This window comes from Ramlibacter algicola (genome assembly GCF_016641735.1).
In the GTDB taxonomy this organism is placed as follows: domain Bacteria; phylum Pseudomonadota; class Gammaproteobacteria; order Burkholderiales; family Burkholderiaceae_C; genus Ramlibacter; species Ramlibacter algicola.
This window is the reverse complement of sequence record NZ_JAEDAO010000001.1, coordinates 1711627-1824029: the sequence shown is the minus strand read 5'-3', so window position 1 is coordinate 1824029 and position 112403 is coordinate 1711627. Positions and strand designations below refer to the sequence as shown.

At 68.0% G+C, this 112403-nt stretch carries 110 protein-coding genes, 2 tRNA genes and 2 pseudogenes (2 of these 114 only partly in view); 69 read left to right on the top strand and 45 right to left on the bottom strand.

The window, feature by feature from the left end; all coding sequences use genetic code 11:
- The 4 genes from I8E28_RS08885 to I8E28_RS08870 form a co-directional block, all read right to left on the bottom strand.
- Window positions 1-141 carry the beginning of a hypothetical protein gene (locus tag I8E28_RS08885; protein WP_200787625.1) on the bottom strand. The gene continues 216 nt to the left of window position 1, outside the view, so 141 of the gene's 357 nt are visible here — the first part of the coding sequence; its start codon is at window positions 139-141; the stop codon falls past the left edge of the window.
- Window positions 142-855: 714 nt separating this feature from the next.
- Window positions 856-1353 (bottom strand): hypothetical protein, encoded by a 498-nt coding sequence (locus I8E28_RS08880; protein ID WP_200787624.1) that lies wholly within the window; start codon window positions 1351-1353, stop codon window positions 856-858.
- 85 nt (window positions 1354-1438) lie between these two features.
- Window positions 1439-2755, bottom strand: coding sequence for a sulfatase family protein (locus I8E28_RS08875; protein WP_200787623.1), 1317 nt, complete (start codon window positions 2753-2755; stop codon window positions 1439-1441).
- Window positions 2752-3705 (bottom strand): Bug family tripartite tricarboxylate transporter substrate binding protein, encoded by a 954-nt coding sequence (locus I8E28_RS08870; RefSeq protein ID WP_200787622.1) that lies wholly within the window; start codon window positions 3703-3705, stop codon window positions 2752-2754. Before I8E28_RS08870 ends, I8E28_RS08875 begins: the two co-directional genes overlap by 4 nt.
- Window positions 3706-3782: 77 nt before the next feature.
- On the opposite strand from I8E28_RS08870, the gene I8E28_RS08865 reads away from it, so the two are divergent.
- The 4 genes from I8E28_RS08865 to I8E28_RS08855 all read left to right on the top strand — a co-directional run bounded on the left by I8E28_RS08865 (window position 3783) and on the right by I8E28_RS08855 (window position 6521).
- Window positions 3783-4313: a MarR family winged helix-turn-helix transcriptional regulator gene (locus tag I8E28_RS08865; RefSeq protein ID WP_200787621.1), complete on the top strand. Its 531-nt coding sequence runs from the start codon at window positions 3783-3785 to the stop codon at window positions 4311-4313.
- A gap of 421 nt (window positions 4314-4734) precedes the next feature.
- On the top strand, window positions 4735-5055 hold the full coding sequence (locus I8E28_RS21000) for a zinc finger domain-containing protein (RefSeq protein WP_420850212.1): 321 nt from the start codon (window positions 4735-4737) through the stop codon (window positions 5053-5055).
- Window positions 5056-5302: 247 nt separating this feature from the next.
- The gene (locus tag I8E28_RS20995; protein ID WP_200790345.1) at window positions 5303-5569 is read left to right on the top strand and encodes an RNase H family protein; all 267 of its coding nucleotides are present in this window, start codon (window positions 5303-5305) and stop codon (window positions 5567-5569) included.
- A 556-nt stretch (window positions 5570-6125) separates the two neighbouring features.
- Window positions 6126-6521 (top strand): GFA family protein, encoded by a 396-nt coding sequence (locus I8E28_RS08855; RefSeq protein ID WP_200787620.1) that lies wholly within the window; start codon window positions 6126-6128, stop codon window positions 6519-6521.
- Window positions 6522-6792: 271 nt separating this feature from the next.
- Here I8E28_RS08855 and I8E28_RS08850 read toward each other — a convergent pair whose 3' ends face one another.
- Window positions 6793-7290, bottom strand: a complete 498-nt coding sequence (locus I8E28_RS08850; protein ID WP_200787619.1) for a cupin domain-containing protein — start codon at window positions 7288-7290, stop codon at window positions 6793-6795.
- 9 nt (window positions 7291-7299) lie between these two features.
- On the opposite strand from I8E28_RS08850, the gene I8E28_RS08845 reads away from it, so the two are divergent.
- The gene (locus tag I8E28_RS08845) at window positions 7300-7932 is read left to right on the top strand and encodes a TetR/AcrR family transcriptional regulator (protein WP_200787618.1); all 633 of its coding nucleotides are present in this window, start codon (window positions 7300-7302) and stop codon (window positions 7930-7932) included.
- Between the two features lie 971 nt (window positions 7933-8903).
- Here I8E28_RS08845 and I8E28_RS08840 read toward each other — a convergent pair.
- Window positions 8904-11135, bottom strand: coding sequence for a hybrid sensor histidine kinase/response regulator (locus tag I8E28_RS08840; protein ID WP_239027211.1), 2232 nt, complete (start codon window positions 11133-11135; stop codon window positions 8904-8906).
- Window positions 11136-11365: 230 nt separating this feature from the next.
- Between I8E28_RS08840 and I8E28_RS08835 the strand changes: the two genes are divergently transcribed.
- The 3 genes from I8E28_RS08835 to I8E28_RS08820 all read left to right on the top strand — a co-directional run bounded on the left by I8E28_RS08835 (window position 11366) and on the right by I8E28_RS08820 (window position 16646).
- The gene (locus tag I8E28_RS08835) at window positions 11366-11653 is read left to right on the top strand and encodes a hypothetical protein (protein WP_200787617.1); all 288 of its coding nucleotides are present in this window, start codon (window positions 11366-11368) and stop codon (window positions 11651-11653) included.
- A gap of 406 nt (window positions 11654-12059) precedes the next feature.
- On the top strand, window positions 12060-14387 hold the full coding sequence (locus I8E28_RS08830) for a hybrid sensor histidine kinase/response regulator (RefSeq protein WP_200787616.1): 2328 nt from the start codon (window positions 12060-12062) through the stop codon (window positions 14385-14387).
- Window positions 14388-14951: 564 nt separating this feature from the next.
- Complete coding sequence (locus I8E28_RS08820) at window positions 14952-16646, top strand: 7TM diverse intracellular signaling domain-containing protein (protein WP_200787614.1); 1695 nt, start codon at window positions 14952-14954, stop codon at window positions 16644-16646.
- 363 nt (window positions 16647-17009) lie between these two features.
- On the opposite strand, the gene I8E28_RS08815 is transcribed toward I8E28_RS08820, so the two are convergent.
- Window positions 17010-18827, bottom strand: a complete 1818-nt coding sequence (locus I8E28_RS08815; protein ID WP_200787613.1) for an FAD-binding oxidoreductase — start codon at window positions 18825-18827, stop codon at window positions 17010-17012.
- A gap of 47 nt (window positions 18828-18874) precedes the next feature.
- On the opposite strand from I8E28_RS08815, the gene I8E28_RS20850 reads away from it, so the two are divergent.
- Together I8E28_RS20850 and I8E28_RS08810 are read left to right on the top strand one after the other, a co-directional pair.
- A complete protein-coding gene (locus I8E28_RS20850; protein WP_275403456.1) occupies window positions 18875-19000 on the top strand; it encodes a hypothetical protein in 126 nt (41 codons plus the stop codon).
- An 849-nt stretch (window positions 19001-19849) separates the two neighbouring features.
- A complete protein-coding gene (locus tag I8E28_RS08810; protein WP_200787612.1) occupies window positions 19850-20563 on the top strand; it encodes a flavin reductase family protein in 714 nt (237 codons plus the stop codon).
- A gap of 164 nt (window positions 20564-20727) precedes the next feature.
- Here I8E28_RS08810 and I8E28_RS08805 read toward each other — a convergent pair whose 3' ends face one another.
- The gene (locus I8E28_RS08805; RefSeq protein WP_200787611.1) at window positions 20728-21351 is read right to left on the bottom strand and encodes a DNA-3-methyladenine glycosylase I; all 624 of its coding nucleotides are present in this window, start codon (window positions 21349-21351) and stop codon (window positions 20728-20730) included.
- Window positions 21352-21460: 109 nt separating this feature from the next.
- Between I8E28_RS08805 and I8E28_RS08800 the strand changes: the two are divergent.
- The 4 genes and pseudogenes from I8E28_RS08800 (at window position 21461) to I8E28_RS08785 (ending at window position 25500) form a co-directional block, all read left to right on the top strand.
- A pseudogene (locus I8E28_RS08800) lies at window positions 21461-22440 on the top strand (Bug family tripartite tricarboxylate transporter substrate binding protein).
- A gap of 41 nt (window positions 22441-22481) precedes the next feature.
- Window positions 22482-23147 carry a response regulator gene (locus I8E28_RS08795; RefSeq protein ID WP_200787610.1) on the top strand — a complete coding sequence of 222 codons (666 nt, stop codon included), beginning with the start codon at window positions 22482-22484 and terminating at the stop codon, window positions 23145-23147.
- A 49-nt stretch (window positions 23148-23196) separates the two neighbouring features.
- The gene (locus I8E28_RS08790; protein WP_239027210.1) at window positions 23197-24528 is read left to right on the top strand and encodes a sensor histidine kinase; all 1332 of its coding nucleotides are present in this window, start codon (window positions 23197-23199) and stop codon (window positions 24526-24528) included.
- Entirely contained in the window at window positions 24529-25500 is a 972-nt protein-coding gene (locus I8E28_RS08785) for a Bug family tripartite tricarboxylate transporter substrate binding protein (RefSeq protein ID WP_200787608.1), read from the top strand.
- A gap of 56 nt (window positions 25501-25556) precedes the next feature.
- Here the strand turns inward: I8E28_RS08785 and I8E28_RS08780 are convergent, their stop codons facing one another.
- The 6 genes from I8E28_RS08780 to I8E28_RS08755 form a co-directional block, all read right to left on the bottom strand.
- Window positions 25557-26264, bottom strand: a complete 708-nt coding sequence (locus I8E28_RS08780) for an FHA domain-containing protein (RefSeq protein ID WP_200787607.1) — start codon at window positions 26262-26264, stop codon at window positions 25557-25559.
- Window positions 26265-26412: 148 nt separating this feature from the next.
- Window positions 26413-26784 carry a hypothetical protein gene (locus tag I8E28_RS08775; RefSeq protein WP_200787606.1) on the bottom strand — a complete coding sequence of 124 codons (372 nt, stop codon included), beginning with the start codon at window positions 26782-26784 and terminating at the stop codon, window positions 26413-26415.
- Window positions 26785-26788: 4 nt separating this feature from the next.
- Window positions 26789-29119, bottom strand: a complete 2331-nt coding sequence (parC, locus tag I8E28_RS08770) for a DNA topoisomerase IV subunit A (protein WP_200787605.1) — start codon at window positions 29117-29119, stop codon at window positions 26789-26791.
- A 49-nt stretch (window positions 29120-29168) separates the two neighbouring features.
- On the bottom strand, window positions 29169-29951 hold the full coding sequence (locus tag I8E28_RS08765; protein WP_239027209.1) for a transglycosylase SLT domain-containing protein: 783 nt from the start codon (window positions 29949-29951) through the stop codon (window positions 29169-29171).
- Window positions 29952-30055: 104 nt separating this feature from the next.
- Window positions 30056-30619, bottom strand: coding sequence for a GNAT family N-acetyltransferase (locus I8E28_RS08760; RefSeq protein WP_239027208.1), 564 nt, complete (start codon window positions 30617-30619; stop codon window positions 30056-30058).
- 7 nt (window positions 30620-30626) lie between these two features.
- Window positions 30627-32600: a DNA topoisomerase IV subunit B gene (locus tag I8E28_RS08755; RefSeq protein ID WP_200787603.1), complete on the bottom strand. Its 1974-nt coding sequence runs from the start codon at window positions 32598-32600 to the stop codon at window positions 30627-30629.
- 109 nt (window positions 32601-32709) lie between these two features.
- Here I8E28_RS08755 and I8E28_RS08750 point away from each other — a divergent pair, with 109 nt between their 5' ends.
- The 7 genes from I8E28_RS08750 to I8E28_RS08725 are packed head-to-tail and all read left to right on the top strand — an operon-like array spanning window position 32710 to window position 38266.
- Window positions 32710-33924, top strand: coding sequence for an MFS transporter (locus tag I8E28_RS08750; RefSeq protein WP_200787602.1), 1215 nt, complete (start codon window positions 32710-32712; stop codon window positions 33922-33924).
- 5 nt (window positions 33925-33929) lie between these two features.
- Window positions 33930-34061 carry a hypothetical protein gene (locus I8E28_RS20845; protein WP_275403455.1) on the top strand — a complete coding sequence of 44 codons (132 nt, stop codon included), beginning with the start codon at window positions 33930-33932 and terminating at the stop codon, window positions 34059-34061.
- A 4-nt stretch (window positions 34062-34065) separates the two neighbouring features.
- Entirely contained in the window at window positions 34066-34872 is an 807-nt protein-coding gene (locus I8E28_RS08745) for an SDR family oxidoreductase (RefSeq protein WP_200787601.1), read from the top strand.
- 2 nt (window positions 34873-34874) lie between these two features.
- Window positions 34875-35411, top strand: coding sequence for a methyltransferase domain-containing protein (locus I8E28_RS08740; RefSeq protein WP_200790342.1), 537 nt, complete (start codon window positions 34875-34877; stop codon window positions 35409-35411).
- Between the two features lie 31 nt (window positions 35412-35442).
- Window positions 35443-36330, top strand: coding sequence for a 4-hydroxy-tetrahydrodipicolinate synthase (gene dapA / locus I8E28_RS08735; RefSeq protein WP_200787600.1), 888 nt, complete (start codon window positions 35443-35445; stop codon window positions 36328-36330).
- A gap of 29 nt (window positions 36331-36359) precedes the next feature.
- Window positions 36360-37439, top strand: a complete 1080-nt coding sequence (gene bamC, locus I8E28_RS08730) for an outer membrane protein assembly factor BamC (RefSeq protein WP_200787599.1) — start codon at window positions 36360-36362, stop codon at window positions 37437-37439.
- Between the two features lie 53 nt (window positions 37440-37492).
- Window positions 37493-38266: an MBL fold metallo-hydrolase gene (locus I8E28_RS08725; RefSeq protein WP_200787598.1), complete on the top strand. Its 774-nt coding sequence runs from the start codon at window positions 37493-37495 to the stop codon at window positions 38264-38266.
- Between the two features lie 495 nt (window positions 38267-38761).
- On the opposite strand, the gene I8E28_RS08720 is transcribed toward I8E28_RS08725, so the two are convergent.
- Together I8E28_RS08720 and I8E28_RS08715 are read right to left on the bottom strand one after the other, a co-directional pair.
- Window positions 38762-39259: a hypothetical protein gene (locus tag I8E28_RS08720; RefSeq protein ID WP_200787597.1), complete on the bottom strand. Its 498-nt coding sequence runs from the start codon at window positions 39257-39259 to the stop codon at window positions 38762-38764.
- Window positions 39256-40383 carry a cupin domain-containing protein gene (locus tag I8E28_RS08715; RefSeq protein WP_200787596.1) on the bottom strand — a complete coding sequence of 376 codons (1128 nt, stop codon included), beginning with the start codon at window positions 40381-40383 and terminating at the stop codon, window positions 39256-39258. Before I8E28_RS08715 ends, I8E28_RS08720 begins: the two co-directional genes overlap by 4 nt.
- Before the next feature lie 21 nt (window positions 40384-40404).
- Between I8E28_RS08715 and I8E28_RS08710 the strand changes: the two genes are divergently transcribed.
- Window positions 40405-40926, top strand: coding sequence for an FKBP-type peptidyl-prolyl cis-trans isomerase (locus I8E28_RS08710; protein ID WP_200787595.1), 522 nt, complete (start codon window positions 40405-40407; stop codon window positions 40924-40926).
- 21 nt (window positions 40927-40947) lie between these two features.
- Here the strand turns inward: I8E28_RS08710 and I8E28_RS08705 are convergent, their stop codons facing one another.
- From I8E28_RS08705 to coaBC, 4 genes are all read right to left on the bottom strand, one after another.
- Complete coding sequence (locus I8E28_RS08705; RefSeq protein WP_200787594.1) at window positions 40948-41232, bottom strand: hypothetical protein; 285 nt, start codon at window positions 41230-41232, stop codon at window positions 40948-40950.
- Window positions 41233-41488: 256 nt separating this feature from the next.
- Window positions 41489-42046 (bottom strand): glycine zipper 2TM domain-containing protein, encoded by a 558-nt coding sequence (locus I8E28_RS08700; RefSeq protein ID WP_200787593.1) that lies wholly within the window; start codon window positions 42044-42046, stop codon window positions 41489-41491.
- A gap of 179 nt (window positions 42047-42225) precedes the next feature.
- Window positions 42226-42672 (bottom strand): dUTP diphosphatase, encoded by a 447-nt coding sequence (gene dut / locus I8E28_RS08695; protein WP_200787592.1) that lies wholly within the window; start codon window positions 42670-42672, stop codon window positions 42226-42228.
- Window positions 42669-43889 carry a bifunctional phosphopantothenoylcysteine decarboxylase/phosphopantothenate--cysteine ligase CoaBC gene (coaBC, locus tag I8E28_RS08690; RefSeq protein ID WP_200787591.1) on the bottom strand — a complete coding sequence of 407 codons (1221 nt, stop codon included), beginning with the start codon at window positions 43887-43889 and terminating at the stop codon, window positions 42669-42671. The genes dut and coaBC overlap by 4 nt, the downstream gene beginning before the upstream one ends.
- Before the next feature lie 135 nt (window positions 43890-44024).
- On the opposite strand from coaBC, the gene I8E28_RS08685 reads away from it, so the two are divergent.
- The 6 genes from I8E28_RS08685 to I8E28_RS08660 all read left to right on the top strand — a co-directional run bounded on the left by I8E28_RS08685 (window position 44025) and on the right by I8E28_RS08660 (window position 49259).
- The gene (locus I8E28_RS08685; protein WP_200787590.1) at window positions 44025-45692 is read left to right on the top strand and encodes a CTP synthase; all 1668 of its coding nucleotides are present in this window, start codon (window positions 44025-44027) and stop codon (window positions 45690-45692) included.
- Window positions 45693-45776: 84 nt separating this feature from the next.
- A complete protein-coding gene (kdsA, locus tag I8E28_RS08680; protein ID WP_200787589.1) occupies window positions 45777-46634 on the top strand; it encodes a 3-deoxy-8-phosphooctulonate synthase in 858 nt (285 codons plus the stop codon).
- Window positions 46635-46647: 13 nt separating this feature from the next.
- Window positions 46648-46944: a DUF1330 domain-containing protein gene (locus I8E28_RS08675; RefSeq protein WP_200787588.1), complete on the top strand. Its 297-nt coding sequence runs from the start codon at window positions 46648-46650 to the stop codon at window positions 46942-46944.
- 106 nt (window positions 46945-47050) lie between these two features.
- On the top strand, window positions 47051-48334 hold the full coding sequence (gene eno / locus I8E28_RS08670) for a phosphopyruvate hydratase (RefSeq protein WP_200787587.1): 1284 nt from the start codon (window positions 47051-47053) through the stop codon (window positions 48332-48334).
- Window positions 48335-48343: 9 nt separating this feature from the next.
- Window positions 48344-48625, top strand: a complete 282-nt coding sequence (locus tag I8E28_RS08665; RefSeq protein WP_200787586.1) for a septum formation initiator family protein — start codon at window positions 48344-48346, stop codon at window positions 48623-48625.
- Window positions 48626-48635: 10 nt separating this feature from the next.
- The gene (locus I8E28_RS08660; RefSeq protein ID WP_239027207.1) at window positions 48636-49259 is read left to right on the top strand and encodes an AAA family ATPase; all 624 of its coding nucleotides are present in this window, start codon (window positions 48636-48638) and stop codon (window positions 49257-49259) included.
- Between the two features lie 103 nt (window positions 49260-49362).
- On the opposite strand, the gene hslO is transcribed toward I8E28_RS08660, so the two are convergent.
- Together hslO and I8E28_RS08650 are read right to left on the bottom strand one after the other, a co-directional pair.
- On the bottom strand, window positions 49363-50340 hold the full coding sequence (hslO, locus tag I8E28_RS08655; protein ID WP_200787585.1) for an Hsp33 family molecular chaperone HslO: 978 nt from the start codon (window positions 50338-50340) through the stop codon (window positions 49363-49365).
- A gap of 34 nt (window positions 50341-50374) precedes the next feature.
- The gene (locus tag I8E28_RS08650) at window positions 50375-50899 is read right to left on the bottom strand and encodes a gamma carbonic anhydrase family protein (protein WP_200787584.1); all 525 of its coding nucleotides are present in this window, start codon (window positions 50897-50899) and stop codon (window positions 50375-50377) included.
- Between the two features lie 77 nt (window positions 50900-50976).
- On the opposite strand from I8E28_RS08650, the gene I8E28_RS08645 reads away from it, so the two are divergent.
- Window positions 50977-51771 (top strand): ferritin-like domain-containing protein, encoded by a 795-nt coding sequence (locus I8E28_RS08645; protein ID WP_200787583.1) that lies wholly within the window; start codon window positions 50977-50979, stop codon window positions 51769-51771.
- A gap of 15 nt (window positions 51772-51786) precedes the next feature.
- Here the strand turns inward: I8E28_RS08645 and I8E28_RS08640 are convergent, their stop codons facing one another.
- Window positions 51787-52035, bottom strand: a complete 249-nt coding sequence (locus tag I8E28_RS08640; protein WP_200787582.1) for a hypothetical protein — start codon at window positions 52033-52035, stop codon at window positions 51787-51789.
- A gap of 189 nt (window positions 52036-52224) precedes the next feature.
- On the opposite strand from I8E28_RS08640, the gene I8E28_RS08635 reads away from it, so the two are divergent.
- Window positions 52225-52917 (top strand): alpha/beta hydrolase family protein, encoded by a 693-nt coding sequence (locus tag I8E28_RS08635; protein ID WP_338050743.1) that lies wholly within the window; start codon window positions 52225-52227, stop codon window positions 52915-52917.
- Here the strand turns inward: I8E28_RS08635 and I8E28_RS08630 are convergent.
- On the bottom strand, window positions 52889-54100 hold the full coding sequence (locus I8E28_RS08630; RefSeq protein ID WP_239027206.1) for an MFS transporter: 1212 nt from the start codon (window positions 54098-54100) through the stop codon (window positions 52889-52891). The two genes, I8E28_RS08635 and I8E28_RS08630, sit on opposite strands and share 29 nt — an antisense overlap.
- A 69-nt stretch (window positions 54101-54169) precedes the next feature.
- On the opposite strand from I8E28_RS08630, the gene I8E28_RS08625 reads away from it, so the two are divergent.
- Window positions 54170-54760 (top strand): NAD(P)H-dependent oxidoreductase, encoded by a 591-nt coding sequence (locus I8E28_RS08625; protein WP_200787581.1) that lies wholly within the window; start codon window positions 54170-54172, stop codon window positions 54758-54760.
- 4 nt (window positions 54761-54764) lie between these two features.
- On the opposite strand, the gene I8E28_RS08620 is transcribed toward I8E28_RS08625, so the two are convergent.
- From I8E28_RS08620 to I8E28_RS08595, 6 genes are all read right to left on the bottom strand, one after another.
- Window positions 54765-55733 carry a threo-3-hydroxy-L-aspartate ammonia-lyase gene (locus I8E28_RS08620; protein WP_200787580.1) on the bottom strand — a complete coding sequence of 323 codons (969 nt, stop codon included), beginning with the start codon at window positions 55731-55733 and terminating at the stop codon, window positions 54765-54767.
- Between the two features lie 67 nt (window positions 55734-55800).
- Window positions 55801-56262 (bottom strand): cupin domain-containing protein, encoded by a 462-nt coding sequence (locus I8E28_RS08615; protein WP_200787579.1) that lies wholly within the window; start codon window positions 56260-56262, stop codon window positions 55801-55803.
- 165 nt (window positions 56263-56427) lie between these two features.
- Window positions 56428-57396 (bottom strand): Bug family tripartite tricarboxylate transporter substrate binding protein, encoded by a 969-nt coding sequence (locus I8E28_RS08610; RefSeq protein ID WP_200787578.1) that lies wholly within the window; start codon window positions 57394-57396, stop codon window positions 56428-56430.
- Window positions 57397-57407: 11 nt separating this feature from the next.
- Entirely contained in the window at window positions 57408-58370 is a 963-nt protein-coding gene (locus tag I8E28_RS08605) for a Bug family tripartite tricarboxylate transporter substrate binding protein (protein ID WP_200787577.1), read from the bottom strand.
- Between the two features lie 22 nt (window positions 58371-58392).
- Window positions 58393-59319: a site-specific tyrosine recombinase XerD gene (gene xerD, locus I8E28_RS08600; RefSeq protein WP_200787576.1), complete on the bottom strand. Its 927-nt coding sequence runs from the start codon at window positions 59317-59319 to the stop codon at window positions 58393-58395.
- 7 nt (window positions 59320-59326) lie between these two features.
- Complete coding sequence (locus I8E28_RS08595) at window positions 59327-60298, bottom strand: tripartite tricarboxylate transporter substrate binding protein BugE (RefSeq protein WP_200787575.1); 972 nt, start codon at window positions 60296-60298, stop codon at window positions 59327-59329.
- A 117-nt stretch (window positions 60299-60415) separates the two neighbouring features.
- On the opposite strand from I8E28_RS08595, the gene I8E28_RS08590 reads away from it, so the two are divergent.
- Complete coding sequence (locus I8E28_RS08590) at window positions 60416-61321, top strand: AEC family transporter (protein ID WP_200787574.1); 906 nt, start codon at window positions 60416-60418, stop codon at window positions 61319-61321.
- An 18-nt stretch (window positions 61322-61339) separates the two neighbouring features.
- Here I8E28_RS08590 and I8E28_RS08585 read toward each other — a convergent pair whose 3' ends face one another.
- Window positions 61340-61651 carry a hypothetical protein gene (locus I8E28_RS08585; RefSeq protein WP_200787573.1) on the bottom strand — a complete coding sequence of 104 codons (312 nt, stop codon included), beginning with the start codon at window positions 61649-61651 and terminating at the stop codon, window positions 61340-61342.
- 70 nt (window positions 61652-61721) lie between these two features.
- The gene (gene queG, locus I8E28_RS08580; protein WP_200787572.1) at window positions 61722-62843 is read right to left on the bottom strand and encodes a tRNA epoxyqueuosine(34) reductase QueG; all 1122 of its coding nucleotides are present in this window, start codon (window positions 62841-62843) and stop codon (window positions 61722-61724) included.
- On the opposite strand from queG, the gene tsaE reads away from it, so the two are divergent.
- From tsaE to I8E28_RS08560, 4 genes are all read left to right on the top strand, one after another.
- The gene (gene tsaE, locus I8E28_RS08575) at window positions 62826-63335 is read left to right on the top strand and encodes a tRNA (adenosine(37)-N6)-threonylcarbamoyltransferase complex ATPase subunit type 1 TsaE (RefSeq protein WP_200790338.1); all 510 of its coding nucleotides are present in this window, start codon (window positions 62826-62828) and stop codon (window positions 63333-63335) included. The two genes, queG and tsaE, sit on opposite strands and share 18 nt — an antisense overlap.
- Window positions 63332-64654 carry an N-acetylmuramoyl-L-alanine amidase gene (locus I8E28_RS08570; protein WP_200787571.1) on the top strand — a complete coding sequence of 441 codons (1323 nt, stop codon included), beginning with the start codon at window positions 63332-63334 and terminating at the stop codon, window positions 64652-64654. The genes tsaE and I8E28_RS08570 overlap by 4 nt, the downstream gene beginning before the upstream one ends.
- A 55-nt stretch (window positions 64655-64709) precedes the next feature.
- Window positions 64710-66905, top strand: coding sequence for a cyclic nucleotide-binding domain-containing protein (locus I8E28_RS20935; RefSeq protein WP_200787570.1), 2196 nt, complete (start codon window positions 64710-64712; stop codon window positions 66903-66905).
- 176 nt (window positions 66906-67081) lie between these two features.
- Entirely contained in the window at window positions 67082-67288 is a 207-nt protein-coding gene (locus I8E28_RS08560) for a glycine zipper 2TM domain-containing protein (RefSeq protein WP_200787569.1), read from the top strand.
- A gap of 76 nt (window positions 67289-67364) precedes the next feature.
- On the opposite strand, the gene I8E28_RS08555 is transcribed toward I8E28_RS08560, so the two are convergent.
- Both I8E28_RS08555 and I8E28_RS08550 read right to left on the bottom strand, forming a co-directional pair.
- Complete coding sequence (locus I8E28_RS08555; protein WP_200787568.1) at window positions 67365-67850, bottom strand: aromatic-ring-hydroxylating dioxygenase subunit beta; 486 nt, start codon at window positions 67848-67850, stop codon at window positions 67365-67367.
- Window positions 67850-69175: an aromatic ring-hydroxylating dioxygenase subunit alpha gene (locus tag I8E28_RS08550; protein WP_200787567.1), complete on the bottom strand. Its 1326-nt coding sequence runs from the start codon at window positions 69173-69175 to the stop codon at window positions 67850-67852. The genes I8E28_RS08555 and I8E28_RS08550 overlap by 1 nt, the downstream gene beginning before the upstream one ends.
- Window positions 69176-69326: 151 nt before the next feature.
- Between I8E28_RS08550 and I8E28_RS08545 the strand changes: the two genes are divergently transcribed.
- Entirely contained in the window at window positions 69327-69893 is a 567-nt protein-coding gene (locus I8E28_RS08545) for a hypothetical protein (protein WP_200787566.1), read from the top strand.
- 33 nt (window positions 69894-69926) lie between these two features.
- On the opposite strand, the gene I8E28_RS08540 is transcribed toward I8E28_RS08545, so the two are convergent.
- The gene (locus I8E28_RS08540) at window positions 69927-72317 is read right to left on the bottom strand and encodes a UvrD-helicase domain-containing protein (RefSeq protein WP_200787565.1); all 2391 of its coding nucleotides are present in this window, start codon (window positions 72315-72317) and stop codon (window positions 69927-69929) included.
- A 159-nt stretch (window positions 72318-72476) separates the two neighbouring features.
- Here I8E28_RS08540 and I8E28_RS08535 point away from each other — a divergent pair, with 159 nt between their 5' ends.
- From I8E28_RS08535 to I8E28_RS08525, 3 genes are all read left to right on the top strand, one after another.
- Window positions 72477-73454, top strand: a complete 978-nt coding sequence (locus I8E28_RS08535; RefSeq protein ID WP_200787564.1) for a GMP reductase — start codon at window positions 72477-72479, stop codon at window positions 73452-73454.
- A 110-nt stretch (window positions 73455-73564) separates the two neighbouring features.
- The gene (locus I8E28_RS08530) at window positions 73565-74494 is read left to right on the top strand and encodes a hypothetical protein (protein ID WP_200787563.1); all 930 of its coding nucleotides are present in this window, start codon (window positions 73565-73567) and stop codon (window positions 74492-74494) included.
- Window positions 74479-75474, top strand: coding sequence for a hypothetical protein (locus I8E28_RS08525; protein WP_200787562.1), 996 nt, complete (start codon window positions 74479-74481; stop codon window positions 75472-75474). The genes I8E28_RS08530 and I8E28_RS08525 overlap by 16 nt, the downstream gene beginning before the upstream one ends.
- A 125-nt stretch (window positions 75475-75599) precedes the next feature.
- Here I8E28_RS08525 and I8E28_RS08520 read toward each other — a convergent pair whose 3' ends face one another.
- Window positions 75600-76463, bottom strand: a complete 864-nt coding sequence (locus I8E28_RS08520) for an alpha/beta hydrolase (protein WP_420850210.1) — start codon at window positions 76461-76463, stop codon at window positions 75600-75602.
- A gap of 89 nt (window positions 76464-76552) precedes the next feature.
- On the opposite strand from I8E28_RS08520, the gene I8E28_RS08515 reads away from it, so the two are divergent.
- From I8E28_RS08515 to I8E28_RS08495, 5 genes are all read left to right on the top strand, one after another.
- Window positions 76553-77434 (top strand): phytanoyl-CoA dioxygenase family protein, encoded by an 882-nt coding sequence (locus I8E28_RS08515; protein WP_200787560.1) that lies wholly within the window; start codon window positions 76553-76555, stop codon window positions 77432-77434.
- Window positions 77435-77532: 98 nt separating this feature from the next.
- The gene (locus tag I8E28_RS08510) at window positions 77533-78894 is read left to right on the top strand and encodes an NAD(P)H-dependent oxidoreductase (RefSeq protein WP_200787559.1); all 1362 of its coding nucleotides are present in this window, start codon (window positions 77533-77535) and stop codon (window positions 78892-78894) included.
- 50 nt (window positions 78895-78944) lie between these two features.
- Window positions 78945-79020: transfer RNA gene (locus I8E28_RS08505), tRNA-Ala, on the top strand.
- 49 nt (window positions 79021-79069) lie between these two features.
- Window positions 79070-79145, top strand: a tRNA-Lys gene (locus I8E28_RS08500).
- A gap of 132 nt (window positions 79146-79277) precedes the next feature.
- Window positions 79278-80594, top strand: coding sequence for an MFS transporter (locus I8E28_RS08495; RefSeq protein ID WP_200787558.1), 1317 nt, complete (start codon window positions 79278-79280; stop codon window positions 80592-80594).
- An 87-nt stretch (window positions 80595-80681) separates the two neighbouring features.
- On the opposite strand, the gene I8E28_RS08490 is transcribed toward I8E28_RS08495, so the two are convergent.
- The 3 genes from I8E28_RS08490 to I8E28_RS08480 all read right to left on the bottom strand — a co-directional run bounded on the left by I8E28_RS08490 (window position 80682) and on the right by I8E28_RS08480 (window position 83609).
- The gene (locus I8E28_RS08490) at window positions 80682-81653 is read right to left on the bottom strand and encodes a Bug family tripartite tricarboxylate transporter substrate binding protein (RefSeq protein WP_200787557.1); all 972 of its coding nucleotides are present in this window, start codon (window positions 81651-81653) and stop codon (window positions 80682-80684) included.
- A gap of 38 nt (window positions 81654-81691) precedes the next feature.
- Window positions 81692-82696 carry a Bug family tripartite tricarboxylate transporter substrate binding protein gene (locus I8E28_RS08485; protein ID WP_200787556.1) on the bottom strand — a complete coding sequence of 335 codons (1005 nt, stop codon included), beginning with the start codon at window positions 82694-82696 and terminating at the stop codon, window positions 81692-81694.
- Window positions 82697-82835: 139 nt separating this feature from the next.
- Window positions 82836-83609 carry an IclR family transcriptional regulator gene (locus I8E28_RS08480; protein ID WP_200787555.1) on the bottom strand — a complete coding sequence of 258 codons (774 nt, stop codon included), beginning with the start codon at window positions 83607-83609 and terminating at the stop codon, window positions 82836-82838.
- Window positions 83610-83727: 118 nt separating this feature from the next.
- Between I8E28_RS08480 and I8E28_RS08475 the strand changes: the two genes are divergently transcribed.
- From I8E28_RS08475 to I8E28_RS08405, 15 genes are all read left to right on the top strand, one after another.
- On the top strand, window positions 83728-84726 hold the full coding sequence (locus I8E28_RS08475) for a 2Fe-2S iron-sulfur cluster-binding protein (RefSeq protein ID WP_239027205.1): 999 nt from the start codon (window positions 83728-83730) through the stop codon (window positions 84724-84726).
- A 29-nt stretch (window positions 84727-84755) separates the two neighbouring features.
- Window positions 84756-86123, top strand: a complete 1368-nt coding sequence (locus tag I8E28_RS08470) for an aromatic ring-hydroxylating oxygenase subunit alpha (protein WP_200787553.1) — start codon at window positions 84756-84758, stop codon at window positions 86121-86123.
- A 4-nt stretch (window positions 86124-86127) separates the two neighbouring features.
- Window positions 86128-86916 carry an SDR family NAD(P)-dependent oxidoreductase gene (locus tag I8E28_RS08465; RefSeq protein ID WP_200787552.1) on the top strand — a complete coding sequence of 263 codons (789 nt, stop codon included), beginning with the start codon at window positions 86128-86130 and terminating at the stop codon, window positions 86914-86916.
- Window positions 86917-86938: 22 nt separating this feature from the next.
- A complete protein-coding gene (locus tag I8E28_RS08460; protein ID WP_200787551.1) occupies window positions 86939-87538 on the top strand; it encodes a 3-phenylpropionate/cinnamic acid dioxygenase subunit beta in 600 nt (199 codons plus the stop codon).
- Window positions 87539-87549: 11 nt separating this feature from the next.
- A complete protein-coding gene (locus I8E28_RS08455; RefSeq protein ID WP_200787550.1) occupies window positions 87550-87729 on the top strand; it encodes a hypothetical protein in 180 nt (59 codons plus the stop codon).
- Window positions 87726-88409: a fumarylacetoacetate hydrolase family protein gene (locus tag I8E28_RS08450; protein WP_200787549.1), complete on the top strand. Its 684-nt coding sequence runs from the start codon at window positions 87726-87728 to the stop codon at window positions 88407-88409. The genes I8E28_RS08455 and I8E28_RS08450 overlap by 4 nt, the downstream gene beginning before the upstream one ends.
- Window positions 88406-89161, top strand: coding sequence for a fumarylacetoacetate hydrolase family protein (locus I8E28_RS08445; protein ID WP_200787548.1), 756 nt, complete (start codon window positions 88406-88408; stop codon window positions 89159-89161). The genes I8E28_RS08450 and I8E28_RS08445 overlap by 4 nt, the downstream gene beginning before the upstream one ends.
- 19 nt (window positions 89162-89180) lie before the next feature.
- Window positions 89181-90638: a 5-carboxymethyl-2-hydroxymuconate semialdehyde dehydrogenase gene (gene hpaE / locus I8E28_RS08440; RefSeq protein WP_200787547.1), complete on the top strand. Its 1458-nt coding sequence runs from the start codon at window positions 89181-89183 to the stop codon at window positions 90636-90638.
- A 31-nt stretch (window positions 90639-90669) separates the two neighbouring features.
- Window positions 90670-91596 carry a 3,4-dihydroxyphenylacetate 2,3-dioxygenase gene (gene hpaD, locus I8E28_RS08435; protein WP_200787546.1) on the top strand — a complete coding sequence of 309 codons (927 nt, stop codon included), beginning with the start codon at window positions 90670-90672 and terminating at the stop codon, window positions 91594-91596.
- A gap of 38 nt (window positions 91597-91634) precedes the next feature.
- Window positions 91635-92438 carry a 2-oxo-hept-4-ene-1,7-dioate hydratase gene (gene hpaH, locus I8E28_RS08430; RefSeq protein WP_200787545.1) on the top strand — a complete coding sequence of 268 codons (804 nt, stop codon included), beginning with the start codon at window positions 91635-91637 and terminating at the stop codon, window positions 92436-92438.
- A 7-nt stretch (window positions 92439-92445) separates the two neighbouring features.
- Window positions 92446-93249: a 4-hydroxy-2-oxoheptanedioate aldolase gene (hpaI, locus tag I8E28_RS08425; protein WP_200787544.1), complete on the top strand. Its 804-nt coding sequence runs from the start codon at window positions 92446-92448 to the stop codon at window positions 93247-93249.
- Complete coding sequence (locus I8E28_RS08420) at window positions 93249-94706, top strand: NAD-dependent succinate-semialdehyde dehydrogenase (RefSeq protein ID WP_200787543.1); 1458 nt, start codon at window positions 93249-93251, stop codon at window positions 94704-94706. Before hpaI ends, I8E28_RS08420 begins: the two co-directional genes overlap by 1 nt.
- Window positions 94707-94721: 15 nt before the next feature.
- On the top strand, window positions 94722-95441 hold the full coding sequence (locus I8E28_RS08415; RefSeq protein WP_239027204.1) for a class II aldolase/adducin family protein: 720 nt from the start codon (window positions 94722-94724) through the stop codon (window positions 95439-95441).
- Window positions 95442-95457: 16 nt separating this feature from the next.
- Window positions 95458-97089: an FAD-dependent oxidoreductase gene (locus I8E28_RS08410; protein ID WP_239027203.1), complete on the top strand. Its 1632-nt coding sequence runs from the start codon at window positions 95458-95460 to the stop codon at window positions 97087-97089.
- A 77-nt stretch (window positions 97090-97166) separates the two neighbouring features.
- A complete protein-coding gene (locus I8E28_RS08405; protein WP_200787540.1) occupies window positions 97167-97487 on the top strand; it encodes an EthD family reductase in 321 nt (106 codons plus the stop codon).
- Window positions 97488-97501: 14 nt separating this feature from the next.
- Here the strand turns inward: I8E28_RS08405 and I8E28_RS08400 are convergent, their stop codons facing one another.
- Window positions 97502-98500 (bottom strand): AraC family transcriptional regulator, encoded by a 999-nt coding sequence (locus I8E28_RS08400; protein ID WP_200787539.1) that lies wholly within the window; start codon window positions 98498-98500, stop codon window positions 97502-97504.
- A gap of 303 nt (window positions 98501-98803) precedes the next feature.
- On the opposite strand from I8E28_RS08400, the gene I8E28_RS08395 reads away from it, so the two are divergent.
- From I8E28_RS08395 to I8E28_RS08385, 3 genes are all read left to right on the top strand, one after another.
- Complete coding sequence (locus I8E28_RS08395; RefSeq protein WP_200787538.1) at window positions 98804-99829, top strand: NADP-dependent oxidoreductase; 1026 nt, start codon at window positions 98804-98806, stop codon at window positions 99827-99829.
- Window positions 99830-100068: 239 nt separating this feature from the next.
- A complete protein-coding gene (locus I8E28_RS08390; protein ID WP_200787537.1) occupies window positions 100069-101469 on the top strand; it encodes a mercuric reductase in 1401 nt (466 codons plus the stop codon).
- Between the two features lie 32 nt (window positions 101470-101501).
- The gene (locus I8E28_RS08385) at window positions 101502-103310 is read left to right on the top strand and encodes a glutamine--tRNA ligase/YqeY domain fusion protein (RefSeq protein ID WP_200787536.1); all 1809 of its coding nucleotides are present in this window, start codon (window positions 101502-101504) and stop codon (window positions 103308-103310) included.
- 40 nt (window positions 103311-103350) lie between these two features.
- Here the strand turns inward: I8E28_RS08385 and I8E28_RS08380 are convergent, their stop codons facing one another.
- Genes I8E28_RS08380 through msrB form a run of 4 tightly spaced genes read right to left on the bottom strand, consistent with a single transcriptional unit; the run spans window position 103351 to window position 106524 of the window.
- Complete coding sequence (locus I8E28_RS08380) at window positions 103351-104595, bottom strand: MFS transporter (RefSeq protein ID WP_200787535.1); 1245 nt, start codon at window positions 104593-104595, stop codon at window positions 103351-103353.
- Window positions 104595-105512 carry an NADP-dependent oxidoreductase gene (locus tag I8E28_RS08375; RefSeq protein ID WP_200787534.1) on the bottom strand — a complete coding sequence of 306 codons (918 nt, stop codon included), beginning with the start codon at window positions 105510-105512 and terminating at the stop codon, window positions 104595-104597. The genes I8E28_RS08380 and I8E28_RS08375 overlap by 1 nt, the downstream gene beginning before the upstream one ends.
- Entirely contained in the window at window positions 105509-106078 is a 570-nt protein-coding gene (gene msrA / locus I8E28_RS08370; RefSeq protein WP_200787533.1) for a peptide-methionine (S)-S-oxide reductase MsrA, read from the bottom strand. Before msrA ends, I8E28_RS08375 begins: the two co-directional genes overlap by 4 nt.
- On the bottom strand, window positions 106075-106524 hold the full coding sequence (msrB, locus tag I8E28_RS08365) for a peptide-methionine (R)-S-oxide reductase MsrB (protein WP_200787532.1): 450 nt from the start codon (window positions 106522-106524) through the stop codon (window positions 106075-106077). The genes msrA and msrB overlap by 4 nt, the downstream gene beginning before the upstream one ends.
- Window positions 106525-106795: 271 nt before the next feature.
- Here msrB and I8E28_RS08360 point away from each other — a divergent pair.
- Together I8E28_RS08360 and I8E28_RS08355 are read left to right on the top strand one after the other, a co-directional pair.
- Window positions 106796-107620 (top strand): annotated as a pseudogene (locus I8E28_RS08360) (isocitrate lyase/PEP mutase family protein); the annotation flags it as partial.
- Window positions 107621-108280: 660 nt separating this feature from the next.
- Complete coding sequence (locus tag I8E28_RS08355; RefSeq protein WP_200787530.1) at window positions 108281-108946, top strand: response regulator transcription factor; 666 nt, start codon at window positions 108281-108283, stop codon at window positions 108944-108946.
- Window positions 108947-108984: 38 nt separating this feature from the next.
- On the opposite strand, the gene I8E28_RS08350 is transcribed toward I8E28_RS08355, so the two are convergent.
- Window positions 108985-109944: an AraC family transcriptional regulator gene (locus I8E28_RS08350; protein ID WP_200787529.1), complete on the bottom strand. Its 960-nt coding sequence runs from the start codon at window positions 109942-109944 to the stop codon at window positions 108985-108987.
- 363 nt (window positions 109945-110307) lie between these two features.
- On the opposite strand from I8E28_RS08350, the gene I8E28_RS08345 reads away from it, so the two are divergent.
- From I8E28_RS08345 to I8E28_RS08330, 4 genes are all read left to right on the top strand, one after another.
- On the top strand, window positions 110308-110886 hold the full coding sequence (locus I8E28_RS08345; RefSeq protein ID WP_200787528.1) for a ferritin-like domain-containing protein: 579 nt from the start codon (window positions 110308-110310) through the stop codon (window positions 110884-110886).
- A gap of 6 nt (window positions 110887-110892) precedes the next feature.
- Complete coding sequence (locus tag I8E28_RS08340) at window positions 110893-111303, top strand: c-type cytochrome (RefSeq protein WP_200787527.1); 411 nt, start codon at window positions 110893-110895, stop codon at window positions 111301-111303.
- 257 nt (window positions 111304-111560) lie between these two features.
- A complete protein-coding gene (locus I8E28_RS08335) occupies window positions 111561-112397 on the top strand; it encodes a phytochrome family protein (protein ID WP_200787526.1) in 837 nt (278 codons plus the stop codon).
- Window positions 112370-112403 carry the 5' end (the start) of a sensor histidine kinase gene (locus I8E28_RS08330; protein ID WP_200787525.1) on the top strand. 344 nt of this gene lie beyond the right edge of the window, so the window shows 34 of its 378 coding nt (coding positions 1-34); its start codon is at window positions 112370-112372; the stop codon falls past the right edge of the window. Before I8E28_RS08335 ends, I8E28_RS08330 begins: the two co-directional genes overlap by 28 nt.

Below are 112403 nucleotides of genomic sequence, written 5' to 3'. Positions count from 1 at the left end.
GCGATGCGCCCACCCCAGCACCGCTGCAATCTCCTCGCAAAGCGCCGGCATGCGCGCCGGGAGGACGGACGCCAACGCGTCGAAGCTGCAGGAGCCGCCCGGCTCGTCAGTCGAGTCGAACAGCAGGTAGTCGAGGTGCACTGATGGAGCATGCACCACGCGACGCATGTCTGGTTGCGGCCAGAAGCGAACATTCGGGCCGGCACAACCGTGTGCACCTGGTCGGCAGCAGAAGCCAGCGGGACAAACGTCGGAGTTGACCGGCACGCGCCGGCAGTGCGCCGCACGGCGTAGGCTTGTCCACACGCCTTGCGGCGCACTGATGGTGCGTGTCCGTGTCTAACGACCTGTTAGACCGCATTCCCATCCTTCGCACCGCCTCCAGCCGGGTGAAGCAAACTCCAAACGTACAACCATCCCACCACGCCCCCAGCTAGAGCAAACCCCGGAACCAGCCAGAGCGTTGTGATGGGAGAGCGAATAAGCGGACCGAAGAACAGCGCTGCGTAGATCGCAAGTCCTAAGAAAGCACCGAACATGCACCCAAGCGCAATGGCCATGATGTGGCGCGAGGAACGTCGGCCGAACTTCATCAGGATCACCTGAGCCATGCCTGAAGCCACCCGTATCCGATGAGGCCGAAGATTGCAGCGATGAAGATCCAGTAGAGGCTTCGAGCTCGAGGGCTCATACGCTTCCACGTTTCATCATCAGGCCCTCCAGGTGCAGCCACTGCGCGTCCTCGTACGGTCTAGCGTCGGAGTTGACCGGCACGCACCGGCAGTGCGCCGCACGGCTCTTTGGTTGATGTCTGCTTCGGGCCGGAAGCGGCCATCGGCTGACCTTTGTAAGTCGCTAGTTTCTGCGCCCTAGTCGCATGGCGCATTCGAACTGGTCCCGGCTTCGCCAGGCGAGGGAGGATCCTTCTCTCAGTTTGACGAGTTCAAGTTCCACGGTAGCCCGGCCACCAACCTCGCTGACGTGGAACTCTGACTGGCTCAGGACACCCTTCATGCGCACATCTTGGCCAGAGGGCGCCGCCACAAATTCCAGAACTCCCGTCTGCGGATCCCAACTGACGTTCCGCAAGACCGCCGTCGGCGAATCTGATTCGAGCACCGGATAAGACAGTGCGCCGAAGAATCCAATTTGGTCGCGCACAAGGTGCAGCCGGTAGGTGGCGTTCGCATCCTCGAAGTCGCCGACAAACACTGGCGCTGGCTGCGCCAATTCAAATGACTCCAGCACACGCAGATTGTGGATCCAGGGCTGCGTATCAGTGGCAGCGGCTCGTGGGCAAGGGGCTTGAGCATGGGCGATCGCTGCGACCAGCATCGCTGAGCCCACCGTCATCCCACGTAGTGGCCACCTCATGGGCGCATTGTCGTCCGCTTCTGGCCGGAAGCGGACATTCGCGTCCATGAAGCAGGATGTGTGCTCAGCGCGACGGCATATCCGCAAGGGAATACGGCAGCCTGACACCGGCGTCTGGCGGGATCTCAGGCATCGTTCGATTCCACGCTTCCCATTGGGAGCACATCTCCGCAAGCTTGGCAGGCTGCTCTTGGACAAGGTTGGCACGCTCGCGCTCGTCGACCGCTAAGTCAAACAGGTAATCACGGCCGTCAACGCGCAGGTACTTCCATCGGCCCTCGCGAATAGCGCGTTGCCCGCGCTCCTTGGTCCGCCAATACAAGGTCCGCGGAAAGCAGTGCATAGGGTCACGCAGGATCGGGGAAAGCGACACGCCATCCGGCGCGTAACCGGCGTCCGGGGGAACACCCGCTTCCGCCAACACGGTCGCTGAAAAGTCCATGGTCATGCACAGTTGGCCGGAGACGCTGCCAGGTGGAACCACGCGGGGCCAATGCGCGATCCACGGTACGCGGATCCCGCCTTCCGTCAGGTCCATCTTCCCGCCCACCAGCGGCCAGGTGTCGGAGTAACGCTCGCCACCGTTGTCGCTGGTGAACAGGATCAACGTGTCCTGCAGCATCCCGTGCGCGTCCAGTTCTGCGGCGACTGCGCCGATCCCTTCATCCATCTGAGTGATCATTCGCTGGTAGGTCCTTACGCTCCCGCCCTGCAAATCGGCAAGTGCACCATGGAGCCGAGCGGACCGGTGTCGGTCTTCGCGGGTCTCCCAAGGCCAATGCGGGGCGGTGTAGTGAAGGCTCAGGAAGAACGGGGCATCCTGCATGGCCATGCGGCGGATGTAGTCCACTGCCCGGTGCGACAGGAGATCTGTCAGGTAGCCGTCCTCAACGTGTTCCTGCCTGTTGCGGAACAGGTCATGCACGCCATCCGTGTCGCAGTGCGTGAAGTAGTCCACCGCACCGGAGATCGAACCGAAGAACTCCTCGTAGCCGGCGCGCGTTGGCCCGAAGCGGGGCGGGTATCCCAAGTGCCACTTGCCAACTAGCGCCGTCCGCCAGCCGGCGTCGCGCAGCAACGAAGGCAACGTCGGATGTTCCGGGGGCAGACCGAGACAGTCGCTATCGCGGGCCGTCCCGGTGATCGGCTCTTCCGCGGCGCCGCGCAACCGGTACTGGTAACGCATCGTCATCAAGGCAAAGCGCGTGGGCGAACACACCGGCGAGTTCGCGTACCCCTGCGTGAAGCGCAAGCCGCCGGACGCCAGCCGGTCCAACACTGGAGAGACCAGTCCGGTCGCGGACGGGCGCGCGCCATAGCAGCCTAGGTCGGCGTAGCCGAGGTCGTCCGCGACGATGTAGACGACATTCAACCTCCTCATTGGAGTTGCAGGCCGCTGCTGCGCACGAGGTCGCGCCAGCGGCCGTACTCCGACCAGATGAAATCGCCGAACTCGCGCGGGGTGCCGGCTGCGGGCTCGATGCCCATCCCAGCCAGAGACGATCGGACCTGCGGGTCGTCCAGTGCACGATTGATGGCGGTATTGAGCAGGTCGACCTTCGATCCCGGAAGTGCCTTGGGTCCAACGAAGCCCCACCATGAACTGGCCAGCAGCGAGATTCCTTCTTCCTGCAACGTCGGCACATCAGGCAGCAGGGTCAGGCGCTGCGGGCCGCTGACGGCGAGCGCTCGCAACGTCCTCGCCTTGAGGTGCGGCAACGGGCTCGGCAAGGACTCGAACATCGCTTCGACCTGGCCCGAGAGGATGCCGTCGTACATGCGCGAGGTGGCATAGGGGACGTGCAGCATCTCCATGCCCGTTTCACGTTGCAGCTGCAGCGTCGCGAGGTGATGCATGCTGCCCACGCCGGGCGACGCGTAGGCCACCTTGCCGGGCCGCGATTGCACCCACGCAACGAAGTCGCGCATCGTTCGCGCGGGGTTGTCTGCGCGGATGAGCCACGCATACGGGCCGCGAGCCACTTGCGCGATGGGGCTGAAATCGGCAGGCGCGTAAGGCGGCCGCTCGCGAATCGCTGGCCCGGTCGCCAGGTTCGCGGCCACGCCGAACAGAAGCGTGTAGCCGTCCGGCGCAGCGCGTGCGACCGCCTCTGCGGCGATCATGCCTGCGGCCCCGGGCTGGTTATGAATGACCAATGGCTGCTGAAGCTGCGGTTCGACCGCCCTCGCCAGCAGGCGGAGAGCGGCGTCAGGCGGGCCGCCCGGCGGAAATCCGTGCAGCACCTTGATGGGCCTCTCGGGAAAGCCTGCAGCCCGGACGCCCTGCTGGACGAGGCAGGCAGCAAGGATCAATGAACGGCGAGTAAGCATGTCGGTCTCCTGGCGATGCGGCCCAATCTAGATGCGATCGACATAATTGTTCTAAACACGCACTACCGGAGTTGCGCATGAGCCTGAGGACGCCGCGGACCCACGACGACTTGGTCAACTACAGGATCAAGCAGCTGCAGGTGCTCGGCGGCGCGCCCGCATTGCGCATCTGCGAAGGCCAGTTCGGCCTCGCGCGCCAGGAGTGGCGCCTGTTGGCGGCGCTGGTGGAGCATGGGACAAGCAGCCCGACGGCGTTGGCGGAAAACGTTCTCATGGAGCGGGCGCGCGCCTCGCGCACTCTGGCCAGCCTTGTGGAGAAGCACCTGGTGACCCGTTCGGCCGACTCGGGAGATGGGCGGCGGGCGACCGTTTGTGCGACGGCCGAGGGGCGCCTTCTCTACGCCCGGTTATTTCCACTGCTGACTGAAGTCAACGTCCGCCTCCTGTCGGTGCTCGAAGACGGTGAGCTCCAGGTGTTCGAGCACTGCCTGGACAAGCTGACTGCGAACGCCAGGCAGGTGCTGCGCAATCTTCCCGCGGACGCGCCCAAAGCCGACCGCCGCTCGGGAGGGTCCAAACGGGTGTGGGATCGTCGTCGCATCGCGTAGTAGAGCTGGCCCCGCGCAAAATGCGCGAGCAGGCTTGGACCGAGGCCACCGAAGTCGCCCAACAGCGCAGCCTCCTCAGCCAGCAGCCCCCGGATTCCCTCAAAGTCGCTCAATCAGGCGGTGCAGCAGCACATCCTGTTCGCGCGAGGGCAGTGCGCGTTCTGCCTCACTGCCCCCCGAGTCTTGACCACGCGTTGCTTGGCGCAATGCACGATCTGTCAGGCTGACGCGTCGCTCTTCCCGGTGGCTGCTCAGGTGCTAGTCGACTCACTGCAGGCCCGCAATTCTTCACTGATGGCGCAGGCGACCACATTCCCACTTTTGCAAGAAGCGGCTCGCGGGGCTGGCAGAAAGCGGACGGCAACACCGGGCCTGCAATCACCACCGCCGCGCGCCGGACCCGGGCTCCTCCTTATTGGCGATGGCGCTAAGTCTCACCCTCGCTATTTTTGGGTGCCGGCGGAAAGTGCCTCATCAAGACAAGGTGGCGCCCATCGATTCGCGTCGATCAACGGATGGATCTTGTCCAAAGTGCGGCGCTGAGGCCGGCGCACCGTGTCGATCACTAAAGACGGGGCGCCCGGTGCCGTATCCACATAGCGGGCGCCGCAGCCCAAACGGTGCACTGAATCCCGCACAGCTCAAGAACGACAAACCGAAGTTGCGCGACGCCTTTTCGCCAAGCTCTGTTCCGCAGCAAACTTGGCTCTCGATTCTCAAGAACCCGCGCAACGATTCTTGATGGCGCTGCCCTCATAGACTCGATGAGACGGCATCACCGCAGCAAGGTTCACGACTTCTCGCAAGCGCCGGGCTACTTCCGGCGCGAACGGTCGCCTGCTGTCCGTTGCGTGACCCTTGTCGGCTCTTGGCCGTGAGCGGTCATCCCCGGCGCTATTGCTTCGGGTCGAAACGGACGTGTGCGCGGAGTCGCCCCGCTACGTCTGTGTCGGACTTGAGCTTGAGGGGACAATAAGCGCCTTCGGAAAATCGTCCACTCGTTTCCGATACGTGTTGAGGTCAGGTGGGTGAAAGGTCATAAGACGAGCGCCCACAATCGCGCCGCCGACAAACTGGCCAAGCAGTCGGCGGGAATGCCCTTCAACAAGCCGCTGTCTGTCAGTCAGACCGCGAAGAAGTGGTCCGATCAGAAAACAGATCGGGGCTGCGTGTCGGTAGAGGGCAGCAGATCAAGATCCGCATTGTCTCCACGGAGTTCAAAAGTCGTAACGATTACGAATTTCGCTACGGGGTGATTGATCCTGACGACCCGTCATTCAGGTGCGTCGACTTTGTGCGGTATGTCAGGCCTCTGAGCCGCCACGAGTGCCTGCTGGTTCGACTGAACACGGACCATACGAATCCGCGCATCGAGGAGGTGCTGGAAGAACTCGACCCAGCTCAGATGCGAAATGCATGGGACGAACGTGCTGGCGATTCAAATCCGCAGTGAGGAGGCCAGGGCCGTAGGCCTGAGGTCAGCTTCCGGCCGGAAGCGGACAATCTGGTTGGACGCGGCGGCGTGGAAAGCAGACATGGACCGAAGCCAGCGGAATGCAGCGTCCCCTAACAGGCGCAGGGCTCCAGGGCCTGCGTGCGCTCCGCGGATAAGGGCGGCCTAACAACCGTTCGCTGGAGTAGCGACCAGCCCGCGTCCTCGATGGCAGCTTGCGGGGAGCGGGCACTTGAGCTGCGCCTGCAGGCGAAGCGGCGTCGAGGCTCCAGGAAGCGCATGGGTCCATGTCGTGACTTCATAATGCCGCCGGCGCAGAACCGGCGCGTGCCGGTCGACTCGTTGCCGCAGAAGACACCATGATCGTCAGGCTTGCTTCATGCAGTTGCGGCCAGCTCACTGCTCGAGTTGTCGGCGAGCCAACTCGGATCTCCATCTGTCACTGTCTGGGGTGCCAGCGACGCACAGGGAGTGCCTTCAGCAACCAAGCCAGGTTCCCCCGAGCCAACGTCGCGCCTTCGGGTGTGGCGTCCGAGTACGTGCAGGCTGGTGACGAAGGGCCCGGTGCGCGGTTCCACTTCTGTCCGCACTGTGGAGCGACCGTGTACTACGAGCCGCTGGCCATGCCCGACCAGGTCTGCATTCCCGTAGGCGCGTTCGCTGATCCTGGTTTTCCGGTTCCGACGGTTTCCGTGTACGAGGAGCGCATGCATCGCTGGATCGTTCCGCCGGCCTCCGCGGAGCACATCTTCTAGACCCACCACAGATCCTGGCCGCCGGCGTTTCGGCTCACGACCTCGACAGTCCCCGCAAGGCCGCTATTGGCCGGGAGCGGCTGCCGGCGAAGCACGTCTGCTGTGGCATCGAGGTAGATGGCTCGCACCCTAGCCACTCTGGTCGTTCAACACACCTTGAAAGAACGGTAGTACGCGGCGAATGCCGCCGGCAACTGCTGCTTCGCAGCACAACCCGGATCGGCAAACTACGCTGCCTTCACCTTCGAGGCCAGCCGCGTTCCGCAGCGGATTAGGCCGGCGGCGAGCCCGGCGGCAGGAAGTGGATCCCGTGCTTCGCGCCGATGCCAGGCACCTTTCCCAGGTCCGTCGGCGATTTCACTTGCTGGTCGACGTCGCGGAAGAAGGATTCCGCGTGCGCGGGCGCATCGAAGATGAGAATGCGTGCCGGTCGCGGCGAAGCTCCCGAAAAGCCATGCACGGTGCCGGCCGGCGCATACAGGAAATCCCCGGCTCGCACGCGCCGGGATTCGCCCGCAAGTGAGAAGTTTGCTTCGCCCTCGACGACGTAGTACGCCTCGTCCCACGCATGGTGGTGCGGCGGCGGCCCTGCGCCCTCGGGCAGGCTCACTTCCATCAGGGACCACTTGTGCCGCGTCCTGTCCGCCGTGCACAGGAACCGGACCCCGGCCCCCATGACGGCGAGGCTTTCACCCTCGCCCTGCTTCACGATCATGTGCTCGCTTGACATGCGGACCTCCGTTTCCATCGGTGAGAACGTGGCATACACTATGACACCATGGCAAGTTTCCTGACAAGCGGGGAATCGGCGCCGGCGGCGCCGCACGCCGCGCAGGGAACGCTCAAGGATCGGCAGAGCGCGCTCACGCGTCGCATCCTGCTCGACGCTGCGGTCGCGCAGCTGCAGGAGGGTCCCTGGGCCGAACTGACGATCCGCGCCGTCGCGCGGCGCGCCGGGGTCGCCGAACGCACAGCGTTCCGTCATCTCTGCAGTCGTGAGGAATTCCTTGACGCTTTGTCCATCGAAGTGTCGCTGCGTCTGGAACTGCCCGAGCTGCCGAAGTCAGCGGCGGATCTGCCCTCTGTGCCTCGCGCGCTCTACCGGGCCTACGACGCGCACGCGACGCTCACCCGGGCGGCGCTCCATTCCGAACTGTTCGACCGCATTCGCGAAACGACAGCCCAAGAGCCCTGGTTGGCCGTGAGGCGCCTCGTCGACGCCTTCGCTCCGGGGCGCACTGAGGGGGAACGCGCCCTGACCGCTGCCAACATCCGCTACCTGCTTTCGGCCACGAGCTGGAACTACTACCGCACCTACTTCGGGCTCAACCTCAAGGATAGCGTCGCAGCGGCCGAGCAGGCGATCACGCTGCTCGTGAACTCATTGGTGGATTCGCCCCTCGGAGCCTAGAGGCATCGGCTTCCCCGACCTCGCGGTGAGTCGCCAGTGGTCGCCTTCAATGGAGAGGGCGCGCCAGTCACAAAATGACCGCAGCGCTCGTATACATGTCTGCCACGAGAACGGCATCCACGTAGCTGCGCAGCTTGTCTGCGTCGAGAGCCCCTCTGTCCGCACCCCAGAGCAAATATGGAGCCCGAAGGGGCGCACGCGCCGAACCGCGTCCCTGCATGAAGTCCGCCGGCCAGGAACACCGGTCGACGGGACTGACGGACGAAAAGGGGGCTGACGTCGTGCACACGCCCTGTGCCACCGAGCAAACGGATGGGAGCCTTCGGGCTGCCGGAATCGAGCAGGAAGGCTCGGACGTGCGGCTCGTAGGCCCTGAGCAGGTCCAGCGCATCCGCGCCTTCCACGTGCACGACCTGCACCACACGAAGGTAGGGGAGCATCCCGCGTAGGCGGGCGACCTCGCGTGGTCGACCACTTGCACCGTCGACACGCCGCAGCAGCGTGGTCGCGATGCTTTCGGCGCGGCGTTCCTGCGTAAGGAGGAACGAAGACACGCCCGCGGGCACCTCGCGGACGATGTCGCGGATCAATCCGTCTTCGATCACCCCAGGGCCGCTCGGCATCGAGCCCCAGGCCGAGCGCGTCCACTCCTGCACGCATGGCGAGCTGCGCTTTCTCGGCGCTGCCGATGCAGCAGATCTTCAGTCGCGTCCGCGTCATCCCGGCATGTCATGCCGTTTACCCGCATGAACGCGGCCCGCCCTATCGACGGCTTCTTCCAGGGCTAGGAGTTCCTCAACCGACGCTTGCACCTCCGCGATTGCAGACTGCCACCGCCGCCAAGCGTCCTCGTACTCCGCACTTTCCCGAGGGCACCGTCGCATAGTGTCAAGTGCACTGTGTTCAGCTTGGACGGCGCTCACAAATCTGTCTCGTGACCTTGCTTGCGGTTCCATGAGAGCGCGAGTTAACTAGCTAGTACTGCCCTCGCCGGGACGAGAGCGCCCGTGAGCGCCCCCAGGGCACGGAAGGACGGCCAGCAGTTCTGGGTACTTGACAGGCTTCACGAGGTGATGATCGAAACGCGCAGCACGACTGCGCGCTTTGTCTGCCTCCTGACCGTAGCCAGTGAGCGCGATGAGTAGACACCCGTCGCCGGCCAATCGCCGCACGCGCTGGCCCAGTTCGTAGCCATCCATCTCGGGTAGCCCGATGTCCAAGATGGCGACGTGCGGGCGGTAATCCGCCAGGTTGGCAAGGGCTGTCGTGGGATTCGTGAACGTCACCACTTCGTGCCCTTCCATGGCGAGAAGCTCACCCAGCGTCTCGACGGCGTCCGCATTGTCATCGACCAAGAGGATGCGAAGGGAGATCGGCGCTGTCCGGTGCTCGTCGGGAGCAGAGTCAAGCGCGGCCGGCGCTGAGGGCTGGCTTCGCGGCAACAAGACCGTGAACTCACTGCCCTTGGCAGGTCCGTCGCTTTCCGCGCGCACAGTGCCCCCGTGCAGCTCCACGAGGCTGCGCACAAGAGCAAGGCCGATGCCCAGTCCGCCCTCTGCGCGATCGATGCCTCGCGGACCCTGGACAAAGGGTTCGAACAGCCGCTCCATCAACTCCGGCGACATACCTCGCCCGTTGTCCTTCACGTGGATCGAGATCCTGTCCGGACCTGCAGCGCGTGCGGAAAGCTGGATGAGACCTCCGGCGTCCGTGTAGCGTGCTGCGTTCGACAGCAGGTTGGCAACGATCTGCGCGAGCCGCACGAAGTCACCGTCGCACACGAGATCCTGGTCTGCTTCGACCTCGAGCCTGTGTCCACGTTGTTGGACCAGCGGGGTGACTTGTTCGACGGCTCGCTCCAACAAGGAGTGGATCCGTACCGAGCTGCGTTTCAGTTCCACCTTGCCGCGAGTGATCCGCGAGATATCGACCAGATCGTCGACCAGGCGTATCAGGTGATCGACTTGGCGCTGGATGATTGCCCGCTCGCGTTCCGTCTCCCCGTCAGCGCGGACCTGCATCAGCTGCAACGCCGTCGCAATCGGCGCCAAAGGGTTCCGTAGCTCGTGTCCGAGTAAAGCGAGGAACTCGTCTTTTGCGCGGTCAGCCTTCTGCAGTTCGTTCAGGAGCCGCTCCCGGTCCGCAAGAGTCTGTTCGAGCTCACGGTGCGCCAGCACCTGCTGACTGATGTCGCGCGTGAAGCATCGGGTGTAACGCAGTTGTCCTTCCTCGAAGTAGCCGTTCGAGTAGATGAGGACGGACCGTGTGCTGCCATCCTTGCACAGTAGCGTGGCTGGTTCATCACGCAAGACTTCGCCACTGGCGAGGCGACTGAGGATGGACATGGCCTGCCGCCCATCGACGTAGAACTTGGCGATGTGGTGCCCGACATACTCATGCCACTCATAGCCGAGCATGGACAACTCTGCGCGGTTGGCGTACAGCACAGTGCCGTCTGCAGCGACCTTGTGAATGCCCTCGCTGGCGTTGTCCAGAAATTCCGCGAGCTCTCGCTCGCGCTTGCGCAGCGTGACCTCCGCCTCCCGGCGCCGCTGCACCTCGAACTGCAGCGACTCCAGATTGCCGGCTGCGATGCGCGACGCCGCGTCCGACGAACGAGGCAGGGTTCGATAAATGCTGAGCACACTGGTGTGCGCCGCACAGACGTGCTGGTAGGCTGATGCACCGCGCGACGACGTGAAGAGGTCCTGCGCGTACCCGCAAAACAAGACGAACTGGTGCCGTCGCGCGATGTCGTTCCAGAGGCTCTCGAGGCGCAACGCGCCTTCGTAGTTGTCCCGCTCGCACAGCACGGCAACCATCTCTCCGAACGCGTGCAGTGCCTTTCCGCCGGGTACTTGCGCGAGCAAAGGGCCTATGGTGGCCTCGAACATGGCAGCGTCCGGCTCGCCGTTTTTCATGAAGCGCGCCATGGTCTCATCCGCGTCGAGCAGGATCAGGCTGCCCGTGTACCAGGCAGTCTCCGACTTTCCAAGCACGCCTGAGAATCCACTTAAACGGCGCGACAGTTCTGCCCGATGCGGAGGAGTCGCAATTGCGATCGCGAGTCCTCCGCCCCGCAACGCTTCATCCAGGAAATCCGCGACTTCCTCGACCAGTCTTTCATCGTGATCGTAGATGCGGACCCTGTGGTCGCCTGCCGCTGGCCGGAGCAATAGTGTCGAGTGAGTAGCGTCAATCAAGGAGAGCTCCTTTGGCTTGACGGACGTTGGAGCGCGCCAAATCGGAAGCCTTCGTTAGCTTATCAGCGTAGAGCGCAACCCGACGTAGGAGCAAGCTGACATCCCGGGGAGCTCGCAGGCGCATCCCATTCGAAGCCCGTCGCTGAACGGGTCACCTACCCCCTGCAACCCAAGCCAGGCGGCACGCTGCAGGCCCTTTCAGGGGCGAAATTGGTAGTCACGGCTCGCGCGTGGCCGTCGTACTGGTGAAGCCCGCCTGCATCGCGACTCCCCTGATCGAGCACGTCGTGCATCCCCGCTGGAAGCGCCACGACTGGTTGCTGTACGACCGGCACGATGCCGCCGCGACATCCTGGAAGCCGTGGTCCACCCGCGGCGACGTGGAGATTGGGGGTGGCGCGGCGTTCAATGGTGTCGCGTCCGCACTGGTGCCTGCACTGATGGATGCCCGCGCGCCCGCACTCGTGCGACGCCAGTGGCGCGGCGAGCCTTCGTCCGGCAGCACTGGCAACCTGTAGAACCGTCCAGCGATAGCCAAAGACGCACGATCGACCACCGCCCGAATCCAGTCCAGTACTTCAACCGGCTGCTGCAGCCCTCGGGCGGGATGGCCGGTCTCATGACCGGCGCACTCGTCGGCGGCGCCTGGCTGCTCGCGCGTGGCATGCGCCGATCGGGCCCGCGTCAAGACCTGACGCACCAATCACCTGCTGCCTAGTTCAGCGCGCCAGACGTGGTGCATACCCAGCCTACGCACGAGGGGGCCGCGAGCACCTCGGATGCATCGCGATGCAGCTCTACTCGTCAGAGCGAGGGGGCCTGACCAGCGCAGCAAGATAAGCGGATCCCAGGGGGTACCATGCTTCTCATCCTGAGTAGGCGTAGATGAAGAGAACTCCATACCTTTTTGCGGCGACGACGCCGATGGCCCAGCGCCTGCGAACGACGGATTGGGAGGCCACGGCCCTCGGTGCGCCCCAAGAATGGGACGCGGCGTTGAAGACGCTGGCGCCGATCATGCTGGCTTCGAACCAGCCCATGTTCATCGTCTGGGGGGAATCCCGCTGCCTGCTCTACAACGATGCCTATGCCACGATCCTTGCGAGCAAGCACCCGGCAGCGCTCACCCGCGACTTCCTTGATGTCTGGCACGAGATCCGCGAGTCGCTGGCGCCGATCGTGCACGCCGCCTATGGTGGCGAGCCGGTCCAGATGGATGACATCGAGTTGTGGATGGAGCGCCGAGGGTATCGCGAAGAAGCGCACTTCTCCTTCTTCTACGCGCCTCTGCGTGCCGAGTCTGGTGAGATCGGCGGGTTCTACTGCGCCTGCAACGAGATCACGGCGCAAATCCTAGCCGAGCGCCGCCTCAGCGAGAGCGAGTCTCGGCATCGGGGCGTGCTCGAGAACATGGAAGAGGGCTTCGTGCTCTTCGACAGCGAGTTCAACCTCTTGGAGGTGAATCAGGCGACGATGAGGATGGTGCAGTTGCCGCGTGAAGTGCTCATCGGCCGCAATCACTGGGAGCTGTTCCCTGGCACGCGGGAGGGCTCGGTGGGCCACATGTACCGGCAAGTCGCTGCCGAGCGCCGCGCGCAGTCGTTGGAACACTTGTACCGCTTCACGGACGGCCGTGAACGCTGGTTCGAAGTCCGGGCGTTCCCGGTGGCCGACGGCATTGCCGCAGTCTTCCAGGATGTCACAGAGCGGCGTCAGCTTCAGGAGGAACTCACGGCGTCATTCGAGCGCGTGCAGTTGGCACTGGACGCGGGCGCCATCGTCGGCACATGGGTCTGGAGCATTCCGGAAGACCGTTTCGTCGCTGACGAACGCTTCGCCCTTTGTTTCGGCCTCGATCCCGCGACACTGCGAACCGGCGCCCCAATAAGTTACGCATTTGCCGCGATCCATCCCGAGGATGCGCCACGGGTGAGGCAGGAATTGGAACGCGTCCTGCAGCTGGGCGGCCCGTACCGCTGCCAGTACCGCGTGCTGCGGAATGGCGCCTATTGCTGGGTCGAGGCGAGCGGGCGCGCTGAAATGGACGACCAGGGTCACCCGGTTCGCTTTCCGGGAGTGCTGCTCGACGTCGAGGAACGGCGGCGCGTAGAGGCGGAACGCGACCAGATGCTCGAGACATTGCGCCTGTCCGATCGCCGCAAAGACGAATTTCTCGCCATGCTCGCCCACGAGCTGCGCAACCCGCTGGCACCGATCAGCACCGCCGCACAAGTGTTGAAGCTTGCACGTGGCGAGCCGCAGCGCGTCGACGAGGCCAGCAAGGTGATCTCACGGCAGGTCAGTCATCTGACGAAACTGGTGGACGACCTCTTGGACGTTTCGCGCGTCACGCGAGGATTGGTTCAGCTGGAGCTGCACGCTGTGGACATGCGCACTGTCGTGTCTGCGGCAGTGGAGCAGGTCAAGCCGCTCGTGCAGTCACGCGACCATGAATTGCGCACTCGTCTTGGAGCCGGCACCTGCACCGTGCGGGGGGACTTTCACCGGCTGGTTCAGATCGTTGCCAACTTGCTGAACAACGCGGCCAAGTACACGCCGCAAGGCGGTGTCATCGAGGTGGCGCTTGCCCCCGAAGGCGGCCGTGCGGTGCTCACTGTCACCGACAACGGAGTGGGAATCGCGGCCGACATGATCCTTCATGTGTTCGAGTTGTTCACGCAGGCCGAACGCACCCCCGACCGCAGCCAGGGCGGGCTCGGAATCGGCTTGGCGCTGGTCCGCACCCTAGTGCAGCTGCATGGAGGCGAAGTGCGCGCCAACAGCCCGGGCCTGCACAAGGGAAGCACGTTCCGCGTCGAGTTGCCGCTGGCGCCAGTGCACCCTGTCGCCCCGGAGCCGGCGGTCAACCCCAGAGCTGGTGCGGCCCGCATTTTCGTGGTCGACGACAACGTCGATGCGGCCGAGACGCTGCGCGATCTGTTGGAGTTGATGGGGCACTCCGTGACGCTCGCTCATGATGCTCACGGCGCCCTCCGGCAGGCGGCACAAGCCACGACTCCCTGGGATGCGTTCATTCTCGACATCGGCTTGCCGGACATGACTGGCTACGAATTGGCGCAGCGACTGCGTGAGCAAGCAGCAGCGCGGAACTCCACGTTTGTGGCGCTCACTGGCTATGGCCAGCCACACGATCGCGTGATCTCGAAGGCTTCGGGCTTCCAGCACCACTTGGTAAAGCCTGCGGACGTGGCCGTGCTGGCAGAGATCGTCGCCCCCATCGCACACTCATAAATCGCGCCGACTTGCAGACGTGCTGAGCAGGTGGGGTGACAGCCGTAACCGCGGTAAAAGCCTGGCCAGGCGTCCATCGTGCAAAGCAACGCGTGGCGAAGGCGCGCGGCGCAGGACGGCAGAAGGCGCGACTGCCTCCTCAGGCCGCGCCGCACGTCAGGCCATCGATGCGGCCGCCGGGGTCGGCAGCGCCCCTGACGCGCCCGGCTGAATCCATTGGATTGAAATCGCGTGTCACCCTGACACGGTCATGTCCGGTTTTGGCCGGAAGCAGACCTCGGAAATCCAATTGGAACCGGACGCCCTTATCGGGGTGGTGGCGCATCGAACACGTCCCGGAAGCCCAGGCGCCGATAGAACCCGATCGCGTTCTGGCTAGTGTTCAGGCCGATGTAGCCGCGCGGCGACGTGCACCGGCACGCATCGACAGCTACTTCGATCAACGTGCTTCCGATTTCGTGTCCTTGAAGAGTCGCGCTTCGACCAGCGCCTTCATGTGCAGGCGCGACCCCGCCCAGCCACTGGTCCACAATGGCAGGGCCGCTCCACTCCGATTCCCACCCAGTGCTTCGCTTCCTGGCGCGTCTCGCAGTCGCCGCCGCCGGACTCCTCCTGTGCACCTTCGCCCTGGCGCAGCAGCTTGCGCCGCAGGAGGACCGCAACGTGTTCCCGCTCGATGGCGCGGCGCAATGGGCCATGGACCAGCAGGGCCGGTGGACGGCCGCGGACGTCGCGCGCAACGATGCGATTGCCTGGCAACTCTCGCCCAAGGGCGGGATCCATCGCCTGACCACCGGGCAGGCTCTCTGGTTCCGCTTCAAGGTCCCACCACTCCAGGGTGAAGGCTGGCTGCTGCAGATCGAGTACCCCTCCGTCAACCTCGCGACGCTGTTCGAAGTGACCGCCGAGGGCGCAGTCCAAGTGGCGCAGGCCGGCGACACGGTGCCCGTCGCGCAGTGGCCGGTGCCGCACCGTTATCCGCTGCTGCCGGTCGCGGTCAGCCCGGATGCGCCGCGCAGCTACCTGCTGAAGATCGAGAACCCGCACACGTTCAGCGCGCGGATGGAGCTCGTGCACCGGCAGCTGACCGGCATCAGGGAACAGCGGACGACGCTGCTGCTGGGCATCTACTTCGGGCTGGCGGGCCTGGCGGCGCTCGTGGCCGCCATCAGCGGCGTCGTGCTGCACGACATGACGTATGTGCGCTATTTCGTGGCCGTCACTGCGATGGCGCTGGCGCAAGCGGCCGCCACCGGCGTCGGCGGCTTGCTGTTGTGGCCGCATTCACCGTGGTGGAACGATGTCTCGTCGCTGCTGCTGCCGGTGCTCGCTGGAACCGCCTTCCTGTGGTTCATCGCGTCGGCGGTCTCCCTGGCGGACCGGCATAAGGGGTTGAACTGGCTGGTGCTCGGACTCTGCGTTGCGGGGATTGCGACCGCGATCGGCGTCGCGCTCGTCGAGCCGTCCTGGCGATTCCGGCTGCAGGTGCCCGTCGTGGCGGTGGCCTGCGTCGCCGGAGCCACCATCCTGGTGTGGGCCGCACAGCGCGGCGACCGGCACGCGCGCTGGATGCTCTATGCGCTGCTGCCCGTGGCCCTGACGGCCATGCTGCCGCTGGCGGGAACGGCGGGACTGATCCCGGTGAGCGCGCTGACGGTGAATTCGATGCCGATCGCCATCGCCCTCGAGTTGCCCGCGCTGCTGGGCATCCTGCTGCTGCGCAACCAGGACCGCCGAGAGCACGGCCGGCGCCTGCTCGGGCTGTACCACACCGATCCCGCCACAGGGCTGCCGAACGCGCGGGTCTTCGAGACGCGGCTGCAGGAGATGGTCGCCCGTGCGCGGCGCATGGGCTACGCGAGCGTCCTGTTGCTGGTCGACCTCGAGGACGAAGTGCAGGCGCGCATGAATTGGGGCGCTACGCAGCACCACCAGCTCGCCCTGCACCTGGCGGGCCGGCTTTTGTCGATCGCGCGCGATCCCGACACGGTGGCGCGCCTGGGCGATACGCGGTTCGGCATGTTGGTCGAAGGTCCGCTACGGCCTGACGAAGCAGCCTGCATGGGCCAACGCGTAGTCGCGCGCTGCTTGATGCCGGTGCAGAACCAGCCGGTGGCGCAGGTGCTGCCGGTGCGCGTGGCGCAGGCCATCGTGCCGCGTGACGGCACCGACGCACAGGAGCTGCTGGCGGCGTTGCGCGCGCTGCTGGCGCTGCACGGCGGTCGACCGGTGCAATCCCTGAAACGGGCGACCGTCTGAGTTTGCCCGCGCGGCGGCTCGCGCGCGAGCGCGTCCCGGTCCAGGTGAACTCAGAGCCGGAGGCAGTCGCTCTATTCGCGGACGACTGCAGCCAGGTCCCAGGAGCCGGTCGATTCATCGAACCGCAGGATGTAGCTCCCGTCGCTCGTCTCGACCTTCCACCATCGGAGGTCACTGCCAAACCATCGATCCGTGACGGCCTGCACCTCGACGCGCCGTGTGCCGAACCAGATGACCGCGGGTTCCGCAGAACTGCCTGGCCCTCCTGCGGTGCACTCCACGCGGATCATGGAGGTACGGTACCAGAGGCACCTTCCTGAATAGCCGCTCTCTGCCAAGAGCGATCGGAGCAGGACTGACGGATCAGTGGCCTGCGGAAGGCCTCCTGCTGAAGCCGTCGTCCGTCCATGACACACTGCCGACCCCATGGCGCACGAAGAACAGCCCCGACGGGTCGTACTTCGCCTTGACACCGAGCAGGCGGGGATAGTGGTCGCCCCAGAAAGCCTGCTGCCAGCCGGCCTCGAAGAAATCGCTCTCAGAGACATACGATCCCGCCTTGCCCGCCACGCGGCGCAGTTCGTCCCGCGCACGGCCGATCGCCTCCCTGCGCTCGCGCGCTTCGGCGACGTGGGGTTCATGGCCCGCCACGCCCGGATAGGAAGGCTGCTCTTCGGCGCCGCTGATGGCGAGCGCGAACGCCTCGGCGGCCACTGGGTTCATCGCGGTATCCCGCGCGGCATCGATTGCGTCGGGTGGCGCGCCGGCCAGCCCTTTGTTGAAGTGCAGCGACACTCCCCAGTGCCGGCTTGCAGCGAACAAGGCATCGCAAAGCGCGCTGCGTCTTCCCTGCTGCAACAAGACGGCAGGGAGCCACGTCGACTGGTAGGCGTGCAGGACCTGGCCCGCCTGACCCTGGTCACCCGGCCAGAACACGTTGGCCTCCGGCGCGCCCGGGCGATCGTCGCGCCGGATGAAGCCCAGCGTCCGCTTCAGCAGCGTCGGTGACCAGAAGGTGCGCGCCGACGTCGACACGACCTTCAGCGGCGAGAAGTCGATCGAGAAGTCCTTCGGCGCGGCTCCCACTGCATCGAAGAACGGCTGCCAGATGGCATTCGCTTCGCTGCGCCCGAGGCCCTGGAAAACCATCGACACTGCCAGTGCGTTGTCGCGCCGGATGCGGATTTGCTCGCCCCAATGGGGATTCATGAGCCGCTCCGCGTAGTGATCGACCGCCAGCCGGATCAGCTTGCGGAAGGCGTCGGGCGAGGCCGCGCGCACGGTGAAATTCACTGCGCCGAAGGTTTCCGGCAGTTCATGCACGCGAAGCACCAGGCGTGTCACGATGCCGAAGGTGCCACCCCCGCCGCCCTTGATCGCCCAGAACAGGTCCGGGTGCGTGCAGGCATTGGCGATGCGCACCGTGCCGTCCGCCGTGACGACCTCCGCCTCGAGCAGGTTGCCGGCGGCGAGGCCGAACCGTTTCGAGAAGCTGCCGAAGCCGCCGCTTTGCACCAACCCGGCCACGCCGACAGTCATGCAGCCGCCGCCCTGCACGTAGCCGCCGCCGCGGGTCGTCACCGCGTCGTAGACATGCGCCCAGAGCGCGCCCGCGCCGACACTGACCGCTCGCTGCGGCGCAGCTGCGCAGTTGGCAGGCACGAATGCTTCGTGCAGCTGCACGGCATCCATGCGGCGTGTCCACACGAGAAGCGAGTCGGGTGCGTTCGACGTTCCCTGGTAGCTGTGGCCGCCCCCTTTGACGACGAGGCGCAGCCGGTGCTCGCGAGCGAAGTTCACCGCGGCGACCACATCCGAAGTCTTTCGCGCTTCGACGGCGTAGGCGCTGGGCGAGGAGGTCCACGCGTCGACCCAGCCGAGCGTCTGCGTGAGCGCCACATCGTCGCCCAGGAAATACGGGTTCTTGGCCCGCTGGAACAAGTCGGCGCACGCAGCAGCGTCGGCCCGGCAGGCGGGCCAGGGGGAACGCACTTGCCGCAGGCCGCCTTCGAGCTGGGCGCCCAGCTGTTGCCAGACCGCGGGCGCCGGCCAGTGGGGGTGGCCCGGCCGGACCCTGTCGGCCATCTGCGGGATGGGTGCAGCGGCGGCAGCCGGCAGAACGGGAATGGTGGCGGCAGCTTTCAGCAGGCGACGCCGGCCGCTGTCAATGGGTGCGGGCATGGGGGTCCAGAAGGACACCCGATTGTGCCGCGCCGTGCGAGATGCAATTGAGCATCGGCGACCTCGCCGGCAACGTCATGGCAATGCAGGTGTTTCTGGCGGCCATGCTTCGGCACGAGCAAGGCAATAAGAAGCTGCTCGAGGACTGGAGCGAGTGCTCGAAAAGACTTTGAACGACCTTAGCGCCCCCGATGGCGAACCGTACCGACAGGCATTTCGAGCCAACGCGCAACGCATGCTCGACGTGCTTCGAGGGTAACTGCGCGTTGCCTGCAGCAAAGCCGCACTATCGGAACGCACGCTGGACCGCTGCCGCGTAGCCTCTCGCCTTCTCCAGTTCGTGCATCACCTCTCCCTGACTCTTCGAATAGAGCTCGATCTGTTGACGGTCACCTGGCGGACCCATGACCCATGTGATCTTCCACAGCCCGCGGTGAGACCCTCTTGCTACTGCCAGCCCAGTACTCGCAGGGGTGTCCCCAATGCGGTCGTTGAGGGCCGAAGTTGCGAATTGAACGCTGGCGCCATCCTTGTCGTACCGCCAAGAAGTGATTGCCAAGGTGGGCGCTTCTCCGTCCCTGAAAATGTACGTGATGCGATGTGGTGACTCAGTGAGCACACCAACGAGAGTGCACCTGCACTGCGCTTCCAGATCAACAAAGCGTTTCTCGCGCGACGCAGGCTTCGAAAACTTGAAGAGATCCTGAATCACGTTGAGGTATGCCGGGCTGACTTCCACGATCCTGGAATTTGGTGGTGCGGGAGCCGTGGTTGCCTGGCTTAGGGCTGCTTGACCTGGCACCAGGCACATTGCTGCCATAGATGCTGCCCTCATGAGTCTTGATTGTGGTTTCATTGCTTCCTTAGGCTCCGCTTTTTAGCATTGCGGCTCGCAAGACCGCTTTCGGCCATTGGCGGACCTAGGCCGGGGGCGCGCGTTTCACTGAGATGCTGCAGCGGCATGACGGGCAGGCGCTTGCAGGCGGGACGCCGCACGGCGTAGGCTCGTTCACACCCCTTGCATGTGCTCGTTCGGCACGCTTCGTTCCAGCACGAACCTTGAGCCCGACCCACGCCGGCAAACTGCGGGGCAGATCCTGCCGCCACAAATGTCCCATTCCATTTCCAGATCGTTTTCGCCGTCGATTTTCTACTTCGGCACACCTGTAGCAGTGCTCAGCACCAGTAACCATGATGGTTGGGTGAACCTCACACCGATGTCATCTGCGTGGGCTCTGGGAGACCGCATCATTCTTGGGCTTTCCGTGCACTCTCAGGGCTACAGTAACTTGGTACAGACAGGTGAGGTAGTAGTCAATCTGCCCGATGCAAGCGCGGCCGAAGCGCTCGAACGGATCGCCCCCACGACTGGAGCCCGCGAAGTTCCAGCACATAAGGCTGCTATGGGTTATCGATTTGAGCGCGACAAATTCGCGTTAGCGGGCTGGAGTGAAGTGCCGTCCAGCAAGGTGCGCCCCCCGCGAATTGCGCAGTGCCCGATCCAGCTTGAGTGCAGGTTGCTCCAGTCGCACGCTGCGAAGCCGACTGACGCTGACCCCGAGCCAGGTTTCCGGATCTTCGAAGTTGAGGTTGTTCAGGCGCACGCGCATGAAAAGATCCTCTGGCCGGCCACGGATCACGTGAATACGGAACGCTGGAAGCCGCTTCTCTACGTATTTCGCCACTACTTCTCGACGGGCGATCGACTGGGTCGCAACTTCCGAGCGGCGGCCTGAGGAAGCTCGACAGCCGCGATCGCGACGGAATTGCGCACATCGTTGAATGTGTCGATCGCATGGCGGATCATCACCTGACAGTGGAGTTCCGCACCAGGTGTGGTTCGACGGCGCACCGCGTGCGCACGCTGGTTTCCAGCGCTGCTCTCGGCCAGGAGCGGCCGTCATGGCGAATTCAAGGACGGACGCCTGAAGCTCTTGCGCGCCTGTTCCACCCGTTCCCGGGCCACGCACCCATCTGCATGGTCATTCACCAGCCCCATGGCCTGGATCAAGGCGTGCATGGTGGTCGGGCCGACGAATTTCCAGGCCCGCCTTTTCAGGTCCTTGGACAGGTCGCGCGAAGCCCGCGAGATCGAGACGGAGCGATGTGCGTCAACTTCATCCGCAGCGGGCTCGAACCGCCAGAAGTACGCAGCCAGCGTGCCCGTCTCCTCGACCAGTTCGCACGCACGCTTCGCGTTGTGGATCACGGCTTCGATCTTGCCGCGATGGCGCACGATGCCCGCATCTGCAAGCAGGCGCGCAACGTCCTTTTCCCCGAAGTTCGCGACCTCGCGGAAATCGAATCCCTTGAACGCCGTGCGAAAGTTCTCCCGCTTGTCGAGGATCGTTCGCCAGCTCAACCCCGACTGAAATCCTTCGAGGCTGACCTTTTCGAACAGGCGAAGGTCGTCCGCCACGGGGAAGCCCCATTCGTGGTCGTGGTAAGCGATGTAGCCGGGTGGCGCGCCGGCGCACCAACTGCAACGAGGAAGTCCGTCAGGACCCGGGACCGTGGAGCTCATCCCGGGATGATGCCGCAGGCGCTCGAGCGGGCGCATTGAAAGCGGGCTGAAAGGAGCGCGCCGGTAAGGTGGCCTTGCTCCGGCCGGCCGGCCGGCTCCAGAGGCCTTCATGAACCACACGAGACGTACCTTGCTCGGCGCCGCTGGCGCCTCCACCCTCGGCGGACTGCTGCCGCTGCATGCCTTCGCGCAGAGCTGGCCTTCGAAGCCGATCCGGTTCGTCGTGCCGTTCGCCCCCGGCGGCAGCTCCGAGATCATCGCGCGCTCGGCGGCGGCGGAGATGGCCAAGACGCTGGGCCAGAACGTGTTCGTCGACAACAAGCCGGGCGCCTCCGGCAACATCGCGATGGCCGAAGTGGCGCGCGCCGAGGACCAGCACACCGTGATCCTGGGACACATCGGCACGCTGGCGGTGAATCCCTACATGTACGAGAGCTTCCGTACGACGCCAACAAGGACTTCAAGCCCGTGAGCCTGCTGGCCAAGGTCCCGAGCCTCTACGTGGTGAACCCCTCGGTGCCCGTCAAGGACCTGAAGGAGTTCATCGCACTGGCGAAGGCCAAGCCGGAGGCCCTGAACTACGGCTCCGCCGGCAACGGCAGCGCCGGCCACCTGGCGATGGAGTACCTGAAGATGACGGCCGACATCTCGCTCGCGCACATCCCGTACAAGGGAACGGGTCCGCAACTCACCGACCTGCTGGCGGGTCGCCTCCAGGCGGCTTCCGTGGGCGCGTCGGCCATCATCCAGCACATCAAGGCGGGCAAGCTGCGTTGCATCGCCACCGGCTCCACACAGCGTCTCTCGCAGCTGCCTGACGTGCCCACGGTGGCAGAGCAAGGCTTCCCCGGCTTCGAAATGACCCAGTGGTACGGGCTGCTGGCGCCCGCGTCGATGGCGCAGGCGAACATCGATCGCCTCGCGGCCGAGGCGCAGAAGGCCATGAAGTCGCAAGGCGCGCTCGAGCGGCTCAACCAGGATGCGGCGCAGTCGGTCGGCGGCAGCCCGGCCCAATTCGCGCAGTTCATCGCCAGCGAGCAGAAGCGCTGGAAGCAGGTGGTCGAGCGGGCGAAAATCAAGGCCGAGTGATCGGCTGCGCCGGAGGGCGCGGCGTTCCTCGCCACCCTCCCATGCGCATCCTCCTGGTCGAAGACGAACACGCCTTGGGCACCTGGCTGTCCAAGGCGCTCGGTGCGGCCGGCATCATCGTCGAGTGGGTCGACACCGGCCGCACCGCGTTGGCCGCCGCCGCCGCCGGCCAGCACGACGTCATCGTGCTGGACCTCGGCCTGCCGGACCGGGACGGGCAGGACGTGCTGGCCGACATCCGCCGCCGCGACCCACGCGTGCCCGCGCTGGTGCTCACGGCGCGTGACGCGCTCGACGACAAGGTGCGCGCCTTCAACGCGGGCGCCGACGATTTCCTGGCCAAGCCCTTCGATCTGGAGGAATTGCAGGTCCGCCTGCACGCCCTGCTGCGCCGCGCACGGGGCGTGGACGCGGCGCGCCTGGCCTGCGGGCCGCTGGCTTACGACCTCGCGCTGCGCAGGTTCGCACTGGACGGCCAGCCACTCGCGCTGTCGCCGCGCGAAGCCGCCGTGTTGCGCGTCCTGCTGCAGCACGCCGGCGAGCCCATGTCCAAGCAGCAGATCCTGGAGCGCGTCGTCTCCGACGACAAGGACATCCAGCCGGAGGCGGTCGAGGTCATCGTGCACCGCCTGCGCAAGCGCATCGATGGCCCGGGCCTGCGCATCACGACCTACCGGGGCCTCGGCTATGCACTGGAAGCGGCTTAGCCGGCTTCGGCTGGCACAGCAGCTCCTGCTGCTGCTGCTTCCCGCACTGATGCTCCTGTCACTGGCGGAGCTGCGCCTCACCGCGCAGGACGTGCATCGTGCCGCGGACGCCGCGTACGACCGATCCCTGCTCGGCGCGCTCAAGTCCATCGACGCCAACGTCTCCACCGAGTCGGGCGGGCTCTCCGTGGAACTGCCCTACCGCCTGTTCGAGTTCTTCGAGCTGACGGCGAGCGGGCCCGTCCAGTACCGCGTCGCCACGGCGGACGGCCTGGTGGAATTGGGCAGCGCCGACCTGCCCCCACCGCCCGAGGCGCTGAAGCTCGGGGTGCCCCAGTTCTACGACGGCACGTACTTCGGGTCGCCGGTGCGCGTCGCGGCTTACGCGCGCGAGCTGGATCAACCCGCGGAGGGCTCCGCCTCGCGCAAGCTCGTGATCCAGGTCGCCGAAGGCACGCAGTCGCGCAACGAGTTCCGTCGCACCTTCGTGCGTCGTGCGGCGTGGGCGAGCGCCGTGTTCCTCGTGCTGGCCACGGCAGCGTGCGTGGCAGCCGTCGTGCTCGTGTTGCGTCCCCTCGGCCGCCTCTCGTCCGAAGTCGCGCAACGCTCACCCGGCGAGCTGCAGCCGCTGCCCGACGAGGATCTGCCAGGCGACGTCCGCCCGCTCGTGGAGGCGATCAACGAGCACATGCAACGCACCCAGGCCCTGGGCGCGCAGCAGCGCATGTTCCTGGACGATGCTTCTCACCAGCTGCGCACGCACCTCACCACCCTGCGGATGCAGGTGGACTTCGCGCTGCGCGAGAGGAATCCGGGCGAAGTCCACGCCACGCTGGCGGCGCTCGGCGAGGAACTGCAGCGCGCGACCCGCAGCACCAACCAGCTGCTGGCCCTGGCGCGCAGCGAATCCGCCGACCTGCAGCCTGCACAGTTCGACGCGCTCGACCTGCTGCGGGACGTGGCCCGCCAGTTCCTTCCGGCGGCACGGGACAAGGGCCTGGATCTTGGTGTCGAGGCCGAGCATCTGCAGGCGTGGGGTGACGCGGCACTGCTGCGGGAGGCGTTGGCCAACCTGGTGGCCAACGCAGTTGCGTACGTGCCGGTGGGCAGTGTCACCTTGCGCGCCGCGGCGGACGCGCTGGGCTGGAGCGTGGTGGTCGAGGACACCGGCCCCGGCCTGCCTGCGGAGTTCCAGGCCCGCGCCGGGACCCGGTTCGCGCGCGGCACCGGCCGCGCCGGGGGGGCCGGCCTGGGGCTCGCGATCGCCAGTGGCATCGCCACGCGGCACGCCGGCACGTTGCGCCTGGAACGCGGCGGCCCGGGCCACGGCTTGCGCGCGACACTGTGGTGGCCCCGTCCCCCATCGATGCCGGAGAACTGAATGCGGCTGGTGCCATGCCTCGTCGTCCTCGCCTCCTTGCAGGCAGCCGCCGTCCATTCGGCTCCGCGCACCGAATGCATCGTGCCGGCAAAAGCCGAAGGCGGCTTCGACCTGACCTGCCAGTTGCTGCGTGACATGCTGCGCCTGCCGTCCGCTGCAGCCGCTGCGGCGGACGTGGAGATCCGCTACCTGCCCGGTGGCATCGGCGCGGTCGCCTTCGACCGAGCCGTGACCCAACGATGGAGCGACCCGCGCACGGTCGTCGCCTTCTCCACCGGATCGCTCGTCAATCTCGCACAGGGCAAGTTCGGGCCGCACTCGCCCGAAGCCGTGCGCTGGCTGGCGACGCTCGGCACCGAATACGGCGTGGTGGCGGTTCGCAGGAACTCGCAGATCACTTCGCTGGAAACATTGCGCATGCGCCTGCGCGCCGACCCGGCCGGCCTGGTGTTCGGCGCAGGCGGTGCCGTCGGCAGCCAGGACTGGATCAAGGCGGCCTTGCTCGTGAAGGCCGCCGGCAAGGACCACCGCGTGATGCGATTCGTGTCGTTCGAAGGCGGCGGCCAGGCGGTCGCGGCGTTGCGTGCCGGCCATGTGGACGTCTTCTGCGGCGACGCCGCGGAGGCGACGAAAGCCTTCCTCGCCGGGGAACTGAAGCTGGTCGCGGTGCTCGCACCGCATCGCCTGGCGGGTCCGCTGGCGCAGGTGCCCACGGCGCGCGAGCAAGGCGTCGACCTCGTCTGGCCGACCGTTCGCGGCCTCTACATGGGCCCGGACGTCCCGGCCCACGACTATGACGAATGGGTCCGCACGCTGCGTCGGATCATGTCGACCCCGGAGTTCGCCCGCGCCTCGCGCGCCCGCGATCTGGAGCCGTTCCCGATGGTGGGCAGTGAAGTGCAGCAGTACGTGCGCGCGGAGGTGGCGCGCATGCGCGACCTCGCGCGGTCACTCCACCTGCCGGTGCGCTGATCTCCGAACCGCCGGACCTCCGCCGAAGCACGCAGGCGGCGAGCGTTGACCGGCCTTCAGGCCGGCGAGCGAGGAAAGACTCGTCTCAACCAGGAGAGCGGGCCTGGGGCGGGAGGAGCCTTTCCGACGGTCGGCATTTCATCGGGAGCCTGCGTTTGCCCCCCTGGCTCCTCGAGCAGGAACTGCAGGCGCCCTGTGTCCATTTCCAACACATCGCCAGGACGCAGGCGCACGGGCAGACCGCCCAGCGCAGATCCATTGAGCAGGGGCGTCGGTCCCTCAGCGAATTGCACGGCGAATTCATCGCCGCGCCGGATGAAGGTGACGATGCATTCGCCAGGCTTGCCGATCGTGTTGACCACCTTGGCCAATTCGATGGCTTCGCCGGGGTGGGCTTCGTCCATCCGCCGGAGGTAGGCCTTGCGGGGGCGGTCACTGGACCGCACCAACAGCGTCGGCTCATAGGCCATGGCCTTGGGGTCGGCCACCAGCTTCAGGTCGTAGGCGCCGATGGACACCGTGCTTCCATCCACGAGATCGGCGCGTTCGATCCGCTCAGATCCCAGATAGGTCCCGTTGCTGCTGCCAAGGTCCTCGATCGTCAACCTGGACCCCGACAAGAGGAGCACTGCATGCGTGCTGCTCACCGTGGGGCTGTCGAGCACGATGTCGTTCCCAGTCGAGCGGCCGATGCGGGTGCACTGGCCGCCGATGGCATAGGTCGCTTGCGGCTTGCCCGCGAGCGAGACCACGAGACTTGGCACGTGAAGGATCCTCCTGATCGTCTAACGGCTGAGCATGCCATTGGTGCACACCGCCATGTGAGCAATTGAAAGCACCGGCCAGCCCGAGCGTCGAGCTCGCTGGTGGGAAGTCACTGCGACTCTGTGATGGGACGACTCGCACTCGGAGTCAGCACGCGTAAGACGCCCGGAACACCGCCGCCGCGTCCGGCACGCAGCGCGCGTGCGCCGCATCCACCGTGAGCCGCTCGCCATGGAACGTGAACTCCGCGCGCCATGGACCGTCGCCGTCGAACGGCAATTCGATGGCCGTGAAGCGCGTCACCGCGTCGCTGAGCGAGCCTTCGCGCAAGCGGCCGAAGCAGGCGGCGGCACCGCCCTGCCAGCGCGCACCCGACAACTCCAGCGCGAGCCCCAGCAGGTAGCCGCCCTCCCCGCCCGCGAGTGTCGGCTCGATGGCCGCCGCCGCGAACACGATGCGCAGGAGGTCGCCGTTCGCCTCGACACGCGCCACCTCGGAGTCGGCGAACGCGAGGCGCACGGCGTCACTCCACGCGTTCGACAGTGGTCGGCTCGAACGTGAAGTTGCCCGGCTTGCCCTTGCGGCCGCGGCTGCCGAGCGCGTTGTTCAGCGACCGGATCTCCAGCGTCTCGTCGCGTTCCTTGCCGCGGAAGGTGCCGCGGATGACGATGCTGCGCACGTACGCGGCGGCGCCGGCCAGCGTCTCCTTCTTCTCCAGGTCCATCAGCATCAGGCCGCGGCCGCCCTTTTCCTGCGGGCGCAGCTCGGTGATCGGGAAGGTGAGGATGCGGCGCGTCGACGACACGCAGGCGACGTGCGTGGCGGGCGCTTGCGGCGCCACGTTGGCAGGCGACGGCCGGCAGACCATCTCGCCTTCGCCGCAGCTGATGAACGCCTTGCCGCCGCGCTGGCGCGACATCATGTTTTCCACCGTCGCGAGGAAGCCGTAACCGCCGGTGTTGGACAGCAGCAGCCACGCACCCGGTGCGCCCGCGTAGTAGTGCACGAGTTGCGTGCCGGCTTCGAGTTCGATGTAAGTCGTGACCGGCTGGCCGTCACCGCGCGCGCCGGGCAGCGTCGAGACGGGAATCGAATACACGCGGCCGTTGCTGCCGAACGCCAGCAGCGTGTCGACCGTGCGGCATTCGAAGGTGCCGTACAGGGCGTCGCCAGACTTGAACGCGAAGGTGCCCGCCTCGTGCCCATGGCCCTGGCGTGCGCGCACCCAACCCTTCTGCGAGACGACGACGGTGACCGGCTCGTCGACCACCTTGATCTCGGCGACCGCGCGCTTGTCTTCCTTGATCTCGGTGCGGCGGGCGTCGGCGAACTGCCTGGCGTCCTGCTCGATCTCCTTGACCATCAGGCGGCGCAGCGCGGCCGGGCTGCCGAGGATTTCCTCCAGCTTCTTCTGCTCGTCGCGCAGGTCCTTCAGTTCCTGCTCGATCTTGATCGCTTCCAGCCGCGCCAGTTGGCGCAGTCGGATCTCCAGGATGTCTTCGGCCTGGCGGTCCGACAGCCGGAAGCGCGCGATGAGCGCCTGCTTGGGCTCGTCGCTGGTGCGGATGATCGCGATCACCTCGTCGATGTTCAGCAGCACCAGCTGCCGGCCCTCGAGGATGTGGATGCGGTCCAGCACCTTGTCCAGGCGGTGCCGCGAGCGGCGCTCGATGGTGCGCTGGCGGAACTCGATCCACTCGGTGAGGATCTGGCGCAGCGACTTCTGCACCGGCTTGCCGTCCAGCCCGATCATGGTCATGTTGATCGGCGCGCTGGTCTCGAGGCTGGTGTGGGCCAGCAGCGACTTCACCAACTCGTCCTGCGAGATGCGGCTGGTCTTGGGCTCGAACACGATGCGCACCGGCGCGTCCTTGCTCGATTCGTCGCGCACCGTGTCCAGCACCGCCAGGATGGACTGCTTCAGTTGCAGCTGGTCCTGCAGCAGTGCCTTCTTGCCGGCCTTGACCTTGGGGTTGGTGAGTTCCTCGATCTCCTCCAGCACGCGCTGCGTGCTGACGCCCGGCGGCAGTTCGGTGACCACCAGCTGCCACTGGCCGCGCGCGAGGTCCTCGATCTTCCAGCGCGCGCGCACCTTCAGCGAGCCGCGGCCGGTGCGATAGGCCTCGGCGATGTCGCTGGCGCTGCTGATGATCTGGCCGCCGCCCGGGAAGTCGGGACCTGGCACCAACTGCAGCAATTCCTCGTCGGACAGGCGCGGCCCCTTGATCAGCGCCACGCAGGCATCGGCGATCTCGCGCAGGTTGTGGCTCGGAATCTCGGTGGCCAGGCCGACCGCGATGCCGCTGGCGCCATTGAGCAGCGTGAACGGCAGCCGCGCGGGCAGCTGCGTCGGCTCCTGGAACGCGCCGTCGTAGTTGGGGACGAAGTCGACCGTGCCCTCGTCGATCTCGTCCAGCAGCAGGTTGGTGATGCGTGCCAGCCGCGCTTCCGTGTAGCGCATCGCCGCCGCGCCGTCGCCGTCGCGCGAGCCGAAGTTGCCCTGGCCGTCGATCAGCGGGTACCGCTGGCTGAAGTCCTGCGCCATGCGCACCAGGGCGTCGTACGCCGCCTGGTCGCCGTGCGGGTGGAAGCGGCCCAGCACATCGCCGACGACGCGCGCGCTCTTGACCGGCTTGGCGCCCGCATTGCCGGCGCCGAAGCCCAGGCCCATGCGGTACATCGAATACAGGATGCGCCGCTGCACCGGCTTCTGGCCGTCGGCCACGTCGGGCAGCGCGCGGCCCTTGACGACGCTGAGCGCGTATTCGAGATACGCGCGCTGGGCGTACGTGCCCAGGTCCAGCTGCGTGTCGTCGCCGCCGTCGGCGCTGGTGATCAGTTCTTCTTCGTCCATGGTTCTCGTCGTTGCCGTCGTCGCGCGGGCCGGTGCCCGCGCGCGGGCTTCACTGGAGGTCGGCCGGGTCCGGCATGCGGGCCAGGTCGGCCGGGTCGGGCAGGTTGCGGCGCGCACTGCCGATGGGGGCGCCCGCCATCTCGACGCGCACTCGGCGCGGCTTGCCCTTCATCTCGGGCGGCTTGAGCATCGTGTACAGCTGCAGCACGGTGCGCACGTAGTTCTGCGTCTCGGGGTAGTTGGGGATGCGGTTGCCGGCGCGCTGCACGGCGCCTTCGCCGGCGTTGTACGCGGCCAGCGCGAGTTCGACGTTGCCCGGGTACAGGTCCAGCAGGTAGCGCAGGTGGCGCGAGCCGGTGCGGATGTTGGTGGCGGGCTCGGCCAGGCGCTGCTCGACCGGCTGCTTCGCGCTGCCCTGCACGCCCCAGCGCTGCGCGGTGGCGGGCATCACCTGCATCAGGCCAATGGCGCCCTTGGGCGAGACGGCCGCCGCATCGAAGCCGGATTCGGTGGCGATCACCGCCTGCAGCAGCTCGTAGTCGATGTTCTGCGCCTTCGACGCTGCCTTCAGGTGGTGCTTGACCTGCCTGTAGCCGGGCGCGACCTCGAAGTACGCGATCAGCCGCGCGGCGCTGGAGGTGGGCACCGTCACCGGCCGCGGCGTCTTCTGGGCGACGCCGTCATTGGTGTCGAAGCTCTCGCCGCCGCGGTAGAACAGCTCGTAGCGCTCGTCGACCTTCTCGCTGGCGAAGTGCGCGACGCCCTTGGCGTCGACGTAGCCCCAGACGTCGGCGTGGGCGGGGGTGCAGATCAGGCATGCCGTTGCGAGCAATGCCAGGAATCCGTCGTTCCCGCGTAGGCGGGAACCCATCGCTTCCATGCAGCGCCGGAGGAAGCGATGGATTCCCGCCTTCGCGGGAATAACGGAGCTGGGCTTCATCGCGGCAACTCCAGCCCCAGCTTGCGCCGGCTGTCGAACTCGTGCTTCAGCAGCGACATCACCGCGAGCGAATCGAAGCGGCCTTGCGCACCTTGCACGCATTCGCGCAGCGTGCCTTCGCGCACGAAGCCTTCGGTGTCGTACAGCCCCAGCGCGCGGATGTTGTGCGTGCGCACGTCGAGCCAGAAGCGGTGCGCGCCGAGGTCGTCGAAGGCGAGCCGCTTGGCCACGCGCAGCGCGGCGCGGCCGACGCCCTGCCCCTTGTCGCGCACGACGAGGCGCTTCAGTTCGATCGCCTGGTGCGGGCTGCGGCAGCCGATCAGGATCAGGAAGCCGGCCTGCTCGAAGTCTCGGCCGCCTTCGATGACGAAGTGGCGAAAGTCCGGGAAGCGGATCGCCGCTTCGTGCTGCGTGCGCTCCCAGGGCGTGATGAACGGCAGGTTGGCGGGATCGCGTTCGAGCGTCAGCACGAAGTCGATGTCGCTCTGCATGGTCGGACGCAGCCGCACCCGCGCCGGCGACTTGCCGGTCTGCGCGGGGATCGCGGGCTGCATCGTCATGGGTGCCTCAGACGTCGATCTCGACGTCGTTGCCGTGCAGTTCCATCAGCTCGCGGCGCGCGGCGGCCTCGCCCTTGCCCATCAGCTTGGCGATCAGCTGCTCGGTGCCGCCGAAGTCGTACTTGCCCAGCTTCACCGGCAGTAGCCGGCGCGTATCGGGATTCAGCGTGGTCTCCCACAGCTGCTCGGCGCTCATCTCGCCCAGGCCCTTGAAGCGGCTGATGGTCCAGGCGCCTTCCTTGACGCCTTCCTTGCGCAGCTTGTCCAGGATGTGGGTCAGCTCGCCGTCGTCCAGCGCGTACTCCTTGCTGGCCGGCTTCTTGCCACGCGCCGGCGTGTCGACGCGGAACAGCGGCGGCCGCGCGACGTACACGTGGCCGGCGTCGATCAGCTTCGGGAAGTGGCGGAAGAACAGCGTCAGCAGCAGCACCTGGATGTGCGAGCCGTCGACGTCGGCATCGGACAGGATGCACACCTTGCCGTAGCGCAGGCCGGACAGGTCGACCTCGTCGTTCGGCCCGTGCGGGTCGACGCCGATGGCCACCGCGATGTCGTGGATCTCGGTGTTGGCGAACAGGCGGTCGCGCTCGACCTCCCAGGTGTTGAGCACCTTGCCGCGCAGCGGCAGCACGGCCTGGCTTTCCTTGTCGCGGCCCATCTTGGCGCTGCCGCCGGCGGAGTCGCCCTCGACCAGGAACACCTCGTTGTGCGAGAGGTCCTTGCTCTCGCAGTCGGTGAGCTTGCCCGGCAGCACGGCGACACCCGAGCCCTTGCGCTTCTCGACCTTCTGGCCGGCCTTCTGGCGCGACTGCGCGGCCTTGATGGCCAGTTCGGCCAGCTTCTTGCCGTAGTCGACGTGCTGGTTCAGCCACAGCTCCAGCGCCGGGCGCACGAAGCTGGAGACCAGCCGCACCGCGTCGCGCGAGTTGAGCCGTTCCTTGATCTGGCCCTGGAACTGCGGGTCCAGCACCTTGGCCGACAGCACGTAGGAAGCGCGGGCGAACACGTCCTCGGGCAGCAGCTTGACGCCCTTGGGCAGCAGCGAGTGCAGTTCGATGAAGCTCTTGACCGCGTTGAACAGGCCGTCGCGCAGGCCGCTTTCGTGCGTGCCGCCGGCGCTGGTGGGGATCAGGTTGACGTAGCTCTCGCGCACCGGGGCGCCGTCCTCGGTGAACGCGACGCACCAGGCCGCGCCCTCGCCTTCGGCGAAGGTCTCGTTGTTCTCCGCAAAGCCCTCGCCCTCGAACAGCGGGATCACCGGGTCGGCCGGCAGCGTCTGCATCAGGTAGTCGCGCAGGCCGCCCTTGTATTGCCAGCTCTGGCTGTCCTTGGTCTTCTCGTTGACCAGGTAGACGGCCACGCCGGGCATCAGCACCGCCTTGCTGCGCAGCAGGTGCGCCAGTTCGGCCAGCGGCAGCTGGCTGGATTCGAAGTACCTGGCGTCCGGCCAGGCGCGCACCGTGGTGCCGGAGCGGCGATCGCCCTCGACGGCCTTGCGCACCTTGAGCGGCTCGACCACGTCGCCGCCCGAGAACACGATGGTGGCGACCTGGCCTTCACGGTGCGTCGTGACTTCCAGGCGCTTGGCCAGCGCGTTGGTCACCGAGACGCCCACGCCGTGCAGGCCGCCGGAGAAGCTGTAGGCGCCGCCCTTGCCCTTGTCGAACTTGCCGCCCGCGTGCAGCCGGGTGTAGACCAGCTCGATGACCGGCGCCTTCTCTTCCGGGTGCAGCCCGAAGGGGATGCCGCGGCCGTCGTCCTCGACGCTGGTGGAGCCGTCCGCGTGCAGCGTGACCTTGATGCGCTTGCCGTGCCCGGCCAGCGCCTCGTCGGCGGCGTTGTCGATCACCTCCTGCAGGACGTGCAGGGGGTTGTCGGTGCGCGTGTACATGCCCGGCCGCTGCTTGACGGGCTCGAGGCCCTTGAGCACGCGGATCGAACCTTCGGAGTACTCGGAAGACGGGGAGGGTCGGGTAGCCATGAGCGGCGGATTGTAGACACGGGAGCCACCCGTTGCTGTATGCAATCACAGTAGAGGGCCTTGTCCCGCCCTGCAAGGGGCAATCGCGACTTCGCGACAATCGCCCCCCATGCAGCCCGCCCGCCTTTCCATGCGCCAGGTCCTTGCCTGTGGCGCCGCCGTCGTCACGCTGTCCATGGGCATCCGCCACGGCTTCGGGCTCTGGCTGCAGCCGATCACGCAGGCGCAGGGCTGGACGCGGGAGACGTTCGCGTTCGCGCTGGCGATCCAGAACCTGGCCTGGGGCTTCTTCGGCATCTTCGCGGGCATGCTGGCCGACCGCTTCGGCGCGTTCCGGGTCCTGGTCGGCGGTGCGGTCCTGTATGCGCTGGGCCTGGTGGGCATGGCGCTGTCGCCCAACGCCCTCCTGTTTGCACTGACCGCCGGCGTCCTGATCGGCGCGGCGCAGGCCGGCACGACCTACGCGGTGGTCTACGGCGTCATCGGCCGGCAGATCGACCCGGCCAAGCGATCCTGGGCGATGGGCGTGGCGGCCGCGGCCGGCTCGTTCGGCCAGTTCCTGATGGTGCCGGTCGAAGGCTTCCTGATCAGCGGCGTCGGCTGGCAGCAGGCGCTGCTGGTGCTGTCCGCCGTCGTCATGCTGGTCGCGCCGCTGGCGTTCGGCCTGCGCGAGCCCGGTTTCGGCGGCGCCACGGCGCCCAAGCGCGAGCAGACCATCGGCCAGGCGCTGCGCGAAGCCTTCAAGTACCCCAGCTTCCAGTTGCTGATGGCGGGCTACTTCGTCTGCGGCTTCCAGGTCGTCTTCATCGGCGTGCACATGCCCAGCTACCTGAAGGACAAGGGCCTGTCGCCGCAGGTGGCCAGCTACGCGCTGGCGCTGATCGGCCTGTTCAACGTGTTCGGCACCTACATCGCCGGCACGCTGGGCCAGAAGCTGGCCAAGCGCAAGATCCTGGCCTTCATCTACTTCGCCCGCGCGATCGCCATCGCGATCTTCCTGTGGGCGCCGCTGTCGCCGCTGTCGGTCTACCTGTTCGCGTCGGTCATGGGCCTGCTCTGGCTGTCGACCGTGCCGCCGACCAATGCCACCGTCGCCCAGATCTTCGGCGTGGCGCACCTGTCCATGCTGGGCGGCTTCGTATTCTTCAGCCACCAGGTCGGCTCGTTCATGGGCGTCTGGCTCGGCGGCTTCCTTTACGACCGCACCGGCAGCTACGACATCGTCTGGTACATCGCGATCGCGCTGGGCGTGTTCGCCGCGCTGGTCAACCTGCCGGTGCGCGAGGCGCCGATCGCGCGCCAGCCGGCGCCCCAGCCGGCCTGACCTCCATGCGGACCCGCACGCGCCGCATCCTCGCGTGGTCGGGCGCCGTCGCCGCCTGCGCGGCAGTGTTTGCCCTGTACACACGGCCGGCCGTCATGGTCATGCTCGCGGACCAGCTCTGGGCCTGCTTCCGCTGATTTCATGCGCATCCACGTGATCACCGGTGCCTCCGAAGGCATCGGCGCCGAATTGGCGCGCCAGCTCGCGCGCGAAGGCCGCGCGGGCTGCGCGCTGGTCCTGGCCGCGCGCAATGCGGACAAGCTCGCCGACGTCGCCGCGCAGTGCGACGCGCTCGGCGCCGCCGCCCTGCCCGTGCCCACCGACGTTTCCCGCGAAGCCGACTGCCGCGCCCTCATCGACCGCGCGGTGTCCCAGTTCGGCGGCATCGACGTGCTGGTGAACAACGCCGGCATCTCCGCCCATGCCCGCTTCGACGAAGTCGCGGCCGAGGACCTGCGCTGGTACCAGGACCTGATGACGGTCAACCTGTGGGGCAGCCTGTGGTGCACCCACGCCGCGCTGCCGCACCTGAAGGCGTCGCGCGGGCGGCTCGTCGCCGTCTCGTCCCTCGCCGGGCTGGTCGGCGTGCCGGGCCGCACCGCGTACAGCGCGACCAAGTTCGCCATGACCGGTTTCTTCGAGGCGCTGCGCACCGAACTGATGGAGTCGGGCGTGTCCGTCACCATCGCCTACCCGGGCGTGGTCGCCACCGAGATCCGCCGCCACGGGTGGAACGCCCGGGGCCGCGCCGCCGGCAAGAGCGGGCTGGACGAGGCCAACGCCATGTCCGTCGAGGAATGCGCTCGCCTCATCCGCGAAGGCATGGACGATCGCGCCCGCGAGGTGGTGATGACCGCGCGCGGCAAGCTCGGGCGGTACCTCAAGCTCCTGGCGCCGGGCGTCGTCGACCGCATGGCCGTGGCGGCGCTGGCCAAGGACACGAAGTGACCGTGCACGGCGCAGGCGAGCCGTCCCCCTGGGTGCGGCGCTGGACTCACCTCGTGCCTGCAGGCGCGCCGGTGCTCGACGTCGCCTGCGGCCCAGGCCGCCACATGCGCTGGTTCGCGGGCCGCGGCCATCCGGTCACCGGCATCGACCGCGACCCGGCCGCCATCGCGGCCGTTCGAGGCCTGGGCCGCGCGATCGAAGCCGACATCGAGAACGGGCCGTGGCCGCTGGCCGGCGAGACCTTCGGCGCGGTCGTCGTGACCAACTATCTCTGGCGGTCCCTGCTGCCCACGATCGCCGCCAGCGTGGCCGGAGGCGGCGTGCTGCTCTACGAAACCTTCGCCGACGGCAACGAGACCGTCGGCAAGCCCTCGCGGCCGGACTTCCTGCTGCGCCCGGGCGAACTGCTGGCCGCGTGCGCGGGGCTGCGCGTCGTCGCGTACGAGGACGGGTTCCTCGAGGACCCGCCGCGCTTCGTGCAGCGTGTCGCGGCCGTGCGAGAGCCGGCTGGGCACGGTCGGGCCAGGTACCCGCTCTGAGTAGAATCTTCGCTTTGCAATCCGCCCGCCCATGACCCCCATCACCGGCAGCATCGTGGCCCTGGCCACGCCGATGCTCGACGACGGCAGCGTCGACTACCCTGCCCTTCGCCGGCTGATCGACTGGCACATCGCCGAAGGCACCGACTGCATCGGCGTCGTCGGCACGACCGGCGAATCGCCCACCGTGTCGGTGGAGGAGCACCGCGAGATCATCCGCGTCAGCGTGGAGCAGGCGGCGGGCCGCCGCCCCATCATGGCCGGCTGCGGCGCCAATTCCACGCGCGAGGCGGTGGAACTGGCCAAGTTCGCGAAGAAGGTCGGCGCCGACTGCCAGCTGCAGGTGGTGCCGTACTACAACAAGCCCACGCAGGAAGGCCAGTTCCGCCACTTCAAGGCGATCGCCGATGAAGTGGGCGACCTGCCGATGGTCCTGTACAACGTGCCCGGCCGCACGGTCGCGGACCTGCAGCACGACACCGTGCTGCGCCTGGCCGAAGTGCCCGGCATCGTCGGCATCAAGGAAGCGACGGGCAACATCGAGCGCGCGCAGTGGCTGATCAAGGAAGTGCCGCGCTCGTTCGCCATCTACTCCGGGGACGACCCGACCGCCGTGGCGCTGATGCTGTGCGGCGGCCAGGGCAACGTGAGCGTCACCGCCAACGTGGCGCCGCGCGCGATGCACGAGATGTGCGTGGCCGCGGTCGCGGGCGACGCGAAGCGCGCGATGGACATCCAGATGCGGCTGATGCCGCTGCACCGCCATCTGTTCGCCGAGACGAACCCGATCGCGGTGAAGTGGGCGATGGCGAAGATGGGCCTGTGCGGCCCGGCCCTGCGGCTGCCGATGACGCCGCTGGCCCCCCAATTCCATGCGCAGGTCGAAGGGGCCCTGCGCGCCGCCGGCGTGCTGGCGTGATCCCGAACTCGGAAGGACGGAAAGACGTGATGCGATTTGCAAGACTCGGCGTGCTGGCGGTGGCCTGCGCGGCGCTGGCGGCCTGCTCGGTGTTCGAGGGCGACAAGATCGACTACAAGAGCGCCAAGAAGGGCTCGTCGCTGGAGGTGCCGCCCGACCTGACGCAGCTGTCGCGCGACAGCCGCTACACGGTGCCCGGCGGCGGCGCCGTGACGGCCAGCCAGTACAACATCGGCCAGTCGGCGCCCAACATGCCGGCCGCCACGATGGCCGTCGGCGACGTGCGCATCGAGCGCGCCGGCACGCAGCGCTGGCTGGTGGTCAACCGCCCGGCCGACCAGCTGTACGGCCCGGTGCGCGAGTTCTGGACCGAGAACGGCTTCGTGCTCTCCACCGACCAGCCCACGCTGGGCATCATGGAGACCGACTGGGCCGAGAACCGCGCCAAGATCCCGCAGGACTTCATCCGCAACACGCTGGGCAAGGTCATCGACTCGGCCTACTCCACCGCCGAGCGCGACCGCTTCCGCACGCGCCTGGAGCGCACCGCCAACGGCGGCACCGAGATCTACATCTCGCACCGCGGCATGCAGGAGGTCTATGCCAGCACTCAGAAGGACCAGACCGTGTGGCAGCCCCGCCCGGCCGATCCGGAGCTGGAAGCCGAATTCCTGCGCCGCCTGATGATGCGCCTCGGCGTGCCGCAGGAGCAGGCGAAGGCACTCGTCGCCTCCGGCACGACCAAGCCGACCTCGCGCGTGGCCACAGTCGGCACGCAGCCGGTGGTGCAGATCGACGAAGGCTTCGACCGCGCCTGGCGCCGCGTCGGCCTGGCACTGGACCGCACGGGCTTCACCGTCGAGGACCGCGATCGCGGCAACGGCACGTACTACGTGCGCTACGTGCCGCCGAACCCGGACAAGGACAAGCCCGGCTTCTTCGCACGCCTGTTCGGCCGCGACAGCGCCAATGCGCCGCAGCGCTATCGCATCAGCGTGAAGTCGCAAGGCGAGGCGACCACGGTCGGCGTGCTGAACACCCAGGGCGCGCCCGAGACCTCGGAAGATGCCAAGCGCATCGTGCAGGTCATCGCCGACGACCTGAAATAAGAGGACAACAAGGCGCGCGGTTCCCCGCGCCTTGTCCTTGTGAGCCTCCGGCGGTGATCAGATTCAAGAGCCTGGGCTCCGGCAGCACCGGCAATGCGACGGTGGTGCAGGCCACGGGCGACGGCGGCATGACGCACGTGCTGGTCGATTGCGGCCTGGGCGTGCGCGAGTTGCACAAGCGGCTCGGCCGCGCCGGCATGCTGGCCGAGCAGGTCGACGCCATCTTCATCACCCACGAACACGGCGACCACATCGGTTGCGCGCGCAGCATCGCGCTGCGCGAGCGCATCCCGGTCTGGATGAGCGAAGGCACGTGGATCGCCATCGGCCGACCGGACTTCGACGGCCTGCTGCGGCTGGCCTGCGACGGCCAGGCGATCGACGTTCGCGGGCTGCGGCTGCGGCCCTTCACGGTGCCGCACGACGCGCGCGAGCCGCTGCAGCTGACCGTCACCGACGGCGGCGTCACCTTCGGCGTGCTCACCGACCTGGGCCACGCAACGCAGCATGTGCGCGACTCGCTGGCGGGCTGCGCGACGCTGCTGCTCGAGTGCAACCACGACCGCGAGATGCTGGAGAAAGGGCCCTACCCCTGGCCCCTCAAGCGGCGCGTGGGCGGTGACTGGGGCCACCTGGCGAACGACGACGCAGCCGCGATCGCGATGTCGATCCGTCCGCACGGCCTGCGGCAGGTGGTGGCCGCGCACCTGTCCGAGCAGAACAACCATCCGGACCTCGCACGCGCAGCACTGGTCGATGCCTTGGGCGACTCGGTCGACATCCACGTCGCCGATGGCGCGAGCGGCAGCGACTGGCTGACCGCGTGATTCCTGGAAGCGATGGATCCCCGCCTCCGCGGGATGACGACGCGCAAAAAAAGCCGCCCGAGGGCGGCTTTCTTGTTTGCGCCAAGCAGCTTACTTGCTGGCGGCGGAAGCAGCCGGGGCAGCGGTCGCAGCGGCGGCCGAAGCGGCGGTGGCCGAAGCGGAAGCAGCAGTTGCGGCGCTGGAAGCAGCAGCAGACGCGGCGTCCGCAGCAGCAGGGGCCGGCTCGGGAGCCGGCGCCGGGGCAGCGGCGGGAGCCGGCGCGGGAGCGGGAGCGGGGGCTTCGGTCTTGCTGCAAGCGGCCAGAGCCATGGCGGCCATCAGCGACGCCAGGACGAGCGATTTCTTCATTTCAGGGTTCCTCTTAGGAGTGAGACATTTCTAGGAAAACGCCGCGCTCCCGTGAGGTTGCGTGGCTGAACAGGCGGACTCGAGCTTTCCTCTGCTCAGCCGAAAATTATAGTGGTTTGCCCGGGTTCCAGCGACACAAAAAAGCGGTCAGAGACCCAGCGTCGAGGCCGGGAACCCAGGCGAACTCTTCTGCAACCACTCGTCCAGCAACTCGCGCACCGCGACTCGCCGCTCGGGCTCGCTGCCGCTCACGCCGTTGCTGCGATCGGGATCGAGCCGGTGCATCACCCACCCCGGACTCCAGATCGCGCTGGGCACTTCCAGCTCGTCGGCAGCGGGACAGGCGCGCGCCTCGATGATGTGCGACCAGGTCTGCCGCCACGTGACGAAGCGCGCGTGCAGCAGCCGCGCGCCGTCCCAGCGGCGCGCCAGCAGGATGCATTTGCGCCCCGACGCCGACCAGTCGTTGAGCGACTGCACGACGGCCCGTTCACCGAGCGGCCAGTCCGTGAAGCCGGGATCGCTCAGGATCAGTTCGCGCCAGCCTTCGGCCGCGGCGCGCGCCAGCGCTCCGCGCACGAGCTGGCGGAATGCCTCGCGTCCTTCGAACCGGCCTTGCGGCAGGGCTTGCACGTTCTCGGTCATCGCTCTCCTCCTCCATGGGCCCAGCCTGCTTCGCACCAGGACGCGAGCAACTCGCGCGCGTCGTCGCTGGCACGCGCGAGGTCGGCTGCCGACAGGCCGCGGTCGTCCGCGAGCTTGCGCATCAGCCGCGCATCGGCGCCGCCTGCGCGCCAGCTCTCGCCGTTGACGAAGACGTGCCGGTCGTCGTACAGCATGCGCGTTCGGCGGTCCAGCACGATGCCCTGCCCGCGCCGCGGTGCACGGCCGCCCGTGAACACGACGTTGGCCTTCGGCTCGGTGAGCGTCTCGCCCAGGCTTTGCTCGAGCGCGCCCGGCTCGTCCAGCGCGCGCCGCACGGCATCGACGGCGAACGCCTGCAGCGCCGCCGGCACCTGCGCCGATCGCGCGAGCGCGGGCTGGCCCGCATCCGCATACAGCCGCGGCTCATCGTCTTCCGCATGGTCGGCGATGCGCTGCAGCAGCTCGCGCGCGAGCTCGGCGCGCGCCGGCGCGCGGAAACCGATCGAGCAGGTCTGGCACTCGCCTTCCGCGACGCCGTCGTGCGCATAACGTGGCGGCAGGTACAGCATGTCGCCGGGCTCGAGCACGGCTTCGTGCTCGGGTTCGAAGCGCTCGAGGATCTTCAGCGGCACGTCCTCGCGCAATTGCAGGTCGCGCTGCCGGCCCCAGCGCCAGCGGCGCTGCCCCTGCACCTGGAGCAGGAACACGTCGTAGCTGTCGAAGTGCGGCCCGACGCCGCCGCCATCCGTCGCGTGGCTGACCATCACGTCGTCGAGCCGCGCATCGGGAATGAAGCGGAACTGCCGCAGCAGTGCGTGCGCGGTGTCGAGGTGCAGGTCCAGCCCCTGGAGCAGCACCGTCCAGCGCGGCCGCGAGAACGCGGGCAACCCGCGCGGGCCGAACGGGCCACGGCGCAGCTTCCACGCATCGGCTTCCCCGTGTTCCACGATCCGTGACTCGACATCGTCGCGCGCAGCGAGTGCGCGGATCGCGTCGCGGTCGAGCAAGGGAGCGATGCCGGGGATCGCGCCGCGCACCAGCAGCGGCTTGCGCTGCCAGTGGCGTTGCATGAAGCGGGCGGGGCTGAGGCCGCCAAGCAGTGGCAGGGGCGCGTCGATGTCCATGAACTGCGACAATTCTCCCCCATGCAAGTCACCCCGCAATGCGTCGTCGCGCTCACCTGGACCCTGAAGGACACGCTGGGCGAGGAACTGGACGTCCTCGAGGAGCCGGTGGAGTTCCTCGTCGGGGGCGGTGACCTCCTCGCCCGCATCGAGGAAGCGCTGCAGGGACATGAGCCCGGCGACCGGCTCGACCTGCACCTGGAGCCCGAAGACGCGTTCGGCGACTACGACGGGCAGCTGGTGTTCCTCGAGCCGCGCGGCATCTTCCCGGCCGAACTCGAGGAGGGCATGGTGTTCGAGAGCCTGCCGCCCGGCCACACGGGCAACGCGCCCGACGGCCAGATGTACGCCGTCACCGAGATCTATCCCGAGCACGTGGTGCTCGACGCCAACCACCCGCTGGCGGGCATCGCCCTGCGCATCCACCTGAAGGTGGAAGGCGTGCGCGAGGCGACCGAGGACGAGATCGGCAACGGCACGCTCGGCACCGGCTTCTTTCGCGTCGGCGGCATGCACGGGCCGGGCAGCCCGTCGCTGCACTAGCCGCAGCACCAGCCGCCGCGCTCAGGCGGCGCGCCGCAACGCCGTCTCGTGCTCGCAGGCGGCGATCACGCCGACGAAGGTCGACGCCTTGTCGACCAGCACGCGCATCACGTCGTCCATGCCGGCGTCACCGGCCACCGAGACATGCAGCTTCATCACGTCCTGGGCCGCGTACGCATAGCCCATGTCGACGACGTCCACGCCGCGGGCGGCGTACAGGCCGAGGATGCGGCACAGCAGGCCGGCATCGCGTTCGAGGAGGTAGACCTGCTCGAGGCAAGTCGCGGAAGGTGGGTGGGGAGGCATGGCTTCGATCCTGGTCATCGGCGATCGCCGTCCGGCGGGACGGCGGCTGGGATGCGCGTGGATCGAAGGGAGCGAAGGACGCTCGGTGCGTCGACCCGGCTGACCGGGACGACGCGCAACGTGCCCGGTCAGCGGCGAATTCGGATGATGGCCGGGATCGACATGCGGGAGTGCATGGGGTGCAGTCTAGCAGCGGGACCGTGTCTCAAAAAAAAAAGGGCGCCGAGGCGCCCGTTTCGCGTCACGTGCGCGCCGATCAGGAAGCGCGGTAGATCACGTTGTTCTCGATCCGCACGCGGTCGCCCACGCGCAGGTCGCCCAGCGCGCCGACTTCGTACGTGCGCATCACGCCCTGGTCGGTCTGCACGCTCACGCGGTAGGCCGGGCCGCCCGCGCCCGCGCTGGCGGTGTTCGCATCGTTCTGGCCGATGCGGCTGCCGGCCATGGCGCCCGCGGCACCGCCCAGGACGGTGGTCCCCGCGCGGCTGTGGCCGTTGTCCACGTTCTTGCCGATCGCGCTGCCGACCACGGCGCCCAGGACGCCGCCGATCACGGCATTGCGGGTGCGGTTGTCGGGAGCCGACGCGCCCATCGCGACGGTCTGGATGTCGGTCACGCGGCCGAGTTCGACGGCGGACGGCGCGGTCTGCACCTGCGCGGTGGACGGGTAGGTCGTCGTCGCCGGGTAGGTGGTCGAATAGCCGCCCGGGGTTGCAACAGGGTAAGCCGTCTCGGACACCGGCGTCGTGGTGCCGCAGGCGGCCAGCAGGGCCGCCGTGGAGACGGCGGCGATGGTCATGAGGTGCTTGCGCATGGGACTTCTCCTTGGATGCTGTGGATGACTCACGGCGCAGCCAGGCTGGTGCGCCCCGTGAAGCCATTACAGGCAAAGCGGCCTGTGGCAGGGGCGCGCCAAGGCCGCGCATCCCTGTCAGGAGCCCTCGGGAGGGGGTGTAGGAGCGACCGGACCCGTCTGGCCCAGCCGCCAGAGGCTCAGCCTTTGCCGGTGGAGCCGTAGCCGCCGGCGCCACGTTCGGTCGCCGGGAACTCGTCAACGACGCGGAACTGCGCCTGGACGACGGGCACGATCACCAGCTGAGCCAGGCGTTCCATCGGATTGAGCGTGAACGCCGTGCCGCTGCGGTTCCAGCAGCTGACCATCAGCTGCCCCTGGTAGTCGCTGTCGATCAGGCCGACCAGGTTGCCCAGCACGATGCCGTGCTTGTGGCCGAGGCCCGAGCGCGGAAGGATCATCGCGGCGTAGCCGGGATCCTTGAGCCAGATGGCGATGCCGGTGGGCACCAGGTGCCACTCGTTGGGGCCGAGGTGCAGCGGCTGGTCGATGCAGGCGCGCAGGTCGAGGCCGGCGCTGCCGGGCGTGGCGTACGTGGGCAGCTGGTCCGCCATGCGCGGGTCCAGGATCTTGACGTCGATGTTCATGCGGTGCGGGGCAGGCGGCTGGCGATTTCGGCGACCAGCGTGCGGGCGAGATCGCGCTTGGACGCGCGGGGCAATGGGCGGGTGCCCTGCGCGTCGACCAGCAGCAGCTCGTTGTCGTCGCGGCCGAAGGTGGCCGGGCCGATGTTGCCCACCAGCAGCGGCACGCCCTTGCGTTCGCGCTTGGCCTGCGCGTTGGCGGCGAGGTCGCGGCTCTCGGCGGCGAAGCCGACGCAGAACAGCCGGCCGCTGCGCGCACGCTCACCTTGCGCGATCGTCTTGAGGATGTCCGGGTTCTCGGTGAACGCGAGCTGCGGCGGCGCGCCGCCCTCGGTCTTCTTGATCTTGTCCCGGCTCGGCGCCGACGGGCGCCAGTCGGCGACCGCGGCCGTCGCCACGAACACGTCGGCCTGTGCGGCGGCGGCGACGGTGGCATCGAGCATCTCGCGCGCGGATTGGACGTCGACGCGGCCCACGCCGCGCGGCGTGGGCTGGTGCACCGGGCCCGCGACCAGCGTGACGTCGGCACCCGCCTCGCGGGCGGCGCGCGCGATGGCGAATCCCATCTTGCCGCTCGACAGGTTGGTGATGCCGCGCACCGGATCGATCGCTTCGAACGTCGGGCCCGCGGTGACGACCACGCGCCGGCCCGCGAGCGGCTTGGGCTGCAGGTGGGCGACGACGTCCTGCAGGATCTCGTTCGGCTCCAGCATGCGGCCGTCGCCGGTTTCGCCGCAGGCCTGGAAGCCGGTGCCAACCCCGAGCAGCACGGCGCCATCGGCGTCGAGCTGCGCCATGTTGCGCTGGGTGGCCGGGTGCGCCCACATCTCGCGATTCATGGCCGGCGCGATCAGCAGCGGCACCTGTCCCAATGGCCGTGCCAGGCACATCAGCGACAGCAATTCGTCGGCGCGGCCGTGCACCAGCTTGGCCATGAAGTCCGCACTGCACGGCGCGATGACGATGGCGTCGGCTTCGCGCGAGAGGTTGATGTGCGGCATCGTGTTCGGCTCGCGCGCGTCCCACTGCGAGGTGTAGACGGGCCGGCCGGACAGCGCCTGCATCGTGGTCGGCGTGATGAAGTGCTCCGCCGACTCGGTCATCACGACCTGCACCGTGGCGCCTTCCTTGATGAAAGCGCGGCACAGCTCCGCCGCCTTGTAGCAGGCGATGCCGCCGGTGAGACCGAGCACGAGGTGCTTGCCCTGCAGGTCGCTCATGGGCGGCAATGTAACGGAAAGCCGTGAGGGGGAGCCCGAAGCAGGCGACGCGGAAGATCCGCAGGAGTCCTTGCTGGGTCCCGCCCGTATAATCGCGCATTACCACCGAACCGGAAGCACGACTTCCGGCACGACATGACCAAATTCGTCTTCGTCACCGGCGGTGTGGTGTCTTCCCTGGGCAAGGGAATCGCCTCAGCCTCCCTCGCCGCGATCCTCGAATCGCGCGGCCTCAAAGTCACCCTGATCAAGCTGGACCCGTACATCAACGTGGATCCCGGCACCATGTCGCCGTTCCAGCACGGCGAGGTGTTCGTCACCGACGACGGCGCCGAGACCGACCTGGACCTGGGCCACTACGAGCGCTTCGTCACCACCCGCATGGGCAAGGTGAACAACTTCACCACCGGCAAGATCTACCAGGCCGTGCTGGAGAAGGAACGCCGCGGCGACTACCTGGGCAAGACGGTGCAGGTCATCCCGCACGTCACCAACGAGATCCAGGACTTCATCAAGCGCGGCGCGCGCGTCGGCGAGAAGGACGAGGCCGAAGTCGCCATCGTCGAGATCGGCGGCACGGTCGGCGACATCGAGTCGCTGCCGTTCCTGGAAGCCGCGCGGCAGATGTCCCTGCGCCTCGGCGCCAACCAGACGGCATTCGTGCACCTCACCTACGTGCCGTGGATCGCCGCGGCCGGCGAGCTCAAGACCAAGCCGACGCAGCACACGGCGCAGAAGCTGCGCGAGATCGGCATCTCGGCGGACGCCCTGCTCTGCCGCGCCGACCGCAAGATCCCCGACGAGGAACGCGCCAAGATCTCGCTGTTCACCAACGTGCCCGAGTGGGGCGTGATCTCCATGTGGGACGTGAACACGATCTACAAGGTCCCGCGCATGCTGCATGAGCAGGGCCTGGACGGACTGATCTGCGACAAGCTGCGCCTGAACACGCCGCCGGCCAGCCTCCGCCGCTGGGACGAGCTCGTGTACGAGACCGAGCATCCGCAGGGCGAAGTCACCATCGCCATGGTCGGCAAGTACGTCGACCTGTCCGACAGCTACAAGTCGCTGAACGAGGCGCTCAAGCACGCCGGCCTCAAGAACCACGTGCGCGTGAAGATCGACTACGTCGACTCCGAGGCGCTGGAATCGGGCAACGCGCAGCAGCTGGCCAAGTACGACGCGGTGCTGGTGCCCGGCGGCTTCGGCAAGCGAGGCATCGAAGGCAAGATCGCGGCCGCGCGTTTCGCCCGCGAGAACAAGGTGCCGTACCTGGGCATCTGCCTGGGCATGCAGGTCGCCACCATCGAGTACGCGCGCCACGTCGCCGGCCTCGCCGAAGCGAACAGCACCGAGTTCGAGCCGGACACGCCCAACCCGGTGATCGCGCTCATCACCGAATGGCACGGTGCCGACGGCATCGTGAACAAGCGCGACGCCAACTCCGACCTGGGCGGCACCATGCGCCTGGGCGCGCAAAGCTCGGACGTCGCCAAGGGCACGCTGGCGCACAAGATCTACGGCGACGTCGTCAACGAACGGCACCGCCATCGCTACGAAGCCAACGTCAATTACCTCGACCAGCTGCGCAAGGCGGGACTGGTGATCTCCGCGCTCACGCAGCGCGAGCACCTCACCGAGATCGTCGAGTTGCCGCAGGACGTGCACCCCTGGTTCATGGGCGTGCAGTTCCACCCCGAGTTCAAGTCGACGCCGTGGGACGGCCACCCGCTGTTCAATGCCTTCATCAAGGCGGCGGTGGACCACCAGGGCGCCGGCACCAAGCTCAAGGCGGTCGCGTGAGCGCCGACCGACCGCTCCTGGGCGCGACGGCCCCCTCGGGGGGCAGCGCAGTACACGAAGTGACAAGCGTGGGGGCCTGATTCCATGGAACTGTGTGGCTTCGAGGTCGGCCTGGACCGGCCTTTCTTCCTGATCGCCGGCCCCTGCGTCGTCGAATCCGAGCAGCTGCAGATGGACGTCGCCGGGCGCCTGAAGGAGATCACGGCCTCCCTGGGCATCCCCTTCATCTTCAAGAGCAGCTACGACAAGGCCAACCGCACCTCGGGTGGCAGCTTCCGCGGCCCGGGCATGGCCAAGGGCCTCGAGATCCTGGCCAAGGTGAAAAAAGACCTGGGCGTGCCGGTGCTCACCGACGTGCACACCGAAGCCGAAGTGCCCGAGGTCGCCAAGGTCGTCGACGTGCTGCAGACGCCCGCCTTCCTGTGCCGCCAGACCGACTTCATCCGCGCCGTGGCGCAGTCGGGCAAGCCGGTGAACATCAAGAAGGGCCAGTTCCTCGCGCCGCACGAGATGAAGAACGTCATCGACAAGGCCCGCGAAGCCGCGCGCGAGAAGGGCCTGCCGCCGGACAGCTTCATGGCGTGCGAGCGTGGCGCCAGCTTCGGCTACAACAACCTGGTCTCGGACATGCGCTCGCTGGCGATCATGCGCGAGACCGGCGCGCCCGTCGTGTTCGACGCGACGCATTCGGTGCAACTGCCCGGCGGCCAGGGCACCAGCTCGGGCGGCATGCGCGAGATGGTGCCGGTGCTCTCGCGCGCGGCCGTCGCCGTCGGCGTGGCCGGCCTGTTCATGGAGACGCACCCCGACCCGGCCAAGGCCCTGTCGGACGGACCCAACGCCGTGCCGCTGCAGCACATGAAGGCGCTGCTGGAGACACTGGTCGCGCTGGACCAGGTCACCAAGAAGAACGGCTTCCTCGAGAACAACTTCCAGGCCTGACAGGAGACACCGCATGCCCGCCGCCTACATCGTGGTCACGATGAACATCACCAACCTCGACCAGTACAAGCAGTACATGGCGCGCGCACAGGAGGCGGTCAAGGCCGCCGGCGGCGAGTACCTGGCGCGTGGCGGCAAGCAGGAGACGCTGGAAGGCGGCTGGAAGCCGCACCGCATGGGCGTGCTGCGCTTTCCCAGCTTCGAGGCCGCGAAGTCGTTCTACGACGGCGAGCAATACACGCAGGCCCGCGCGTTGCGCAATGGCACGACCGAGTACTTCAACATGGTCTTGGTCGAAGGGATCGGCTGACGCCGTTCCCTTCCGGCGCATGTGCCCACCCCTCCCCAGCCCTCCCCTCGAAGGGGAGGGTTTCAAAGACAATTCACCGCATCACCTAGATCGAGAAACTTGAAGCATGAGCGCCATCGTTGACATCGTCGGCCGCGAGATCCTGGATTCGCGCGGCAATCCCACCGTCGAATGCGACGTCCTGCTGGAGTCCGGCACCATGGGCCGCGCCGCCGTGCCGTCCGGCGCGTCCACCGGCTCGCGCGAAGCCATCGAGCTGCGCGACGGCGACAAGGGGCGCTACCTGGGCAAGGGCGTGCTGCGCGCGGTGGAACACATCAACACCGAGATCTCCGAAGCGGTGCTGGGCCTCGACGCTTCCGAGCAGGCCTTCCTGGACAAGACGCTGATCGACCTGGACGGCACCGAGAACAAGAGCCGCCTGGGCGCCAACGCGATGCTGGCCGTGTCGATGGCGGTGGCGCGCGCGGCGGCAGAGGAATCGGGCCTGCCGCTGTACCGCTATTTCGGCGGCATGAACGGCAACCTGCTGCCGGTGCCGATGATGAACGTCGTCAACGGCGGCGCGCACGCGAACAACAACCTGGACCTGCAGGAGCTGATGATCATCCCGGTGGGGGCCACCAGCTTCCGCGAGTCGCTGCGCTACGGCGCCGAGGTGTTCCACGCGCTCAAGAAGATCATCCACGACAAGGGCATGAGCGTGGCGGTGGGCGACGAGGGTGGTTTCGCTCCCAACGTCGACAACCACGAAGCAGCCATCGGCATGATCCTGCAGGCCATCGAGGCCGCCGGGTACCGCCCGGGCGAGCAGGTCGCCCTGGGCCTGGACTGCGCGTCCAGCGAGTTCTTCAAGGACGGCCGCTACCACCTGGAAGCCGAAGGCAAGGTGCTGGAAGCCGGCGAGTGGACCGAGATCCTGGCGTCGTGGTGCGAGAAGTACCCGATCATCAGCATCGAGGACGGCATGGCCGAGGGCGACTGGGAAGGCTGGCGCCTGCTGACCGACCGCATGGGCAAGCAGGTGCAGCTGGTGGGCGACGACCTGTTCGTCACCAACACCAAGATCCTCAAGGAAGGCATCCAGAAGAACATCGCCAACTCGATCCTGATCAAGATCAACCAGATCGGGACGCTGACCGAGACCTTCGCGGCGATCGAGATGGCCAAGCGCGCCAACTACACGGCGGTGATCTCGCACCGCTCGGGCGAGACCGAGGACAGCACCATCGCCGACATCGCGGTGGGCACCAACGCGGGCCAGATCAAGACCGGCTCGCTCTCGCGCTCGGACAGGATGGCCAAGTACAACCAGCTGCTGCGCATCGAGGAAGACCTGGGCGACATCGCCCAGTACCCCGGCATGGCGGCCTTCTACAACCTGCGCTGATCCGGACGGATGTCCCGCCGCGCCGTCCCCGCCCTGCTGCTCGCGCTGCTCGCCGTCGTGCATGCGCAGCTGTGGTTCGGGCGCGGCAGCGTGGCGAGCGTCGGCGAGGCGCAGCGCAAGCTGCAGCAGCAGCTGGCGGCCAACCAGAAGGCGCGCGAGGCCAACGAGCGCCTCGCCGCCGAGGTGCGAGACCTGCAGGAAGGCCTCGAGATGGTCGAGGAGAAGGCGCGCCTCGAACTGGGCATGGTCAAGCCCAACGAACTGTTCGTCAGCGTCGTCGCGCCCAAGTAGCGCGCGTCCCATGGCCCTGACCGTCGCGCTCGTCGGCGCGGAGAGCACGGGCAAGTCCACCCTCTCCCTGCAACTCGCGGCCACCTTGCGCGGCCGCGGATTGCGCGCCACTGCCGTGCCCGAAGTGCTGCGCGCCTGGTGCGGGCGCGAAGGACGCGAGCCCCGGCCCGAGGAGCACCTGGCGATCGCGCAGGAGCAGGAGGCGCACGTCCAGGCGGCTGCGCTGGCCCACGACGTAGTGATTGCGGACACCACCGCGCTGGTCGTGCTCGCGTACAGCGGCATCGCCTTTCCCGACCACCCGCTCCATCGGTTCGCCGTCGAGCGGCAACGCGCCTACGGCCTCACGCTGCTGGCCGGCCTCGACCTGCCTTGGGTGGCCGACGGCTTGCATCGGGACGTCGCGACCCGCGAGCTGGTCGACACGCAACTGCGTGGGCTGCTGCAACAGCATGGCATCGCCTACCGCGTCGTGTACGGCCAGGGGGACGAGCGCCAGCAGCAGGCGCTGGTGCCGGTGCTGGAGGCGCTGGGCGAGCGGCGCCAGCCGCCGCCGGTGCGCTGGCAGGGTGTGTGCGAGAAGTGCAGCGACCCGGATTGCGAGCACCGCCTCTTCGCGATGCTTCGCACCTGACACGCCGTCATTCCCGCGGAGGCGGGAATCCATCGCTTTCCGCTTTTCGTGAGGCTAGAACTGGAAGCGATGGGTCCCCGCCTCCGCGGGGACGACGGAAGGGTCATTGCACCGCTGTCGTCACCGGCGGCTGGTCCCCCGGCGAGGTGAACAGCTGCGCCGCGTCGACACTGTCGAAGCGGTACTGCTGGCCGCAGAAATCGCAGCCGACCTCGATCTGGCCCTGCTCGGCGACGATGCCCTCGGCTTCCTCGCGACCCAGGCCGCGGATCATGTTGGCCACGCGCTCGCGGCTGCAGGTGCAGGCGAAGCGCGGCGTCTGCTGCGGGAAGCGCAGCAGCTTCTCTTCCCAGAACAGCCGCCGCAGGATGGTGTCGATGTCCAGCTCCAGCAGCTCGTTGCGCTGCAGGCTGCGCGCCAGCAGCGAGATGCGGTTGTAGTCCTCGTTGACGCCGATTTCCGCTTCGTTGGCCTTGCTGACCATCGAGCCCTCGAGGTTCCCCTCGCCCTCCACCGGCAGCCGCTGGATCAGCAGGCCCGCAGCCACCTTCGCATCCGCCGCGAGCACCAGCGTCGTGTCCAGCTGCTCGGACTGCAGCATGTAGTGCTCGAGCACGTCCGACAGCTTCGTGAGCTTCTCGCGATGGTCGCCATGCAGCGGCACCACGCCCTGGTACGGCTGCTGGCCCGGAAACTTGTCGCGCGGGTCCAGCGTGATGGCGCAGCGCCCCTGGTTGCGCAGGTTCACCAGCTCGGGCAGGCGGTCCGTGACGGCCACGTCGCCGACCACCTTGGCGGTCGTGCGAAGGCTCAGGTCGTGCTGCACCTCGGCCACGGCCACCTTGACCGGGCCGTCGCCGAAGATCTGCAGGATCAACGCGCCGTTGAACTTGATGTTCGACTGCATCAGCACGCCCGCGGCGGCCATCTCGCCCAGCAGCTCGGCCACGGGCGGCGGCCAGTCGCCGCTGGTCTTGTTGGCCTGGCGACGGGCCAGGATCTCGCTCCACGCGTCGGTCAGGCGCACCACCGCGCCGCGCACGGGCAGGCCGTCGAAGATGAATTTATGGAGTTCGGACATGGAAGCGCTGGACCAAAGCTGGAGCAGGTGGTGCCTACCCGACCTTCTTCAAGCCCTTGGCGAAGCGCACCGCGTTGTCCACGTAGTGCGCGGCATTGCGCTCCATCATCGCGGCGGCCGAAGCGTCCAGCGTGCGGATCACGCGCGCGGGCGAGCCGATGATCAGCGAGTTCTCCGGGAACTCCTTGTTCTCGGTGACCACGCTGCCGGCGCCGACGATGCTGCCCTTGCGGATGATGGCTCCGTTGAGGATGACGGCCTGGTTGCCCACCAGCGCGCCGTCCTCGACGGTGCAGCCGTGCAGCATGACCTGGTGCCCGACCGTGACGCCCTTGCCGATCTTCAGCGGCTTGCCGGCGTCGGCATGCAGCACCGAGCCGTCCTGGATGTTGGTGTCCTCGCCGATCGTGATGTGCTCGGTATCGCCGCGCACCACGGCGCCGAACCAGATGCTGGCGCGGGCGCCGAGCGCCACGTCGCCGATCACCGTGGCCGTGTCGGCCACCCAGGCACCTTCGCCCATCTGCGGCCGCTTGCCGTCCAGTTCGTACACCGCCATCGGTCGCCCCAAGTCGAAAAGGCCATTGTAGGGACGGGCCACGGTGGCGCCGGCAGGCGATCGCCTATGCTCGCCGCATGCAGACGCTGCGCCGCGCCGCCCTCGCCGTGCTCCTCGAAAGCGACCCCGGCCGCAAGGCCGAGCTGGCGCGCGCGCTCGACCGGTCCATGCCGGCCGGCGCCGACGAGGCACTCGACGAACCGCCCGGCTTGCCCGGCCGTCCCGCACGGCCCGAGCTGGTGCCGCACACGCAGTTGCAGCAGCGCTCCATCCGGACGATCGAAGGCCGGGCGGCACTGCTCCACTCGATCGCACACATCGAACTCAACGCGATCGACCTCGCGGCCGATGCGGTCTGGCGCTACCCGGGCCAGCCCGCGCAGTTCTACGTGGACTGGGCGCTCGTCGCGCACGAGGAAGGCCTGCACTTCCAGCTGCTGCGCGAGCACCTGCGCAGCCTGGGTTTCGACTACGGCGACTTCCCGGCGCACAACGGCCTGTGGGAGATGGCGCAGAAAACGCGCGGCGACCTGCTCGCGCGACTGGCCCTGGTGCCGCGGACCCTGGAAGCGCGCGGCCTGGATGCGTCGCCGGCCGTGAAGGCGAAGCTGGTGGGCGCCGGCGACCACCGCGCGGGCGAGATCCTCGACGTCATCCTGCGCGACGAGATCGGCCACGTCGCGATCGGCAACCGCTGGTTCGAGGCCGAGTGCGCGGCGCGCGGGCTGGAGCCGGTGCGCACGGCCGCCGAGCTGGCGGCGCGGTACGGGGCCCCGCGTCCGCGCGGTCCGTTCAATCTCGCCGCACGGCGCGCCGCCGGCTTCAGCGACCAGGAACTGGACCAGCTCGCGGCCACACCGGCCGCGCGCTGACCGGCGAACGGCTGCTCAGCTCGCCGGCGCCGTTTCCCGGACGCACTTCTTGACGCTGCTGGTGCGGGCGGCGCCGGCCAGCTTCTTGTCGGAAGCCTGCATCTCGCACTTGGCCTTCGCTTCCGACTCGCACTTCTTCACGAACGACTTCTGGGCCGCACCGGCCAGCTTCTTGTCCTTGGCCGCCTGCATGCAGGCGGAATCCGCCGCATGCGACAGGGACACGAACGCGACGAGCGACAGGGCAACGAGCGACTTCTTCATGGGCATCTCCTGGTCAGGGTTTGCTTTCTTATAGGCCAGCGCCGAGTTGGCATGTGCTGCGCGTCCGTATCAACGTGTGTGTGCAAGTCGCGCGCTGATCCGTGGCAAACGCGGCGCGCGGATGTGCCACGGTTGTGTTCGAATCAGCGCGCGCTGAACCTTCCGCGTGCGCCGCCGCTCCAAATTCGCGTGCCCGACTCGCTGACACCCACCTCGCTGCAGCTCGCTTCGCCGTCCGGTCCACTGGACGCACTGTGGACGTCGCCCCCATCGCCGCAGGCGGCGCTGGTCCTCGCGCACGGCGCCGGTGCCGGCATGCGCCACAACTTCCTCGCCGAGCTGGCGGCGCGCCTGCACGACCAAGGCATCGCCGTGCTGCGGTTCCAGTTCCCGTTCATGCAGTCGGGCTCGAAGCGGCCCGACTCGCCCGCGATCGCGCATGGCGCGCTGCAAACGGCGGTGCGCGAGGCCGCGCGCCTCGCGCCGGGCGTGCCATTGTTCGCCGGCGGCAAGTCGTTCGGTGGCCGCATGGCATCGCAGGCGCAGTCCGCGGGCTTGCTGGCCGATGCGCAAGGTCTCGTGTTCGTCGGTTTCCCGCTGCATCCGGCCGGCAAGCCGGGCACGGAGCGAGCGCGGCACCTCGCGGAGGTGACGGTGCCGATGCTGTTCCTGCAGGGCACGCGCGATGCGCTGGCGGACCTCGCACTGGTGCGCGAGGTCGTGCAGCCGTTGCACCGCGCGACGCTGCACGTGGTCGAAGGCGCCGACCATGCGTTCCACGTGCTGGCCCGCTCGGGGCGCAAGGACAGCGAGGTGCTGCAGGAACTCGTGGAAGTCGCGAGCGCGTGGATGCTCAGCGCCGCGGTGCGGGCAGCAGCCTGAACGCGATCGCCGCACCCACCAGCAGGATGGCGATGCTGCCCAGCACTGCCTGGTAGGTCTCCATCCCGAGCGATGGCGCCGCATTGGCGAACAGCCCGGTGATCCACTGCATCAGCGCGACACCCATGAACAGGGCCATGGTGAACACCGCCATCGCGCGGCCGATCAGGCGGGACGGGTACGCGGCGCGCACGTCGGCGTACTGCATGACCATGTAGCCGGACAGCACCATCACGACGGCGCCGGCGAGCAGGTCCACCACCACGGAGCGCGTGAACGCCATCACCACGAACAGCGCGCCGAACCCCAGCGTGTACCAGAACAGCCAGCGGCGACGGCGCGCGTCGCCCGGATCGATGCGGCCATACAGCGGCGGGCCGAACGCGCTCAGGAACGAGAACACCAGCGCCACGTTGCCGGTCTGCACCAGGCTGAAGCCATGGCGCTCCACCAGCATCGGGCCGAGCCACAGGCCGCGGAACGTGAGGAACGATGCGTACGTGAACAGCGCCAGCACCACGATGCCCCAGGTGAACGGCAGCCGCAGCAACTCGCCGTAGCCACGCAGCGCATCCAGCGGCCGCGCGGGCGCGCCTTCGGCGACCTGGTGGCCATCGCGCACCAGCAGGTAGATGGCCAGCCAGGCGCCCACCGCGAGGACGGCGAGCGCGAGGAAGCCGGCGCGCCACGACCACTGCTCGATCACCCACGCGAGCGGCGTGCCGGTGACCAGCAGGCCGATGGTGCCGACGCCCATCGCTGCGCCGTTCACCGCGGCGAAGCGCTGCGGCTCGAACCAGCGCGACACCGCGATCGTGCACGCCAGGAAGGCCGGCGCGCAGCCGATGCCGATGATCACCTGCCCGACGATCAGCTGCGGGTACGAGTGAGCGGTGGCGGCGACGATGGCGCCCACGATCGTGAGCGGCGACACAACCAGCACCGTGCGGCGCGGCCCCCACAGGTCCATGCCCATGCCCATGAACAGCTGCAGGCCGCCGAAGGCGAAGTGGAAGGCGCCCGCGAACACGCCGAGTTGCGACGGCGTGAGGTGGAACTCGGCCTGCAGCGGCGGCGCCATGATGGCGGCGACGGTGCGGAAGGCCTGGCTCAGCGCGAACCCCGAGACCAGGGCCATCAGCATGGCCCAGCGGGTGCGGTCGGACGAATCGGCGGGATGCAAGGTGCGGCGACTCTAGCGGAACTGACATGAATCAAGCGGCGCGCACGCGAGTGCCCCTAGGCTGCGCCGATGACACGGATCCTCCTGCTGCAAGGCCATCCGGAAAGCGCTGCGCCGCACCTGTGCCACGCCCTCGCCGACACCTATGCGCAAGGCGCGCGCGACGCCGGGCACGAGGTGCGCATGCTGCGCGTCGCCGACCTCGACTTCCCGCTGCTGCGCAGCCAGCAAGAGTGGGAGCACGGGACGCTGCCGGCTGGCCTGCGGCACGCGCAGGACGCGATCGGCTGGTGCGAGCACCTCGTGATCGTCTTCCCGCTGTGGCTCGGCGACATGCCGGCGCTGCTCAAGGGCTTCCTCGAACAGGTGGCGCGGCCCGGCTTCGCCTTCGGCGCCGACAAGGACCATGGCAAGGCGTTCGCGACGAAGGGCCTGAAGGGCCGCTCCGCACGCGTCGTCGTGACGATGGGCATGCCGGCGCTGGTGTACCGCTGGTACTTCCGCGCGCACAGCGTGCGCTCGCTCGAACGCAACATCCTGGGCTTCGTCGGCTTCGCGCCCGTGCACGAAACCCTGATCGGCATGGTCGGTGCGATGAAGGCCGCCGACGCCGCCAAGTGGATGGGGAAGATGCGCGCGCTCGGCGCCAAGGCGGCGTGAGCCGCTAGTCGACCTGCTCGGTGCCGGTGACGAGCGCCACGAAGCGGTCGACGCCGACGTTGCCGCCGGAGAAGGTGACGCCCACGCGCTGGCCGCGGAAGCGGTCGGCGTGGTGCATCAGCGCGGCGAGCGCGCACGCGCCGGAAGGCTCGAGCACCACCTTCATCCGCTCGAAGGCGAAGCGCATCGCCTGCACCACGACGGGGTCGGGCACGGCGAGCACGTCCTTCACCTGCGAGCGGATCACCTCGAACGGATGCTTGCCGACGGCCTGCGTCTGCTGGCCGTCGCAGATGGTGCGCGGCACGTCGATGGACACGATGCGGCCTTCGCGCAGCGACATCTGCACGTCGTTGCCACGCTCCGGCTCCGCGCCGTACACGTCGATGCCCGGCAGCAGGTGCTTGGCGGCCACCGTGCATCCCGAGAGGAAACCGCCGCCACCGGTGCAGACGATCAAGGCATCGAGCTCGCCGACGTCCTGGATCAACTCCAGCGCCGCGGTGCCCTGCCCTGCCATCACGCGCAGGTCGTCGAACGGCGGGATCAGGTTGGCGCCTTGCTCCTCGACCAGGCGCTGCGCGATCAAGGCGCGGTCTTCCTTGTAGCGGTCGTAGATCACGACTTCGGCGCCGTAGCCGCGCGTCGCTGCCAGCTTGAGCGCCGGCGCGTCGTGCGGCATCACGATGGTCGCCTTGCAGCCATGCAGTTGCGCGGCCAGCGCCACGGCCTGTGCGTGGTTGCCCGACGAGAACGCGACGACGCCACGCGCACGCTGCGCCTCGGTCAGCGAATTCACCGCGTTGTAGCCGCCGCGGAACTTGAACGCGCCCATGCGCTGCAGGTTCTCGGCCTTGCAGAACACTTGCGCGCCGAGTTGCGTGTCGAGCGTGCGCGACGTCAGTACGGGCGTGCGGTGCGCGGCGCCCTCCAGGCGTGCGGCGGCGGCTTCGATGTCGGCGAACTGGAGCATGTGAAGGGCGGCGAAGTGGCGGAGCCGCCTATTGTGCTTGCAGCCCCGCGCGAGCTGCCCCGCGCCCTTACTTCTGGCTCGGGTCGTCGGACGGATTGGCGTACTTGATGTCGAACGGGCCCTCGCCGTGGATCTGCACCACGGCTGCCGTCTTGGCCATCGCGTAGTGGTTGGTGCCGCCAGGGATCGAGCCGAACGCCCCGGGACCCATCGTCTTCAGCTCCTTGACGTTGACCTTGTCGCCCATGCCGACCTGGAACGAGCCCGAGATCACCGTGAGGTTCTCGGCCTGCGAGTGCGAATGCGGCGGGACCTTGTAGCCGGCCGGCGCCGACAGCCGGATCACGAACGGCCCGGCCTTGGCCGGGTCGCCCTGCAGCACCGCCATCTTGGCGCCCTTGGGCAAGGTGGGCGGTGCGTCGCTCCATTGCATGCCCTCGCCGCCGTGCACGGCGCGGGCCGGGATGGGAAGGCCGAGCGCCGCGGCAGCGGCGACGCAAGCGAGCGCGGGTGGAATCGATCTGGACATGGCAGCGCCTTTCCGGGCGCGCCGTGTGGGTGCCCACCGGCGTGGCCGCGCCCGCGCGCGCGCCGGTGGGGGGGGTGTGGCCAGATTGGCCGATCGCGCCGGCCACGGCAATGGGTGCTTTGTCACGGCCGGCAACGGCTGGGCCAGCCGTTGCCGGCACGCGTGCTAGTCGACCTGGATGTTGGCCGCCTTGATGATGCGGGCGTTGTTCGCGGACTCCTGCGCGATCAGGCGCGCGAACGCGGCGGCCGTGCCGCCGGTGGGCACGTTGTCGCCGGCAGCCAGGCGCGCGCGCACGTCGGCGTTCGCCAGGGCGCGATTGACTTCCGCGTTCAGCTTCTCGACGACCGTGGCCGGCGTGCCCGCGGGCGCGAACAGGCCGAACACCGAGCTGAGGTTGGCGGCGGGATAGCCCGCTTCGGCCAGCGTCGGCACGTCGGGGAACGGGTCCAGCCGCGCCGGTGCACCGACCGCCAGCACGCGGAACTTGCCGGCCTTGACGTGCTGCGTGATGGCGCCACCCGCGTTGACCGACAGGACCTCGAACTGGCCCGACAGCGCGTCGTTGATCTGCTGGCCGCCGCCCTTGTACGGGATGTGGCTGATGTCGACCTTGGCGGCGGCCTTCAACTGCTCGAGCATCAGGTGGCCCAGCGAGGCGGGGCCGGACGTCGCCCAGCGGATCGAGCCCGGCTTGGCGCGCGCGGCGGCAAGCAGCTCGCGCAGGTCCTTGGCCTGTGTCGCGCTGGTCGCGAGCAGCAGCACCGGCGAGTCCATCACGCCGACGACGGGCACCAGGTCCTTCTGCGGATCGAATGGCGACTTGCCCAGGTGGGGGTTGAGCGCGACCGGGCTGATCGCCGCGAAGCCGAAGGTGTGGCCGTCGGTGGACTTGGCCACCGCGTCCAGCCCGATGCTGCCGCTGGCGCCGGCCTTGTTCTCGACGATGACGCTCTGGCCGAGCGCCGGCCCGAGCCGGTCGGCCAGCGAGCGGGCGACGGCGTCGCTGACGCCGCCCGGCGGGTAGGCGACGACGATGCGCACGGGGCGGGTGGGCCATGCGGCCTGCGCCCAGGCGGCGCCGGTGGCGGAGAGTGCGAGCGCGGCGAGCGCCTGGCGACGGTTGGGATGCATGGGTCGGTCCTTCAATCCAGTTGCAGTTTGCGCTCGCGGACCAGGCGCGACCACTTCTCGTTCTCGGCCTTCACGAACGAAGCGAATTCGGCCGGGCCGAGCGGGTGCACCTCGGCGCCGGCTCCGGCGAACTTGGCCTTGATGTCGGCCTGCGCGAGCACCTTCGCCAGTTCGGCGTTCAGGCGATCGACGATCTCCTTCGGCATGCCGGCGGGACCGACCAGCCCCTGGAAGCCGACCGACTCCATCGCACCGAACCCCAGCTCTCGCACGGTCGGCACGTCGGGCAGTTGCGGATCACGCCTGGGGCCCGTGACGGCGAGCGCCTTCAGCTTGCCGCCCTTGACCTGCGGCAGCAGCACCGTGCCGGCGTCGATCAGCAATTGCGTCTGGCCGCCGATCAGGTCCTGCACCGCGGGCGCGCTGCCCTTGTACGGCACGTGCGTCACGTCGAGCCCGGTCGCCTGGTTCATCAGCTCGCCATTCAGGTGCGTCGACGTGCCCTGGCCGCCGGAGGCGAAGTTCACCTTGCCCGCGTTCGCCTTCGCCCACGTGACCCACTCCTTCAGGTCGCGCGCCGGATGGTCGGGCCGCGTCACCGCGATGTAGCTGCCCTGGCTGATCTGCCCGATGTAGGTGAACTGGCGCACCGGGTCGTACGGCGGCTTGGACTGCAGCCACGGCGCGATGGCGAACGGGCCGGTGTTGGCCAGCAGCAGCGTGTAGCCGTCGGGCGCGGCGCGCGTGAGTTCGCCGGCCGCGAGCATGCCGCTCGCACCGGGCTTGTAGTCGACCACGATCTGCTGCTTCAGCGCTTCCTGCAGCGGAACCTGCACGGTGCGCGCGGCGAAGTCGATGCCGCCGCCCGGCGGGTAGCCGACGATCAGGCGGATCGGCTTGGCCGACGGCCAGGCCTGCGCGAGCGCCGCGCCGGCGCAGAGGGCCAGCGCGAGGCCGGCGATGATTTTCTTCATGGGAGCTCCTTGCACGCGATTGTCAGCCGCGCGGATGGTGGTGCGCGTGCAGCTGCTTGAGCCGCTCGCGCGCGACGTGGGTGTAGATGGTGGTGGTCGAGATGTCGGCGTGGCCCAGCAGCATCTGCACGGCGCGCAGGTCGGCGCCGTGGTTCAGCAGGTGGGTCGCGAAGGCATGGCGCAGCGTGTGCGGCGACAGCGGTGCCGTGATGCCGGCGGTGCGCGAGTGCTTCTTCACCAGCACCCAGAACATGGCGCGCGTCATGCCGTGCCCGCGCGCGGTGACGAACAGGTCGTCGGTCTGCTGGCCCGCGAGGATGTCGCCGCGTGCTTCGTCGAGGTAGCGCTGGATCCAGTCGCGCGCGACCTGGCCGAAGGGCACCAGGCGTTCCTTGCCGCCCTTGCCCATCACGCGCACGACGTTGTCGGCAAGGCTGGTGTGGTGCAGCTTGAGCGTGACGAGTTCGCTCACGCGCAGGCCGCTGGCGTAGATCAACTCCAGCATCGTGCGGTCCCGCAGGCCCAAGGGCGTGTCGACGTCGGGCGCGGCGAGCAGCGCCTCGACCTGCGCCTCGGTCAGCGTCTTGGGCACGCGCAGCGGCTGCTTGGCCGACTGCAGCTTCAGCGTCGGGTCGACCGTGATGCGCCGTTCGCGCAGCGCCCAGCGGAAGAAGCGCTTGAAGACGGTGAGCCGGCGGTTCGCCGTCGTCGCCTTGGTGTCGCGGTGCCGGTGCGCGAAGTACGCGTGCAGGTCGGTCTCGACCGTCGCTTCGAGGTCCTTGCCCTGGCCGCGCAGCCAGGTGCCGTACAGCGTCAGGTCGCGCCGGTACGCGGCGAGCGTGTTGGCGGACAGGCCTTCCTCCAGCCAGAGCGCGTCGATGAAGTCGTCGACGGACGCGAACAAGCCGCCCGCAGGCGGCTTGTTCCGGAGGACGGCTTGCGCCGGCACGTGGGCCTCAGTCGAGCTTCAGCTTGGCGTCGTTGACGACCTTCTTGTACACGTCGTACTCGGCCTTGATCTGCTGCGCGAACTGCTCCGGCGTGTTGCCGATCACGATCGAGCCGGTGTCCTCGATGCGCTTGCGCACCGCCGGTTCCTGCAGCGCCTTGACCACGCCGTCGTGGATCTTGGTGACGACGTCCTGCGGCAGGTTCTTGGGACCGTAGATGCCGTAATAGGCCAGGCGGTTCACGGGCTCGAGGCCGACTTCCTTGAAGGTCGGCACGTTCGGCAGGTCCTTCAGGCGCTGGGGCGCGGCGACCACGATCGGCACCAGGCGGCCTTCCTTGATGAAGGGCAGCGCCGAGGGCAGGTTGTCGAAGATCATCGGAACCTGGCCGGCGACGGTGTCGTTCAGCGCCGGGCCCGCGCCGCGGTACGGGATGTGCGTGACGAAGGTGCCGGACAGGCTCTTGTACAGCTCCATCTGCAGGTGGCCGATGCCACCGGTGCCGGACGACGAGAACGAGTACTTGCCGGGGTTCTTCTTCAGCTCGGCGAGGAAACCCTTGTAGTCCTTGGCGGGGAAGCTCGGATGCACCGCGATCACGTTCGGCGTCGCCGCGATGTTGATGATCGGCGTGAAGTCGCTGACCGGGTTGTACGGGATCTTGGGGTTGATCGCGGGGTTGGCCGCGGTGGTCGACACGGTCGCCACGCCCAGTTCGTAGCCGTCCGGCTTGGCGTTGGCGGTCTGCTGCGCGCCGATCACGCCACCGCCACCGGCCTTGTTCTCCACCACGACGCTCTGGCCGATGGCCTTGCCCAGCGGCTCCGAGATCACGCGGGCGATGATGTCCGTCGTGCCACCCGGCGCGAACGGGACGACCAGCTTGACGGGCTTGTTGGGGTAGGCCTGGGCCAGCGCCGGGCCTGCCGTGACGGCGAGCGAGGCGGAAGCGAGGGCCAACAAGACGCGGCGTTTCATGCGAACACTCCTTGCGATGCGGGGATCAGACGAATCGCGCATGGTACCTGCCGGCCCGAGCGCGGCGTCTGTGGAATCCACATAAGGGTGAACCCCAGCGGAAGCTATGCTCGCCCGGTGGAGTTTGCCCGCCTGCTGTTCCCGGATTTCGCGCTGATCGTCCTCGGGTGTGTCCTGTGCCGGTTCACGCCGCTGGACCGCCCCCTTTGGACCCAGGTCGAGCGCCTCGTCTACCACCTCCTGTTCCCGGTCCTGCTGTTCCAGGCCATCCTGCGCCACCCGATCGACGTCGGCGAGGCCGGCCGGCTGATGGCCGCGGGACTGACGCTGGGCGTGTCCGGCATCGCGATGGCCTATGCCCTACCCTGCCTGCCCGGCCTGCGCGGACGCATCGACGGTCGCGAGCACGCCGGCGCGGCGCAGGTCGCCTTCCGCTTCAACTCCTTCGTCGCCCTCGCGCTGTCCGAGCGGCTGGCCGGCGCACAGGGGCTGCAACTGCTCGCGGTGCTGATCGGGGTCTGCGTGCCGCTGTTCAACATCGGTGCCGTGTGGCCGATGGCCCGCCACGGGCAGACCGGCCTGCTCGGCGCGCTGGTGCGAAACCCGCTGATCATCGCGACGGCCCTGGCGCTGGCGACGAACCTGCTCGGGATGCGCATCCCCGCGTGGCTCGAGCCCACCGTCGCACGCATCGGCGGCAGTTCGATCGCGCTGGGCCTGATGGCAGCCGGCGCCGGCCTCCAATTGAGCAGCCTCGCGCAATCGCGCACGCTGACCGTCGGCGTGCTGGCCATCCGCCACCTCGCCCTGCCCTGCGTCGCCTGGGTGCTGGTGCGGCTGTTCTCGCTGGACGCGACGCAGGCACTGGTGCTGCTGCTGTTTTCGGCGATGCCGACCGCGTCGAGCGCCTACGTGCTGGCCTCGCGCATGGGCTACAACGGCGCGTACGTCGCGGGGCTGGTGACGCTATCGACCATCCTCGGACCGCTGAGCCTGACCCTGGCGCTGGGCATCCTGCAGTAGCAGGTCCGGGCGCTCTCGCTAGGTCCGCTTGCGGACGCTGGCAAACGGGTCGGGCTTCGCTGCCTGGTCTGGTGCGTCCTTCACCCGGATCGTGTCGTACGCCGAGAGCGGCCCCATGCGGCTGTCCAGTTCCATCTGGGAGTGCTCCCACTGGTCCCATGCCGATTCGTCATCGAGTTCGCTCACCTCGCCGACCGGCAGGGGGTCGAGCGGGCTGGGCCCGGTCAGCCGCCGCCAGAGGTTGGCCGCTGCCGACGAGGGACGCGCTGGCGCCGGGGCGGCCACCGGCTTGGCGCCGGCCGTTGCGAATCGCTTGAGGAACTTCAGCATCGGACGCCCTCCCGATTGGCCTCGCCGGATCACGGGCCTCGGGTGATTGGACCGCCGCGCCGTCGAGGGGTCAACGCAATGCGGTGCCCGATGCGGGCGATGCAGCATCGGCGCGACATTCCAGCGCCCACTCGACGTGCTCCCGCACGAGATCGCTCGCGTGCCCGCGCAACGCCTGCAGCGCACCCCGCAGGTCCACGTCGTCCTCCTTCGCCAGCGCATTTCCCGCCGCCACCGCCACGTTGCGCAGCCAGCGCTCATGGCCGATGCGGCGGATCGGGCTGCCCTCGGTGCGGCGCAGGAACTCCTCCTCGCTCCAGCGCAGCAGGTCGGCCAGCAGCGCGCCGGTCATGCCCTCGCGCGGGTCGAAGTCCGGCAGGGTGCTGCGGTGCGCGTACTTGTTCCAGGGGCACACGAGCTGGCAGTCGTCGCAACCGTAGATGCGGTTGGCGATCAGCGGGCGGAACTCCAGCGGGATCGGGCCGGCGTGCTCGATCGTGAGGTAGGAGATGCAGCGGCGCGCATCCAGCCGCTGCGGGCCGACGATCGCGCCGGTGGGGCAGGCCTCGATGCAGGCCGTGCACGTGCCGCAGTGCGGGCTCTCGGGCGTCGTCGTCGGCAGCGCGACGTCGATGTAGATCTCGCCCAGGAAGTACATCGAGCCGCCGTCGCGCGACAGGGCCAGCGTGTGCTTGCCGCGCCAGCCCTGGCCGCTGCGCGTACCGAGTTCGACCTCCAGCACCGGCGCTGAATCGGTGAACACGCGGTGGCCGAACGGCCCGATGTCCTGCGCGATGCGGTCCGCCAGCTTCTGCAGGCGCTGGCGCAGCACCTTGTGGTAATCGCGTCCCCGGGCATACAGGGACACCGTGCCTTCGCGCGGCCGATCGAGCCGCGCCAGCTCGATCGCCTGCCAGCCTTCGGGCGTCGCGGCGGGCAGGTAGTCCATTCGGGCCGTGACGACCGACAGCGTACCGGGCACAAGATCGGCGGGACGCGCGCGCTTCAGGCCATGGGCTTGCATGTAGGCCATCTCGCCGTGCCATCCGTTGGACAGCCACTGCAGAAGGCCGGGTTCCGCCTCGGAAAGGTCGACGCCGGCCACGCCGATCTGGGAAAATCCCAGCTCACGGCCCCATTGCCCGATCGCTGCCACCAGCGAAGGACCGTCGATCTGAGCACCAAGCCGCATCACCCGCCGATTGTAGGAACCGCCCCACCGCCGGGCAGCGGCGCGCCTCTTCTCCGCTGGACCACCGAGGACGACACGCGCGCGTTCGCCGAGCTGCTCGCGCGGCGCGCCGGCATCGCCGATGCCTTCATCGCGCTGCATGGCGACCTTGGCGCCGGCAAGACGACTTTCGTGCGCCACCTGCTGCGGGCGCTGGGCGTCGCCGGCCGCATCAAGAGCCCCACCTACGCCGTCGTCGAACCGCACCAGACCGGGGCTGGCCCGGCGTTCCACTTCGACTTCTACCGCTTCAGCGATCCGCGCGAGTGGGAAGACGCGGGCTTCCGCGAGGTGTTCGACGGCCCGGGCCTGAAGCTGGCCGAGTGGCCCGAGAAAGCCGCGGGCCTGCTGCCGCCCGCCGACCTCGACCTGCATCTCACGCTGCAGGCCGATGGCACGCGCGACGTGCGCCTGCGGGCGAACACCGCGCTCGGCCGGGAGTTGCTGGCATGAGCATCGGCCGGCGCGACCTGGTGCGCGGGGGCGCGGTGGCGCTGCTGCTGGGCCGTGCGCAGATCGCCCGCGGCGCGACCATCGTCGCCGTGCGCCTGTGGCCCGCGCCCGATTACACGCGCGTGACCATCGAGTCGGATGCCAGGCTCACCTCGCGCCAGGTCGTGGTGCAGGACCCGCCCCGCCTCGCCGTCGACCTCGAAGGCATCGAGCTCAATCCCGCGCTGCGCGAACTGGTCGCGAAGGTGCGCGCCGACGATCCCTACATCGCGGGCATCCGTGCCGGCCAGTTCGCGCCGGGCGTGGTGCGGCTGGTGATCGACCTGAAGCAGCAGGCGCTGCCGCAGGTGTTCACGCTGCCGCCGATCGCCGCCTACCAGCACCGACTGGTGATCGACTTCTTCCCGCTGCAGGCGGCCGATCCGCTGGAGGCGTTGATCACCGAGCGGATGAAGGACCCGACCGCGCCCGCGCCGTCGGCGGACCCGCTGGGCGAACTGATCACCCAGCGGCAGTCCACGCCGCGCCCGCGGCCGAAGGCCAGCGAGCCGGTGCCGCCGGCGGTCGTCGGCGCGCCGCAGGTCGCCTCGCGCACGGACCGCCTGATCGTGGTCGCCATCGATCCCGGCCACGGCGGCGAGGACCCCGGCGCCATCGGCCCGGGTGGAACGCGCGAGAAGGACGTCGTGCTGCAGGTGGCGCACCGGCTGCGCGAGCGCATCAACGCCACGATCGTGAATGGCAACCCGATGCGGGCCTTCCTCACCCGCGACGCCGACTTCTTCGTGCCGCTGCACGTGCGGGTGCAGAAGGCGCGCCGCGTGCAGGCCGACCTGTTCGTCAGCGTGCATGCCGACGCCTTCATCACGCCGACGGCGCGCGGCGCCAGCGTGTTCGCCCTCAGCCAGGGCGGCGCCTCCAGCACCGCGGCGCGCTGGATGGCGGACAAGGAGAACAAGGCCGACCTGATCGGCGGCGTGAACATCAAGTCCGCCGACGCCCACGTCGCCCGCGCCTTGCTGGACATGAGCACCAGCGCGCAGATCAAGGACAGCCTCAAGCTGGGCGGGGCGTTGCTGGGCGAGATCGGCAGCGTGGGCCAGTTGCACAAGAAGCATGTCGAGCAGGCCGGCTTCGCCGTGCTGAAGGCGCCGGACATTCCCAGCGTCCTCGTCGAGACCGCCTTCATCAGCAACCCGGAAGAAGAGGCCAAGCTGCGCAGCGACGCCTACCAGGACCAGCTGGCCGACGCCCTGCTACGCGGGATGGTCCGCTACTTCGCCGCCAACCCGCCGCTAGCCCGCAGCCGGTCCGTTTGACCGAGGCGCGGCCGCCACGGCTGTGCTTCAATCCGGCCGCAGCACAGGAGGTCTCGTGCGACAGGCCAGTACGTTCACCCCGCTCGAGGACGCGTCGACGAGCCAGGCCACCGGTTGGGGCCGCAGCCTCCTCGGTGCGCTCGATGCATCCGCGTTCACCATTCCGCTCAGCCTCGGCGCCGTCGTCGTGATCTTCGGGCGGCATGCGCCCGGCATGCTGTCCGGCGCCCTCGCGGCCACCCTCATCGGGCTGGCGCTGGTGCAGCTGGCGGCGATCCGCTCGCACCGCCCGGTGCTGTACTCGGCCCGCTTCCTCGAGGCGACGACGCTCGCCGCGCTCGTCGGCCACATGGCGCTGCAACTGCCCTCGTGGGGCGTGCCCGACACGCCGGAAGCGCGAGCCGCGGCGATCAAGGCGACGACGGCCACGGCTGCCATCGTCATGGCCGCCCTCTACCTCGCCCGCGCGGACCGCTTCACGCGCTACATCCCGACCCCGGTGTTCGCGGGCTTCTCCAACTCGATCGCGGTGTCGCTGATCATCAGCGAGACGATCGCGCTGCACGGGCTGCAGCAGGTGCCCGGCAGCACGGCGTGGGGCGTGGCCGTCGTCGCGGGCACGGTGTTCGCGGTCGGCGTCGCGGTGCGGCACTGGCTGCGCCGCTGGCCGGCCACCGCCACCGGCCTCGTCGTCGGCGTCGTCATCGGCGAGCTGCTCGGGCGCGCCGGCGAGCACGTCACGATGGTCGGCAGCAGCGACTTGAACGTGCGGACGGCCGCGGTCACCGACTTCCTGGTGTTCGCCGCGCCCGGCATCGACTGGATGTCGCTGTCGGGCGCGCTGGTGGGCCAGGCCGCGATCCTGGGCACCATCATGTTCCTCAACAGCGCCATGACCGCCCAGATGCTGTCGCAGCAGGATGACCGGCCCGCGGGGCCGCGCGGGCTGCCACTGGCGACCGCTTCCGCCAGCGTGGTCGCCGCCCTGCTGGGGTCGGCGCCGCTGTCGGGATCGGCGCAGTCGTCCATGGTCGCCAGCCGCCACGCCCGCCTGGCCGCGCCGCTGATGGTCTGCATGACCGCCATCGCGCTGGTGGTGGCCTTCAGCGGCGCGCTCGGCCACGTGCCGATCGCCGCCATCGCCGGCGCGCTGCTGTGCGAAGCCTGGTTCATGGTCGACCGCGGCTCGGTGCAGCTGCTGCGCCGCTGGCTGCGGCGCGACCCGCTGCGCCCGCTGGAACGCGAGAACCTCGCGCTGGTCGCCGCCGTCACCGCGACGGCTGTGATGCTGAACATCGTGGCCGCGGTGGTCGTCGGCTTCCTGCTCGGCCTGCTTCTGTTCGCCGTGCGCAATGCGGGCCGTCCCGCGCGGGCCGTGCTCACGGGCGCGCAGGTCTCGTCCAACTGCGCGCGCCCGCGCGCCGACCTCCAGCAGCTCGCGCGCCACGGCCACGAGCTGCGCGTGGTCGAACTCGCGGGCGACCTGTTCTTCGTCGCGGTGAGCAGCCTCGAGAGCCAGTTCCGCGCCGTGCTGGGCGAGGCGCGCTGCATCGTGGTGGACTGGACCGGCGTGCGGCACGTGGACACGAGCGTGGTCGCCACCATCGACAAGATCGAGCGCCTGGCCGACTTGTCGATGGTCCCGCTGTTCCACGTCGACCCGGCGCGCACGGCGCCCGAAGTCGCCGCGGCGCTGCAGTTGCACTCGCGCGGGGCGCACGTGGCCGAGGACCTGGACCGCGCGCTCGAGCAGGCCGAGAACCACCTGCTGCAACTGTACGGATCCGACACCGAAGCGCCATCGACGACGGTGCTGGACGCGGTGTCGATCTTCCGCGACATGGACGACCACGAGCGGCAGGCCCTCGAAGCGGCGATGGAGCAGCGGCTGTTCCGCGCCGGCGACGTCGTGATCGAGGCCGGCAGCGCGAGCCACGAACTGATGGTGGTGCTGCAAGGCAGCGCCAGCGTCATCGTGCCGGGACCGCACCAGCGGGGCGTGCGGCTGGCCGGCGTGCGGCGGGGCGCGGTGATCGGCGAGCTGGCGTTCCTCGACCGCGCCACTCGATCGGCGACGGTCCTCGCCGAAGAGGATCTCGCCGTCGCCGTCCTCACGCGCGACCGCTTCGACCGGCTGAGCCACGAAGCGCCGCAACTGGTGCAGAAGCTGCTGTCCAACCTCGCCATCGACCTCGCCGCACGGTTGCGCCACACCAACCGGCTGGCCTCCGAGCGGCAGGCGGGCCGCTGAGGCACCGGCCCGGCGCGGCCCTGCACGCGCGCCCTGCACGGTCCGGCACGACCCCACGGGGCGAGCCGACACCCCCTGTCTCGGGCCTCCTACAGGAGGCCAAAAGGCTCCTCCATAGAGTTCATCGCACAGGCAGGCCGCGCCTTTGGCGGTCGTACTTTCCCAAGGTGAACGGTATGAAGAGCAAGATCCTCGCGGCAGTGGCCGCTGTGACGATGATGGCGCTGACCGGCTGCGGCACGATGGACCGCCAGACGGCCGGCACGGTGGGCGGCGCGGTGGCCGGCGGTGCGATCGGCAGCGCGGTGGGCGGCGGCACGCTGGGCACGCTGGGTGGCGCGGCCCTGGGCGGCTACGTCGGCCACGAGGCCACGAAGAAATAAGCCGCTTCGCGGCGCTGCTTCGTGCCCCGGCGAAGGCCGGGGCCCATTTGCGCCCTCTCCGGAGGGCGCAATCGTTTCAGACCGGATAGATCAGCGAGTTCAGCACCATCTCGCTGTCGTACACGCAGCGCCGGCTCGCGAACCTCAGCCCTTCGCCGGTGCGAACCAGCGTGTCGATGTACCGGCCCACGTTGTAGACCTCACTTGCATCGCCGGGCCGCGTGCGGAACACGGCGTAGTTCGCCTGCGCACGCAGCAACCCGGCCGCATCGCCTTCCTGCACGGGCAGCACCTGCGCGCGGCCGACGACATGGCGCATGTAGTAAGGGCGGTGGTAGATCGTCTGCGTGACGCCGTAGACGCGGTCGCGCATCATCCCGCGGCTTTCCAGGTCCATCAGCGCGAGCGGCAGGCCGCGGTCGAAGTTCTCGCGCGCCTGCACGGTGTAGCGGCCGTCCTCGACGAAGAAGTCCGGCCAGGCGTCGAAGCGCCCCTCGTCGAGCACCGCGGCGTACGCGGCATTGAGCTCGTCGATCTCGTGCTGCAGCAGCAGGTGCTCCATCAGACCCCCATCACCCTGCGCCAGTAGGCGTACATCGAGCGGATCAGCGTCTCGGTGACCATGTGCTCGGTGCCGCCGGTGCCGGTGCCATCCAGCTCGCACAGCGTGCTGCCGCCCTCGCCCCACTGGCGGAAGCCGTCTTGGCTGAACTCGATCACCTCGCCGTCGTCGGCGCTGACGAACCCCGCGGGGCCGAACAGGTTGGCCTGGCGCAGGCGGCGCCGCGTCATCTCGGGCGTGTCGTCGACGAAGCCGAAGTGCGTCCACACGAAGTCGAACTCGCCTTCGCCGCGCGGCACGATGTGGCGCGTCGACAGCGAGTTGACCTGCTGCTGGATGATCACGCTGGGGAACAGCGTGATCATCGTCACCGTCGGCATGATCTCCGTGCCCGGGTTCGCCGGGTCGGTCACCTTCCACCACGGCTCCGGCACGACGTCGAGCAGGCGGTCGTCCTGCAGCGTCATGTCGGCCTTGAATGACGTGACCCCCTGCGTGACCGCCTTGTTCTCGCCGCCGTCGTTGCGGCGCGAGACCATCACCGCGTGGCGGCCGTGCGCGTCCATCACCATCCGGCTCTTCTGGTCGGCGCGCCAGAGCCCGAAGGTCACGAACCAGGTGTGGAGCAGGCCCGGGTGGTACGGGTCCTTGATGTTCTCCATCATCAGCTTCCAGTTGCCGGGGATGCGCTGCCGGTTGATGCCCAACAGCTGCAGCTGGCGCCCCTGGAAGATCCTGTCCAGCCACGGCAGCACCTCGGGGCCGAGGTAGTCGCGCAGCGGCTCCGCGTCGTCGCAGAAAGTGGCGAACACCAGCCCGTGCAGCACCTCGACCCGCAGCTTGGTCAGGCCGTTGGCCTTGAGGTCGAAGTCCACCGGCATGCCGCCCTGCACGCACTCGGTGCCATCGGCGCCGAGCGCCTTCACGCCTTCCTTGAACGGCAGCCCGGCCAGGTCGCCATTGAGCTTGTAGGTCCACTGGTGGTACGGGCAGACGAAGCTGCGCGCGTTGCCATGCGGTTGCTGGCAGAAGCGCACGCCTCGGTGCGCGCAGCGGTTCTCGACCACGCGCAACCCGTGGTCGGTGCCGCGGTCCTTCGGCGCCACGCGATCGCGCACCAGGATCACCTGGCGCTCGCCGACCCAGGTCAGCTTGAAGTCGCCCACGTTGGGCACCTCGATCTCGAGCCCGACGTACGACCAGTGGCGGCCGTAGAAGATGCGATCGAGTTCGGCGCGGTACAGCTGCGGGTCCGTGTAGGCCCAGAACGGCACCCGGCTGGAACCTTCGCCGGCCCAGCGCGAAAGGGGGACGGGAGCATTCATGGCGGTCTCTCCTGGCCCGGATCGTAAGTGAACACCCGGCCCGCGGCGGCGACGGAAAAAAAGCCACGCCCGCGCGTTCCGGCGGATGGGCAGCCGCCGATGGCCGGGGTACAGTGCGGCCGGGCAGTGACCCGCTGCCCGCCCCACGACCATGCCGCCCCCCACCCCGCCGCCGAAGAAGAAGACCGCGCTGGACGACCCGTACCAGTACGGCGACACCATTCCTGCACCGGAGGCGGAGGAGCGCAACACCGACACGGCGTGGGCGCTCTTCACCGAGCTCAGCGAGAAGCAGGAGCGCAAGTTCCAGCCGACCACGACGGGCAGCGTGCCGGCCGACCTGCCCACCGACCTCGGGGCCCCGGCAGGCTTCGAAACCACCGCGCCGACCGCCCTGGGCGAAGCAGCGGCAGGCGCGGCAGCAGCGGCGGGCGACCTCGAGGCGCTGATGCAGGAAGCGCGGCGCAACAACCGCGTCTGCCCGCACCTGGCGGCCTGGCAGGCCCTCTACGACATGCTGCCCGGCAAGCAGCAGGTCAACGGCCAGTGGCAGCCGCCGCTGCCGATCCCGCCGCAGGCCTGGCGCGTGACGTCCGCGATGGTCAAGCGCCTGTGCCTGCGCGACCACCTCGAGTGGGCCGCCAGCCATGGCGCCGCGCAGCAGGTGCTTGCCTTCCTGAAGTCCCTTCCCGAGGAACACTGGCTGCACATGGAGTGAGCCGGTGCCGGTGGGCCAGCGGCTCTCGGCTTCCTAGACCGGCGTCAGCTTCGCCACGGCGAGGGCCAGCCACTTGATGCCGTGGCGATTGAACTTCACCTGCGCCCGCGCGTCGTCGCCCTGCCCTTCGATCGAGATCACGGTGCCCTCGCCGAACTTGGTGTGGAACACCTGCATCCCGGACTTCAGGCCGTGCGACGGCGCGGCCTTCTGCACGGGCACGGGCGGGTTGGCGAAGCGGTCGGGATTCCAGTCCCGCTGCGCCCCCGGTGACCGCGTGCTGCCGTAGCCGGTGCCGAAGCCGAATGCGGAGCCGCCGAAATTCTGGTTCTTGGGCGTGAGCCACTTGAGCGCGGCTTCGGGCAACTCGTCGAAGAAGCGGCTGCGCACGTTGTAGCGGGTCTGGCCGTGCAGCAGGCGCGTCTGCGCGTAGCTCAGGTACAGCCGCTTGCGGGCGCGCGTGATCGCGACGTACATGAGGCGCCGCTCTTCCTCCAGGCCTTCGTAGTCGGCCATGGAGCGCTCGCTCGGGAACAGGCCCTCTTCGAGACCGGTGACGAACACCGCGTCGAACTCCAGGCCCTTGGCCGAGTGCACCGTCATCAGCTGCACCGCGTCCTGGCCGGCGCTGGCCTGGTTGTCGCCCGCTTCCAGCGCGGCGTGCGTGAGGAACGCCGCCAGCGGTGAGAGCGTCTCGCCCGTTTCCGCATCGGGCGCCACGTAGTCCGGCGCCGGTTGGTCGAGGATGGGTTGGTTCGGATCCAGCCCCTGGCTCACGGGACTCTGCGACAGCTCGTCGATCGGCAGCGCCACTGCATCGCGGCCGAAGCCTTCCTGCATCACGAAGCTCTCGGCGGCGCTGGCCAGTTCCTCCAGGTTCTCGATGCGCTCGGCGCCGTCCTTCTCGCTGCGGTAGTGGTCGACGAGCCCGGAGTGCTGCAGCACCAGTTCGATGATCTCGCGCAGGCTCAGGTCCTGCGTCTGCTCGCGCACGACGTCGATCTTGGCGACGAACGCACCGAGGTTGGCGCCCGCCTTTCCGGTGGTGGCGCTCACCGCGTCGTGCAGCGAACAGCCGGCGGCACGGGCGGCGTCCTGCAACTGCTCGATCGTGCGCGCGCCGATGCCGCGCGGCGGGAAGTTCACGACGCGCAGGAAGCTGGTGTCGTCGTTCGGGTTCTCCAGCAGCCGCAGGTAGGCCAGCGCGTGCTTGATTTCGGCGCGCTCGAAGAAGCGCAGGCCGCCGTAGACGCGGTACGGCACGCCCGCGTTGAACAGCGCCGTCTCGATCACGCGGCTCTGCGCGTTGCTGCGATAGAGCACCGCGATCTCGCGCTTCGCGAAGCCCGGCTCGGTGCCCTGGTCGCGCGCGAGGTGCCGCATCTCCTCCACCAGCCACTGCGCCTCGGCCAGGTCGGTCGGTGCCTCGTACACGCGCACTGGCTCGCCGGGGCCCTGGTCGGTGCGCAGGTTCTTGCCGAGCCGGCCCTTGTTGTGGCTGATCAGCGCGTTGGCCGAGTCGAGGATGTTGCTGTAGCTGCGGTAGTTCTGCTCCAGCTTGATCTGGTGCGCGACGTGGAACTCTCGCACGAAGTCCTGCATGTTGCCCACGCGCGCGCCGCGGAAGGCGTAGATGCTCTGGTCGTCGTCGCCGACGGCCAGCACCGCATTGCCGGCCGGCGCGCTGCCGTCCGGGTTGAAGGCGAAGATCTTCAGCCACGCGTACTGCAGCCGGTTGGTGTCCTGGAACTCGTCGACCAGGATGTGCCGGAAGCGCCGCTGGTAGTGCGCGCGCACGGCGTCGTTGTCGCGCAGCAGCTCGTAGCTGCGCAGCATCAGCTCGCCGAAGTCGACCACGCCCTCGCGCTGGCACCGCTCCTCGTACAGCTGGTACAGCTCGACGCGGCGGCGGTCCTCCTCGGTCCGCGTGGGCACGTCCTTGGGCCGCTGGCCGTCTTCCTTGCAGCCGGCGATGAACCACTGCACTTCCTTGGGCGGGAAGCGCTCCTCGTCGACGCCGTGCTGCTTCATCAGCCGCTTGATGGCCGACAGCTGGTCCTGCGTGTCCAGGATCTGGAAGCTCTGCGGCAGGTTGGCCAGCTTGTAGTGGGCGCGCAGGAAGCGGTTGCACAGGCCGTGGAAGGTGCCGATCCACATGCCGCGCACGTTGACCGGCAGCATCGCGCCCAGCCGCGTCATCATTTCCTTGGCGGCCTTGTTGGTGAAGGTCACGGCCATGATGCCGCCGGGCGACACCTGCCCGGTGGTCAGCAGCCAGGCGATGCGGGTGGTGAGGACGCGGGTCTTGCCGGACCCCGCGCCAGCCAGGATCAGCGCGTGCTCGGGTGGCAGGGTGACCGCGGCGCGCTGCTCGGGGTTGAGGGACTGCAGCAGCGGGGATTCCGCGGGGACTTCTGGGGACATGCGGCATTGTAGAAACCCCACCCCGGCCCGGCGGTAGAATCAGTCACCGGGCCCAAGCATTTGGCGACCCGGTTTTTTCTTGTCCTCCGCGGGCAAGGCCGGGAGCCAGTCCAAGCGCTCACTCGTTCTTCAACGATCACTCTCTCGAGAGGCTTGGCCATGGAAATCTTCGACTACGACAACGTCCTGCTGCTGCCGCGCAAGTGCCGCGTGGAGAGCCGGTCCGAATGCGACGCCGGCGTGGAGCTGGGCGGGCGCACCTTCCGCATCCCCGTCGTCCCCGCCAACATGAAGACGGTGGTGGACGAGAAGATCTGCCTCTGGCTGGCCCAGAACGGCTACTTCTACGTGATGCACCGCTTCGACCTGGACAACGTCGCCTTCGTGCGCTGGATGAAGTCGCAGGGCGCGTACGCCTCCATTTCGGTCGGCGTGAAGAAGCCCGACTACGAAACGGTCGACGCGCTCGCGCGGGAGGGCCTGGTGCCCGACTACGTGACGATCGACATCGCGCACGGCCACGCCGACAGCGTGCGCGACATGATCGGCCACCTCAAGGCGAAGCTGCCTTCTGCGTTCGTCATCGCCGGCAACGTCGGCACGCCCGAAGCCATCATCGACCTGGAGAACTGGGGCGCCGACGCCACCAAGGTGGGCATCGGTCCGGGCAAGGTGTGCATCACGCGCATGAAGACCGGCTTCGGCACCGGGGGCTGGCAGCTGTCGGCGCTCAAGTGGTGCGCCCGCGTGGCCACCAAGCCGATCATCGCGGACGGCGGCATCCGCGAGCACGGCGACATCGCCAAGAGCGTGCGCTTCGGCGCCACGATGGTGATGATCGGCTCGATGCTCGCCGGCCATGAGGAATCGCCCGGCAAGACCGTGGAGGAGAACGGCCGCCTGTACAAGGAGTACTACGGCAGCGCGTCGGACTTCAACAAGGGCGAGTACAAGCACGTCGAGGGCAAGCGCATCCTGGAGCCGGTGAAGGGCAGGCTGGCCGACACGCTGCGCGAGATGCAGGAAGACGTGCAGAGCTCGATCAGCTACGCCGGCGGCAAGAAGCTGATGGACATCCGCAAGGTCAACTACGTGATCCTGGGCGGCGACAACGCGGGCGAGCACCTGCTGATGTAGCAAGGCCGAAAGAGGGAGCGGTGGATTCCCGCCTTCGCGGGAATGACGGGAAGCACCATCCCCCGTCCAGGGGATGGGCCGGGGACCGGCCAACTCAACAGAATGGGAGGATGCTGTCGCAGTCCTCCCGCTCCTTCATCCTCGCGGCGCTGGGCGGCGCCCTCCTCCTCTCCGTCCCTGCCCACGCCGGCGTGGAGCTGCCACCCCTCGACGATCCGCAGTTCGTCGAGTGGGCAGGCAAGGCAAGTGCGGACCTGGAGCGCTACCTCGCCGACCCGAAGGGCACGTTCGCGATGCCGGCCGAAGGCAAGGCGTTTCCGTGCGAGGTGCCCCCCGACGTCCTGAGCCGGATCATCGGCGTGCGGCTGCCGGGGGTGCCGCCGGACGAGGACCTGCGCAAGGCCATGGCCCGGGCCACGCGCGGCACCGGCATGAAGCCGTTCGAGTTCACGGACGTGGTGGTCCGGCCCGTGGAGGCGTCGTGCAAGGACGGCAAGCCTGCGGGCCTGTTCAAGGGATGGGTGGAATACACCATGGTGAATGCCTCTGCCACGGCGATCCAGCGCGACCGCACGCGCAAGTACGTGGAGACCGGCTTCGCGGAGAACGGTGAGCGCCGTGGCCTCGTGATCGAGCGCACGATGTCCCTGGAGTCCCGAGCCGAGTGGACCGACCCTGCGATGGCGGACATGATGCGCAAGAACCCGGTCAAGATGCCGCGGATGACCATGACGTCGTTCATCTACACGCAGGTGAATCCCGACAAGTCCCACAAGGGCGTGACGATCAGCCATACGGCGATGGAAGGCGAGCCGCCGTCGGTGTCGACGTTGCTGATGTTTCCCAAGGGACCCGGCCGCTGGCTGATGGTGTCGTACGACGGCAGGCAGAAGACGATGGAGATCCCATTCCGGAACAACCGGATGCATGGAGCCCAGGTCCAATATGCCCGGATGTACCGCGGCATCGCGATTCCCGCGTCGACCGTCTGCTACGACGAAGGCGAACAGGTCAAGACCACGCAATGCGACGTCGATTGAACCGCCTCGCCATCGGCGTCTCGCTGGCCCTCGCCGCCGGTGCTGCCTTCGCGCTCGACGAGCAGCAGCACGGCAGCGGCGCGCAGTGCATCGCGGGCAACTGCGAATCGGGCATGGGCACCGTCCAGTGGGTCAACCGCACCCAGTTCACCGGCCCCTGGCAAGGCGGCCGCTTCGTCGACGCGATCTACGACGTGCGCTGGCCGGCGGATCCCTCGCGCACGTACCGCGTGCGCGTGGGATCGGACGGCATGCTCGAGGAAGGCACGATGGTGCGCGGCGGCGCCGTGTCGTTCGAGAAGATTCCGAGCACATACACCGGCACGTTCTGGGCGGCTGCGAACCCGTTCGTGGGTCGCAACGTGGCGGTCTTCAAGACCGGCCGCTACGAGGACACCAAGGGGCGCATCTACGATGGCGACTTCGTCTACGTGCCGTCCAAGATCGCGGGAATGGGCGTCTACGTCTTCCAGGGCGTTCGCATCGACGCCGAGGAGGACGAGGTGATCGCGGGCCTGTTCGCCAGCGACGAATTCGGCCCCAACCAGAACATCACGTTCTATCGCGCGCGCGAGGACTACCTGGTCAAGCTGCAGAACGACTTCGCGGGCGCCAAGGCCGATGCGGACCGCGACGCCCAGACGCAGGCGTTCTTCAAGGCGCTGCTGGGGATCACCAACGCCGGCGTCAACATGATGCAGGGCCGCTCCTCCGGCAGCGGCGGCAACCGCATGGCGCTGGACCTGCTGTCCCAGGTGATCAAGGGCCAGCAGAAGGCCGATGCCGCGGTGGAGACGCTGGGCGCGGACCTCCAGCGCCGCATAGCCGCGCAACCCAAGCTGCAGACCGAACTGCAACTTGCGGGCGTGAGCACGTCGCGCGAGGTGGCCCAGAAGGTCGCCCAGAGCCTGCTCGCCAAGCCGCGCAAGATGACGCAGAAGGAATACGCCGAGTTGCTGCGGCAGGGGCAGCAGCCCTGAAGCGCGTTCGTCGTCCCCGCGGAGGCGGGGCGACAAGGACGGAAGCGGTGGATTCCCGCCTTCGCGGGAATGACGAGCCTTTCGCCCGCGCGGAATGACGAAGCCCCGCCTTCGGGGACGACGAATCAGCGTGACAGCAACTCGAACGCCATGGCGTGCAGCGCGTGCCCGGGCGTGGCCAGGGCTTCCAGCACGCTGAAGTGGTTCAGGCCGGGCAGTTCCTCGCAGGCCTCCACCACGGTCGGCCCCCACGCGTCGCGAATGAGCGTGTTCTGGCGCAGGAACTCGGGACTCTCGTCCGCACCGGCGATGGCGTAGAGCGTGGCCGCTGAAGGCGCGGGCAGGAACGCCGGGCTGGCCCGCAGCGCGTCCTGCGGCGTGAGACGCAGCGAGTCCCGGAGGAACGGCGTGTTCGCCACCGGCTCGAGGTCATGCAGGCCCGAGATCGACATCCCCTTCACCACCACGTCGCCGGGCAGGTCCGGGTCGGCGCGCTGCCAGTCGCAGCACAGCATCATCGACGCCAAGTGCCCGCCGGCCGAGTGGCCGATCACGGTGATGTTGCGCGGGTCGCCGCCGTAAGTGGGCGCGTTCTTCCACGACCAGGCGAGCGCACGCACCATCTGCAGCGTGATCTCGGGGATGGTCACCGCGGGGCACAGGTCGTAGTTCGGCACGATCACGCACGCCCCGGCGTCCTGGAACACCGGCGCGACGAACGAGTGGTCCGACTTGTCCAGCGATCGCCAGTAGCCGCCGTGGATGAACACCAGCGTCTGCGCCCGCGAGCGCGGCGCGGGAAATACGTCCAGCTTCTGCCCAGGCGTGTCCCCGTAAGGAATGTCGAGCACGCACTCCCAGTGCTCGCGCGCCCTCGCCGACGCGGTGCGCCAGCGCGCGAAGTGCTGCTCGTGCGCGGGCACGAGCGCGCGGTTGTTGTACATGCGGTCGAGCCACTCGCCGTCCTGCAGGGGTTCCTTGGATGCCACGTCCGTCTCCTTTCCTGTACGCTGCCTTTGTCCCGCATTGTTGCGCCAACCGCGGCAGCCCATCCGGGCCGCCTCCGAAGGAGACCTGCATGCACCTGACCCCGGAGCAGCTCGAGCAGTTCGATCGCGACGGCTACCTGTTCTTCCCCGGCCTGTTCTCGACGGAGGAGATCCGCACCCTCACCGAAGCCGTGCCGGCGCTGTACGCACGGCGCGAGGCCTACAACGTGCGCGAGAAAGGCAGCGACGCGGTGCGCACCAACTTCGCGGCCCACATGTACAGCGAGCCGTTCGCGCGGCTCGCGCGGCACCCGCGGATGGTGCAGCCGGTGATGGACCTCTTCGACGAACAGGTCTACATGCACCAGTTCAAGATCAACGGGAAGATGGCGTTCGAGGGCGACGTCTGGCAGTGGCACCAGGACTACGGCACCTGGCTGAACGACGACATGATGCCCACCGAGCGCGCCATGAACGTCGCGATCTTCCTGGACGACGTCAACGAGTTCAACGGCCCGCTGATGTTCATCCCGGGCAGCCACAAGAAGGGCGTGGTCGACGCCAGGCACGACTTGTCGACCACGAGCTATCCGCTGTGGACCGTCGACAACCACCTGATCGCGCAGCTGGTCGAGCGCGCCGGCGGCAAGCAGGGCGGCATCGTCTCGCCCAAGGGCCCGCCCGGTTCGATGATCCTGTTCCACAGCTGCCTGGTGCACGCGTCCACCAGCAACCTGTCGCCGTGGAACCGCGTCAGCGTCTACCTGTCGCTGTGCGCCGTGTCCAACCACATCCGGCGCCACAAGCGCCCCGAGTACATCGCGCACCGCGACTTCACGCCGATCGCCTGCCTGCCCGACGATTGCCTGCGCCTGCCCTACCCGGTCGACCTGCCGTGGCGGGATGGGCTGCCTGCCAGCGCGCTGCAGACCAGCAGCGTTCCGTTCGCTGACATGAAGCAGGCGGCCTGAACCGCAAGAGTTGTCATGCCGGGCCCGATCCGGCATCCATCCCCGCGCCCGAGCCGCCATGCGGGTCGAGCCCGCAATGACAAGCAAGGAAACACACCATGAACCTGCACGCGAAACTCCGCCAACGCGCGGCCGAAGGCCGCCCCATCCGCATCGGCCTGATCGGCGCCGGCAAGTTCGGCTCCATGTACCTGGCGCAGGTGCCGCGCACGCCGGGCGTGCACCTGGCCGGCATCGCCGACCTGTCGCCAGCGAATGCGAAGGCCAACCTCGCACGCGTGGGATGGGAATCGGCGCGCTATGGCGCCGCGTCGCTCGATGCGGCGTTGAAGGACGGCCACACGACGCACGTGGGCGAGGACTGGCAGGCCCTGGTGCGCCATCCCGCCATCGACGTCATCGTCGAGTGCACCGGGCACCCGATCGCGGCCGTCGACCACTGCCTGGAAGCGTTCGCGCACGGCAAGCACGTGGTGAACGTCACCGTGGAAGCCGACGCGTTCTGCGGCCCGCTGCTGGCGCGGCGTGCGCAGGAAGCGGGCGTCGTGTACTCGCTCGCGTTCGGTGACCAGCCGGCGTTGATCTGCGACCTGGTCGACTGGGCACGCACCTGCGGCTTCCCCGTCGTCGCCGCGGGCCGCGGGCACAAGTGGCTGCCGCACTTCAGCGAGTCGACGCCGGAGACGGTGTGGGACAACTGGGGGCTCACGCCGGAGCAGGCCAAGCGCGGCGGCCTGAACCCGAAGATGTTCAACAGCTTCCTGGATGGCTCCAAGCCGTCGATCGAAAGCACCGCGGTGGCCAATGCCACCGGGCTCACCGTGCCGAGCGACGGCCTGCTCTACCCGCCGGCCAGCATCGAGGACATCCCGTTCGTCACGCGCCCTCGCAGCGAGGGCGGCGTTCTCGAGCGCAAGGGCATGGTCGAAGTGATCTCCTCGCTGGAGACCGACGGCCGCGCCATCCCGTACGAGATCCGCATGGGCGTTTGGGTCACGGTCGAAGCCGAGACCGACTACATCAAGAACTGCTTCGAGGAATACAAGGCCCACACCGACCCCAGCGGCCGCTACTTCACGCTCTACAAGCGCTGGCACCTGATCGGGCTGGAAGTCGGCGTGTCCGTCGCCTCCGTTGCGCTGCGTGGCGAGCCGACCGGCGTCGCGACCTGCTGGAACGCCGACGTCGTCGCCACCGCCAAGCGCGACCTGGCCCCGGGCGAGATGCTCGACGGCGAAGGCGGCTCTACGGTGTGGGGCAAGCTGCTGCCGGCCGACAAGTCGGTGCAGATGGGCGGCTTGCCGCTGGGCCTGGCACACGACGTGAAGGTGGTGCGCCCCGTGAAGAAGGGCCAGAGCCTCAGCTGGAACGACGTGGCGATGGACACGTCCACGCGCGCATGGCAGCTGCGCAAGCAGATGGAAGACCTGTTCGGCACGCCGGCGTTGAAGGTCGCGTGAAGCCGGTCCGGAAAACGGGCCGAACAATGCGCTAAAATACGACTCGTTGTGGGGGGGTAGCTCAGCTGGGAGAGCGTCGCGTTCGCAATGCGAAGGTCGGGAGTTCGATCCTCCTCCTCTCCACCACAACAGTTTCAAGTGAAAGCACCGCCGTCCGGCGGTGTTCTCGCGAAGTGGGTTCTTAGCTCAGTTGGTAGAGCAGCGGACTCTTAATCCGTAGGTCGTAGGTTCGAATCCTACAGGACCCACCACTTCCGCTTCGTCGATCCACGCTGCGGCGCTATCAATCCGGTAGCGCCGCAGTTGCTTATGCGCGTCCGCCTCCTGCGGTGGCGCCGAGGCGCAGCCCAGCAGTCCGGGCAGAATGCGCCGAGGAGGTGTCCTTGCTCGCCAGGTTCACGCAACGCCTGCCGTTCTTCTACGGATGGGTCGTGGTCGGCGTCGTCTTCGTCACGATGGCGCTTTGCGTCAACGCACGCACGGCGTTCTCGCTGCTGTTCCCGCCGATCCTGCAGGAGTTCGGATGGGAGCGCGGCGAGACGGCCGGGGCCTTCTCGTTCGGCTTCATCGTCTCGGCCGTCCTGAGCCCATGGCTGGGCCGGTTGATGGACCGCCATGGGCCGCGCGTCGTGATGGAAATCGGCATCGCGGCCACCGCCGCGGGCCTGCTGCTGGCGACCTTCGCGACGCAGCCCTGGCACATCTACGTCACGCTCGGCATGCTGGTGGGCGCGGGCACCACGTTCACCGGCTACACCGGGCAGGCGCTGTTCCTGCCGAACTGGTTCGTGCGCCGGCGCGGCCTCGCCCTCAGCATCGCCTTCGCCGGCGTCGGGGCCGGATCGATCCTGATGCTGCCGGCGCTGCAGACGTTCGTCGAGCGCAGTGGCTGGCGCGCGGGTTGCACCGTGCTCGGCGTGACCGTGCTCGTGGTGCTCGTGCCGCTGAACCTGCTGCTGCGGCGCCGCCCGGCGGACCTCGGGCTGGCGCCGGACGGCGATCCCGACACGCCGGCCGCGACGCAGGCCCGCCGCGTCAACGTCGTCGACGAGAAGTGGGCGGCCGTCGACTGGACGCTGGCGCGCGCGCTGCGCACGTCACGCTTCTGGTGGGTCGCGGTCGCGTACTTCTGCGCACTCTTCTCCTGGTACGCAGTGCAGGTGCACCAGACGAAGTACCTGGTGGAGACGGGCTTCAGCGCGCAGGAGGCCGCTTGGGCGCTCGGCATCGTGAGCCTTGCGGGCGTGCCCGGGCAGATCGCGCTGGGCTGGTTGTCGGACCGCATCGGGCGCGAGATCGTCTGGGCGATCGGCAACCTGGGTTTCTGCCTCGCCTATGCGGCGCTGTTGGCGCTGCCGGCCTATCCCGTGCCGCTGCTCCTGTATGCGATGGTCCTCGCGCAGGGCGCACTCGGCTATGGGCTTACGTCGGTGGTCGGCGCCATTCCGGCCGAGATCTTCGAGGGCAAGCACTACGGCCCGATCTTCGGGACGCTCATGCTGAGCGCGCTCGCGGGCGGCGCATTCGGTCCCTGGTTCATGGGCTTCGTGCACGACCACACCGGCAGCTACTCGCTCGCCTTCGTGGCCGCGATCGGTTGCTCGTTGCTGTCGACGCTGGCGATCTGGCGCGCGGCGCCCCGTCACGTGCGCATGGTGGCCGGCGTCGCGCAACGCCGGGCGACGCCCCGGTCTGCTTGATGCCGGCGTCGACACGGCTTCCGTGAAGAAAAAAAAGCCGCGCCGTCCTTCGACAGCGCGGCTTCTTGCTGCTTCACGCAGCTTGCGTCACTTCGCCGGCGCGGGAATGCGCGACACGACGTCCGCCCACTTCCTCGATTCGCCGGCGATGAACTTGCCGAACGCAGGACCGTCTGCATAGGCCGGCTCGGCCGCCAGGGCGGTGATCTGCCCCTGCACGGCGGGATTCGCCATCACCTTCTCCAGCGCGGCCGACAGCTTCGACGCGACGTCGGCCGGCGTCTTGGCGGGCAGGAACAGCCCCATCCACGCCGGAGCGGCGTAGCCCGTCACGCCTTCCTCCGCGATCGTCGGCAGTTCCGGCGCGACCTTGCTGCGCGTCGCGCTGGTCACGCCGAGCGCAACGAGCTTGCCGGCCTTGATGTGCGGATACGCCGAGGTGAGATCCACCATGGCCGACGGCACGTTGCCACCGAGCAGGTCGGTCACGGCCGGGCCGCTGCCGCGGTACGGCACGGGCACGAGCGGCGCTTTCGCCATGCTCGCCAGCAGTTCACCGGACAGGTGTTGCGCGGTGTACTGCCCCGCCGTCCCGTACGACAGCCCGCTGGGCGCCTTGCGCGCCGCGTTCAGGAACGCCTGCAGGTTGCCGTAGCCGCTCTGCGTCGAGGTCACGAACACGAGCGGGATGTCGGCCAGCTTGGCCAGCGGCTGCAGGTCCTTCTCCGGCTTCAGCGGGGGCGCATCGGGCAGGTGCGGATTCACCGCGATCGCGCCCGTCGCGCCCAGCCCGATGGTGTAGCCATCGGCCGGGGACTTCGCGACGGCCATCAGGCCCAGCGCGCCGCCGGCACCGGGCTTGTTGTCCACGACCACGGGTTGCCCGAGCGCAGTGCCCAGTTCCTTGCCGACGACACGCGCGATGCCGTCCGCGGAGGCGCCGGGCGCGAACGGGACGACGAGGGTGATGGGCTTCGAAGGAAAGCCCTGTGCCTGCGCGGCCACGGCGACCGCCGCGAAGGTCAGGCCGGCCACGTGCCGCGCCATCGTCTTGATCATGGTGTCTCCTGGGTGGACGGAAACGCGCGAGGTGCGCGTCACTCGGGCTTGATGCCGGCTTGCTTGGCCACGGCCGACCAGCGCGCGATGTCGCTCGTGATGCGGCGGCCCAGCGCGGCCGAATCGGCGTCGCCCGGGTCCAGGCCGACGGCGTGCATCTTGTCGACCGTGTCCTTGTCCTTCAGGATTTCCGCGACGGCCGTGCGCAGCTTGGCGAGCACGGGCTCGGGCGTGCCCTTGGGCGCCATCAGCGCGGTCCAGATCGGGATGTCGTAGCCGGGGTAGCCCGATTCGGCGACCGTGGGCACGTCCGGCAGCGCGGACGAGCGCTTGCCGGTCGTCACCGCCAGCGCCTTCAGCTTGCCGGCCTTGACCTGGTTGACCACCGCGGGGCTGTCGAGCACGCCCGTGTGGATCTCGCCGCCGAGCAGCGCGGTCACGACCGGGCCCGAGCCCTTGTACAGGACGTGGGTGAACTGGATGCCGGACTTCTCGGCGATCGTCTCGGCGACCAGCACGAACGACGTCGTCGGCGTGCCGTTGTTCAGCTTGCCGTCCGGCTGCTTCTTGGCGAACTGCACGAGCTCGGCGAAGTTCTTCACCGGCAGCGACGCGGGCACTGTCACGACGAGCGGGAACGTGCCGAGCAGCGCGATCGGCTCGAAGTCCTTGGCCGGGTCGTAGGCCAGGCTCTTCATCAGGATCGGGTTGGTCGTCAGCCCGCCGCTGGACGACACCAGCAGCGTGTAGCCATCCGGCTTGGCCTTGGCGACGAAGTCGTTGCCGATCGCCGAGTTGGCGCCGGGCTTGTTGTCGACGATGAAGCCCTGCTTCAGCTTGTCCTGCAGCTTGATCGCGATCAGGCGGGCCAGGATGTCGTTCGTGCCGCCGGGCGCGAAGCCGACGACGATCTTCACGGGCTTGTCCGGGTAGTCCTGCGCGAAGGCATGGGACGCCGGCAAGGCGAACGCCGCGGCGGCGACGGCGGCCGCGCCGCAGCCGCGCAGCACGCGGCGTCGGAGGAACGAAACAGGGTTGGGCATGCGGGGGAAACTCCTGCGAAGTGAACGAATGGGGACCAATGCATCCGCCCTGTCCACGCAGCGGATAACCTGTCCATTTTATGGACGGTCGTTGACCCGCGTCAAATCGGCGGATCGCGAGTCCGCGTAATGGACATGCTCAGCGGGCCGCGGCCCGCACCCCGCCGAACCCCAGGGACTCCGACAGCCGCACCGATTCCTCGAGCAGCAGGTTCGCCACCTGCTTCTGCCGCGCGGAGTCGAGCCGCACCTCCGGCCCGAACACGCCCATCGATCCGGCCACCTGCCCGTTCCGGTCGAAGAACGGCACCGCGATCGCCACCGCGCCGGAGATCAGCTCGCTGTGGCTGGTGGAGTAGCCGCGCTTGCGGGTGGCGGCGAGTTCGGCTTCGAGGTCCTTCAGGTTCACCGACGTGCCCTGCGCGTAGCTGCGCAGCACCTCGGCGTCCGTCTCCGAATACGCCAGGATCGCGCGGCCCGTCGCACCACGCACGATGCGTTCGGTGTAGCCCACCCCGCGCTTGAAGTTCAGGGGCTGCGGGCTGGGCAGCTCGGCGACGCACAGGCGCATGTTCCCTCGCGGGACGAAGAGGGCCACGGTCTCCTGCGTGGTGTCCCAGATCCTGCGCAGCACCGGCTCGGCGACCGTCTTCAGGTCCAGCGTCGCGGTCCACACGTGGGCAAGCCGCGCCACCGCCGGGCCCAGGCGAAAGCGTTGCGGCTCGCCGACCGAAACGAGGAAGCCGCTCTCCTCCAGCGTGTAGATCAGGCGATAGAGCGTCGGCCGCGACAGGTCGACGCGCTTGAGCAGTTCACCCGCCGACAGCTCCGGGTCGTCCTCCGAAAACGCCAGCAGGATGTCCAGCGCGCGCCCGACGGCGCGCACGTTCTCGTTCTTTTCGACGGTGTTCATCCAATCCCTCCTGTTTTCTTCGGCCATTATGTCCGCTGTGCGGACAGGTTGACCAAAACCGGTCCTAGTCCGTACAATGGATCGCAAGTCCATTGTACGGACACACAGGAGATTCACTTTGAGTCACCCGGCCATTCCCGTCACCCTGCTGTTTTCCGATGGTGTTTCGCAACGCCTGGCCGTCCCCTGCGGCGGCAAGCTGATCGAAGCCGCCACCGAGGCCGGCCTGAACCTGCTGACCGACTGCTCCAACGGCCAGTGCGGCACCTGCACCGCCCAACTCGTGTCCGGGAGCGTCGACCTGGACGACTACGACCGCGCCGTGCTGCCGGACGAGGACCGCGCGTCGGGCACCGTGCTGCCCTGCGTCTGCCGCGTCAATGCGCCCTGCGCGATCGAGCTGCCCTACGACTCCACGGAGGCGATGAGCGACGAACCCGATCCGATCCCGGCCGAAGTGACGGCGGTCGAACAGGTCGCGACGGACATCGTGCGCCTGGAAGTGCAGGTGCCGCAGGCCATCGCGTTCGAGCCCGGCCAGTACGTGCGCATCACGCCGCAGGGCGCCGACTTCCACCGCTCCTATTCGATGGCCAACGTGCCGGGCACCGACCGCCTGCAGTTCTTCGTGCGCCTGGTGGACGGCGGCGCCTTCTCCGCGTGGCTGGCCACCGCGAAGGCGGGTGACAAGGTGGACCTGAGCACGCCGCACGGCACCTTCTTCCTGCGCGACGAGGACCGTCCTCGCCTGTTCGTCGCCGGCGGCACGGGGGTGGCGCCTTTCCTGTCCATGCTGAGAAGCATGGCGGACAACCCGCCCGCGAAACGGACGACGTTCGTGATCGGTGCCCGCACGCCGGGCCACCTCTTCGCGATGGACGAACTGAAGTCGCTGGGCGAGAAGTTGCAGGGCATCGACCTGCAGGTGGCCGTCGAACAGGACGCGCAGGACGGGTGCCACGCCGGCTACCCGACCGACCTCATCCCCAAGCTCGGCCTCGACCCGAGCACGCGTGTCTACCTGTGCGGCCCGCCGCCCATGGTCGAAGCCGGCCGCCGCGCCGCGGAAGCGGCGGGCCTCAAGCGCGCGGACGTGCTGTGCGAGCGCTTCGCCTGAAGAACACCCCCGAACACAGAGAGAACTGCATGATCCCGATCACCACCGAATCCCGCTACAACGCGCTGGTCAAGCTGCGCGAAGGCAAGATCAGCCGCGAGATCTTCTCGGACAAGGAAATCTTCGAGGAAGAACTCGAGAAGGTCTTCACGCGCGCCTGGCTGTTCGTGGGCCACGAGAGCCAAATCCCGAACCCGGGCGACTTCTTCACCTCCCGCATGGGCGCCGAGTCGGTGATCCTGGCGCGCGACAAAAAGAAGAAGGTGCACGTGTTCCTGAACTCGTGCCGCCACCGCGGCATGAAGGTGTGCCAGTACGACCACGGCAACACGCAACTCTTCACCTGCCCGTACCACAGCTGGAGCTACACCACCGACGGCAAGCTGTTCGGCGTCCCCCAGTTCAAGCAGCTGTACGAAGGCTGCATGGAGAAGGAGGAGTGGTCGCTGATCGAAGTGCCCAAGATGGAGATCTACAAGGGCACGGTGTGGGCCACGTGGGACAAGGACGCGCCGGACCTGCTGACGTACCTGGGCGATGCGAAGACCCACCTGGACCTGGCGCTCGACTGCCGCGACGGCCGCGAAGGCGGTTCCGAAGTGCTGTTCGGCGTGCACAAGTGGATCATCCCGTGCAACTGGAAGTTCGCCGCGGAGAACTTCCTGGGCGACACGTACCACAACGTCAGCCACCGCTCGGTCGACCTGATCGGCATCGGCCCGAGCGCCGAAGCCGGCGTGAAGGGCCGCCGCGACAACGAGATGGAGAAGGCCCAGCACGTCTGGGTGAACTTCCCCGCCGGCCACGGCGTGCACAGCGCGATCATGCCGCAGGACTGGGAGTTCCTGAACACGTACCAGAACAACCCGGTGGTGGCCGAGTACTTCCGCGAAGCGCATGCCAAGCGCAAGGAGCGCCTGGGCGCGGAGAAGCACCGCCTGATCCCCTTCGTCGGCACCATCTACCCGAACGTCTCGTTCCACGGCAACCAGCCGCGCAACCTGTGCGTGTGGCACCCGCACGGCCCGGAGCACACCGAGGCCTGGCGCTTCTTCCTGGTCGACGCCGATGCGCCGCAGGAGGTGAAGGACTTCCTGCGCATCTACTACATGCGCTACTCCGGCCCGGCCGGCATGACCGAGCAGGACGACATGGAGAACTGGAACTACGCCACCGCCGGCAGCCGCGGCGTGGTCGCGCGCCGCTACCCGTTCAACTACACGCAGTCGCTGGGCAAGGTGGAAGCCACCGGCCCCGTCGCCGGCAACGTGAGCCTGCAGGTGAGCGAGGAGAACCCGCGCCAGTTCTACCGCCGCTGGCGCGACTACATGAACGCCGCCGACTGGGACACGCTGCTGGGACGCAAGGACAAGGAGCCGGCGAGCTTCGCCGAGTAAGCCGGTGTCCGTCGTCATCGTCACCGGTGGGACCTTCGGCCTCGGCCAGTCCATCACCGTCGAACTGGCCCGCCGCGGCCACCAGGTCGTCGCCTTCGGGCTGGCGCAGCCGCAGGTGTCCAGCACCGCGCAAGGCGTCGACTCGGTCCTGCAGGAACTGGAACAGGCCGGCTGCAAGGCCGACGTGCTCGAAGCCGACGTGTCCAACGCGAGCGACGTGCGGCGCGTCGTCGACCACGCCATGTCCCGCTACGGCGCGATCCACGGCCTGGTCAACAACGCCGCCATCGGTCCGATCGGTACCGTGCTGACGACCGAGGAAGCCGTCTTCGAGAAGATCTTCGACGTCAACGTCAAGGGCACGTACCTCATGAGCCGCGCCGTGCTGCCGCACATGGCCAAGGCGGGTGGCGGCTCGATCGTGAACATCGGCTCCGGCGCCGGCTACGGCAAGCCCAACATGGCCGCGTATGCGTCGAGCAAGGGCGCGATCGTCGCCCTGTCGATGGCGATGGCCTACGACCACTTCCACGACCACGTGCGCGTCAACGTCGCCATTCCCGGCGGCGGCGGCATCGTGTCCGGCATGAGCGTCGGCCGCATGGGCGGCAACGTCGACGCCTTCGTGCGCAAGCCCGCGCCGGGCACGGCCGCGGGACGCCCCGCGACCGGCCGCGACCTGGCGAACGCCGTGGCGTTCCTGCTGTCCGACGAGGCGGCCACGATTTCCGGCACCGTCCTCGACGTCGGATGCTTCGCGCACCAGGGCGGCCCCGTGCCGCCCAAGCCTTGAGTCCCCAGGAGAACACCCCACCATGTCCGCAACCGCCGAAGCCCTCGTCCCGACCGCTGCCGCCGCAGGCGCCAAGCCGCGCCTGCCGAGGGACAACCGCTACTACGAGACGAAGCGCGAGATCGAGGAGTTCCTCTACGACGAAGCCAACCTGCTCGACGACCGCCGCTTCCAGGAATGGCTGCTGACGCTGGCCGACGACCTGCGCTACTTCATGCCCATGGAATACAACGTGAAGGCCGGCGAGCACGCCACGCGCGAGTTCACGACCCGCGAGAAGCAGATCAGCTGGTTCAACGAGGGCAAGTGGTCGCTGGGCAAGCGCGCCGAGCAGATCCTCACCGGCGTGCACTGGGCCGAGGAGCCGCTCTCACGCGTGTGCCGCATGGTGTCCAACGTGCAGCTGTCGGCGATCGACACGAACGCCGCCGGCGAGCTCGAGGTGGATGCCTCCAGCCGCTTCCTGATCTACCAGAACCGCTGCGAGTACGAGCAGTACTTCTTCGTCGGCGACCGCCTCGACCGCATCCGCCGTACCGCCGACGGCTGGAAGCTCGCGCAGCGCGAGATCCACATCCACCAGAACGTGCTGCTGGCGAAGAACCTCACCGTCTTCTTCTAGGAACCGCTCCCATGATCAACCTGCTCGAGATCCAGCCCGGCCAGACGATCCGGCTGAAGAACGGGACCACTGCCGAGGTGGTCGAGAACATCGGCGACGGCATCTGGCTGAACGCGCGCTTCGAAAGCGGCGACGAGGAACTCGTCTTCTGCGAGGACATCGCCGCGCTCGAGGAGTCCAAGGCGCAATGAGCGTTTCCCTCCTCGACTTCGACGTCCCTCCCTATCGCCTCAGCGGCACCGTCTACGGCACGCTGCTGAACCACCAGGCAGCGCTCGCGCAACTCGGGGGCGCCGTCAACGAGCCTCCGTACAAGGCCGCGCCCAAGGCCCCGGTGCTGTACGTGAAGCCGCGCAACACGCTGGCAAGCACCGGGGATGCCGTGGTCGTGCCCGACACCGCCGGCGCGCTGGAAGTCGGCGCCGCCCTGGGTGTCGTGATCGGCCGCACGGCCTGCCGCGTCCAGGAACAGGACGCATTCGCCTACGTCGCCGGCTACACGGTGGTTGCCGACTTCAGCGTCCCGCACGACAGCTACTACCGTCCCTCGGTGCGCTTGAAGGCACTGGACGGTTCGTGCGTCGTGGGTCCGTCCGTCACGCCGCGTGCGCGCATTCCGTCGCCCGACGACCTGGACGTCGGCGTGTTCGTCGACGGGAAGATCGTGCACGCCACGACCACCGCGGGCATGGTGCGCAACGTCGCGCGCCTGCTGGCGGACGTCACCGATTTCATGACCCTCGCGCCCGGCGACGTGCTCCTGCTCGGCGTGGCCGCCGGCGCGCCGCGCGTGGCGCCCGGGCACCACGTGTCCGTCGAGATCGGCCCCATCGGCCGCCTGGAGAACGACCTCGTGAAGGAGCGGCCATGAAGCGCGCCCGCGTCGCCTATTCCGGCGCCATCCATGAAGCCACGCCCCACGGCGACCAGTTGAAGCTCGCCGACGGCCGCGTGGTCCGCGAGGACCAGGTCGTGTGGCTGCCGCCGTTCGAGGTCGGCACCATCATCGCCCTGGGCCTCAATTACGCCGACCACGCGAAGGAACTCGCCTTCGGCGCCCAGGAGGAACCGCTGGTGTTCCTCAAGGGGCCGGGCTCGGTCGTCGGGCATCGCGCCGTCACGCGCCGGCCCAAGGACGTCAAGTTCATGCACTACGAGTGCGAACTGGCCGTCGTCATCGGCAAGGCCGGGCGCAACATCCCGCGTTCCGACGCGATGGCGCACGTCGCCGGCTACACGGTCGCCAACGACTACGCGATCCGCGACTACCTCGAGAACTGGTACCGGCCCAACCTGCGGGTGAAGAACCGCGACGGCGGCACCGTGTTGGGGCCGTGGTTCGTCGACGCAGAAGACATCGGCCCGACCGTGCACCTGCCCCTGCGCACGCTGGTCAACGGCAAGGTCACGCAGCAAGGCAACACGCGCGACTTCGTCTTCGACATTCCCTACCTCATCGAGTACCTCAGCGCGTTCATGAGGCTGCAGCCGGGAGACGTGATCCTCACGGGCACGCCCGAAGGCGTGGTCGACGTGCAGCCCGGTGACGAGGTCACCTGCGAGATCGACGGCGTCGGACGCCTCGTGAACACCATCGCCAGCGACGAAGCCTTCGGCCGCTGAGCCCAACCTGGAACACACCATGAAAGTCGATCACCTGATCGGCGGCAAGACCGTCGCCGGCACCAACTACTTCGAGACGGTGAACCCGGCCACGCAGGACGTCCTGGCCGAAGTCGCCGCGGGCGGCGAAGCCGAAGTCAACGCCGCCGTGGCCGCCGCGAAGGAAGCCTTCCCCAAGTGGGCCGGCCTGCCGGCGCCGCAGCGCGCGAAGATCGTGCGAAAGCTCGGCGAGCTGATCGCGGCACACGTGCCCGACATCGCGCGCACCGAAACCGACGACACCGGCCAGGTGATCTCGCAGACGGGCAAGCAGCTGGTCCCGCGCGCCGCCGACAACTTCTCCTACTTCGCCGAGATGTGCGTGCGCGTGGACGGCCACACCTACCCGACCGACACCCACCTGAACTACACGCTGTTCCACCCGGTGGGCGTTTGCGCCCTGATCTCGCCGTGGAACGTGCCGTTCATGACGTCGACCTGGAAGGTCGCGCCTTGCCTGGCGTTCGGCAACACCGCGGTGCTGAAGATGAGCGAGCTGTCGCCATTGACGGCCGCGCGATTGGGCGAGCTGGCGCTGGAAGCCGGCGTGCCCGCCGGCGTGCTGAACCTGGTGCACGGCTACGGCAAGGACGCCGGCGAGCCGCTGGTCAAGCACCCCGACGTGCGCGCCATCTCGTTCACCGGTTCCACGGCGACGGGCAACCGGATCGTGAAGGAAGCCGGGCTGAAGAAGTTCAGCATGGAACTGGGCGGCAAGTCGCCGTTCGTGGTCTTCGACGACGCGAATCTCGATCGCGCCCTGGACGCCGCGGTGTTCATGATCTTCTCGAACAACGGCGAGCGCTGCACCGCGGGCTCGCGCATCCTGGTGCAGAAGTCGATCTATGCCGACTTCGCGAAGCGTTTCGCCGAGCGTGCGAAGAAGATCGTCGTCGGCGACCCGCAGGACGAGAAGACCATCATCGGCCCGATGATCTCCCAGGGCCACCTCGCCAAGGTGCGCAGCTACATCGAACTGGGCACCAGGGAAGGCGCGACCCTCTTGTGCGGCGGCCTCGACGCGCCGCTGGTGCCCGATCGCGTCAAGCGCGGCAACTACGTGCTGCCGACCGTGTTCGCCGACGTGGACAACCGCATGAAGATCGCGCAGGACGAGATCTTCGGCCCGGTGGCCTGCCTGATCCCGTTCGACGACGAAGCCGACGCCGTGCGCATCGCCAACGACATCGACTACGGCCTGTCCAGCTACGTCTTCACCGAGAACATCGGCCGGGCGCACCGTGTCGCGGCGCAGATCGAAGCGGGCATGTGCTTCGTCAACAGCCAGAACGTGCGCGACCTTCGCCAGCCCTTCGGCGGCACCAAGGCCTCGGGCACCGGCCGCGAAGGCGGCACGTGGAGCTACGAGGTCTTCCTCGAGCCCAAGAACATCGCCGTGTCGCTCGGGTCCCACCACATCCCTCATTGGGGCGTTTGATGGATCGGGAGTCCGCTTCCAGGAGTGCACGATGGGCAAGCTAGCACTGGCGGCCAAGGTCACGCACGTCCCCTCGATGTACCTGAGCGAGCTGCCGGGCCCGCGCCAGGGCACGCGGCAGGACGCGATCGATGGGCACCTCGAGATCGGCCGGCGCTGCCGGGAATTGGGCGTTGACACCATCGTGGTGTTCGACACCCACTGGCTGGTGAACGCGAATTACCACGTCAACTGCGGGCCGCACTTCGAGGGTCTCTACACCAGCAACGAGCTGCCGCACTTCATCGCCAACATGCCGTTCGCGTTCCCGGGCAACCCGGAGCTCGGCAAATTGCTGGCGAAGACGGCCAACGCGATGGGCGTGGAGACGCTGGCGCATGACGCGACCACGCTGAACCCCGAGTACGGCACGCTTGTTCCGATGCGCTACATGAACCAGGACCAGCACTTCAAGGTGGTCTCGGTGTCGGCGCTGTGCATGGCGCACTACCTGAACGACAGCGCGCGCCTGGGCTGGGCCATCCGCCGGGCCATCGAGGATGAGTACGACGGCACCGTCGCCGTGCTGGCCAGCGGCTCGCTGTCGCACCGCTTCGCGCAGAACGGCCTGGCGCCGGAATACGGCTTCCGCATCTGGAGCCCCTTCCTGGAGCAGCTCGATCGCGAGGTGCTCCGCATGTGGCAAGCCGGCGAATGGAAGGCGTTCTGCGGGATGCTGCCCGAGTACGCGGCCAAGGGGCACGGCGAGGGCTTCATGCACGACACCGCCATGCTGCTCGGCGCGCTCGGCTGGTCCGGCTACGACGGCCAGGCCGAGGTGGTCACACCCTACTTCGGCGCGTCGGGCACCGGCCAGATCAACGCCATCTTCCCGGTCACGCCGCAAACCGGCGACGCGATCCCCAAAGCGCAAGCCTCGTCGGCTGACGGCTACACGGCGATCAGCAGCCGCCTGTGACCAGCGGCCCAACACTGCAACCTCCCATTCCGACATCCATGCCCTTCGAAGCCAGCCTCATCGACTCGCTCGCGCGCAAGCTGCACGAGAGCGAGCGCACCCGCGTCCAGGTGGAACACTTCTCCAAGCGCTTTCCCGGGATGACCATCGAGGACGGCTATGCCGTCTCGCGCGCCTGGGTCGCGTTGAAGCTGGCCGAGGGCCGCCGCACGATCGGCCACAAGATCGGCCTGACGTCGCGCGCGATGCAAATGGCAAGCCAGATCAGCGAGCCGGACTACGGCACGCTGCTGGACGACATGCTGTTCGAGCCGGGCGACATCCCGACCGGGCGCTTCATCGCGCCGCGCGTGGAGGTCGAGCTCGCGTTCATCCTGAAGAAGGACCTGTCCGGCACCAACGTGACCGTCGAGGACGTGATGGAAGCCACCGACTACGTGCAGCCGGCCATCGAGATCATCGACGCGCGCGTCGAGCAGTTCGACCGCCACACGAAGGTGATGCGCAAGGTGTTCGACACCATCAGCGACAACGCGGCAAACGCCGGCCTCATCCTCGGCGGCCGCAAAGTGCGGCCATCCGAGGTCGACCTGCCGTGGTGCGGCGCCATCCTGCGCCAGAACGGCGTCGTCGAGGAGACCGGCCTGGCGGCCGGCGTCCAGGGAGACCCGGCCGTCGGCGTGGCGTGGCTCGCGATGAAGCTCGCGCCGTGGGGCGAGAGCCTGAAGGCCGGCGAGATCGTGCTGGCCGGCTCGTTCACCCGGCCCGTGGCCGCGAAGCAGGGCGACGTGTTCGATGCCGACTACGGCCCGCTGGGACGCTTCGAGTTCCGGTTCGCCTGAGCCCCGCATGAAGAACCCCGCCAATTCCTTCAAGCGCGCGCTCGCGGCCGGCGAGTTGCAGGTCGGCATGTGGGTCGGGCTCGCGGACGGCTATGCCACGGAACTGCTCGCGACCATCGGCTTCGACTGGCTCCTGGTCGATGGCGAGCACGCCCCCAACGACCTGCGCTCGGTGCTCGCCCAACTGCAATCCGCCGCGCCCTACGCCACGCATCCGGTCGTGCGGCCGCCGGAAGGCAGCACGGTGCTGGTCAAGCAATACCTGGACATCGGCGCGCAGACGCTGCTGGTGCCGATGGTCGAGACGGCCGGGCAGGCCGCCGCCGTCGTCGCGGCCACGCGCTACCCGCCCCACGGCGTGCGCGGTGTCGGCAGCGCACTGGCGCGCTCGTCGCGCTGGAACCAGGTCGACGGCTACCTGCAGGACGCCAGCGACGAGATCTGCGTGCTCGTGCAAGTCGAGTCCGCGTCCGCGCTGCGGCAGGTCGCGGAGATCGCTGCCGTGGACGGCATCGATGGCGTGTTCTTCGGACCGGCGGACCTGTCGGCCTCGATGGGCCTGCTCGGCCAGCCCGGCCACCCCGACGTCCAGCAAGCCATCCGCGACGGCATCGCCACCGCGCGCGGGGCCGGCAAGGCCGCCGGAGTCCTGTCGGCCGACCCGAAGCTCGCGCGCCTGTACATCGAGGCGGGCGCCACCTTCGTCGCGGTCGCCGTCGACACCACGCTGCTCGTGCACGCGGCAAAAGCCGTCTGCAGTTCGTTCAAGTCCACCAGCGCCGCCCCCGCGGCGCCGTCCGGAGCCTATTGATGCCCGCCCTCAAGGACCCCACCCTGCTGCGCCAGGCGCTGTTCATCGACGGTGAATGGAGCCAGGCCGTCAGCGGCAAGAAGTTCGCCGTGCGCAACCCCGCCACCGGCGAGCACATCGCCGACGTGCCCGATGGTGCTGCCGCGGATGCCGAGCGCGCCATCGACGCTGCCCATCGCGCGTTCCCGGCCTGGAGGGCCACCACCGCCGACCACCGGGCGCGCGTGCTGCGCCAGTGGTTCGACCTGATGCTGCAGCACCAGGACGACCTGGCAATGCTCATGACCTGCGAGCAGGGCAAGCCGCTGGCCGAAGCCAAGGGCGAGATCGCCTACGCGGCGTCGTTCATCGAATGGTTCTCGGAAGAGGCCAGGCGCGTCTACGGCGACACCATCCCTTCGCAGTGGAGCGACAAGGCGATCCTGGTGAAGAAGGAACCGGTGGGCGTGTGCGCGGCCATCACGCCGTGGAACTTCCCCGCGGCCATGATCACGCGCAAGGTCGCGCCGGCGCTCGCCGCGGGCTGCACGATCATCGTGAAGCCCGCGTCGCAGACGCCGCTGTCGGCACTCGCCCTTGCCGAACTGGCGCAGCGCGCCGGCGTCCCGCGCGGCGTCTTCAGCGTCGTCACGGGCGGCGCGCGCGCCATCGGCGGCGTGCTGACGGCCAGCCCGCTGGTGCGCAAGCTGAGCTTCACGGGCTCGACCGAAGTCGGCCGATTGCTGGCCGCGCAATGCGCGCCGACGCTCAAGCGCATGTCGCTGGAACTGGGCGGCAACGCGCCCTTCATCGTGTTCGACGACGCCGATCTCGATGCCGCCGTCGAAGGCGCGATCGCCTCCAAGTACCGCAACAGCGGCCAGACCTGCGTCTGCGCCAACCGCTTCCTGGTGCAGTCCGGCGTCTACGACCGGTTCGCGGCCAGGCTGGCCACGGCCGTGGGCGCGCTTCGCGTCGGCAATGGCGTGGTCGAGGGCGTGCAGCAAGGTCCCCTCATCGACGAACCCGCATTGGCGAAGGTCGAGGAACTCGTCGCCGACGCGGTCGCGGCCGGTGCCAGGGTCGCCGCCGGCGGCAAGCGCCACGCGCTGGGCGGGACGTTCTACGAGCCGACGCTGCTGGTCGGCGTGGGCAGCGCCATGCGTGTCGCCAACGAGGAGATCTTCGGGCCGGTGGCGCCGCTGATCCGCTTCGACGACGAGGCGGACGCGGTCCGCATCGCCAACAGCAGCGAGTTCGGGCTGGCGGCGTACTTCTATTCGCGTGACCTCGCACGCGTGTGGCGCGTAGCCGGCGCGATCGAGGCCGGCATGGTGGGCGTCAACACCGGCATCATCAGCACGGCCGTCGCGCCCTTCGGCGGCGTCAAGCAATCCGGCATGGGCCGCGAAGGCTCGCGCTACGGGATCGACGAGTACATCGACACCAAGTACGTGTGCCTTGGCGGCATCGCCTGAGGCAGGATGCGTTACATGCAGACCGAAACCGAACTCCGCCGCGACCTGGCCGCCTGCTACCGGCTCTTCGACTGGCTCGGATGGACCGAGCTGATCTTCAACCACATCACGGTGCGCCTGCCGGACCGCGGGACCGGCAAGGCCGAGTACCTGATCAACCCGTTCGGCCTGCACTACGCGGAAGTCACCGCCGACAACCTCGTGCGCATCACGCTCGATGGCGAGGTGACCGACGGCAGCACGCACAAGGTGAACCGCGCGGGCTTCATCATCCACAGCGCCATCCACGCCGCGCGCGAGGATGCGCACTGCATCATGCACGTGCACACCACCGCGGGCTGCGCCGTGGCGTGCAAGGAAGAAGGCCTGCGCCACGACAACTTCTACAGCGCGATGCTGTACGGCGACGTCGGCTACCACGAGTACGAAGGCGTGACGACCAACGAGGACGAACAGCCGCGCCTGGTCGCTTCGATCGGTGCGCGCCATCATCTCGTGCTGCGCAACCACGGCCTGCTGGCCGTGGGCCCGGACCTCCCGACCGCCTTCAATCGGCTGTGGACGCTGCAGCGCGCGTGCGAGATCCAGCTCGCGTCGGACGCCGGCCACGGTCCGAATCGCGCCATCGCGAAGGACATCCTGGTGCGCGTTCCCGAAACCCGCGTGGCGGGCCGCGCGGACACCAACCGCCTGATCTTCGACGCCATGCTCCGGCGTGCCGGCATCGGGCGTTGACCCCATGGGAGAAGTGATGAGAAGCCAGGTCCTCGTCGTCGGCGCCGGCCCCGTGGGCCTGACGCTCGCGATCGACCTCGCCCAGCGCGGCATCGACGTGCTGGTGCTGGAGATGAAACCCCGCGGCGCCCGGCCGGAACCGAAGTGCAACCACGTGTCCGCGCGGTCGATGGAAATCTTCCGCCGGCTGGGCATCGCCAGGCGGATCCGCGACACGGGCCTGCCGCCGGACTATCCGAACGACGTCGCCTACCGGACGACCTTCACCGGCAAGGAACTCTCGCGCATCCCGATCCCGGCGCGGCAGGACCGCTACACGGCCCGGGGCGGCCCGGACACCTGGTGGCCCACGCCGGAACCGCCGCACCGCATCAACCAGATCTACCTGGAACCGCAGTTGTTCGCCGCCGCGGAAGCAACCCCCGGCTTGCGCATCCGCACCCGAGTCCGCTTCGACCGTTTCGAGCAGGACGAAGGCGGCGTGCGCGCCTGGGCCACCGATCTCGATAGCGAGGAGGTGTTCGAAGTCCAGGCCGACTACCTGGTCGGCTGCGACGGCGGCCGGTCCGGCGTCCGCAAGCAGATCGGCGCCAAGCTGTCGGGCACCGACGTGGTCGCCCGCGTGCAGTCCACTTTCTTCCGCGCGCCCGACTTGCTCGACCGCGCCGGGCACCGGCCGGCCTGGGCCACTTTCTCGCTCAATCCGCGGCGCACCGGCAACGTGTATGCGATCGACGGCCACGAGACCTTCCTGCTGCACAACTACCTGCGGCCGGACGAAGAGGATTTCGAGAGCGTCGACCGCGACTGGGCGATCCGCACCATCCTCGGCGTCGGCGCCGACTTCCGCTACGAGGTGATCAGCAAGGAAGACTGGATCGGCCGCCGCCTGGTCGCCGACCGGTTCCGCGACCGCCGCGTCTTCATCTGCGGCGATGCCTGCCACCTGTGGGTGCCGATGGCGGGCTACGGCATGAACGCCGGCATCGCCGACGCGATGGACCTGTCCTGGCTGCTCGCGGCGGCGGTGCAAGGCTGGGCCGGCCCGCGTGCGCTCGACGCCTACGAGGCCGAGCGACTGCCGATCACCGAGCAGGTCTCGAAGTTCGCGATGGCGCATGCGATCGCCTTGCAGAAGGCCAGTGCCGGCGTCCCAGAGCATCTCGAGGATGCGGGCCAGGAAGGCGAGGCCGCGCGCGCGGCGGCCGGCAAGTCGCTCTACGACCTGAACGTCAAGCAGTACTGCTGCGGCGGCCTGAACTTCGGCTACTTCTACGACCAGTCGCCGCTGGTGGCGTACGACGGCGAGGCGGCACCGGGCTACACGATGGACCAGTTCACGCCGTCCACCGTGCCGGGCTGCCGCACGCCGCACGTCTGGCTCGACGACGGCCGCTCGCTGTACGACGCGATGGGCGCGGGCTACACCCTGCTGCGCTTCGATCCGAAGGTCGACGTCGAGCCACTGCTGCTGGCAGCCCGACGCGCCCGCGTGCCGATGCAGGTGCTGGACGTGCGGAGCGCCGAGGCGCGCGGGCTGTACAAGCACGGGCTCGTGCTGTCGCGGCCGGACCAGCACGTGGCGTGGCGGGGCAATTCCGTTCCGGACCGTCCGGAAGAACTCGTGGACCTGGTGCGCGGGGCCTGACGGTCTCTGAATCCATGAAGACGTGAACTGGGCGATGACAGGACATTGGTCCTGATTCGGATGGCAAGGAGAACTGCATGATCAAGGTCACCGTGATGTACCCGTACGCAGAAGGCGCCCGCTTCGACCACGCCTACTATCGCGACCGGCACATGCCGATGGTGAAGGCGAGGCTGGGCAATGCGTGCGCCTACTACACGGTCGAAAGAGGCCTGTCCGGCCGGGCGCCCGGGTCACCGCCCGCCTTCGTGGCGATGTGCGCGTTCATCTGTGATTCGGCCGAAGCCTACCTGGCCGCCAGCCAGGAGCACAGCGCCGAGATCCGCGGCGACATCGCCAACTACACCGACATCGTGCCGGTCGTCCAGATCAGCGAGGTCATCGTCGAGCGGTCCTGATCGTTGAAGGCGAGCTAGTTTGCGCCTGCGCCGGCCCGGACGGAGCGGCTTGCGCGTGCTGCGCTCGGGGGCGTGCCCATGATCCGCTTGTAAGCGCGGCTGAACGAGGCCTCCGACTCGTAGCCCAGGCGATCCGCGGCGACGCTGACGCGGATCCCGTCGCCGGCGATCCATGCGCTCGCCTGGAACATTTTCAGGCGAGCGATGTACCGGCCGGGTGTCTCGCCGAGAGCCGCCTTGAATGCGGCCGTGAACCCGGAGCGCGAGCCGCCCCCCAGCCGGGCGAGCTCGGGCACGGTCCAGTTTCGTACGGGGTCGGCGTGGATCGCCGCCAACGCCTTCCCGATGACCGGACAGCGCAGGGCCGCAATCCAGCCCGTGGTCCGGCTGCACACGCATTCGACCCACGCGCGGATGGTCGTCGCGGCGACCACATCCGCCATCCGCGCCAGGATGCCGCAGGCGCCGACGCGCTGGCGGGCGACCTCACGTTCCATTGCGTCGAGCAGCGCGGGCACCGTCGCATCGCGACTAGCCAGCTCGCCCGCGCGCACCACGCCCGGCATCAATGCCAGCAGCGGGTGTCGCGCGTCGAGGTTGAAGCGCATCGACGCGCAGAAGATGGCATGCGTCGCGTCATCGGGGCTGTCGTCGCCGGCACCCACAAGAGGGATCGCACCTGCCGCGACGGGCGCCTGCGGCAGGTGCGCGACATCGGTCGCCGGGACATCCGTCGAGCTCGCCAGGATGTGGGCTTCGCCGCGCGGCAGCAGGACCGCATCGCCCTGTTGCAGTTGCACCCAGTCGGCTTCCCCCGCGCGCAGCCAGCAGTCGCCTGATGCGATGAAGTGGAAGCGCGCCTCCGGCTGGGCCGCGAATGCCACAGCCCACGGCGCGCGGAGTCGGCATCGGCGGTGCTCGAGACCGTCCAGCCTCAGGTTCAGCAGGACCTCCGTCAGCGGGTCGGGGCCACGTTCGGAGGTGCCAAGCAATTTGGCTTTTCTGCCATTCATCGCGACGAATGCTATTCGTAGGCTGCCGACCTCACTCACTCCAAGGCTTCCGGTCCATGCCATCACCGTGCACTGCGCGCATCGCCCACGCATCCAGTCCCAGACCGTCCGTCACCCTGGCAGCGCACTGGGTGGCCGTCGGCTCACCCAGTCCCGGCGCCTTCGCGCTCGCTACTGCTGGATACCTGCCTGCGAGCTTGCCGACCACCGGGGCGGCGCGCCAGGCTCTCACCGTGACTGCGTTGGTCGCCGCGGGCACCACGCCCGTCATCCGCGCCGCGCAGCACCGTCAGGAGGCTCCCAATGCCTGAACGCGTCAACCGTCGCATCATCCTGGCCGCACGGCCAAGCGGGTTCCCGAGCCTGCGGGATTTCCGCTTGGTCACCGAACCGGTGCCAGCGCCCGCAGACGGTGAAGTGCTTTTGCAGACCGTGTCCCTCTCGCTCGACCCGTACATGCGCAACGTCATGGAGGAAGTCGGGCCTGGCTATGCGCCCCGCGTCGAGCTGGGCGCTCCGATGGTGGGAGCGACGGTCAGCCGCGTGGTGGCATCGCGCCACCGCGGCATGCGCGAAGGCGATCTGGTGCTGGCAGCCGCAGGTTGGCAGGACTATGCCGTTTCCGACGGCACCGGGCTGACCGTCATCGACGACATGCGCCAGCCTTCCCATGCGCTCTCCGGACTTGGCATGCCGGGGTTCACGGCGCACGTCGGGCTGCTGGATATCGGCAAGCCGCGCCAAGGCGAGACAGTGGTCGTGGCGGCCGCTACGGGGGCCGTCGGCTCGATTGCCGGCCAGCTGGCGAAGCTCGCGGGAGCGCGCGTCGTGGGCGTCGCCGGCGGGCCCCTGAAGTGCGCGCATGCGGTGCAGGTGCTCGGGTTCGATGCGTGCATCGATCGCCACGACCCGCGCTTCGCGGTGAACCTGAGGGACGCCTGCCCAGACGGCATCGACGTGTATTTCGAGAACGTGGGCGGAGCGGTGCTGCTGGCCGTGCTGCCGCTGCTGAGCATTGGTGCGCGGGTTCCGCTGTGCGGGTTCGTGGCGCACTACAACGGGGCCGGCACGCCCGGCGGCGAGGACCACATGCCGGCGCTGCTGGCTGCCCTGCTCCAGAAGCGCGTGCACATGCAGGGGTTCATCATCCTGGACCACTATGGCGCGCGCTTCGGCGCATTCCAGCAGCACATGCGGCCACTGGTCGACGATGGCTCGATCCGGATCGACGAGGCGGTGGTTGCCGGCCTCGAGAATGCGCCCTCTGCGTTCCTCGACATGTTGGCAGGACGTCACTTGGGCAAGGTCGTGGTGGCGGTCGCGGATTGAGGGGACATCTGTTCCTTCGAAATTCCGCAGCCATTCGGAGCGGCTCGATGGCAGACGCACCCGTGGTGGCGGGGGCGCGTTGTCGTCATCCGCAAACCTGGAGGGCTGGCAATGTGTCCGGGAGTCCGGATTGCGTGCCCCGTCGTCGGACATGAGCTGATGCAACGCCCAAGCTTCTCGACTTCTGCAATGTGGACGCTACATTGAGTCTTGCCGGAAAGGACGATGGAGGACACAGCTTGCAGCCTGAGCAATGGGACGCGATAGTCATCGGAGCTGGTCAAGCGGGGCCCGCCCTCTCTGCGCGCCTGGCCAAGGCGGGGCTGCGGGTGGCACTGGTGGAGCGCCAGCGGTTGGGCGGCACCTGCGTCAATACCGGCTGCACGCCCAGCAAGACTCTCATCGCCAGCGCTGCGGTCGCGCATCTGGTAGCGCGGGCGCATGAGTTCGGGGTGAACGCCCGACCACCTGCCAGTGCCGATTACCGCGCCGTCCTTGAAAGGGTGCATGCGGTTTCGGACGAATCGCGCGCCGGCCTCGGCACCTGGCTGGCCAGCATCGGCGGCCTCACCGTGATCCTGGGGAATGCGCGCTTCGTTGATTCCGATACCGTATCCGTGGGTAAGCGCCAATTGAGAGCTCCCCGCATCTTCCTGAATGTGGGATGTCGGCCGGTGGAACCGCCGTGGGCTCGCGCGGCTGGAGTGCAATTCCTCACCACCGACACCTTTTTCGACCTCCGGGAACTGCCGTCCGACTTGCTGATCGTCGGTGGCGGCCCCGTGGGACTGGAACTCGGACAGGCTCTGCAAAGGCTGGGCAGCAATGTCACCGTCGTCGAGCGCGCGGCCAGGCTGTTGCCTCGTGAAGACGAGGACGCCGCCAAAGTCATCCAGGACTCTCTCGTCGCCGACGGGGTTCGCTTTTTCCTTTCTGCAGATTGCTTCCATCTCGAACGAGGTTCGACCGGCCCTTGCCTGACGTTTCTGCAGGGTCGAGATCGTGTTGGGGTAGAGGGAAGCCACGTCCTCGTGGCGGTCGGCCGCCAGCCCAACACGGCTGACCTCGGGCTCGACGAGGCCGGCGTCGCGGTCGACGAGCGCGGGTTCATCAAGACGGATGGCCAGTTGAGGACAACGCAGCCAGGCGTCTGGGCATTGGGTGACGCGAACGGCCGCGGAGCGTTCACACATACGTCGTGGAATGACTACGAGATCGTTGCCGGCGCGGTGCTGGACGGTGAACAGCGAAGCGTCGAAGGTCGAGCCGCGCGCTATGCGGTGTTCACCGATCCACCCCTCGCGCGCATCGGTGCGTCGACGCAAGAGGCCTCGCGCACCGGCAAAGGCGTCCTCACGGGAGTGATGCCAATGACCCGGGTCAGGCGCGCCGTGGAACGCGGGGACACCCGCGGCTTCATGCGTGTTCTCGCCGACGCAGACACCGGCCAGGTCCTGGGCGCCACTTTCGTCTGCGCCTCGGCTGACGAAGTGATCCACCCCCTGGTCAACGCGATGAGCACGGGAACCACCGTGCGGCAGTTGGCGGCCATCCCGGCCATCCACCCCACGATCAGCGAACTCGTCCCGACCCTCCTGCAGCAGCTCCAGCCCTTGGCGAGTGCCATCTCGCCGGCCTGAGCGGCTTGGTCGCGCGTCGTCTTACGCAAATCATGGGCCTGTTCGAGTCGACCTTGCCGCGTTCAACCACCCCATCGGGTTCGCCGGCTGCGCCCGGAAACTTCCTTCGCCAGGCGGTTGGCCATGACGTCGCGATCGGCACCTATTCCTCCCGCCGCTGGGGTGGGGGTCCTGGGGACGCGCGCCATCACGCCGGCGGCGAGCTGGACTGGGCCCGGATCCGCACCCGGTTTCCGCCCGAGCCGAACGGCTACCTGCACATCGGCCACGCCAAGAGCATCAGCGTGAATTTCGGACTGGCACGGGACTACCAGGGTGCCTGTCACCTGCGCCTGGACGACACCAATCCCGACAGGGAAGACCTCGAATATGTCGAGTCCATCAAGGACGCGGTCCAGTGGCTGGGTTACGACTGGGAGGCAGGCGGCGCCCGCCACCTGTACCAGGCCAGCGACTACTTCGATTTCATGTACCGCGCGGCCGAATATCTCATCGAGGCGGGACTGGCGTACGTGGATGAGCAGAGTGCCGAGCAGCTCCGCACCCATCGTGGGGATTTCACCCGCCCCGGCCTGGATAGCCCATTCCGGAACCGCAGCGCCGCGGAAAACCTGCACCGGTTTCGCGAGATGCGGGACGGAAAGCTGCCCGAGGGAGCCGCCATCCTGCGCGCCAGGATCGACATGGCGAGTCCCAACATCAATCTGCGCGATCCGGCCCTGTACCGGATCAAGTACGCGCACCACCACAACACCGGCAACAAGTGGTGCATCTATCCGATGTACACGTTCGCGCATCCCATCGAGGACGCGCTGGAGAACATCACCCACAGCATTGCGACGCTGGAGTTCGAAGACCAGCGGCCCTTCTACGACTGGCTCCTGTCCCATCTGGCACGAGGCGGTCTCATCAACAGTCCGCCCCCGCGGCAATACGAGTTCGCCCGGCTGAACCTGACCTATGTGGTGACCAGCAAGCGCAAGCTCAAACAGCTGGTCGATGAAGGGCACGTGGATGGCTGGGACGACCCCCGGATGCCCACGATCGTGGGTCTGCGGCGTCGCGGCTGCACACCAGGAGCACTCCAGCTCTTCGCGGAACGGATCGGGGTCAGCAAGGCGGACAGCTGGATCGACTACTCCGTGCTCGAAGGTGCGTTGCGAGACGACCTGGAACCTACAGCCACTCGCGCCATGGCGGTGTTGGACCCCGTTCGCCTCGTCATCAGCAACTGGGACGACGTCATGGGGGCGGGCCATCTGGAATCCTGTTCGGCATGGCTCCATCCCCGGGCACCGGAGCGGGGCGAGCGCAAGTTCTTCTTCGGGCGCGATCTCTGGGTCGAGCGTGCGGATTACTCCGACTCACCGAGTCCGGGATTCTTCCGCCTGGCCCCCGGAAACATCGTGCGGTTGAAGTCCGGTTACGTGGTGCGATGCACGGGTGCAGTCAGGACGGGCGCCGGGGAACTGGCCGAGATCCACGCCGAGGTACTGCCGGAGACCAAGAGCGGTACGCCAGGTGCGGCCGTCAAGGTCAAGGGGACGATCACGTGGGTAAGCGCCGCGGATGGTGTCCAGGCGGAAGTCCGCCTGTATGAGCGCCTGTTCACTGTTCCGCAACCCGGCGGCGGCCACGACTCCCTGGACGAACTCCATCCTGCCAGTGCCAGGCGCGTCAGGGCCTACGTCGAGCCCTCACTCGGCCAGGCGGCGCCCGAGCAGCATTTCCAGTTCGAGCGCCTGGGTTACTTCGTGGCGGACAGGGTGGACCATGCACCGGGCCACGGCAAACTTGTCTTCAACAGGATCACGAGCCTGAAAGAGACGTTCACCGGCTAGAGACAAGGTGGGGCCACCTCGCTCCGGTCCGCAGCGCTGCTCACGCCCTGCTGGCGATCGGGCCCTCGCTGGTGACGATCGCAGTCGTGTCGATGCGCGGATTTCGCGCGCCGAGCACAGTGATCAACGTGGCGACGATGGCCAGCCCGCCGTATCCGAGGGCAATCTGCGGCAGCGAGAAGGTGTTGGACAGTCGGCCCGAGATGAGACTGGGGAAGGCCGCACCGCTGTAGCAGAGCAAGTAGATCGCGCTGAAGATCGGCGCGCGGTCGGCCGGAGCGCCGCCGTGCAGAAGGCCACGGATGGCCGCGCTGATCGCGATGCCCTGGCCGGCGCCCGCGACGATGGTTGCGATGATGAACAACACCAGTGTGCCCGCGACGATGGCGGTGATGATGCCCATCATTCCGGCCAGGAAGATGATCATGCCGATGCGTTGGGCCACCGCGGATGTGAAGCGGCCGCCAATGGGAGCACCGAGAACGCTGGGAGTCATGTAGGCAGCAAAGACCAGCCCGAGGATGAGCGGGCTGCGCGTGTGCAGTTGATCTTCAACCAGCGCGGGGACGAACGCTTGGTAGAAGGCTCCGGTCGACCAAGTGGCCAGGAACACCGCTGCGGCGACCGGGAGCAGGGGCTTCACCCGGGCCGGGATGCGGACGCAGGGTCGAAGCGAGTGCCAGGCGCCCGGCGTCGGAGTTGCTGTTTCCGGGCTGAAGGCGATGAGACCAGCAGAGAGCAACAGGCAGCCGACGCAAACCAGGTAGATGAGATCACGTGGCCAGGCGCCGAATTCCACCAGGGCGCCGGAGGCGATGGCGCCGATGGTGAGGCCGAGCATCGGTCCTTGGCTGGAGGCGACGGAGGCCAGCCATTCGGGCTTGCCGGGCGCGGCGTCGACGATGTAGGCGCTCAGGCTGCTGCTGGCCAACCCGGTACCGACGCCCACCAGGAACCGGCCGGCCAGCAAGGTTTCGATGTCGTGCACGGCCAGCAGCAGCAAGGAGCCCAGCAGGATCACCCCGAGGCTGGCGATCGCAGCGTGCCGGCGGCCCAGATGGTTGGAGAGCCGCCCCAGCAGCAACAGCGCGGCGATGGTGCCGATGGAGTACGTGACGACAGCCATCGAGATGTTTGCGTTGGTCAACCCGTCCTCCGCGCGGTAGATGTTGTACAGCGGGATGGGGGCGGCCGCCGCGGCAAACGCGACCACGAGGGAGACGACCGCGGACCGGAACGCGGTTCCCAACGCGGGGGGCAGGCCCGCTCGCTCTTCCCGCGCCATCACAAGCCGACCTGGATGATCGTCTTCCCCGAACGTCGCGCGGTCGGGTTGAAGGCGGCGACGGCCTCGTCGAGGGTCGCGATGGTGCCGATGTTCGCCCGCAGCCGTCCATCCCGCAGCCGCTGGACGATCTCGGCCAGTTCGGCACGGTCGGACTCGACCACGAAGTCCACCGCCAAGCCGTCGGATGGCCGCGCCTCGACCGCCCCGACGATGGAGACCAGCGTTCCCCCGGCCCGGACCAGGCGAGCGGATCGCCTGCCGATGTCGCCGCCGATCAGGTCGAACACCAGATCGACCTGGCCGATGTCTTCCAGAGCCTCGTTGTCGAGGTCGATGAACTCGTTGGCTCCGAACTCGAGCGCCGTCCGGCGGTCGGCGGCGCGGCCGGTGCCGATGACGTAGGCCCCAAACTCACGTGCGAGTTGCGTCACCATCGACCCGACAGCTCCGGCCGCACCATGCGCAACGACGCTCTGCCCTGCCCGAAGGCGGCCGTGCACGAACAATCCCTGCCACGCGGTCAAGCCCGAGATGGGCAAGCTCGCGCCCACCGTGAAGGCGACGTCGCCCGGCAGCGGCGCAAGATTGCGCGCCTCGACAGCGACGAGCTCCGCCAAGGTGCCGTCGCGATACCAGTCGGTGAGGCCGAACACCCGCTGTCCCACCGACAGTCCCGTCGTGCCATAGCCGACGGCGGTGACCACACCCGCCAGCTCATGCCCGGGGATCGAGGGTGTCCGGTCACGGCCGAGGCGATCCGCCCAGGTCGAAGGCCAGCCCAGTTCGGTGCCGACGAACCCGGACGCATGAACCCGGACGACGACGTCGTTGATTGCTGCCTTCGGCTCGGGCCGCTCCACCAGTTGCATCCCGGCCGTTCCCGCAGCCCGGTCCGTCACAACGATTGCTTTCATCGCGCCACCTTCATGTGTTGATGTCCTCGCCTGCACGGCAGCCGATCTGCCTGCGGCCTACCGTCGGCATCGATCTTGGGAAGCACCCAGTCCGGGCGGATGTAGTGGCAGGTGTAGCCGTTCGGCCTGCGCTCGAGATAGTCCTGGTGCTCCGGCTCTCCTTCCCAGAAATCACCGGCCGGCAGCACCTCCGTCACGACCTTCCCCGGCCACAAGCCAGTGGCGTCCACTTCCGCAATGGTGTCTTCGGCGATGCGCTTCTGGTCCTCGCTGGTGTGGAAAATCGCAGACCGATAGCCGGCACCGGTGTCGTTGCCCTGCCGGTTCCTGGTCGAGGGATCGTGCAGCTGGAAGAAGAACTCCAGCAGCTCGCGGAATCCGATCCTTGCGGGATCGAAGATGACCTCGATGGCTTCAGCGTGCGTGCCGTGGTTGCGGTACGTCGCGTTGGGGACGTCACCGCCCGAATACCCGACGCGCGTTGCAATGACGCCATCACGGCGGCGGAACAACTGCTGCATCCCCCAGAAGCAGCCACCGGCAAGGATCACGCGTTCGCCGGTCATACGGACTCCTGGACGAGGTCAAGGTAGGCGCCGTAGCCCTCGGCCTCCATCTGCTCACGCGGGATGAAGCGAAGGGACGCGGAATTGATGCAATACCGAAGGCCACCGCGGTCGGGGGGGCCGTCGGGAAACACGTGCCCGAGATGGCTGTCACCGTGCAAGGATCGGACTTCCGTGCGCGACATGCCATGGCTCACGTCCGTCGACTCCTTGACGTGCCTGCCTTCGATGGGCCTCGTGAAGCTGGGCCAGCCGCATCCGGACTCGTACTTGTCCGTGGAGGAAAACAGCGGCTCGCCCGAAACGATGTCGACGTAGATCCCTGGCTGCTTCGTGTGCAGGTAGCTCCCAGTCCCTGGACGTTCGGTCCCGTTCTGCTGGGTGACCCGGTATTGCTCGGGCGTGAGGTTGGCAATCACGCCCGCATCCTTGCGAAATTCATGCATGGAGAACCTTTCTGGGCAGTACGGTCGATCCCTCGAGAGCCGCAAGGCTGTCTACGAGGCGTCAGGGAAATTCTGGCCAGATTCCCCGTTTCCGCGTCCAGCAAATGTGTCCACGCGTCCCTGGCGAGCGAGCCGCGCAATGCACAGCTGCAGGTCGATTTCAGGAAGCTGGGAGACATCCGGCGGACTTCCGGACGCGCGTGGCGTCGTACCGTGTGGACACGCCGCCAGTGCTCGCCATCGGGAGCCGCTGGTGCCCAGGAGGACTTCCATGACACCGCAAGCAACCGGCATCGTCCAACGTCGCCGCGCCTTTCGTGAACTGCACCGGACCGGATGCTTCGTCATGCCGAATCCATGGGACCGAGGCAGCGCACGGTACCTGCAAGGCCTGGGCTTCAAGGCCTTGGGGACCACGAGCGCCGGCGCAGCCTGGTCGCTAGCACGCGCCGACGGAACACTATCCCTGGACGATGCGCTCGACCACTTGCGCGACATCGTCCAGGCCACCGCCATTCCGGTCGACGCCGACTTCCAGTCCGGCTTCGCGCAAAGTGCGGCGGGGATCGCGGACAACATCCGCAAGGCCGTGGACACCGGGGTCGCAGGAATCTCGCTCGAGGACGGCAGTGGCATTGCCTCCAATCCGGTCAGGGACCTCGGCTCCTCCGTGGCAAGGCTCCAGGTCGCACGTGCCGTGCTCGACGAGTACGGCCCAGATGCACCGCTCCTGGTTGGACGCGCCGGGAACTTCCGGGTTGGGCGTCCCGACCTGGAGGACATCATCCTGCGCCTGCAGGCTTATGCGGGCGCGGGGGCCGACGTCCTCTGTGCGCCTGGCGTCTCGACGCGCGAGGAAATCGCAGCGCTTGTCGATGCCGTCCACCCCACGCCGCTGGACGTGCTCGTGCGCTCCGACACGGCTTTGACGTTCGACGACATCGCCTCCCTCGGGGTGCGGCGCATCAGTGTCGGGGCAGCGCTCGCGCGCAGCGCCTGGGGCGGTTTCATGCGCGCCGCGCAGTCGATCGCCGAGGATGGCCGGTTCGACTTCGGCAGGCCTGCGAGCGGCAAGGAGCTGAACTCCTTCTTCAAGCTCGGTACCGAAACGCTCTCCACGGTCAACGCGCACATCCTGGGCCGCGTCGAGTTTCGCCTGGGAGAAGGCCCCCTCCTCGAGATTCGGCGAGGCCTGGTCGAAATCACGTTCTCCCCGGGTGATGCCGTGTTCGCCTGGTCGGAGGGCAGTTCGCGTGAGGAGGCCGCCATGCCGTTCGCGAATTTCTGCCGCTACGTCTCCGACGGAGCCATTGTCCTGGTGGAGTCTTGAGCTGATTGCACGCAGGCCGCCTGAAGCAAAAAACGCGATCCAGACGCGGCGGCCAACCCAGCCTGCGTTCAGGCTGGATTTAACTTCGCATTGCATCCTGAGAGGTTCAACCGCACCCTGGTGCCGGAGTCCGAAGTCCTGTTCGGCGCTGTGTCGCCACCCACGCTGGCCATTCGGCCCTGGACGGCAACCGACCTCGGGCGGCTAACCAGCATCGGAAGGCAACTCGCCGCCGGGGGAAAGACCATCTGGTCCTCCTCGCAGCGACTCGGATGCACTTGGTGCACCGTCGGTCTCGATTTCTCCGGACCGGGCGGACAACCTTCGGCCTGCGGGGCAACGCTTCTTGCGACAGCGCGGATCGGTCATGCACGGTGAAGTTGGCGGCGACGTGAGAGAGAACGAGCGATTGAGGCAGTGCTGTCGATGAAGGTGCTGATTGTCGAAGACGACCCGCAGCTTGGTCGTCTGCTTGGGGAGATCCTGCAAGCGAGCCGCTACACGGTCGTACGCGCGGTGACATGCGCGGCGGCCAGCGACGCTCTCGCCGGGAGCGGCTTTGACCTTGTCGTACTGGATCTCGGGTTACCAGACGGAGCTGGCCTGGACCTGTTGCGATCGTGGCGCCGGGCCGGGTTCCGGGAACCGGTGCTGATCCTGTCCGCCCGCGACTCCGCGGAGGACAAGGTCGCGGGACTCGACGCCGGTGCAGACGACTATCTGGGGAAGCCGTTCGACCTGCATGAACTCCACGCGCGAGTGCGATCGCTGGTCCGCAGGCATTCCCTGGCACGGAGTGCCGTCCTGGAACACGCCGGCATCGAGATGCACCTGCACTCGGGCGTCGTGGTCGTCCGTGGGGAAGCCGTTGACCTGACCCAGCGTGAATATGCCGTCCTGGAGGTCTTCATGCACAACCCGGGCCGGGTGTTGCCTCGGAAACTGATCTCCGAGAAGGTGTGGTCTTCGAACTATGACGTGGACGCGAACCTGCTGGACGTCTACATGGGACGCATCCGGAGCAAGCTTGAAAAGGCCGCAGGCCGGCAGCTCTTCAAGACTGTCAGGGGCGTCGGCTACCAACTCGTCTAGCGTTCCCGGTGGATAGCTCCGCGCGGGTCGTGGCGACGTCACTCCTGCGCCGGGAGGCCGCGGCGCACCTCGGAAGGGTCCATCCCATAGCTCTTCCGGAATGCCTTGATGAAGCTGCTGCGACTGGCGTAGCCGGCGTTGTGGGCGATGAGTTCGATCGCCAGGCCACTCCCTTTCAGCTGCGACATCGCCTGCCTGAGCCGGAGTTCTCGAAGCACCTGCATGGGCGCTTTGCCAACGGCGCTGCTGAATCGGGCCACGAAGGCAGAGCGGCTGAGGCAGGCCAGATGGGCAAGGCTCTCGAGGGAGTGGTCGTCTCCCGGGCGCATGGCCATTGCGGCGAAAGCCCGGGCAACCAGGGGGTCGCCGAGGACGGAGAGGTGCTCCACCCATGCATTCATGGAAACGAGGGACCGGCGCAGGAGCTGGACGACGACCTGCTTCAACAAGGCGGCGCTCATCGCGCCGCTTCCGATTTCCTGCGTGACGAGTTCGGCGAGCGCTGCCTGCAGCTTGGTGTCGACCTGGTCTTCGGCACTGAACTGCTCGAAGATCGGCTCCGTCAGCCCGGCAAAGAGGTCCGCGCACGCGCCGTAGGTCGCGTGGAAGTAGCCGCACACGAGGATCAGCGATGGCTCCTCCTCAGTTCCCGCCGTGACCCTTCGCACCACGTCCGGCGATCGGGTGGGCGTTCGGCCGTTGATCGACAGCAGGCCGGAATAACCGTGACGACCTTCGACCTCGATGCGGAACAGCGAGCTCGCGGGAACAACGATCAGGGTGTGCGGCATCAATGGAATGGGCTCCCCACCGTCCACGATGGCGCGACCTTTGCCGACCAGGTTGTAGTGGAGTCCAGGCGCGTTCACGCCGCCCAACTCCAGGGCGTATCCCATGCTGACCAGGCACTCGGTGAGCGCCACGAACTTCACCTCCAGGGTTCCCAGCAGGGTCTCGAGATCCGTCGGAGAAATGCGCAGGACCGGATGTTCGTTCAAGCTGCTGACTCCCGTGGCCCTGGTGTGGTGGCGTGTCCCAGCCCCAATGGTACGTATCCCTCGCCAGCCTGTTCCGCACCTGCGCGCCCGTCGACAAAAGCTACCGGGCTCCTGGATTTTCCAGGACCGCCGAGCACATCGAGCGTCGACCCGGCTGGAGTGCGCGCCGGCTTGTTCCTGGAGTCCTGCAAACGCACCCCTGCATCCATTTCGACGCCACGCTTCAGCCGGAGGCGAGCAGCCCCCGCTAGATTCAAACGCCGGCGGGTGCAACCGTGGCACGCGCGCGAACCGGGAGCTGCAGTCACACCGACTGCGGCATGGAACCCACGGCAAGTTTCAACCATCGAAGGAGCGCTGGAAATGTCTTCACACGTGAACCATGGAATCGAGCAGCAGCCGCGCCGGGTGTTCCTCGGCTTGGCAGGGCTGGGCCTCATCGCCGCCTCCACATCCGCAGTTGCGGCCGGAGCGAAGGCGAAGACAAAGGACGTCTCCAACGACGCGTCGGTGATGCAGGTGGCCCTCGCACTCGAACACGAAGGCATCGCCGCATACCGGATTGCCGGAAGCAGCGGACTGCTCAAGCCCGGCACCCTCAGGATTGCGCAGGTGTTCAGGGGGCACCACGAACAGCATCGGGACTCGCTGGCCTCACTCATTGCCAAGACGGGGGGCAAGCCGGTGCAGCCGCTGTCGGACGACCAGTACGTCGAGGCGCTCAATTTGGGGGCGCTCAAGACCGAGGGCGACGTGGTCGCTCTTGCGACAAGGCTCGAGCAGGGAGCAGCCAGCGCCTATGTCGGCCAGGTCGCCGCGCTGCGCGACCCGAAGCTCGCGCAGCTTTTCAGCAACCTCGCTGCAGATGAAGCGGTGCACTGGACGACGCTGAACAACGCGCAAGGCCTGGAGATCCGTTCCAGGGCGTACCTCTTCGGCTGAACGAGCATGCAACGCAGTTCATTGCTGGCGGCCAGCGTCTTGATCCCGCTGGCGAGCCTTGGCGGCTCCCCATTGCCTGTCGCGGCGCAGGGTGCCCAAGGGGCGAGCAACGGCCAGGCCTTGTTCGAATCCAGGTGCGCCGCCTGTCATTCGCTCGACGCGAACCGCGTCGGCCCGATGCTGCGCGGCGTCATGGGTCGCAGGGTCGCATCGGTTGCCGGCTACGACTACTCCGACGCCCTCAAGCGCGCGAAGGGCCGCTGGGATGAGCGACGCCTGAGGATGTGGCTGCAGGATCCGCAATCCGTGGCACCCGGCACAAAGATGGCGTTCTCCCTGGCATCTGCCACCGATCGTGACGCGGTGATCCGGTACCTGTCTTCCACGACTTCGCCGTCGGGTGCGGCGCAGCGATGACGTCCAGGAACGGCGCGCTTTCAGGTCCGATTTAGCTTCGGACGGCATGCTGGCAGTCCAGCGGATTCACGCCGAGTCATGCCAATGAAGGTGTACCCACGGAAAGCCGGAGTTCGACGTGCGAGATCTTCTCGCACCCACAACGTGCTCGACAAGAAAGTCGGCAACGGAGTGTCAGAGGACCATCGTCGCCCCGGAACGAAGTCCATCTCTGTCGACGTGACAGGTGACCAGACGCCGGCGCAGAGGAACTCCCCTTGACGGCACGAAACGCAGGTCCCGACTCGACCGGAGATGAAGAACAGGATCTCCTCCATCAGCTCCCTGGACAGATCGCTGTCGTCGGGCTGGGCGGGAGGATCGTGGCAGCGAACGCAAACTGGGGAAGGACGCAACGGCCGCGCAGCATCGGCGGTTCCGCAGGACTGACAAACCTGCCCGAGTCCGCGCAGGCCGGCCGAGTCGGAGACGCAGATGCCTGCGCGGCCTTCGAGGGCGTCACGGGCGTGCTGGTCGGGGAGCGTTCCGAATTCGCGATGGTCTTTTGCTGCGCGGGGTTTCAGCGCCATGAGGACACGTGGTTCCGCATGCGGGTCAAGCCGATCCGGTGGAAGGGTGCCGACGCGGCCTTGGTGGTGCATCTGGACATCACCCGTGAGGTGTTGGCGCTCGACGAGGCCGTGGCGCTCAACGTCGATCTCGAGCGGCGGGTGCAGCGAAGGACGCGGCAGCTGCAGGCCGCCAACCGCGAACTCGAGGCGTTCTCCATGTCGGTGTCACATGACCTGAAGGCCCCGCTGGCCGCAATCGACACCATCACCTACGTCCTGTCCGAATCCCTGAAAGATCGCCTGGAACCGCACGAGCGCTTCTACATGGAGCGGGTGCGCAGCGGATGCGCCGAGATGAAGGCCCTGGTCGACGCGATGCTGCAGTTGCATGAGATCGCCCACGAGCAGCCCCTCACCCTCGCGGCCGCGGACCTGTCGCGGATTGCGGAAGGCATCGTCGAGGAACTGCGTGCAAATGAACCCGCCCGTCCGGCCCAGGTCCGGATGAGCCCGGCATGTCGGTGCAATGTGATCCGGCCCTGATCGCGA

Coding starts and splice junctions, on each gene's coding strand:
- I8E28_RS08745 (WP_200787601.1), top strand. CDS start 34,066: ATGCGCATCCACGTGATCACCGGTGCCTCCGAAGGCATCGGCGCCGAA.
- I8E28_RS08855 (WP_200787620.1), top strand. CDS start 6,126: ATGATCGTCAGGCTTGCTTCATGCAGTTGCGGCCAGCTCACTGCTCGA.
- I8E28_RS08845 (WP_200787618.1), top strand. CDS start 7,300: ATGGCAAGTTTCCTGACAAGCGGGGAATCGGCGCCGGCGGCGCCGCAC.
- I8E28_RS08470 (WP_200787553.1), top strand. CDS start 84,756: ATGATCCCGATCACCACCGAATCCCGCTACAACGCGCTGGTCAAGCTG.
- I8E28_RS08660 (WP_239027207.1), top strand. CDS start 48,636: ATGGCCCTGACCGTCGCGCTCGTCGGCGCGGAGAGCACGGGCAAGTCC.
- I8E28_RS08410 (WP_239027203.1), top strand. CDS start 95,458: ATGAGAAGCCAGGTCCTCGTCGTCGGCGCCGGCCCCGTGGGCCTGACG.
- msrB (WP_200787532.1), bottom strand. CDS start 106,524: ATGCATGAATTTCGCAAGGATGCGGGCGTGATTGCCAACCTCACGCCC.
- bamC (WP_200787599.1), top strand. CDS start 36,360: ATGCGATTTGCAAGACTCGGCGTGCTGGCGGTGGCCTGCGCGGCGCTG.
- I8E28_RS20845 (WP_275403455.1), top strand. CDS start 33,930: ATGCGGACCCGCACGCGCCGCATCCTCGCGTGGTCGGGCGCCGTCGCC.
- I8E28_RS08785 (WP_200787608.1), top strand. CDS start 24,529: ATGCGGCTGGTGCCATGCCTCGTCGTCCTCGCCTCCTTGCAGGCAGCC.
- I8E28_RS08525 (WP_200787562.1), top strand. CDS start 74,479: ATGCGACGTCGATTGAACCGCCTCGCCATCGGCGTCTCGCTGGCCCTC.
- I8E28_RS08755 (WP_200787603.1), bottom strand. CDS start 32,600: ATGGCTACCCGACCCTCCCCGTCTTCCGAGTACTCCGAAGGTTCGATC.
- I8E28_RS08620 (WP_200787580.1), bottom strand. CDS start 55,733: ATGCTCCAGTTCGCCGACATCGAAGCCGCCGCCGCACGCCTGGAGGGC.
- I8E28_RS08535 (WP_200787564.1), top strand. CDS start 72,477: ATGGAAATCTTCGACTACGACAACGTCCTGCTGCTGCCGCGCAAGTGC.
- I8E28_RS08700 (WP_200787593.1), bottom strand. CDS start 42,046: ATGCGCAAGCACCTCATGACCATCGCCGCCGTCTCCACGGCGGCCCTG.
- I8E28_RS08460 (WP_200787551.1), top strand. CDS start 86,939: ATGTCCGCAACCGCCGAAGCCCTCGTCCCGACCGCTGCCGCCGCAGGC.
- I8E28_RS08790 (WP_239027210.1), top strand. CDS start 23,197: ATGCTCCTGTCACTGGCGGAGCTGCGCCTCACCGCGCAGGACGTGCAT.
- I8E28_RS21000 (WP_420850212.1), top strand. CDS start 4,735: ATGGCGCTAAGTCTCACCCTCGCTATTTTTGGGTGCCGGCGGAAAGTG.
- I8E28_RS08405 (WP_200787540.1), top strand. CDS start 97,167: ATGATCAAGGTCACCGTGATGTACCCGTACGCAGAAGGCGCCCGCTTC.
- I8E28_RS08815 (WP_200787613.1), bottom strand. CDS start 18,827: ATGCCCGCACCCATTGACAGCGGCCGGCGTCGCCTGCTGAAAGCTGCC.
- I8E28_RS08415 (WP_239027204.1), top strand. CDS start 94,722: ATGCAGACCGAAACCGAACTCCGCCGCGACCTGGCCGCCTGCTACCGG.
- I8E28_RS08490 (WP_200787557.1), bottom strand. CDS start 81,653: ATGATCAAGACGATGGCGCGGCACGTGGCCGGCCTGACCTTCGCGGCG.
- I8E28_RS08380 (WP_200787535.1), bottom strand. CDS start 104,595: ATGGCGCGGGAAGAGCGAGCGGGCCTGCCCCCCGCGTTGGGAACCGCG.
- I8E28_RS08625 (WP_200787581.1), top strand. CDS start 54,170: ATGACACGGATCCTCCTGCTGCAAGGCCATCCGGAAAGCGCTGCGCCG.
- I8E28_RS08720 (WP_200787597.1), bottom strand. CDS start 39,259: ATGACCGAGAACGTGCAAGCCCTGCCGCAAGGCCGGTTCGAAGGACGC.
- I8E28_RS08545 (WP_200787566.1), top strand. CDS start 69,327: ATGCCGCCCCCCACCCCGCCGCCGAAGAAGAAGACCGCGCTGGACGAC.
- I8E28_RS08810 (WP_200787612.1), top strand. CDS start 19,850: ATGTGCTCGTTCGGCACGCTTCGTTCCAGCACGAACCTTGAGCCCGAC.
- I8E28_RS08445 (WP_200787548.1), top strand. CDS start 88,406: ATGAAGCGCGCCCGCGTCGCCTATTCCGGCGCCATCCATGAAGCCACG.
- I8E28_RS08355 (WP_200787530.1), top strand. CDS start 108,281: ATGAAGGTGCTGATTGTCGAAGACGACCCGCAGCTTGGTCGTCTGCTT.
- I8E28_RS08340 (WP_200787527.1), top strand. CDS start 110,893: ATGCAACGCAGTTCATTGCTGGCGGCCAGCGTCTTGATCCCGCTGGCG.
- hpaI (WP_200787544.1), top strand. CDS start 92,446: ATGAAGAACCCCGCCAATTCCTTCAAGCGCGCGCTCGCGGCCGGCGAG.
- I8E28_RS08710 (WP_200787595.1), top strand. CDS start 40,405: ATGCAAGTCACCCCGCAATGCGTCGTCGCGCTCACCTGGACCCTGAAG.
- I8E28_RS08640 (WP_200787582.1), bottom strand. CDS start 52,035: ATGAAGAAGTCGCTCGTTGCCCTGTCGCTCGTCGCGTTCGTGTCCCTG.
- I8E28_RS08795 (WP_200787610.1), top strand. CDS start 22,482: ATGCGCATCCTCCTGGTCGAAGACGAACACGCCTTGGGCACCTGGCTG.
- I8E28_RS08420 (WP_200787543.1), top strand. CDS start 93,249: ATGCCCGCCCTCAAGGACCCCACCCTGCTGCGCCAGGCGCTGTTCATC.
- I8E28_RS08375 (WP_200787534.1), bottom strand. CDS start 105,512: ATGAAAGCAATCGTTGTGACGGACCGGGCTGCGGGAACGGCCGGGATG.
- I8E28_RS08395 (WP_200787538.1), top strand. CDS start 98,804: ATGCCTGAACGCGTCAACCGTCGCATCATCCTGGCCGCACGGCCAAGC.
- I8E28_RS08830 (WP_200787616.1), top strand. CDS start 12,060: ATGGCCCAGCGCCTGCGAACGACGGATTGGGAGGCCACGGCCCTCGGT.
- I8E28_RS08760 (WP_239027208.1), bottom strand. CDS start 30,619: ATGACGATGCAGCCCGCGATCCCCGCGCAGACCGGCAAGTCGCCGGCG.
- I8E28_RS08675 (WP_200787588.1), top strand. CDS start 46,648: ATGCCCGCCGCCTACATCGTGGTCACGATGAACATCACCAACCTCGAC.
- queG (WP_200787572.1), bottom strand. CDS start 62,843: ATGCGGCTTGGTGCTCAGATCGACGGTCCTTCGCTGGTGGCAGCGATC.
- I8E28_RS08485 (WP_200787556.1), bottom strand. CDS start 82,696: ATGCCCAACCCTGTTTCGTTCCTCCGACGCCGCGTGCTGCGCGGCTGC.
- I8E28_RS08540 (WP_200787565.1), bottom strand. CDS start 72,317: ATGTCCCCAGAAGTCCCCGCGGAATCCCCGCTGCTGCAGTCCCTCAAC.
- I8E28_RS08585 (WP_200787573.1), bottom strand. CDS start 61,651: ATGCTGAAGTTCCTCAAGCGATTCGCAACGGCCGGCGCCAAGCCGGTG.
- I8E28_RS08750 (WP_200787602.1), top strand. CDS start 32,710: ATGCAGCCCGCCCGCCTTTCCATGCGCCAGGTCCTTGCCTGTGGCGCC.
- I8E28_RS08510 (WP_200787559.1), top strand. CDS start 77,533: ATGAACCTGCACGCGAAACTCCGCCAACGCGCGGCCGAAGGCCGCCCC.
- hpaE (WP_200787547.1), top strand. CDS start 89,181: ATGAAAGTCGATCACCTGATCGGCGGCAAGACCGTCGCCGGCACCAAC.
- I8E28_RS08455 (WP_200787550.1), top strand. CDS start 87,550: ATGATCAACCTGCTCGAGATCCAGCCCGGCCAGACGATCCGGCTGAAG.
- I8E28_RS08715 (WP_200787596.1), bottom strand. CDS start 40,383: ATGGACATCGACGCGCCCCTGCCACTGCTTGGCGGCCTCAGCCCCGCC.
- I8E28_RS08595 (WP_200787575.1), bottom strand. CDS start 60,298: ATGAAACGCCGCGTCTTGTTGGCCCTCGCTTCCGCCTCGCTCGCCGTC.
- parC (WP_200787605.1), bottom strand. CDS start 29,119: ATGGACGAAGAAGAACTGATCACCAGCGCCGACGGCGGCGACGACACG.
- I8E28_RS08685 (WP_200787590.1), top strand. CDS start 44,025: ATGACCAAATTCGTCTTCGTCACCGGCGGTGTGGTGTCTTCCCTGGGC.
- I8E28_RS08555 (WP_200787568.1), bottom strand. CDS start 67,850: ATGGAGCACCTGCTGCTGCAGCACGAGATCGACGAGCTCAATGCCGCG.
- I8E28_RS08480 (WP_200787555.1), bottom strand. CDS start 83,609: ATGAACACCGTCGAAAAGAACGAGAACGTGCGCGCCGTCGGGCGCGCG.
- I8E28_RS08560 (WP_200787569.1), top strand. CDS start 67,082: ATGAAGAGCAAGATCCTCGCGGCAGTGGCCGCTGTGACGATGATGGCG.
- I8E28_RS08650 (WP_200787584.1), bottom strand. CDS start 50,899: ATGGCGGTGTACGAACTGGACGGCAAGCGGCCGCAGATGGGCGAAGGT.
- I8E28_RS08805 (WP_200787611.1), bottom strand. CDS start 21,351: ATGAGCTCCACGGTCCCGGGTCCTGACGGACTTCCTCGTTGCAGTTGG.
- eno (WP_200787587.1), top strand. CDS start 47,051: ATGAGCGCCATCGTTGACATCGTCGGCCGCGAGATCCTGGATTCGCGC.
- msrA (WP_200787533.1), bottom strand. CDS start 106,078: ATGACCGGCGAACGCGTGATCCTTGCCGGTGGCTGCTTCTGGGGGATG.
- I8E28_RS08615 (WP_200787579.1), bottom strand. CDS start 56,262: ATGTCCAGATCGATTCCACCCGCGCTCGCTTGCGTCGCCGCTGCCGCG.
- I8E28_RS08450 (WP_200787549.1), top strand. CDS start 87,726: ATGAGCGTTTCCCTCCTCGACTTCGACGTCCCTCCCTATCGCCTCAGC.
- hpaD (WP_200787546.1), top strand. CDS start 90,670: ATGGGCAAGCTAGCACTGGCGGCCAAGGTCACGCACGTCCCCTCGATG.
- I8E28_RS08610 (WP_200787578.1), bottom strand. CDS start 57,396: ATGCATCCCAACCGTCGCCAGGCGCTCGCCGCGCTCGCACTCTCCGCC.
- I8E28_RS08880 (WP_200787624.1), bottom strand. CDS start 1,353: ATGACGGTGGGCTCAGCGATGCTGGTCGCAGCGATCGCCCATGCTCAA.
- hslO (WP_200787585.1), bottom strand. CDS start 50,340: ATGTCCGAACTCCATAAATTCATCTTCGACGGCCTGCCCGTGCGCGGC.
- I8E28_RS08345 (WP_200787528.1), top strand. CDS start 110,308: ATGTCTTCACACGTGAACCATGGAATCGAGCAGCAGCCGCGCCGGGTG.
- I8E28_RS08570 (WP_200787571.1), top strand. CDS start 63,332: ATGAGCATCGGCCGGCGCGACCTGGTGCGCGGGGGCGCGGTGGCGCTG.
- I8E28_RS08705 (WP_200787594.1), bottom strand. CDS start 41,232: ATGCCTCCCCACCCACCTTCCGCGACTTGCCTCGAGCAGGTCTACCTC.
- dapA (WP_200787600.1), top strand. CDS start 35,443: ATGACCCCCATCACCGGCAGCATCGTGGCCCTGGCCACGCCGATGCTC.
- I8E28_RS08865 (WP_200787621.1), top strand. CDS start 3,783: ATGAGCCTGAGGACGCCGCGGACCCACGACGACTTGGTCAACTACAGG.
- I8E28_RS08665 (WP_200787586.1), top strand. CDS start 48,344: ATGTCCCGCCGCGCCGTCCCCGCCCTGCTGCTCGCGCTGCTCGCCGTC.
- I8E28_RS08550 (WP_200787567.1), bottom strand. CDS start 69,175: ATGAATGCTCCCGTCCCCCTTTCGCGCTGGGCCGGCGAAGGTTCCAGC.
- I8E28_RS08515 (WP_200787560.1), top strand. CDS start 76,553: ATGCACCTGACCCCGGAGCAGCTCGAGCAGTTCGATCGCGACGGCTAC.
- I8E28_RS08875 (WP_200787623.1), bottom strand. CDS start 2,755: ATGAGGAGGTTGAATGTCGTCTACATCGTCGCGGACGACCTCGGCTAC.
- coaBC (WP_200787591.1), bottom strand. CDS start 43,889: ATGAGCGACCTGCAGGGCAAGCACCTCGTGCTCGGTCTCACCGGCGGC.
- I8E28_RS08645 (WP_200787583.1), top strand. CDS start 50,977: ATGCAGACGCTGCGCCGCGCCGCCCTCGCCGTGCTCCTCGAAAGCGAC.
- I8E28_RS08385 (WP_200787536.1), top strand. CDS start 101,502: ATGGGCCTGTTCGAGTCGACCTTGCCGCGTTCAACCACCCCATCGGGT.
- dut (WP_200787592.1), bottom strand. CDS start 42,672: ATGAACATCGACGTCAAGATCCTGGACCCGCGCATGGCGGACCAGCTG.
- I8E28_RS08400 (WP_200787539.1), bottom strand. CDS start 98,500: ATGAATGGCAGAAAAGCCAAATTGCTTGGCACCTCCGAACGTGGCCCC.
- I8E28_RS08605 (WP_200787577.1), bottom strand. CDS start 58,370: ATGAAGAAAATCATCGCCGGCCTCGCGCTGGCCCTCTGCGCCGGCGCG.
- kdsA (WP_200787589.1), top strand. CDS start 45,777: ATGGAACTGTGTGGCTTCGAGGTCGGCCTGGACCGGCCTTTCTTCCTG.
- I8E28_RS08870 (WP_200787622.1), bottom strand. CDS start 3,705: ATGCTTACTCGCCGTTCATTGATCCTTGCTGCCTGCCTCGTCCAGCAG.
- hpaH (WP_200787545.1), top strand. CDS start 91,635: ATGCCCTTCGAAGCCAGCCTCATCGACTCGCTCGCGCGCAAGCTGCAC.
- I8E28_RS08530 (WP_200787563.1), top strand. CDS start 73,565: ATGCTGTCGCAGTCCTCCCGCTCCTTCATCCTCGCGGCGCTGGGCGGC.